General features: G+C 64.9%; 104 protein-coding genes and 11 tRNA genes (2 of these 115 cut by a window edge). 35 read left to right on the top strand and 80 right to left on the bottom strand.

Annotated elements, in window-relative coordinates; translation table 11 throughout:
* From HGB41_RS03095 to HGB41_RS03110, 4 genes are all read right to left on the bottom strand, one after another.
* Positions 1-2385, bottom strand: partial view of an ATP-binding protein gene (locus tag HGB41_RS03095; protein ID WP_171080965.1) — the 5' portion only. 471 nt of this gene lie to the left of the window's left edge; the window shows 2385 of its 2856 coding nt (coding positions 1-2385); its start codon is at positions 2383-2385; the stop codon falls past the left edge of the window.
* 102 nt (positions 2386-2487) lie between these two features.
* Positions 2488-5274, bottom strand: a complete 2787-nt coding sequence (locus tag HGB41_RS03100; RefSeq protein WP_171080967.1) for an ATP-binding protein — start codon at positions 5272-5274, stop codon at positions 2488-2490.
* Between the two features lie 6 nt (positions 5275-5280).
* On the bottom strand, positions 5281-8127 hold the full coding sequence (locus tag HGB41_RS03105; protein WP_171080970.1) for an ATP-binding protein: 2847 nt from the start codon (positions 8125-8127) through the stop codon (positions 5281-5283).
* A 193-nt stretch (positions 8128-8320) separates the two neighbouring features.
* Positions 8321-8467, bottom strand: coding sequence for a hypothetical protein (locus tag HGB41_RS03110; RefSeq protein ID WP_171080972.1), 147 nt, complete (start codon positions 8465-8467; stop codon positions 8321-8323).
* On the opposite strand from HGB41_RS03110, the gene HGB41_RS03115 reads away from it, so the two are divergent.
* On the top strand, positions 8466-9458 hold the full coding sequence (locus tag HGB41_RS03115; RefSeq protein ID WP_171080973.1) for an MFS transporter: 993 nt from the start codon (positions 8466-8468) through the stop codon (positions 9456-9458). The two genes, HGB41_RS03110 and HGB41_RS03115, sit on opposite strands and share 2 nt — an antisense overlap.
* 232 nt (positions 9459-9690) lie before the next feature.
* Here the strand turns inward: HGB41_RS03115 and HGB41_RS03120 are convergent, their stop codons facing one another.
* Together HGB41_RS03120 and HGB41_RS03125 are read right to left on the bottom strand one after the other, a co-directional pair.
* Entirely contained in the window at positions 9691-12681 is a 2991-nt protein-coding gene (locus HGB41_RS03120) for an ATP-binding protein (protein ID WP_171080975.1), read from the bottom strand.
* 120 nt (positions 12682-12801) lie between these two features.
* Complete coding sequence (locus tag HGB41_RS03125; protein ID WP_171080977.1) at positions 12802-13497, bottom strand: dienelactone hydrolase family protein; 696 nt, start codon at positions 13495-13497, stop codon at positions 12802-12804.
* A gap of 221 nt (positions 13498-13718) precedes the next feature.
* Here HGB41_RS03125 and HGB41_RS03130 point away from each other — a divergent pair, with 221 nt between their 5' ends.
* From HGB41_RS03130 to HGB41_RS03140, 3 genes are all read left to right on the top strand, one after another.
* Positions 13719-14240 (top strand): hypothetical protein, encoded by a 522-nt coding sequence (locus tag HGB41_RS03130; protein ID WP_171080978.1) that lies wholly within the window; start codon positions 13719-13721, stop codon positions 14238-14240.
* A 60-nt stretch (positions 14241-14300) separates the two neighbouring features.
* Entirely contained in the window at positions 14301-15125 is an 825-nt protein-coding gene (locus HGB41_RS03135) for an alpha/beta fold hydrolase (protein ID WP_171080980.1), read from the top strand.
* Between the two features lie 69 nt (positions 15126-15194).
* Positions 15195-16649: a catalase gene (locus HGB41_RS03140; protein WP_171080982.1), complete on the top strand. Its 1455-nt coding sequence runs from the start codon at positions 15195-15197 to the stop codon at positions 16647-16649.
* A gap of 57 nt (positions 16650-16706) precedes the next feature.
* Here HGB41_RS03140 and HGB41_RS03145 read toward each other — a convergent pair whose 3' ends face one another.
* Entirely contained in the window at positions 16707-17120 is a 414-nt protein-coding gene (locus HGB41_RS03145; protein ID WP_171080984.1) for a hypothetical protein, read from the bottom strand.
* Positions 17121-17742: 622 nt separating this feature from the next.
* Between HGB41_RS03145 and HGB41_RS03150 the strand changes: the two genes are divergently transcribed.
* Complete coding sequence (locus HGB41_RS03150) at positions 17743-18042, top strand: hypothetical protein (protein WP_171080986.1); 300 nt, start codon at positions 17743-17745, stop codon at positions 18040-18042.
* Between the two features lie 39 nt (positions 18043-18081).
* On the opposite strand, the gene HGB41_RS03155 is transcribed toward HGB41_RS03150, so the two are convergent.
* The 4 genes from HGB41_RS03155 to HGB41_RS03170 form a co-directional block, all read right to left on the bottom strand.
* The gene (locus HGB41_RS03155; protein WP_212760801.1) at positions 18082-18897 is read right to left on the bottom strand and encodes an MOSC domain-containing protein; all 816 of its coding nucleotides are present in this window, start codon (positions 18895-18897) and stop codon (positions 18082-18084) included.
* 2 nt (positions 18898-18899) lie between these two features.
* Positions 18900-19427 (bottom strand): redoxin domain-containing protein, encoded by a 528-nt coding sequence (locus tag HGB41_RS03160; protein ID WP_171080989.1) that lies wholly within the window; start codon positions 19425-19427, stop codon positions 18900-18902.
* Entirely contained in the window at positions 19424-19966 is a 543-nt protein-coding gene (locus HGB41_RS03165; protein ID WP_171080992.1) for a carboxymuconolactone decarboxylase family protein, read from the bottom strand. The genes HGB41_RS03160 and HGB41_RS03165 overlap by 4 nt, the downstream gene beginning before the upstream one ends.
* Before the next feature lie 92 nt (positions 19967-20058).
* Entirely contained in the window at positions 20059-20712 is a 654-nt protein-coding gene (locus HGB41_RS03170; RefSeq protein WP_171080994.1) for a MarR family winged helix-turn-helix transcriptional regulator, read from the bottom strand.
* 268 nt (positions 20713-20980) lie between these two features.
* Between HGB41_RS03170 and HGB41_RS03175 the strand changes: the two genes are divergently transcribed.
* The 3 genes from HGB41_RS03175 (at position 20981) to fliD (ending at position 24959) form a co-directional block, all read left to right on the top strand.
* The gene (locus HGB41_RS03175) at positions 20981-23047 is read left to right on the top strand and encodes a putative bifunctional diguanylate cyclase/phosphodiesterase (RefSeq protein ID WP_171080996.1); all 2067 of its coding nucleotides are present in this window, start codon (positions 20981-20983) and stop codon (positions 23045-23047) included.
* Between the two features lie 22 nt (positions 23048-23069).
* Positions 23070-23540, top strand: a complete 471-nt coding sequence (locus HGB41_RS03180) for a DUF2721 domain-containing protein (RefSeq protein ID WP_171080998.1) — start codon at positions 23070-23072, stop codon at positions 23538-23540.
* A gap of 78 nt (positions 23541-23618) precedes the next feature.
* Positions 23619-24959 carry a flagellar filament capping protein FliD gene (fliD, locus tag HGB41_RS03185; protein WP_212760803.1) on the top strand — a complete coding sequence of 447 codons (1341 nt, stop codon included), beginning with the start codon at positions 23619-23621 and terminating at the stop codon, positions 24957-24959.
* Positions 24960-25051: 92 nt separating this feature from the next.
* On the opposite strand, the gene HGB41_RS03190 is transcribed toward fliD, so the two are convergent.
* The 30 genes from HGB41_RS03190 to HGB41_RS03335 all read right to left on the bottom strand — a co-directional run bounded on the left by HGB41_RS03190 (position 25052) and on the right by HGB41_RS03335 (position 49631).
* Positions 25052-26866: a putative bifunctional diguanylate cyclase/phosphodiesterase gene (locus tag HGB41_RS03190; RefSeq protein WP_171081001.1), complete on the bottom strand. Its 1815-nt coding sequence runs from the start codon at positions 26864-26866 to the stop codon at positions 25052-25054.
* Between the two features lie 230 nt (positions 26867-27096).
* Positions 27097-27170, bottom strand: a tRNA-Cys gene (locus tag HGB41_RS03195).
* Between the two features lie 70 nt (positions 27171-27240).
* Positions 27241-27316 (bottom strand) — tRNA-Gly (locus HGB41_RS03200).
* 27 nt (positions 27317-27343) lie between these two features.
* A tRNA-Gly gene (locus HGB41_RS03205) sits at positions 27344-27419 on the bottom strand.
* A 56-nt stretch (positions 27420-27475) separates the two neighbouring features.
* A tRNA-Gly gene (locus HGB41_RS03210) sits at positions 27476-27551 on the bottom strand.
* 71 nt (positions 27552-27622) lie between these two features.
* A tRNA-Gly gene (locus HGB41_RS03215) sits at positions 27623-27698 on the bottom strand.
* A gap of 102 nt (positions 27699-27800) precedes the next feature.
* Entirely contained in the window at positions 27801-28379 is a 579-nt protein-coding gene (gene pgsA / locus HGB41_RS03220) for a CDP-diacylglycerol--glycerol-3-phosphate 3-phosphatidyltransferase (RefSeq protein ID WP_171081003.1), read from the bottom strand.
* Between the two features lie 196 nt (positions 28380-28575).
* Positions 28576-29262: a PEP-CTERM sorting domain-containing protein gene (locus tag HGB41_RS03225; RefSeq protein ID WP_171081006.1), complete on the bottom strand. Its 687-nt coding sequence runs from the start codon at positions 29260-29262 to the stop codon at positions 28576-28578.
* A gap of 248 nt (positions 29263-29510) precedes the next feature.
* Positions 29511-31616, bottom strand: a complete 2106-nt coding sequence (gene uvrC, locus HGB41_RS03230; protein ID WP_371868430.1) for an excinuclease ABC subunit UvrC — start codon at positions 31614-31616, stop codon at positions 29511-29513.
* An 18-nt stretch (positions 31617-31634) separates the two neighbouring features.
* On the bottom strand, positions 31635-32036 hold the full coding sequence (gene acpS, locus HGB41_RS03235; protein ID WP_171081008.1) for a holo-ACP synthase: 402 nt from the start codon (positions 32034-32036) through the stop codon (positions 31635-31637).
* A gap of 10 nt (positions 32037-32046) precedes the next feature.
* Complete coding sequence (gene pdxJ / locus HGB41_RS03240; protein WP_171081010.1) at positions 32047-32814, bottom strand: pyridoxine 5'-phosphate synthase; 768 nt, start codon at positions 32812-32814, stop codon at positions 32047-32049.
* Positions 32815-32832: 18 nt separating this feature from the next.
* The gene (recO, locus tag HGB41_RS03245; RefSeq protein ID WP_171081012.1) at positions 32833-33642 is read right to left on the bottom strand and encodes a DNA repair protein RecO; all 810 of its coding nucleotides are present in this window, start codon (positions 33640-33642) and stop codon (positions 32833-32835) included.
* Between the two features lie 32 nt (positions 33643-33674).
* A complete protein-coding gene (gene era, locus HGB41_RS03250) occupies positions 33675-34628 on the bottom strand; it encodes a GTPase Era (RefSeq protein WP_212760804.1) in 954 nt (317 codons plus the stop codon).
* Positions 34625-35392, bottom strand: coding sequence for a ribonuclease III (rnc, locus tag HGB41_RS03255; RefSeq protein WP_229422698.1), 768 nt, complete (start codon positions 35390-35392; stop codon positions 34625-34627). Before rnc ends, era begins: the two co-directional genes overlap by 4 nt.
* Before the next feature lie 100 nt (positions 35393-35492).
* Positions 35493-35909 carry a DUF4845 domain-containing protein gene (locus tag HGB41_RS03260; protein WP_171081015.1) on the bottom strand — a complete coding sequence of 139 codons (417 nt, stop codon included), beginning with the start codon at positions 35907-35909 and terminating at the stop codon, positions 35493-35495.
* 15 nt (positions 35910-35924) lie between these two features.
* Entirely contained in the window at positions 35925-36854 is a 930-nt protein-coding gene (gene lepB, locus HGB41_RS03265) for a signal peptidase I (RefSeq protein WP_171081017.1), read from the bottom strand.
* Positions 36855-38648: a translation elongation factor 4 gene (lepA, locus tag HGB41_RS03270; RefSeq protein WP_171081019.1), complete on the bottom strand. Its 1794-nt coding sequence runs from the start codon at positions 38646-38648 to the stop codon at positions 36855-36857. It lies immediately after the preceding gene.
* A gap of 353 nt (positions 38649-39001) precedes the next feature.
* Positions 39002-39268, bottom strand: a complete 267-nt coding sequence (locus tag HGB41_RS03275) for a glutaredoxin family protein (RefSeq protein ID WP_171081941.1) — start codon at positions 39266-39268, stop codon at positions 39002-39004.
* On the bottom strand, positions 39268-40728 hold the full coding sequence (locus tag HGB41_RS03280) for a DegQ family serine endoprotease (protein ID WP_171081021.1): 1461 nt from the start codon (positions 40726-40728) through the stop codon (positions 39268-39270). Before HGB41_RS03280 ends, HGB41_RS03275 begins: the two co-directional genes overlap by 1 nt.
* 286 nt (positions 40729-41014) lie before the next feature.
* Positions 41015-41410: a sigma-E factor negative regulatory protein gene (locus tag HGB41_RS03285; protein WP_171081025.1), complete on the bottom strand. Its 396-nt coding sequence runs from the start codon at positions 41408-41410 to the stop codon at positions 41015-41017.
* A gap of 59 nt (positions 41411-41469) precedes the next feature.
* Positions 41470-42072, bottom strand: a complete 603-nt coding sequence (rpoE, locus tag HGB41_RS03290; protein ID WP_171081027.1) for an RNA polymerase sigma factor RpoE — start codon at positions 42070-42072, stop codon at positions 41470-41472.
* Positions 42073-42133: 61 nt separating this feature from the next.
* Positions 42134-42628 (bottom strand): hypothetical protein, encoded by a 495-nt coding sequence (locus HGB41_RS03295; protein ID WP_171081029.1) that lies wholly within the window; start codon positions 42626-42628, stop codon positions 42134-42136.
* 271 nt (positions 42629-42899) lie between these two features.
* The gene (gene fabF, locus HGB41_RS03300; protein WP_171081031.1) at positions 42900-44147 is read right to left on the bottom strand and encodes a beta-ketoacyl-ACP synthase II; all 1248 of its coding nucleotides are present in this window, start codon (positions 44145-44147) and stop codon (positions 42900-42902) included.
* Between the two features lie 43 nt (positions 44148-44190).
* Complete coding sequence (acpP, locus tag HGB41_RS03305) at positions 44191-44430, bottom strand: acyl carrier protein (protein WP_020653257.1); 240 nt, start codon at positions 44428-44430, stop codon at positions 44191-44193.
* Positions 44431-44597: 167 nt separating this feature from the next.
* Positions 44598-45335: a 3-oxoacyl-ACP reductase FabG gene (fabG, locus tag HGB41_RS03310; protein WP_171081033.1), complete on the bottom strand. Its 738-nt coding sequence runs from the start codon at positions 45333-45335 to the stop codon at positions 44598-44600.
* Between the two features lie 37 nt (positions 45336-45372).
* Positions 45373-46311 carry an ACP S-malonyltransferase gene (gene fabD, locus HGB41_RS03315; RefSeq protein ID WP_171081036.1) on the bottom strand — a complete coding sequence of 313 codons (939 nt, stop codon included), beginning with the start codon at positions 46309-46311 and terminating at the stop codon, positions 45373-45375.
* A 172-nt stretch (positions 46312-46483) separates the two neighbouring features.
* On the bottom strand, positions 46484-47470 hold the full coding sequence (locus tag HGB41_RS03320) for a beta-ketoacyl-ACP synthase III (RefSeq protein WP_308788908.1): 987 nt from the start codon (positions 47468-47470) through the stop codon (positions 46484-46486).
* A gap of 24 nt (positions 47471-47494) precedes the next feature.
* A complete protein-coding gene (gene plsX / locus HGB41_RS03325) occupies positions 47495-48520 on the bottom strand; it encodes a phosphate acyltransferase PlsX (protein ID WP_171081038.1) in 1026 nt (341 codons plus the stop codon).
* Positions 48521-48720: 200 nt separating this feature from the next.
* Positions 48721-48903: a 50S ribosomal protein L32 gene (gene rpmF, locus HGB41_RS03330; RefSeq protein WP_005666806.1), complete on the bottom strand. Its 183-nt coding sequence runs from the start codon at positions 48901-48903 to the stop codon at positions 48721-48723.
* A gap of 230 nt (positions 48904-49133) precedes the next feature.
* The gene (locus HGB41_RS03335) at positions 49134-49631 is read right to left on the bottom strand and encodes a YceD family protein (protein WP_171081040.1); all 498 of its coding nucleotides are present in this window, start codon (positions 49629-49631) and stop codon (positions 49134-49136) included.
* A 206-nt stretch (positions 49632-49837) separates the two neighbouring features.
* Here HGB41_RS03335 and HGB41_RS03340 point away from each other — a divergent pair, with 206 nt between their 5' ends.
* Together HGB41_RS03340 and HGB41_RS03345 are read left to right on the top strand one after the other, a co-directional pair.
* Positions 49838-50452 carry a Maf-like protein gene (locus HGB41_RS03340; protein ID WP_171081042.1) on the top strand — a complete coding sequence of 205 codons (615 nt, stop codon included), beginning with the start codon at positions 49838-49840 and terminating at the stop codon, positions 50450-50452.
* Between the two features lie 20 nt (positions 50453-50472).
* Positions 50473-51222, top strand: coding sequence for an SAM-dependent methyltransferase (locus HGB41_RS03345; protein ID WP_171081044.1), 750 nt, complete (start codon positions 50473-50475; stop codon positions 51220-51222).
* A gap of 226 nt (positions 51223-51448) precedes the next feature.
* Here HGB41_RS03345 and HGB41_RS03350 read toward each other — a convergent pair whose 3' ends face one another.
* From HGB41_RS03350 to aceA, 3 genes are all read right to left on the bottom strand, one after another.
* Positions 51449-52714, bottom strand: a complete 1266-nt coding sequence (locus tag HGB41_RS03350) for an EAL and HDOD domain-containing protein (protein ID WP_171081046.1) — start codon at positions 52712-52714, stop codon at positions 51449-51451.
* A 124-nt stretch (positions 52715-52838) separates the two neighbouring features.
* On the bottom strand, positions 52839-54113 hold the full coding sequence (locus HGB41_RS03355; RefSeq protein ID WP_171081048.1) for a 23S rRNA (adenine(2030)-N(6))-methyltransferase RlmJ: 1275 nt from the start codon (positions 54111-54113) through the stop codon (positions 52839-52841).
* Between the two features lie 349 nt (positions 54114-54462).
* A complete protein-coding gene (gene aceA, locus HGB41_RS03360; protein ID WP_171081050.1) occupies positions 54463-55761 on the bottom strand; it encodes an isocitrate lyase in 1299 nt (432 codons plus the stop codon).
* Between the two features lie 630 nt (positions 55762-56391).
* On the opposite strand from aceA, the gene HGB41_RS23365 reads away from it, so the two are divergent.
* Positions 56392-56670: a PEP-CTERM sorting domain-containing protein gene (locus tag HGB41_RS23365; RefSeq protein WP_229422782.1), complete on the top strand. Its 279-nt coding sequence runs from the start codon at positions 56392-56394 to the stop codon at positions 56668-56670.
* Positions 56671-56744: 74 nt separating this feature from the next.
* Here HGB41_RS23365 and clpB read toward each other — a convergent pair whose 3' ends face one another.
* From clpB to HGB41_RS03400, 7 genes are all read right to left on the bottom strand, one after another.
* The gene (gene clpB, locus HGB41_RS03370; protein ID WP_171081054.1) at positions 56745-59366 is read right to left on the bottom strand and encodes an ATP-dependent chaperone ClpB; all 2622 of its coding nucleotides are present in this window, start codon (positions 59364-59366) and stop codon (positions 56745-56747) included.
* 98 nt (positions 59367-59464) lie between these two features.
* The gene (gene yiaA / locus HGB41_RS03375; protein ID WP_171081056.1) at positions 59465-59884 is read right to left on the bottom strand and encodes an inner membrane protein YiaA; all 420 of its coding nucleotides are present in this window, start codon (positions 59882-59884) and stop codon (positions 59465-59467) included.
* 74 nt (positions 59885-59958) lie between these two features.
* Positions 59959-60333, bottom strand: coding sequence for a fluoride efflux transporter CrcB (crcB, locus tag HGB41_RS03380; protein ID WP_171081058.1), 375 nt, complete (start codon positions 60331-60333; stop codon positions 59959-59961).
* A complete protein-coding gene (gene moaE / locus HGB41_RS03385; protein ID WP_171081060.1) occupies positions 60330-60812 on the bottom strand; it encodes a molybdopterin synthase catalytic subunit MoaE in 483 nt (160 codons plus the stop codon). The genes crcB and moaE overlap by 4 nt, the downstream gene beginning before the upstream one ends.
* Positions 60809-63484: a DUF349 domain-containing protein gene (locus HGB41_RS03390; protein ID WP_171081061.1), complete on the bottom strand. Its 2676-nt coding sequence runs from the start codon at positions 63482-63484 to the stop codon at positions 60809-60811. The genes moaE and HGB41_RS03390 overlap by 4 nt, the downstream gene beginning before the upstream one ends.
* Before the next feature lie 66 nt (positions 63485-63550).
* A complete protein-coding gene (locus HGB41_RS03395; protein ID WP_171081063.1) occupies positions 63551-64132 on the bottom strand; it encodes a hypothetical protein in 582 nt (193 codons plus the stop codon).
* 230 nt (positions 64133-64362) lie between these two features.
* Entirely contained in the window at positions 64363-65604 is a 1242-nt protein-coding gene (locus tag HGB41_RS03400) for a winged helix-turn-helix domain-containing protein (RefSeq protein WP_171081064.1), read from the bottom strand.
* A 112-nt stretch (positions 65605-65716) separates the two neighbouring features.
* On the opposite strand from HGB41_RS03400, the gene HGB41_RS03405 reads away from it, so the two are divergent.
* The 9 genes from HGB41_RS03405 (at position 65717) to HGB41_RS03445 (ending at position 76008) form a co-directional block, all read left to right on the top strand.
* Entirely contained in the window at positions 65717-66970 is a 1254-nt protein-coding gene (locus HGB41_RS03405; protein WP_171081066.1) for an exonuclease SbcCD subunit D C-terminal domain-containing protein, read from the top strand.
* Entirely contained in the window at positions 66967-70755 is a 3789-nt protein-coding gene (locus HGB41_RS03410) for an AAA family ATPase (RefSeq protein ID WP_171081068.1), read from the top strand. The genes HGB41_RS03405 and HGB41_RS03410 overlap by 4 nt, the downstream gene beginning before the upstream one ends.
* Before the next feature lie 61 nt (positions 70756-70816).
* Positions 70817-71026 carry a hypothetical protein gene (locus HGB41_RS03415; protein WP_171081070.1) on the top strand — a complete coding sequence of 70 codons (210 nt, stop codon included), beginning with the start codon at positions 70817-70819 and terminating at the stop codon, positions 71024-71026.
* 10 nt (positions 71027-71036) lie between these two features.
* Complete coding sequence (locus HGB41_RS03420) at positions 71037-72182, top strand: methyltransferase (protein ID WP_171081072.1); 1146 nt, start codon at positions 71037-71039, stop codon at positions 72180-72182.
* Between the two features lie 106 nt (positions 72183-72288).
* Positions 72289-72365 (top strand) — tRNA-Met (locus HGB41_RS03425).
* 75 nt (positions 72366-72440) lie between these two features.
* Positions 72441-72683, top strand: coding sequence for a hypothetical protein (locus HGB41_RS03430; RefSeq protein WP_171081073.1), 243 nt, complete (start codon positions 72441-72443; stop codon positions 72681-72683).
* 40 nt (positions 72684-72723) lie between these two features.
* Positions 72724-74133, top strand: a complete 1410-nt coding sequence (gene dbpA, locus HGB41_RS03435; protein WP_171081075.1) for an ATP-dependent RNA helicase DbpA — start codon at positions 72724-72726, stop codon at positions 74131-74133.
* 190 nt (positions 74134-74323) lie between these two features.
* On the top strand, positions 74324-75478 hold the full coding sequence (locus tag HGB41_RS03440; RefSeq protein ID WP_171081077.1) for a serine/threonine-protein kinase: 1155 nt from the start codon (positions 74324-74326) through the stop codon (positions 75476-75478).
* Positions 75475-76008, top strand: coding sequence for a TssQ family T6SS-associated lipoprotein (locus HGB41_RS03445; RefSeq protein WP_371868432.1), 534 nt, complete (start codon positions 75475-75477; stop codon positions 76006-76008). Before HGB41_RS03440 ends, HGB41_RS03445 begins: the two co-directional genes overlap by 4 nt.
* A gap of 24 nt (positions 76009-76032) precedes the next feature.
* Here HGB41_RS03445 and HGB41_RS03450 read toward each other — a convergent pair whose 3' ends face one another.
* From HGB41_RS03450 to earP, 3 genes are all read right to left on the bottom strand, one after another.
* Complete coding sequence (locus HGB41_RS03450) at positions 76033-77643, bottom strand: amidase (RefSeq protein WP_229422700.1); 1611 nt, start codon at positions 77641-77643, stop codon at positions 76033-76035.
* A 125-nt stretch (positions 77644-77768) separates the two neighbouring features.
* Positions 77769-78344 (bottom strand): elongation factor P, encoded by a 576-nt coding sequence (locus HGB41_RS03455; protein WP_171081079.1) that lies wholly within the window; start codon positions 78342-78344, stop codon positions 77769-77771.
* A gap of 109 nt (positions 78345-78453) precedes the next feature.
* Positions 78454-79644, bottom strand: a complete 1191-nt coding sequence (earP, locus tag HGB41_RS03460; RefSeq protein ID WP_171081081.1) for an elongation factor P maturation arginine rhamnosyltransferase EarP — start codon at positions 79642-79644, stop codon at positions 78454-78456.
* A 170-nt stretch (positions 79645-79814) separates the two neighbouring features.
* Between earP and HGB41_RS03465 the strand changes: the two genes are divergently transcribed.
* Entirely contained in the window at positions 79815-80039 is a 225-nt protein-coding gene (locus HGB41_RS03465; RefSeq protein ID WP_171081083.1) for a hypothetical protein, read from the top strand.
* A gap of 426 nt (positions 80040-80465) precedes the next feature.
* Here HGB41_RS03465 and HGB41_RS03470 read toward each other — a convergent pair.
* From HGB41_RS03470 to HGB41_RS03510, 8 genes are all read right to left on the bottom strand, one after another.
* Positions 80466-80541: transfer RNA gene (locus tag HGB41_RS03470), tRNA-Glu, on the bottom strand.
* Between the two features lie 79 nt (positions 80542-80620).
* Positions 80621-80696, bottom strand: a tRNA-Glu gene (locus tag HGB41_RS03475).
* 30 nt (positions 80697-80726) lie between these two features.
* Positions 80727-80802, bottom strand: a tRNA-Ala gene (locus HGB41_RS03480).
* Positions 80803-80875: 73 nt separating this feature from the next.
* Positions 80876-80951, bottom strand: a tRNA-Glu gene (locus HGB41_RS03485).
* Positions 80952-81020: 69 nt separating this feature from the next.
* Positions 81021-81096, bottom strand: a tRNA-Ala gene (locus HGB41_RS03490).
* Between the two features lie 61 nt (positions 81097-81157).
* A complete protein-coding gene (gene gltX, locus HGB41_RS03495) occupies positions 81158-82549 on the bottom strand; it encodes a glutamate--tRNA ligase (RefSeq protein WP_171081085.1) in 1392 nt (463 codons plus the stop codon).
* Positions 82550-82662: 113 nt separating this feature from the next.
* Entirely contained in the window at positions 82663-84627 is a 1965-nt protein-coding gene (locus HGB41_RS03500; protein WP_229422702.1) for an aminotransferase class I/II-fold pyridoxal phosphate-dependent enzyme, read from the bottom strand.
* Positions 84628-84716: 89 nt separating this feature from the next.
* Positions 84717-85889 carry a sensor histidine kinase gene (locus HGB41_RS03510; RefSeq protein ID WP_171081086.1) on the bottom strand — a complete coding sequence of 391 codons (1173 nt, stop codon included), beginning with the start codon at positions 85887-85889 and terminating at the stop codon, positions 84717-84719.
* A 212-nt stretch (positions 85890-86101) separates the two neighbouring features.
* Between HGB41_RS03510 and HGB41_RS03515 the strand changes: the two genes are divergently transcribed.
* On the top strand, positions 86102-87310 hold the full coding sequence (locus tag HGB41_RS03515; protein ID WP_171081088.1) for an MFS transporter: 1209 nt from the start codon (positions 86102-86104) through the stop codon (positions 87308-87310).
* Positions 87307-87957: a helix-turn-helix transcriptional regulator gene (locus tag HGB41_RS03520; RefSeq protein WP_171081090.1), complete on the top strand. Its 651-nt coding sequence runs from the start codon at positions 87307-87309 to the stop codon at positions 87955-87957. Before HGB41_RS03515 ends, HGB41_RS03520 begins: the two co-directional genes overlap by 4 nt.
* Here HGB41_RS03520 and apbC read toward each other — a convergent pair.
* Positions 87954-89042 (bottom strand): iron-sulfur cluster carrier protein ApbC, encoded by a 1089-nt coding sequence (gene apbC, locus HGB41_RS03525; RefSeq protein WP_171081092.1) that lies wholly within the window; start codon positions 89040-89042, stop codon positions 87954-87956. The two genes, HGB41_RS03520 and apbC, sit on opposite strands and share 4 nt — an antisense overlap.
* 146 nt (positions 89043-89188) lie before the next feature.
* On the opposite strand from apbC, the gene metG reads away from it, so the two are divergent.
* The 6 genes from metG (at position 89189) to HGB41_RS03555 (ending at position 95919) form a co-directional block, all read left to right on the top strand.
* Positions 89189-91339, top strand: coding sequence for a methionine--tRNA ligase (metG, locus tag HGB41_RS03530; RefSeq protein WP_171081094.1), 2151 nt, complete (start codon positions 89189-89191; stop codon positions 91337-91339).
* Between the two features lie 328 nt (positions 91340-91667).
* Complete coding sequence (locus HGB41_RS03535; protein ID WP_171081096.1) at positions 91668-92984, top strand: enoyl ACP reductase FabMG family protein; 1317 nt, start codon at positions 91668-91670, stop codon at positions 92982-92984.
* 67 nt (positions 92985-93051) lie between these two features.
* The gene (locus HGB41_RS03540) at positions 93052-93261 is read left to right on the top strand and encodes a DUF3460 family protein (RefSeq protein WP_171081098.1); all 210 of its coding nucleotides are present in this window, start codon (positions 93052-93054) and stop codon (positions 93259-93261) included.
* A 16-nt stretch (positions 93262-93277) separates the two neighbouring features.
* Positions 93278-94156, top strand: a complete 879-nt coding sequence (locus HGB41_RS03545; RefSeq protein ID WP_171081100.1) for a segregation and condensation protein A — start codon at positions 93278-93280, stop codon at positions 94154-94156.
* Between the two features lie 31 nt (positions 94157-94187).
* The gene (gene panC, locus HGB41_RS03550; protein ID WP_171081102.1) at positions 94188-95027 is read left to right on the top strand and encodes a pantoate--beta-alanine ligase; all 840 of its coding nucleotides are present in this window, start codon (positions 94188-94190) and stop codon (positions 95025-95027) included.
* A 118-nt stretch (positions 95028-95145) separates the two neighbouring features.
* Positions 95146-95919 (top strand): flagellar brake protein, encoded by a 774-nt coding sequence (locus HGB41_RS03555; RefSeq protein ID WP_371868433.1) that lies wholly within the window; start codon positions 95146-95148, stop codon positions 95917-95919.
* A 390-nt stretch (positions 95920-96309) separates the two neighbouring features.
* Here HGB41_RS03555 and HGB41_RS03560 read toward each other — a convergent pair whose 3' ends face one another.
* The 15 genes from HGB41_RS03560 to flhD all read right to left on the bottom strand — a co-directional run bounded on the left by HGB41_RS03560 (position 96310) and on the right by flhD (position 109022).
* A complete protein-coding gene (locus HGB41_RS03560; RefSeq protein ID WP_171081104.1) occupies positions 96310-97518 on the bottom strand; it encodes an EAL and HDOD domain-containing protein in 1209 nt (402 codons plus the stop codon).
* Positions 97519-97575: 57 nt separating this feature from the next.
* The gene (cheZ, locus tag HGB41_RS03565; protein ID WP_171081106.1) at positions 97576-98214 is read right to left on the bottom strand and encodes a protein phosphatase CheZ; all 639 of its coding nucleotides are present in this window, start codon (positions 98212-98214) and stop codon (positions 97576-97578) included.
* Between the two features lies 1 nt (position 98215).
* Complete coding sequence (cheY, locus tag HGB41_RS03570) at positions 98216-98611, bottom strand: chemotaxis response regulator CheY (protein ID WP_171081109.1); 396 nt, start codon at positions 98609-98611, stop codon at positions 98216-98218.
* Positions 98612-98766: 155 nt separating this feature from the next.
* On the bottom strand, positions 98767-99831 hold the full coding sequence (locus tag HGB41_RS03575) for a protein-glutamate methylesterase/protein-glutamine glutaminase (protein WP_171081111.1): 1065 nt from the start codon (positions 99829-99831) through the stop codon (positions 98767-98769).
* 11 nt (positions 99832-99842) lie between these two features.
* Positions 99843-100436, bottom strand: a complete 594-nt coding sequence (cheD, locus tag HGB41_RS03580) for a chemoreceptor glutamine deamidase CheD (protein WP_171081113.1) — start codon at positions 100434-100436, stop codon at positions 99843-99845.
* A 7-nt stretch (positions 100437-100443) separates the two neighbouring features.
* On the bottom strand, positions 100444-101310 hold the full coding sequence (locus HGB41_RS03585) for a CheR family methyltransferase (RefSeq protein ID WP_171081116.1): 867 nt from the start codon (positions 101308-101310) through the stop codon (positions 100444-100446).
* Positions 101311-101492: 182 nt separating this feature from the next.
* Positions 101493-101996: a chemotaxis protein CheW gene (locus HGB41_RS03590; protein ID WP_171081118.1), complete on the bottom strand. Its 504-nt coding sequence runs from the start codon at positions 101994-101996 to the stop codon at positions 101493-101495.
* Between the two features lie 25 nt (positions 101997-102021).
* Positions 102022-104187, bottom strand: a complete 2166-nt coding sequence (cheA, locus tag HGB41_RS03595) for a chemotaxis protein CheA (RefSeq protein ID WP_171081120.1) — start codon at positions 104185-104187, stop codon at positions 102022-102024.
* 36 nt (positions 104188-104223) lie between these two features.
* Positions 104224-104589, bottom strand: a complete 366-nt coding sequence (locus tag HGB41_RS03600) for a response regulator (RefSeq protein ID WP_171081122.1) — start codon at positions 104587-104589, stop codon at positions 104224-104226.
* Positions 104590-104648: 59 nt separating this feature from the next.
* Positions 104649-105197 carry a chemotaxis protein gene (locus tag HGB41_RS03605; protein ID WP_171081124.1) on the bottom strand — a complete coding sequence of 183 codons (549 nt, stop codon included), beginning with the start codon at positions 105195-105197 and terminating at the stop codon, positions 104649-104651.
* Positions 105198-105215: 18 nt separating this feature from the next.
* Positions 105216-106160 carry a flagellar motor protein MotB gene (gene motB / locus HGB41_RS03610; protein ID WP_171081126.1) on the bottom strand — a complete coding sequence of 315 codons (945 nt, stop codon included), beginning with the start codon at positions 106158-106160 and terminating at the stop codon, positions 105216-105218.
* Between the two features lie 47 nt (positions 106161-106207).
* Complete coding sequence (gene motA / locus HGB41_RS03615) at positions 106208-107062, bottom strand: flagellar motor stator protein MotA (protein ID WP_171081127.1); 855 nt, start codon at positions 107060-107062, stop codon at positions 106208-106210.
* Between the two features lie 139 nt (positions 107063-107201).
* Positions 107202-107945, bottom strand: a complete 744-nt coding sequence (locus HGB41_RS03620) for a class I SAM-dependent methyltransferase (protein WP_171081129.1) — start codon at positions 107943-107945, stop codon at positions 107202-107204.
* A gap of 105 nt (positions 107946-108050) precedes the next feature.
* Positions 108051-108644, bottom strand: a complete 594-nt coding sequence (flhC, locus tag HGB41_RS03625; RefSeq protein ID WP_171081132.1) for a flagellar transcriptional regulator FlhC — start codon at positions 108642-108644, stop codon at positions 108051-108053.
* Positions 108645-108704: 60 nt separating this feature from the next.
* Positions 108705-109022 (bottom strand): flagellar transcriptional regulator FlhD, encoded by a 318-nt coding sequence (gene flhD, locus HGB41_RS03630; protein WP_171081135.1) that lies wholly within the window; start codon positions 109020-109022, stop codon positions 108705-108707.
* Positions 109023-109661: 639 nt separating this feature from the next.
* Between flhD and kynU the strand changes: the two genes are divergently transcribed.
* A complete protein-coding gene (gene kynU, locus HGB41_RS03635) occupies positions 109662-110930 on the top strand; it encodes a kynureninase (RefSeq protein ID WP_171081136.1) in 1269 nt (422 codons plus the stop codon).
* Between the two features lie 9 nt (positions 110931-110939).
* On the top strand, positions 110940-111830 hold the full coding sequence (gene kynA, locus HGB41_RS03640; RefSeq protein WP_171081139.1) for a tryptophan 2,3-dioxygenase: 891 nt from the start codon (positions 110940-110942) through the stop codon (positions 111828-111830).
* 84 nt (positions 111831-111914) lie between these two features.
* Here kynA and HGB41_RS03645 read toward each other — a convergent pair whose 3' ends face one another.
* A complete protein-coding gene (locus HGB41_RS03645) occupies positions 111915-112115 on the bottom strand; it encodes a hypothetical protein (RefSeq protein ID WP_171081140.1) in 201 nt (66 codons plus the stop codon).
* 201 nt (positions 112116-112316) lie between these two features.
* Between HGB41_RS03645 and HGB41_RS03650 the strand changes: the two genes are divergently transcribed.
* The 4 genes from HGB41_RS03650 to HGB41_RS03665 all read left to right on the top strand — a co-directional run bounded on the left by HGB41_RS03650 (position 112317) and on the right by HGB41_RS03665 (position 115008).
* Positions 112317-113450 (top strand): acyltransferase family protein, encoded by a 1134-nt coding sequence (locus tag HGB41_RS03650; RefSeq protein ID WP_171081142.1) that lies wholly within the window; start codon positions 112317-112319, stop codon positions 113448-113450.
* Positions 113451-113526: 76 nt separating this feature from the next.
* On the top strand, positions 113527-114072 hold the full coding sequence (locus HGB41_RS03655; RefSeq protein WP_171081144.1) for an RBBP9/YdeN family alpha/beta hydrolase: 546 nt from the start codon (positions 113527-113529) through the stop codon (positions 114070-114072).
* A 4-nt stretch (positions 114073-114076) separates the two neighbouring features.
* On the top strand, positions 114077-114613 hold the full coding sequence (locus HGB41_RS03660) for a GNAT family N-acetyltransferase (RefSeq protein WP_171081146.1): 537 nt from the start codon (positions 114077-114079) through the stop codon (positions 114611-114613).
* A complete protein-coding gene (locus HGB41_RS03665; protein ID WP_171081147.1) occupies positions 114610-115008 on the top strand; it encodes a GFA family protein in 399 nt (132 codons plus the stop codon). The genes HGB41_RS03660 and HGB41_RS03665 overlap by 4 nt, the downstream gene beginning before the upstream one ends.
* 60 nt (positions 115009-115068) lie before the next feature.
* Here the strand turns inward: HGB41_RS03665 and htpG are convergent, their stop codons facing one another.
* Positions 115069-115343 carry the final stretch of a molecular chaperone HtpG gene (gene htpG, locus HGB41_RS03670; RefSeq protein ID WP_171081149.1) on the bottom strand. Its footprint extends 1645 nt past the window's final position, so the window shows 275 of its 1920 coding nt (coding positions 1646-1920); the start codon falls outside the window, past its right edge; its stop codon occupies positions 115069-115071.

Below are 115343 nucleotides of genomic sequence, written 5' to 3' on the forward strand. Positions count from 1 at the left end.
CATGCGCCGGAAGCTGTCGCGCCATGGTGTCCAGAAAGCGGCGCCCCAGCGCTCGGACGTGGCGATGAAGCGCTCTATAAGCATGGCGGTGCGGCCGACATCGCCGCGCCAGACCGCGACCGGGATCGCCGCCATGCCCAGCGCCATGCACAGCGCATGCGGGTGCTGTCCCTCGGCCTGCGCCAGCGCCTCGTCCGCCGCCCGAACCGCCTGGTCGGACAGGCTGCGGATCCACAGGATCCTCGCCTTGAGCACGCCCATCGATACCGGCAAGGGGACTTTCGTCAGGTAAGGAACGTTGCGGCGCGGCGGCGCGTTGTCGAGCGTAGCCTGCGCCAGGGCCAGCGCCGCCTCGTGGCGCCCGAGGAAATGTAGCGCCTGGGCGTGTACACGGCTCGCCAGCACCGCCGCCGCCGGTTCCGCGGTCCGTGCGGCGCATTCCCCGATCCGTTCCGCCATCTGCAATACCAGCGGATAGCGCCCCTGGCCCAGGCCCCAACCGGCGATCGCCTGCACCCCGATCACGGCATCTTCGCCGGGGCCGATCCGGTCCACCAGCTCGAGCAGCCTCGCGCGTGCCCACGCGGCATTTTCCTGGCTCTCGTCGCCGGCGAAATGGGAATCCAGCAGCGTTAGCGCGGTCAGCAAGCGCAGCTCGAGCGCCGCGTCGCACGGCGCCAGCCGTTCCAGGGCACGCAAGGCGCGCAGCACCTGATGGCGGTGCTCATCGCCCCGGCCCGCCTCCACCATCACGAAGCATGCGGCCGCCACCAGTTCGACACCCAGCGCGGCGTCCCCGCAAGGCGAGAAGGCCCAGTCGAGTACGGCCTCGAGGTCCTCGACCGTCGCGGCGTAACGTAGCCTCCACTCGCCGACCGGAAGTCGCACGATATCGGCATTGGCCCGCACGCACAATGCATGGAGATTCCTGGCGTGGCTGCGCCGCAGTGCAGGCGCTTCCGGCGTGCGCATCAGCCGTCGCTGCGCATACATGCGCGTCGTGTTCGCCAGCCTGTAGTGCGGCGGCACGCTCTCCGGCTCGACGTTTACGAGCGACTTGGCGCTAAGCGCCAGAATGCCCTCGACCACCAGCGCCGGGCCGACCTGCGTACAGGCGCAGACCTCGGCCGCGTCCTCCAGCGTGAATCCGGCGCGGAAGACGGCCAGCCGCTGGAGTACCGTACGCTCATGCGGCGCGAGTAGTTCGACGCTCCAGTCGAGCATCGTCTCGAATGTGCGGTGGCGCGGATCCCCGGCATCTGCGGGCCCTGCCGGCGCGAACAGGCAGTCGAGTCCATTCTCGACGCCGTCGAGACCCAGCACGCCGGCCCGGGCTGCGGCCAGTTCGATCGCCAGGGGGTTGCCGTCCAGCTGGCGGCACAGCCTGGCAATCCGGACATTGTCGCCCCGGTCCAGCCGCAAGCCGGCGGCCGATGCCCGCTGCACGAACAGCGTTTCCGCCGGCGCCTGCCGCCCTCCCGGAGGCGCTCCAGGCGCATCCGCAGTTCCAAGCGGCGCAAGTCGGTAGACCCATTCCTCCTGCAGACACAGTGATTCGCGGCTGGTGACGAGCAGATGAACCGCGCACGCCTCGGCGAGCAGGCGCTCGGCGAACACGGCAACCGCATCCGCCAGGTGTCCGCAGTTGTCCATTACGACCAGCAGCCGGGCATTCGCCAACGATGCGAAGACTGCGGATTCCGGCTCGCGCGGCGCGTTCCCGCCGGCCTCCGCGATCCTGAGGCCAGCCGCGAGCGCAGCCACCGCCTCCGTACCGGTTGCGGCCTGCGCAAGGTCGACCAGACAAACGTTACCGTCGAATTCGCCTGCCACGGCGGCGGCCACGACCCGTGCCACCGTGCTCTTGCCCATCCCCCCTGCGCCGACGATCGAGACCATGCGCCTGCGCCGCACCTGTCCGCACAGTAGCGCTATCGCATCGTCGCGCCCGAGTACCGGGCCGGTGCCGACAGGTAAAGGAGCCGGCGCCGCACGCGCGGCGGCCCGCGGCGCTTGTCCGGCATCCACGTGGCGCCGGCAGTGCCCTACGAAGGTATAGCCGCGGCCCAGCACATTGAGGATGTAGCGGTTCTCCCCGAGGGCCTTGCGCAGGCCGGCGACATGGGCTCGCAGACTGCTTTCCTCGACGTCTCCATCCGGCCAAAGGTGAGAGACCAGTTCTCCGCGTCCGACCACCTGGCCTGCACGCTCGACCAGCAGCGCCAGCAGCTTGAAGGCGCGCCCGCTCAGCGGGACACGCGCGCCGTCGCGCCGCAACTCCCGCAGTTCCGGCCACAGTTCGAAAGGACCGAACTGGATCAATATGCAGGCCGGCTCGGCTTCAGGCTGCTGGAAAGGCCCCGCCGCCGCATCGCGCATGCCCATCTTTATCTCTCCCGCGTGATTGTTATCGTCTTTTCCATCATAGGCGGCGCGGCCGGCGCCTGCGTTTAAAGTTGTGAACGCGATGGCGGGCGCTCCTGCGGCTCAGGAGCGCAGCAAGGCGCGTGCAAGGCGCAGGTCGGCGACATCGGGGCCCTCAGGGAAACGAGCAAGCACCCCGCCCAATTCCGCCACGGAGGCGCCTGTTCGGCCAAGACGTTGCGCAAGCCGGACCTGGCTGCAGGCGCTGCGCAGCTCCCACAGCAGTGCGCCCTGTTCGTGCGCCAGGCTGCGTGCCCGGGCCAGCAGCACCGCCGCCGACTGCAGGGCATCCTTGTTTCCACAGGAAAGCAAGGCCTCGGCCTGAGCGCGCAAGGTTTCTGGGACGCACCATCCCACCGCGCCTTCGTGCGCCCGCTCCTCCGCCTTGGCCGTCAGCATGCGCGGATCGAAGCTGGCCATGTGGTCGGACTGCATGCTGCTGCTTGCCGCGACCCTGGCCGCCACTTCTGCGAAACGCTCCGGTCCGGCACTTGCATCGGCGGTCGCCACAAGCTCCAGCACCTCGCGGTAATTCCGGGCCCAGGTCTGCCACAGGCCGATGGAGTAGCGGCGCACGTGGTCCTCGAGCGTCGCCAGCAGCGCGTCGCATGAAGCGAAGTCGCGGTTCCATAGGGCAATCGGAATCGCGGCCAATGCATAGGCATGGCAGAGCGCCGTCGGCCGGTCGTCCTGTGCTTCGAGGCATGCCTGGGCGCACAGGTCGGACGCGCGGCCGAAATCGCCTCTCATCCAGAGGAGGCGCGACATCAGGAGGCGCATCGCGGTACCAATCTCGAGCGGGGCCGAGGAATAGTTCAGCGGGATCTTGCGCCAACTTAGCGCCATGGCCTCCGCCGCCGCCGCCATGGCTTCCTCATGCCTGCCCATGTAGTGCAGCGACTGCGCGCTGGTCTTCTTGCCGATCAGTACCAGCGTCGGGTCGTCCATCCGGCGCGCCGCCGCGTCCAGGCGATAGGCTGTCTCGAGCGCACGAGAAAATTTGGCGGTGCTGAAGCAGAAACACCAGTAGCCCATCAAGGGCGCCACGATGGATTGCGGATTGCCGGCCAGCTCCGCCTCGCGGATGCCTTCGTCGAGTTGGGACATGGTGACGATCTCGTCGCCGAAGGGTTCGTCGATGTTGTCCCTGGCGTGACACGCGAGGCTCATGCGCAGGAGCGGGGGCGGGTTGTCCACCCGCGCCAGCACGGCGAGGCCCTGGCGCACGTGACGGCTGAACTCGAGGACCGCTCCAGCCTGGTCGGCCAAGGGAAAGCTCAGCACGGTCAGACGGGCGCCGACGATGCCGCTTTCCTGGCCGGAGTAGGCCCAGTCGAGCGCAGCGCGGACATCGTCGAGCCAGGGAGCGTACTGGGCCAGCCAGGGACGGCGCGGCATGTGGAGCCACGCTACTTGCGCTTCCTCGAGCAGTCCGCACAGAAAGTCGGCATGACGGGACAGGACCAGCAGCCGGTCGGCGTCCTCCTCGTGCAGGCGCGCGGCATAGGCGCGCGTGGTATCGAGCAGGCGGTGGCGCCCGTCCGCTTCTCGCGCGGCGCTGACCAGGGATTTGGTCATCAGGCCGATCACGATCTCCTTGACGCTGCAGCCGTCCAGCCTGGCGTCGGCGGCGATCGCGGCGGCCGCCTCCAAAGTGAAGCCGCCCCTGAATACCGACAGCCGGCGGAACACCGTCTTCTCGTCGTCGGACAGGATATCGTAGCTCCAGGCCAGCATGGCGCCCAGGCTCAGGTGGCGGCCGCGCGCGCCCATGGGCGCGGCGCCGCCGTCGAGCAGGCGCCGTCCGGCCTGCGAAGCCAGTTCAACCAAGCCGATGCCGGGCGCCATGGCGGCGGCCAATTCCAGCGCGAGCGGCAGGCCGTCGAGGTCGCGGCACAGGGCAGTGACCGCCGCGACGTCCTCCTGCTCCAGTCCGCGCGCGCCAAAGGCGTGGGCGACGAACAACCTGACCGCCGGCGCCGACAGCGCGCTGCCCACGTCCACTGTCCTTGGGGATGGCAGGCCCATCGGCTCGAGGCGGTACACTCGTTCGCCGTCCGCACGCAGCGGCTCGCGGCTGGTCACCAGCACGGATACGCCCGGCGCCGCCGCCAGCAGCATCTCGGCCATCTGGCCGGCGGCCTCGATCATGTGTTCGCAGCTGTCGAGCAGTACCAGCAGGCTGCGGCCGGCCAGCAGCGAAGCGAAGCGCCCGGCCAGGTCAGCGTCCGGGCCGCCGACGACGCTCCGCACGCCCAGCGCCTGCGCCATCGCCGGCAGCAGCTGGCCCGGATCGAACATGGCGGCCAGGTCGAGCGTCAGGATGCCGTCAGGGTAACGCTGGTCCAGGCCGGGCAGCAAGGCGCGGGCGACGCTGGTCTTGCCGATGCCGCCTGGGCCGACGATCGACACGAAGCGATGGCCGGCCAGCATGCCGTCGACGGTGGCCAGCGCAGCCTCGCGGCCGATCAGCTGGCGCGGCCCGACTTCGGAACGAGGCTCCGGCGGCAGCACCAGCATGTAACCCTTCCCGACCTGGATCGCGAACAGCTCGGGTGCATGCCGGGCCAGCGCACAGTTGAGCGCGGCGACCTGGTCGAACAGGCCGCGGGGGCCGGCGGCATCGCGGCAGCGAGCCAGCAACAGGCGCTCGCCCGCCACAGTCCCTCCATGCTCGACCAGTACCTGGAACAGCAGGAACTCGCTGCGCGTCAGCGGCAGCCGCGTCCCGCTGTAGCTTGCGCCCGCGCTTTCGGGCTCGAGGACGAAGGGGCCGATCGCCAGGCCCCCTGCTTCATCTCGCGCGGCAGGCAGCGGGTTTGCCTTTCCCGCACCGGTTGCAGTCGCCATGACAGTTCACCCCAGTAGTTGGAGGGCCGCGCGCAGGTCGGCGCTGGCGAGGTCTTCGTGATAGGCGGCCACGATTGGCTCGAGCAGGGCCGCGATCTGCCGTTCCTGCCCACGTGCCCGCCACAGGCGCCCCAGGCTGGTGGCGCAGCGCAGTTCCCAGGCGCGGGCTTCCTGCTGGCGGGCCAGCGCCAGGCCACGCAGGAACAGCTCTTCCGCCTGCGCAGCGGCGCCGGCCTCGTGCGCGCCCTGCGGCCGCATGCCATCCTTGCCCGCGGCGCGGGCGAGGACCTGCTCGCCGCTGGCGCGCAGCACCTCGGCCGCGCACCAGCCGACCAGGCCTTGCTGGCAGCGCATTACGGCGCGCTCGGTCACGAGGCTGGAGGCAAACGTGGCGAAATGGTCGGACTGCTTGGCGTCCAGCCCGAGCGCGATCCCCGACAGGTCTTCCGGCTGGCTGTACCTAGCGATCATGACGCGGCGATACAGCTGGGCCCAGGCGCTCCAGTAGCTCATCGCATGCCGGTCGGTGTGGTTGGTCAGCTGCGCGACCAGGGCGCGCGCGCCGGCATCGTCGCCGCGCCAGAGGGCGACCGGGATGGCGCAGACCGCCAGCGCGTTGGCCTGGGAGAACGGCGCGCGATCCTTGGCGGCCCGCTCGATGCATTCCTGGGCGATCGCCGCCGCCTTCTCGCCATGTCCCTGCATCCACATCGCACGCGCCAGCACGATGCGCATCGAGACGCCCCGGTCCATCGGGCTGGTCAGGCGCAAGGGCAATTTCCAGACCCGTGCACCCAGCACCTCCTCGGCCAGGCTGCTCGCACGGCCATGCTCCCCCAGCATGTGCCAGGTCAGGGCACGCATGCGCCTGGCGACCAGCAGCGCGCGCGGGTTGCCGGCCTGGCCCGCGACCTCGAACATGCGTGCCGCATGGGCATCCGCCTGCCGGTAGGCGGCGGCGCCGAAACAGCGGGCGAAGGTGTTGTACAGCGCCTCGATCAGGACCAGGGGCTTGCCGCTGCGTTCGCCATGTTCGATGGCGCGTTCGAAACTGGACCAGTCAGCCACCGAGCCCGGCCCCCGGCCGTCCGCGTCGCCGGGAATGGCGGCGATCGAGAGCACGGACTGCAGGCGCACCTCGTCGAGCGGATCAATGGCGACGCCGCCGGCCGCCGCGTCCAGGGCGCGCGAGGCGTAGCGGCACATCTCCGGCTCGCTGACGATTCCGGACAGCAGCAGGGTCGAGGTGGCGGTCAGGCGCACGCCGATCTCGCGGTCGCCGCCGGGGCCGAAAGCCCAGTCGAGCGCGGACCTGACGTTGCCGACCACGTAGCCGGCCCGTTCGATCCAGATCGACTGGTCCAGAGTTTCCCATGATGCCTCGCATTCGTCCATCAATGCGAGGGTAAGGGCGGCATGGCGGCGAGCCACCTCGGCCCGCGTCGGGTCCTCGTCGAGCCGCTCGGCCGCATAGGCGCGGGTAATGCCGAGCACGGCGAAATAGCCGTCCGGACCGCGCGTGTCCGTCATGATCAGCGACTTCGCCACGAGGCCGAGCACGCAGCGCACGACTTCCGCGCCGTCGATCGCATCGCACGCCGCCACCGCCACCGCGGACTCGAGTGCGAACGGCCCGCTGAACACGGCGCAGGCGCGGAACACCGCTTGTTCTGACGGACTCAGCAGGTCGTAACTCCAGTCCAGCAAGGCACGCAGGGTGCGATGCCGCGGAAGCACGGTGCGCCGGCCGCTGCCCAGCAGCCGCAGGCGGTCGTCGAGCTGCTCCACCACGCCATGAACCCCGAGCAGGCCGATGCGCGCCGCAGCGAACTCCAGCGCCAGCGGCACGCCATCCAGGCGCCGGCACAGCTGGATGGCGGCCGGCAGCTCCGCAGTGCCGAGCCGGAAGGATTCCATGCTGGCTTCGGCGCGCTCCGCCAACAGGCGCAGGGCTGGATAGGCGAGCGCCTGTTCGACGCTCAGGGCGGGGTCGTCGGGCGGGCATTCCAGCGGTTCGAGGCGGTGCACCCACTCGCCTTCCGCATCGAGCGGTTCGCGGCTCGTCGCCACCACATCGACACAGGGCGCGACCCGCAGGATCCATTCGATCAGGCGGGTGGCGGCTTCGATCAGGTGCTCGCAATTGTCGAATACGATCAGCATGCGGCGCGGGGCCAGCCAGCGCTCCAGGGTCAGCATCACGCTTTCCCCCGGCACCGCGATGCGCAGCGTGGACGCCAGCGCATCGGGAACCAGCCCGCCGCTGCCGAGCTGGGCGAGGTCGACAAAGCAGGCGCCGTCGGCATAGTCGTGCTCCAGGCCGGCGGCGGTGGCCAGGGCCAGGGTGGTCTTGCCGATGCCGCCGTGGCCGACGATCGTGGTGAGCCGGCAGTGCGCCAGCTGTTGGCACAGCTGGCGCATGGCCTCTTCGCGCCCGATGGTGGTCGTCATGCGCAAAGGTAAGGGGCGCGGGGCGTTCTGGCGATCAAAGGGAGGGCCGCCATCGTCCTCGCTGACTGTAGCCACGACAGCCACGAAACTGTAGCCGCGACCGGGAACATTGGCGATGTAGCGCGACTCGCCAGCGTCGTCGCCCAGGGCCTTGCGCAACGCAGCAATGTGTACCCGCAGACAGCTATCCTCGACCAGCAAGCCGGGCCATACCAGCCGCTCGAGTTCGGCGCGGCTGACGACCTGCCCCGCACGCTCGACGAGCACCGACAGCAGGTCGATGGCACGCCCTCCAAGCCGGACCGGGGCCGCGCCATGGCACAACTGCCGGGTATGGCGCAGCAGACGGAAAGGCCCGAACACCATGACCTGCTGCTTGCCGTCCATTTGACTGCCTGCCACGTCCTCCCCCCTATGCAGCGCGGCCGGCATGGAAGCTCCACCCGGCGCGGTTCTTCGTCTGTTTTCCGACACTTGCAGTATGCGCCAGGAAGCGACCGGGCCGCGGCCCGGGCCGCGGAGACGGCGTGTTAAATGTTGTGAAAGATATGCAGACGTGGAGCCGGCCGGGCCGAAGGAGCGCTACCATGGCACCTCACGACAAGGAGGATCTATGGAACGCGCCCGGGTCGCCATGATGGTCGGCCAGCGGCTCGACGGAATGCCGGTCACGCGCCTGCACTGCCTGGCGGTCGCCCTGTGCGCCACCAGGCTTTGCCGTCGATGCCTTCGAGATCACCATGGGCAGTACGCTCGCGGCAGTGTTTGCCTCGCCACCCTACGCGACGGCGCCGGACCGCCTGTCCCTGCTGCTGGCGGCTGTCTACGTCGGGGCTGCCATCGGTGCGCCGCTGTCCGGCTGGCTGGCCGACCGTAGTGGCCGCCGCCGGATGCTGATCGCGCTGATGCTGTTCATGGCGGTCACGTCGGTGGGTGCGGCCGCCAGCCGCGACGTCGGCGAACTGAGCGCATGGCGGGCCCTGTCCGGCCTCGCCCTGGGTGCGTATCCGCCGCTGATGGTCGCCTACCTGACCGACCTGCTGCCCGCCGCACATCGCGGGCGGATGCTGTTCCTGACCGTCGCCATTTCCTCGCTGGGACCGCTGCTCGGCACCTTCATGGTGCGCGCCCTGGTTCCGCTCCAGCCTTACGGCATCGAGGCCTGGCGCTGGGGCTTCATCGCCGGGGCCCTTGCCTGCGCCGCGGTCGGGGTGCTGTTCAACCGCCTGCCGGAGTCGCCACGCTGGCTGGCGGTGCGCGGCCGCGACGCCGAAGCCTGGGAGCAGTGCGAGCGCCTCGCCGCAGCCCCGCCGGTGCTCTCCGCAGCCGTGCCGGAACGCCAGTCCGCAGGAGCGCCTGGCGCCGGCGATGGCACGCTTGCAGCCTGGCGCCGCTGGCTGCTGGTCGCCGCACTGTTCTTCCTCTCGCCCTGGTCGGCGATCGCGTTTCCGCTGCTGACGGGTGCGATCCTCGCCCAGCGCGGCTTCCGCCTGACCGATACCCTCTTCTACATCGGCCTGTCCACGCTCGGCGCCCTGGTCGGGAACCTGCTCGGGTCCTTCGTCATCGACCGCACCGGACGCCGCCTTGCACTGGCCACGTGCGGCATCGCCACCTGCCTCCTGGGCTACCTGTTCATCGCCGCCAGTTCGCCGGTGCTGCTGGCGCTCGGCAGCTTCGGTTTCCTGATGTTCTCGATGATCTCGGTGTCCGTCCTGACCCTGTATGCGTAGGAGCTCTTTCCCACCGAAACACGGGCCAGCGCGGTGTCCGGCGCCTGGGCCTGCAACCGGGTCGGCGCCGCTTGCGCCCCGATGCTGCTGCTGCCCTTGCTGGCCAGCGGAGGCGCCCATGCGATGTATGCGGTGATTGCGGCCAGCATCGGGGCCAGTCTGGCATTGCTGTTCGCCGCCCCCCCTGGACGGCCGCGCTGCGCGTTGCGGTAGCGGCCGCGGCCGGCGCCTGTCAGCGCGACTCGTGGCCCCCGGACCGGCGCTCCAGAGTATCCTGGAGGGCGCTTGCCTGGCGCAGGTCCGTGCTGTCGTAACCCTGGTCGAAACGGGCAAGTACATTCCCCAGCAGGGCGGCGGCCTCGTCGACACGGTCGCCTGCTTCCCACAGCCTGGCCAGGCTCATGGCGCAGCGCAGCTCCCATGAGAGTGCCCCTTGTGTCTGCGCCTGCACGAAGGCGCGCGCCAGGCCCGCCTCTACCTCGGCCGGTGCTTCCCCGCCGGCACGCGCACGTTCGGCCAGGAGGCGGCTGGCCTCGGGGCCGCACCAGAGCGTTCCCGTTGAAGCAGCCAGCAGGTCTTTGGGCACCAGCCCTGGCCGGACGGTCGCGGCCAGTTCGAGCATCATTGGCGGTGCATCGCCCAGCTCCGGCGACTCCGTTTCCCGATCGTGCGCCTCCCCCGCAGGAGCGAGGAAGGCCCGCAGGTAGCGTGCCCAATCGCACCAAAAGCTCAGAGCGTGACGCCGGGCCAGGGCGTCGAGCTTCTCGACCGTCTCATGCGCGAGCGCGTCGTCACCGCGCCATAGCGCCACCGGGGCTAGTCCCAGGCCGAGCGCCATGGCCAGGCCGAGCGGATGCTCGTCCTCGGCCACCGACACCACCTGCAGTACGCGCGCCAGAGCAGCGTCGACGGCGCCTTCCAGCCAGTCGATCCGGGACAGCACTACCCCCATCGACACCCGCAGCGAGATCGGGCCGAGCGCCTGGGTCGAACCGCTGGGCAACCCGGACTGGAGGGTCTTGATTGCATGCTCGCGCGCCCGGCGGTGAAAGCCGAGAAAATGCAGGCTCAGCGCACTCCAGCGATCCGCCAGCACTTGCGTCAGCTGTGCGGACAGGTCAGCCCGGTAGCCGCGACCCTCTCCGTCACGCAATGCGCGTCCGGCGAGGCGACCGATGCGCGCATAGTCCCCCAGCGTGAACGCGGCGACGCACATGGCCGCTAACACCAGTGGACGCTCGTCCGGCAGCACCGCCTCTACCGACATGCGTGCCAGGCGCGCGGCGATCGGCGCGCGCCGTTCGTGCGACAGGCTGACGTGGGTGGTGGCAAGCGCCCACATGCATGCGAGGCGTGTTTCGCTGCGCGCCTTGGCGCTGCTGTCCGCCATCCCGTCGAGCCGGTCGAGTGCCTGCTCGACACGGTCGCAGAACGCGCCGATCATGCCCAGCTCGATCACCTGGAGCGGCACCGAAGCGCAGAGTTCGACGCCGAGCAGGACGTCGCCGCCGAGGCCGAACGACCAGTCGAGTGCGGCAAGCAGATCGGCGCTCAGTCCGCCGTACTGGCGTTGCCATTGCGAAAGGCTGCGCCCGACAATGCCGTCGCGGGCGCCCAGGAACACGGTATGCAGGTGGCTGGCATGGCGCCGCGCCACCTCGGCGGCCTCTTCACTCTGTCGCAGCCGCTCGGCGGCATAGCGGCGGGTGATGTTCAGGCAGCGGTATCGCGGTACGCCCTGCTCCGTTTCGAGTGTCAGCATCGACTTGTCTTCCAACGCCAGCACCGCATCGAGCACCGCGGCGGGCTCGATGTCGGCATCCGCGCACACCACCACCGCCGCTTCGAGAGAGAACGGTGCATAGAACACCGAAACACGGCGCAGCACGGTGCGTTCGACCTCGTCGAGCAGCCGGAAACTGCAGTCGAGCATCGCATCCAGCGCCGCGTGGCGCGCGTCGGCCAGGCGCCGGCTGCGGGTCAGGAGGCCGAACATGTCGTTCAGGCGCAGCGTCAGTCCTTCCACACCGAGAGCCTCGACACGGGCAGCCGCGAGTTCGATCGCCAACGGCAGCCCGTCCAGCTGCCGGCACAGGTCCACTACAGTGGGCAGATTGTCGTTCGTCAGCACGAATCGATGCGAATTGGCCGCCGCGCGTTCGACGAACAGCGCGATGGCGGGCACGGCCAGCGCATCCGCGCAGTCGAGCCGGTCGGCCTGCCCGGGCAGCGCGAGCGGCGGCACCCGGAGGACTTGCTCCGCGGTGATACCGAACGGCTCGCGGCTGGTCGCCAGCACCCGTGTTTCCTTGCACGCGGCGGTGATGCGTGCCGCGAGGTCGGAGACCGGCTGTAATACGTGTTCGCAATTGTCGAAGACCAGCAAGGCGCGCATGCCCTGGAGCGCGCGGCAGATGCCGGCGACCGGGTCGCCCGCCTGCAGCGACACGCCCAGCGCAGTGCCGACGGTCGCGTTCACCATGGCGGCATCCTGGAGCGTGGCGAAGTCGACGCTGTAGACGCCGTCGGCGTAACGGCCGCGGTGCTCGCGCGCATGGGTGAGCGCCAGGACGCTCTTGCCGATTCCGCCTGGTCCGGTCAGCATGAGCAGCCTGGCGCCGGCAAGCCGGCCTGCAAGCTCCGTGGAGAGCGCCTCGCGCCCGATCAGCCGGGTGATCCGGATGCCGCCGGCTGCTCCGCCGGAGGGCGGAGTCCAGGGCTGGCCCGCCTCGTGCACGGCGGCAGCCGTCCTGAGCTGGACCGGCCTGGAAAAACTGTAGCCTCGCCCCGGGACTGTGACAATCCACGGCTCGTCCCTGTTCTCGCCAAGGATCTTGCGCAGCGCCGACATATGGACGCGCAGGCCATTCTCTTCGACGACCGAGGCAGGCCAGACGGCACTGAGCAGTTCCTGGTGGCTGATCACCTCGCCGGCCCGGCCGACCAACGCGACCAGCAGGTCGAAGGCGCGCCCGCCCAGCAGTACCTGGCGCTCGCCGAGCATCAGCAGCTTACGTGCCGGATAGAGGCGAAATTCGCCGAACACATATTCGGTGCCGAGGTGGGATGCATGAGCCTGCCTCGCTGTCGGGCTGGGGGAGTGCGACGCGGCTGGGAAGCTCTCGGTGTGCATGCCTGATGAGACTACGAGAACGAAGTATTCGGTCCGGTACTTGCGGCGTATGAGCGCGCCCTCGGGCGTATGGGCATTGAACGACGACACTCTGCAGCAGTGACAACCTGCAGGGAGAATGCCGCCAGTTTGCGGATTGATTATGATCGCGCATATTTACGCCAATCTTACAAGGCCTCGGCGCACTCCTTGTCCTTTGGAGGGGGACGCTCAGGCCAGGTGCTGCCGCAGGAATGCCCGTGTGCGCGAGTTAGCAAGCTCGGCCGCTTCATGGTCATAGTGGGCGCCGCCGGGACGGGCGAACGCATGCTGGCGTCCCGGGTAGAGGTGGACCTGGACTTCGGGACGGCTTGCGACTGCCTCCCGGATGGCGGCCTGTGCGTCGAGACCGATGTACTCGTCGTCGCCGGCCAGGTGCATCAGCAAGGGCGTCCTGATCCCGGGCGCACGGTCGAGGAAGCGGTCGGTGCCCCCGCCGTAATAGGCAACTGCCGCGTCGGCCGCCCCGGTGGCCGCCGTCAGGAAGGTAAGCAGGCCGCCGAGGCAGTATCCCATGACGCCCACCTTGCCCGAGCATTGCGGCAATTGGCGCGCCGCAGCGATGGTTGCCGCGATATCGCCCACGCCCTGGTCGAAGTCGTAGGCACGGTACAGCGCAAAGCCGCGATCCTGGTGTGCCGGATTGCTTTCCGACATGGACAGATTGCGCTCGCTGCGCCAGAACAGGTCGGGGCAGATCGCGAGGAAACCCTCGCGCGCCATCTCGGCGGCGATGCTGCGGATCCCTTCGTTGACGCCGAAGATCTCCTGGATGATGACGATGGCCGGCGCGATGCCCTGTGCCGGACGCGCGACGTATGCGGAAAAGCTGCCGTCGGCCGTGGCGATGTCGATTGTCGAGTTCACTTCCGCTCCTTCGCTGGTGGATAAGGGAACACCGAGTGTACGAATCCGGAGGACAGGCGGCAGTGAAATATTGTGAAACGCCGCGCGACAGGCGCCCCTTGACAGGTTTTCACGATGATTCACTACCTGCCGGCGCCGCAGCCGTCCTACACTTGCCCTACCCGTACGGCCCGACCGCAAGCGCAGCTGAAACGAGTCCACCAACTTCCTGAGGAGGCATCATGGCAGTACTAACCACCATCGGTATCGCCCACACCGCGATCAGCCTGGTCGCACTAGGCGCGGGCATCCGGGCCTTCATCCGCTACAAGGAAATCTCACCGACGACCCGCGCCGGTACCCTGTACATCGTCGCCACTGTCCTCACCTGCCTCACCAGCTTCTTCATCTTCAACCACGGCGGGGTCAACGAGGCCCACGCACTCGGCGTCCTGACCCTGCTGGTACTCGCCGGCGCCGCCATCGCCTCGCGCAAGCGCTGGTTCGGCAGGTATAACCATCGCGCGGTGGCGCTGGCGTATTCGCTGACCTTTTTCTTCCACATGATTCCCGGCTTTACCGAGACCGGCACCCGGTTCCCAACCGGAAACCCGCTGTACAGCAGCCGGGAGGATCCGGCGCTGGTCATGACCATCGGCGTGGTGTTCGCGATCTTCGTCATCGGCGCCATCCTGCAGCTGCGCCACCTTCGCGCAGCCGAAGGGGTGCTGCCGCGTGTCCGCCCACGGATGCCCGCGGTATAGGTTCACTTCTGCCCTGAACGCGCATTGCACTTTTCGACAACGACCCAAGGAGAGATTGACATGAGCTTGTTTACCACCAAGGAAGGCGTAACGCTGTACTACAAGGACTGGGGCAGCGGCCAGCCGATCGTGTTCTGCCACGGCTGGCCGCTCAGTTCGGACAGCTGGGAATCGCAGATGATCTTTTTTGCCGACCAGGGTTACCGCTGCATCGCCCACGACCGCCGCGGGCACGGGCGCTCCAGCCAGCCATGGGACGGCAACGACATGGATCACTATGCCGACGACCTGGCCCAGCTGCTCGAGCACCTGGACGTGAAGAACGCCGTGCTGTTCGGCTTTTCCACCGGCGGCGGCGAAGTGGCGCGCTACATCGGCCGCCACGGTACGGGGCGGGTGGCCAAGGCCGGGCTAATCTCGGCCGTCCCGCCGCTCATGGTCAAGACCGAGAGCAACCCGGGCGGCCTGCCCATTTCCGTCTTCGACGGCATCCGCGCCGGCCAGATCGCCGACCGTTCCCAGCTCTACCTGGACATCCCGAGCGGTCCCTTCTTCGGATTCAACCGCCCGGGCGCGAAAGTGTCGCAGGGCCTGATCCAGTCCTGGTGGATGCAGGGCATGATGGGCGGACACAAGAACACCTACGATTCGATCAAGGCCTTCTCGGAGACCGACTTCCGCGAAGACTTGAAGAAGTTCGCCATCCCGACCCTGATCATCCACGGCGACGACGACCAGATCGTGCCGATCGATGCCGCCGGCCGCGCATCGGCGAAGCTGATCCCGCATGCGAAGCTGATCGTCTACCCGGGCGCGCCGCATGGACTGACCGATACCCACAAGGAGAAAGTCAACATCGACATGCTGGCCTTCGTCAGGGCCTGAGGCGAAGGCCTGGCGCCTGCTGCGGCCGGCGCCAGGCCACTTCATTCCAACGCATCAAGGAGCTGTACGATGGACAAGCCGAATCATAAGCTGACCACGGCTGCCGGCGCGCCCGTGGTCGACAACCAGAACACGCGCACTGCAGGGCCGCGCGGCCCCGCCCTGCTCGACGACATCTGGTTGCTCGAGAAGCTGGCGCATTTCGATCGGGAAGTCATTCCCGAACGCCGCATGCATGCCAAAGGGGCCGGGGCCCATGGCAGCTTCACGGTCACCCGGGACATTACCCGCTACACCCGCGCGAGGCTGTTTTCCGAAGTCGGCAAGAAAACCGAACTGTTCATGCGCTTCTCGACCGTCGCGGGCGAGCGGGGCGCCGCCGATGCCGAGCGCGACATCCGCGGCTTCGCCATCAAGTTCTATACCGAGCAGGGCAACTGGGACCTGGTGGGCAACAACACGCCAGTATTCTTCCTGCGCGATCCGCTGAAATTTCCGGACCTGAACCATGCCGTCAAGCGCGACCCGCGCACCGGCCTACGCAATGCCGACAACAATTGGGATTTCTGGAGCGGCCTGCCGGAAGCCCTGCACCAGGTGACGATCGTCATGAGCGAGCGCGGCATCCCGCGCAGCTATCGCCACATGCACGGCTTCGGCAGCCATGCCTTCAGCTTTATCAACGCCGGCAACGAACGCCACTGGGTCAAGTTCACCTTCAAGACCCAGCAGGGCATCGAGAACCTGAGCGACGGCGAGGCTGGCGCGCTGATCGGCCGCGACCGCGAAAGCCACCTGCGCGACCTCTACGACAGCATCGAGGGCGGGCACTACCCCCGCTGGACCATGTACGTCCAGGTGATGCCTGAGCAGGATGCCTCCAGCTACCGATTCAATCCCTTCGACCTGACCAAGGTCTGGCTGCATGAGGATTATCCGCTGATGGAGGTCGGCGTGCTGGAGCTGAACCGCAACCCAGAGAACCACTTCGCCGAGGTGGAGCAGGCCGGCTTCAGTCCGGCCCACGTCGTCCCCGGGATCGGCTTTTCCCCTGACAAGATGCTGCAGGGCCGCCTGTTCTCCTACGGGGACGCGCTGCGCTACCGTCTCGGGGTCAATCACCACCAGATCCCGGTGAATGCCCCGCGCTGCCCGGTCCACAGCTATCACCGCGACGGTGCGATGCGGGTCGACGGCAACCGGGGCGGCACGACGTCGTACGAGCCCAACCGCCACGGCGAATGGGCCGAGCAGCCAGATTTCCGTGAACCGCCGCTGTCGCTGGAAGGCGCAGCCGACCACTGGAACCATCGTATCGACGACGACTATTTCACCCAGCCGCGCTTGCTCTTCCTGAAGATGTCGCCGCAGCAGCGCGAAGCCTTGTTCCAGAACACCGCCCGCTCGATCGCCGGCGCGTCCGGCGAGGTCAAGGCGCGGCACATCCGCAACTGCCTGCAGTGTCATCCAGAGTATGGCGACGGTGTCGCGCGCGCCATCGCCCAACTGGATGAAGTGGCCTGACACCACAGCCCCCGCGTCCGGCGCCGACCGGACGCCTCCTCCTCCAACATCCGGCATTCAGATCGCGCAAGCGTCGTCGGTCTCGTAGTGCTCGAGAAAATCCAATGCCCGTGTCGTCAGGCCCCGTACCTTGTTGACGTCGCCCAGACCGGCGCACAGCGCCTGAGCGCTCGCACGTACGTGGCGGGTCAGCGCCGGCCTGCTGCTGCCCTTGCGCTTGAACCGGTAATCGCCGCTGATCTGGTAACCGTCGTTGTAGGTGATTTCGAACTGGCATTCGAGCTGCCCGCCGGTGCGAATCGACCAATCCACCAGAACGCGGTCCACTGCGGAGAACGAGCGGACGATGGCGGATGCGTGCAAGCGGCCCTCGGTCAGCCTGATGAGCCTGACACCGATTTTCTCGAGGGCGGCGATGGCAAGTCCCGGCAAGGCAGGGGCAGGGACGGTCACGGGATGATGGCTTTTCATGTTGTCTCCACCAGGCTGAGAAGCGCCCGGCTTCGGAACGGCAGCACGCCGGGCTGTCATGACAGTGTAGACAGGGGCGCTCGTCCACAGGAGTGAATCGATGTGAAGTTCTGTCGCCGCCGGGAATGCGCAAGCGGGTTCACCAAAGTTAATGCTGAAAACGACATGCGGCTGCCTACACTGGACCAGTACCCGACGACCGGGGCAAGGATACGGGAGGTTCAGGTGAAAACGTCCAGACACATACTGTATGCGACAGGCGCCTCCGCGGCGATCCTCGGGCTCTCGATGTACGCGCAGGCAGACTTCCCCGCCGCGCAGTCGCGGGTCCTGCCCCCGCCGTCGGCGCCCTGCACGGCGCCTGCTGCAGGCGAGAAGCCTATCAGGCCTCCAGCGGTACCCTCCCGCAGCATGGCCGGGCATACTCGCATTTAATTAGGAGTCTTGACTAATCTCGTAAACCTGCTAGCATGCGCAGGTGGTTTCGAGAATCTCGCAGCCAAGCTTCGTTGTCCCTTTGTACGCGCGCCCTTCCCGGATACATATCCTTGCCAATCCGTCGCCTAAGGTATTCGTGCATTTTTGGGACTTTTTATTTAGGACTCCTACATCAAGGAAGAAGATGAATCATCCTCCAATAGCCACCAGGTCCACGCTCATTTCAGAGTCGTCCTGCATTCTTTTTCATGACGGCTGCCGGCTGTGCCTCGACATCGCGCAGACGCTCGAACTGACCATTCCCGGCCTGACCGTCATCGACCTCGGGGCTCACCCGGAACTCAAATTCGAAGCTGTCGTGCGCGGCATCGAACAGCTCCCCAGCCTCGTCGTGGGATCGAAAGTGCTCACCATTAGTCCTCACTCGGTCATCGATCACGTCGGCGCAGACGCAGCCCACGCGCCGGCCGACATCGCATCCTGAGTGTCGCCTCACCCAGCGCGCCTCCCGGCGCGTGCTGGGTCAACCCGGTGCGGTGACGTCCGCGATGCGGCGCAATCCCCCGGGACCGTGCAGGCGCATGCGCCAATCTTCGATCACCCCCGTCTGCAAACGACGCTCGAATGCCGAGCGCCAGCGTTCGGCCAGTTCGGGCAAGCCAGCCGCCAGCCGCCATTCGTCGGCCAGCCAGGAGGCGGCCGGATTGGCAGGATAGAGTGCGGCAATCAGGCGCGACAGCGGCCAGCCGGGGCGCGGCCGCGCGACCAGCTCCAGCCGGTCGCCGGCCTTCAGCCATCCTTCCTGCAGTACACGGTAATACCAGCCAGTTCGGCCGGAAACCTGCATCGTCAGCGCGGCGTTCTCTTTTTCAAGGCGCAGGTTCAGCTTGAAACAAGGCTGGCGTGCCTGGCTGACCTGCAGCAATGCGGTCCCGGCCCGAAACACGTCGCCGATGTGCACATCTCTTTCCGTCATGCCCTGGGTGGAGATGTTCTCGCCGAATGCGCCGGCCGCCAGCACCAGCGGCGTGTCCGGAAACCACAGCCGCCACAGGGCGTAGTGGCCGGCCGGGTAGTGGTGCAGCGCCTTGTCCGGTCCGCCATGGTAGATCCGGTCGCCCTGCTCGTCGCCTTCCAGTCCGTCGCGGGAAAGCCAGAGCGCGCCCTCGCGGGCGCGCTTGCCGATGGCGCTGAGGACAGGAGCATCGCCGATGCTGGCCACCGGCCGCGCCTGCCCCGTCGATAGCGCATCGATGCGGCGCGCCAGAATCTGGGGCGCCGGACCGGTGTCGGCAGTCTCGTCCCCGGCGCTGCGCCGGAGGAAGCGGGAGCCGCCCATGCTCAGGCCCTTCCAGGAATGCGGCAACCCATGTCGTCGCATCCCTCGTCGGGCACCGGTTCCGCCAGCAGTTTGCCGATCAGGGCACCCACCTGCAGGTCGGGCAAATGTCCGAACAGGCTGTGGCGCAGCACGCCGGCGCGGTCGAACAGCAGCAGCGTCGGCGTGCCGCGCATCCGGTAACGCTCCATCGTGCGCGGAATCGGCCCGTCCTCGCCGGGGCGATCGACCCCGACCGGAAACCCGATCCGGTATTCGTGCAGGAAGGCCGCCAGTGCACGCTCATTCATGGCCTCATGGTGCTCGAACACGGTATGCAGGCCGAGCACCGCCAGCTCGTCGCGGCCGAAATGCTGCTCCAGCTGCTTGGCCTGGGGCAGCGCCTGCGCAACGCAGCCCGGGCACAGCATCTGGAAGGCATACACTGCCACCACCCGGCCGCGCAGCGAAGCCAAGGTCACCGGGCCGGCCGCATTAAGCCAGCCCGAGACCTCGAATTCCGGAGCGGAATGCAAGGTCGAGGCGTTCATTTTGCGCGCAGCTTCACGCCGGGGAAGTCGACCGGCACCGCGAAGGCCACGTTCACGTAGTTTGTGAACAGGTTCAGGGCCACGTGCGCCACGATCTCGACGATCTCGCCGTCGCCGAAGCCGGCGGTGCGCAGGGCCGCCACATCGCTCTTGGCCACGTGGGCGCGCTTTTCCACAACCGCAATCGCGAATTTCAGCGCGGCGGCAGTCTTCGGATCGTCCGATTCGCCGGCCTGCGCGGCTGCCATTTCCTGGGCGCTGGCGCCGGCCTTGCGGCCCAGCGCGGTATGCGCGGCGAGGCAGTATTCGCAATCGTTGCGGTCGGCGATCGCCACCGCGATCTGCTCGCCGAGGCGCGCGCCCAGGGTGCCGCCGCCAAGGGCGCCGAACGCGCCCCACATGCTCTGCAGCGCAGCCGGCGAATTGGCGACAGCGCGGAACATGTTCGGCACGACGCCGAAGGCGCCGTGGATTTGGCCCAGCAGCTTGCCTGCTTCGCCTTGGGTGTTGGCAGGATTGACGAGTTCGATACGCGACATGGTGTGCTCCTTCAGTTTGCGGGCCGGTCAAGGGGTGCGGCCGCCTCACCCTATAAAATAGGAGTCCTAACTATTACTGACAAAAAAAATGCTCAGGCAAATGCTTCCCAATTGCGGCGCTGTCTGACCGGGTCGGTCGGCTCGTGTTCGGCGCAATCGATGCGCAGGAACGAGATCGGCAGCGGCGCATTCACCAGCGCGCAATGATGCGGTACCTCCTGGGCCGGATACTTGTTCGGCTCGAAGTGGCGGCAAGACAGGCAGGCGCGCAGTTCCGGAAACCGGTCGGTTTTCTGCAATTCCGCGATCAGCTTGAACAGGCCCGTCAGCATCAGCACTTGCTGCGCCGGCGGCAGCCTCGACGCAGCCGAATCGGCGAACGACAGCGCATGCGCCAGCCGTTGCGCGACCTGTTCGCCTTGCGGCGTCAGGTGCAACGCTGTGGCGCGGCCGTCGTCTTCCGCGCGGGCCTTGCGGACCAGTCCCTTCGACACCAGCGCGGCGACCGAGTCGCTGGCGCTGGCCGCGGAGATCGACAGCTGCTTGGCGAGCCAGCTCAGGCGCACGCCGCGGGTACGGTGCTGCAGCAGCTGCAGGATCTCGGCCTGCGCCGGATTCAGGCCTTCGGCCGTCGAGACCTCCCACATCCCCGAGCGCAGCACGGTCGCGATGCGGCCGATGGCGGTCACGATGCGCGCCGAAATGTCCGGCGTGCTGTCCCACGGGGTTTCTGGTTGGATGTCCATGAACGCCAGCATAGCACGGCCAGGAAAACTGTCAAGGAGTCCTAATGAAATTGCGACTGCCGACACGAGTCCTCACACAAATTCACTCGACACCCCTGACGTCGGCCACCATAGTGAAGCAAGGGTTAACAGGCCCATCCACCGGAGAGAGGCCATCATGCTGCATGCCCAATCGATTGAAAGACACGACGGCAGATACCCTCCTCCGCCGGATGGCCACGACGCCCGTGGCGTAAGCGACTGCTACCGTGCCGACGCGGAAGCACGCTTGGCGCACCTGCACGACATCCTGGCGATCTCGCAGGAAATCACGCGTCGCGGATGCACCATCCTCAACCTCGCTGACGGCAAGGTCAGCTGGTCGGCGCAGCAGCACCGTAACCTGGGCCTGAAGTATGGGTCGGTAGAACCGTCGATCGCGGCGCTGATCGAACGCATTCTTCCGGACGAGCGTCACCTGCTGCTCGAGGCCTTCGAGCACTGCGTCCTGTCCGGCACCTGCTTCGTCCTCGAGCTGCGGGCGCAGTGGCAGGACGGGGGCGACCACGTCCTGCGGGTCTGCGGCCACCGGGTGGCCGGCGACAGCTACGAACGCACCTGGTTCGCCTGCGCCACCGTGGACATCACCGACCAGCGCCGCCTGCACGACCAGCTGCTGCCGGCGTGCTGCGACCTGGAACACGCCCAGGAAATCGCCCACCTCGGCACCTGGACCGCGGACGCACGCACCGGCATCGTGGAAACCAGCTCGCCCGAGGCCTACCGCATCTTCAGCATGCACCAGGACAGCCTCCCGATCCGGCTGGAAGACCTGAACCGGCGCATCGACCCGGGCGACCTGGAACGCGTCGTCGCGGCGCGCGAGCGAGCCTTTACCGTACCGGGCGAGCGTTACAACTGCCAATACCGTGCCGTCCACGCACACGACGATGTCCGGCATGTCCATTCGCTCGCGGACGTGACGACCGACGCTGCCGGCAGTCCGCTGCGGATGGTCGGCGTCATCCAGGACATCACCGAGATCCGCCATGCGCAACAGGAGATCCAGCGGCTGGCATTCTTCGACGACACGACGGTCCTCCCCAACCGGGTCGCCATGCGGCAGCGGCTCGAAGCCCTGCTCGGTGCCCCCGGCCCGGCCATGCCGGTGGCCCTGTTAATCGTCGAGCTGCCCTCCTTCCGCGAGATCAACCTGACCCTCGGCCATGTCAATGCGGACACGCTGTTAGGCGACGTGGCGCGACGGGTGGCCGGCATGCTCGATGCGGACATGCACCTGTCCCGCACCGGCAACGCCCAGTTCACCGTCATCGTCCAGGGCAGCCAGACGCAAGATGCGGCGCGGATCGCGAATGCCATCGCCACCGCCTTCGAGACCACCTTCGCGATCGCGGGCGTGCACTACGACATTGGCGCGTACGTCGGCACCGCCGTCGCACCCCTCCACGCCCGCGAGGCAACGGAGCTGCTGCGCAAGGCCGACGTCGCGGTTCACCAGGCGCGGAAGAACGGCCGTAGCTGCATGGTCTATTCGGCCGATGACGATCCCTACGACCCGGCACGCCTCGCCCTGCTGGGCCAGTTCCGCAGCGCCATCAGCGACGGCCAGATCGAACTGTACTGCCAGCCCAAGGTATCGATGGCGACCGGCGCCGTGCTGGGTGTCGAGGCGCTGGTGCGCTGGCGGCATCCGGAGCGCGGCATGGTGCCACCGGCGGAGTTCGTGCCGCTCATCGAATCGAGCGAGCTGATTCATGCGCTGACAAGGCACATGCTGCAGGAATCCGTGCGGCAGTCGCTGGCCTGGCGGCAGGAAGGCTTGTCGCTGCCGATCGCGGTCAACCTGTCCACCCGCAACCTGAACGGGGGCAACCTGGCCAGCGACTTGCAGGCCTTGTTGGCCGATTGCGGCGGCACGCCCGACTGGATCGGATTGGAGATCACGGAGAGCAGCCTGATCGTGAACCCGGGCGCCTCGATCGCCGAACTCAACACCCTGAGCCGCCTGGGCTTCCAGCTGTACATCGACGACTTCGGCACCGGCTACTCCTCGCTGAGCTACCTCAGCACGCTGCCGGTGGACGTCATCAAGATCGACCATGGGTTCACCAGCAACATGCTTTCCGATAAGCGCGCGGCATCGATCGTCAAGGCGACCATCGGCCTCGCCCATGAGCTCGGGATGGCCGTGGTGGCGGAGGGGACGGCCAGCCGCGAGATCCGGGATGCCCTGCTTGCGTACGGCTGCGACGAGGCACAGGGATATTACGTCGCACCACCCCTGCCCGCCTGCGAATTCGCCCAGTGGGTGCGCACGCGCGAGATGCATCACTAGGAAGATACAAGGGAGCCGACACGTGAACATCCAGCTTGCGGACATTGGCCACATCATCCAGCTCTCCATCGCGCCGGTGTTCCTGCTGACGGGCGTCGGCACCATGCTGGTCGTGCTGACCAACCGGCTCGCGCGTATCATCGACCGGACCCGGGTGCTGGAAGCCAGGCTCCTGCCAGGCCCCAACGAAGCCTGCATGATCGAACTCCAGACCCTGCACCAGCGCGGACACCTCATCAATTACGCGATCACGCTGAACACCGCTTGCGGGCTGCTGGTCTGCCTCGTCATCGGCATGCTGTTCCTGGGCGACACCACCAACCTTCCGCTCGACCACTACATCGCGACCTGCTTCGTGCTCGCCATGGGATGCCTGATCGGTAGTTACATTTACTTCCTGCGCGAAGTGCTGATCGGCTCGCGTTACATGCGGCTCCAGCAGATCAAGTCGCTGAGCCGCGGCGCCGCCGGCTGCGGCGGATGCGCAGGATGAGCGAAGCGTGCCGGCATCGATCCCGGGAGACCGGCGCGACAATTCGATGCCATTGATTACATAAGGCGACATTTGGCCATGCATAATCTCGGCATGACCAATTCCATCTCGAATCAGGCAGCACGTCCGCCTGGCGTTGCCGTGCAGGAGCTGTATTCCTCTGCAAGCCAGAAGCCGTTGATGCAAAACCCCGGGCTCAAGACGATCGAGACCCAGCTTGGACGGGACACTGCACGCCTGTCGGCGATCGGCAAACTCGCCCTCGCGCTGGACGGATTCCGCAGCATTACTGCACGGCTCTCGGGCGAGAACTTCGGCACTGCGGTGGGCGTGGACGGCAAAGCGGCGACCGCCCAGCTATCGGGTGGGACGGCCGCCACCGGCGTGCATGCGCTGGAGGTGAAGCAGCTCGCCCAGGCACAGCAACTGGCGAGCAAGCCGCTATCGGATAAGAACATGCCACTCGGCACAGGCGTCCCGACCGAGATCAGGATCGACATGGGTAGCGGGAGCGGCGCCACCTCGATCACAGTGCCTATCGACAAAGGAAACAACACGCTGGAAGGCATCGCGAAGGCCATGCGTGATGCGGGGATCGATGCGAAGCTTGTCCAGGATGGCAAAGCTTATGCGCTGAGTATCGCGGGCAAGCCGGGCGCGGCAAACACAATGGGCATCAGCGTGAATGGCGATCAGGTATTGGAGAGTCTGCTCGCCTTCGAGGGTGGCAAGAAGAGCGCGATGACGCAGCATACGGCTGCACGCGATGCCCTCCTCGTCGTCGATGGAAAGACCTTCACTTCATCGAGCAATACGGTCGACAAGGCTATTGCCGGCGTTACATTGAATCTGACGGCGATCGGAAAAAGCGAGGTGAAGCTCAAGCGCGATCCTGCGGCGCTGGCCGAGAACGTGAAGCATCTGGTGGACGCATTCAACTCGCTCAACAGCCGGCTGAACGGGCTAAAAACCGGTGACCAGGCGCACGATACCCTCGTAGGCAGAATCAAGACCCAGATTGCCAGAACGTTCGACAACACGGATCAAAAAACGCTTGCCGACATCGGTATCACGCGCAAGGAAGGAGAACTGGTGCTGGACGATGCGAAGTTGAAGGCGGCGCTTGCTACACAGCCGGAGAAATTGACCGAGTTTTTCAGCAAGCCGGGGAAGGGTCTGGCTGATCAGTTCGCACAACATGCAGCTCAACAATTAAGCGCAGGCGGTATTCTTGCAGACCGCACTGCGACGCTGCAGAGCCAGGTAAACAGGCTGAACGTCCAGAAAACCCAGGTCAGCGAGATGATCCAGCGCCAGGCCGGCATGCTTGCACAGCAATACGCAGTGGCCGGAACTGGCGGCAATCCGCTGTTCGGCCCCACAGCTGGTCGGCCATCGCTATTCGATTTTATGGCCTGAGCACCGGACATTGGGGTAGAACGAACCCCGCTAACGATCAGTGTTCAATACAAAATTCCGATATTTTGATTGAGCCTATCGCATTTCTTGCATCACTCGACTTCAAAAAGCGTGCGCAGGTCGGAAGCCCCCGCGGGCTGCCGGGACAGATATTTCCAACTGCGTAAAACACGCTCGGCCTGATCAACCGATTGCGCGGCACTGAAGTACCAGCCCTGAACGCGATATGCATGATGGTGGCGCAACCAATCGAGATCACTTTGACGCTCCAGGCCTTCGCAAAGCAATTCCGCGTCGGCTACTTTTGCCACGCCCTGGATAAGCTGAAACAGGCTGGCCGTGGTGGGATTGTCCGCCACGCCATGCACAAAACGACGATCGACCTTCAGTCTGTCGAAGCGAAGGGTAGCGATTGCATCCAGGTTCGAATAACCGATGCCGAAGTCATCGATGGCAATTCGCAGGCCGAGTGAGCGCAGCGCGTCGACGCTCTGATGAATCGCCTGCGGCGCTTCTAATAAATGCCCTTCGGTCACTTCTACCTCCAGCAGCGCGCCGGGGATATCCATCTCGTCGAGCAAAGCGGAGATTGCATTCGGCAATCGCGGATGGATCAGCGTAGCTCGAGACAGGTTCAGCGACACAGGGACCACGTGCAAACCTGCATCCAGCCAGCGTCGCAAGGTGCTGCAGACGAGACGGGCAATGCGCAGGTCGAGTTCGTAACAGTGTCCGCTGCTTTCAGCCAACGCGACGAAATTCTGGGTCGGTATTACGCCCATTTCCGGGTGTGTCCAGCGCACCAGGGCTTCGAAGCCTATCAGGCAGCCGTTCGAGAAATCGACTTGTGGCTGGTAGAACATATGTAATTCGCCAGCATCAGGACGATCTTCCAGTAACTTCAGCAAGGCTTCCAGCATGCGAGTCCGGTCGCGCAAGACGGCGCCGTACTCGCGTATCACGGAGAAACCGTGTACGGAAACGATCATCCGGCCCGCTGTCTCAGCCATGTCGAGGAGTGCGCCCGCGCTTACCTTGGTCGGCAAGGACCGCCGCACGACACCGATACGCGCGTTGAGCCCGTACAACGGTCCCTCCTGCAAAGAAAATGGCTTGTCGATTGTCTTGCACAAGCCCTGCAAGCGGTCATCCTGCGCTGTGCCGCGTAGCGCGAACCCGAATCGATCTCCGCCCAAGTGACCGATAAGATCTTCGCGGCCAATCCAGTGCTGCAATCGGTTTGCGACTTCGGACAAGATGCGGTCGCCGGCGTCGCGTCCATAGATTTCGTTGATCTGGTGAAATCCCGTGAGATCGATATAGCCGACCGTGACCTCCGACGCATCAGACCCGGCCAGCACTTCCTGTAGTTGTTGCAGGAGGGAGCTGCGATTGTGCATTCCGGTCGCCGCATCGCAATATTGCTTGTCGAGTGCATCAACGGCCAATCTCCCCAACCCTAGCAAAAGCAGCCCTTGTGATTCGTCGAGCGCGCGCGGCCTGCAGCTCATGACCCACAAAGTGCCAAGCAGATAGCCGCGTTTACTGAACAAGGTGGCGGCCGCGTAATGCCGCATTTCTGTAAACTGGATAGTGGCGAACCGTGGAGACACCGACATGTCCTGCACCTCGAAGAACGGTGCCTGAACATCGACCGCATGGGCGCAAATCGAGTCGTCTCGATTGAAGTGCTGCGGTACCACGCCAGTCCCCGTCACCACGGCGACATGCAGATCATGCACGATGGTGACGCCGCTTATGTCAGCGCAAGTCACTTGAGCTGCCAGTTGAGCAAGCAGGTGCAAATTTCGATTCGCTTCGCCCTCCGTGATGCGGTAGCGAGATATTTCTTGCGCGCGCAGCAGTTTGGCAGCGTCGTCGCCACTGGATGGAAAATAAGAATCCATGTGCGGCCCCCAGGAGTGTCAATACAGATTACGGCGCTTCGCAACCGGGCGCAACGAAAACATCATGCTTCCCCCTTGCACGGTATCGCATCGGCGAACTGGCATTTTGCTGAGCTAGGAGCTGAGCGCTCAATGCTCTTCGATACTGGGCATCAGACGAAAAAGGCCTCCATTAAGGAGGCCATTCATGCGATCTAGATTAGTACCTAGTGACTAGGTAGGGGATATTCTGGAGGCGAGGACGGGAGTCGAACCCGTCTAGACGGCTTTGCAGGCCGCTGCATAACCGCTTTGCTACCTCGCCAGAGGTACTTGCTGCGCTGATCCGGCCGGTTAGCTGCCGTGTCAACCGGGAAGGTGAACTTCCCTGAATGTGGAGCGGGAGAAGAGTCTCGAACTCTCGACCTCAACCTTGGCAAGGTTGCGCTCTACCAACTGAGCTACTCCCGCTGAGGAGTACGAATTTCGTAAAACTTTTGGAGCGGGAGAAGAGTCTCGAACTCTCGACCTCAACCTTGGCAAGGTTGCGCTCTACCAACTGAGCTACTCCCGCAATGGAGTCTTACTGATTACTGCTGCCAACTTATCCGCCAGCTTATGAACATAAACTGGAGCGGGAGAAGAGTCTCGAACTCTCGACCTCAACCTTGGCAAGGTTGCGCTCTACCAACTGAGCTACTCCCGCGTACAGAACAACGATTATCGCAGAACTTTGACATTTTTTCAAGATTACGGTGAATCGTGCAATCTTGAAACTGGAGCGGGAGAAGAGTCTCGAACTCTCGACCTCAACCTTGGCAAGGTTGCGCTCTACCAACTGAGCTACTCCCGCTTTGTCTACCATCCTGCTGCGATGTTGTCGCAACAGGCAGGCATTATAGAGATTCTATTCCGTACGTCAAGGATGACGCAGAACATTTCTACAAGCCCGTTTCTACAGGCTCGAGGCCTTCTCCTTGATGAGCGGCCAGGCGCGGCGCAGGTAGTAGAACATCGACCAGACCGTCAGCACGCCGGCGAGCCACAGGAAGTATTCGCCCCAGTAATGGGTGTCGATGCCGAACAGCACGTCATGGAACAGCAGCATCGGGATCGCGGTCATCTGGGCTGCGGTCTTGATCTTGCCGAGCGAGCTGACGGCCACCGACTTGGTCGCGCCGAGCTGGGCCATCCATTCGCGCAGGGCCGAGATCGTGATTTCGCGGCCGATGATGATGAAGGCGATGATCGCGTTCACGCGGTCCAGCTGCACCAGCACCAGCAAGGCGCCGGCCACCATCAGCTTGTCCGCCACCGGATCGAGGAAGGCGCCGAAAGCCGAGGTCTGGTTCCAGCGCCGCGCCAGGAAGCCGTCGAACCAGTCGGTGATGGCGGCAACCGTGAACACCAGGGTCGCCGCCAGGTTGCGGTCGGCCAGCGGCAGCCAGTGGGTGGGAAGGTAGAAGACGCCTACAACGAGGGGAATCAGCGCTACGCGTAACCAGGTCAGGAGAATCGGGATGTTGAAAGGCATAGGAAAGCACTGATTACAGGAATGAAAGTTTGCGCCGCTAGTCTACATGGCTATTGCCGATTGGACTAGGTGACTCGTCTGTATGGCGCGCTGCCCTGCCCTGCTGACTGTGTCACGGATAAAAAACTGCCCGCGCAAGGGCGGGCAGAAAACTTAGAAGGTAGAAACTGTCGCGGCCAAGCCAGCCGCACAGGACTTAATGCTTGCGGCGGCGCATTACGCCGGCGGCTGCCAACAGTCCCATACCGGCCAGGGCCAAAGAGGACGGCTCAGGGACGTTGACAGGCGGCCGGTCCAGGGCCAGCAGCGTCACCGTGACCTGGGCATCGCGAAAGCCGGCAGTATTATTCGCGGTCGACGCTCTGGAGAAAGCCAGGCTGCCTAAATCAATCCGATACTGGCCGGTTGTCCCGAAGGACACGAGCTGAGAGGTCCAGTCGATCGTCAGGTCGGTAGCCGCGTCCTGAACACTGCCGATGGTAGCCATGCCGTTAGTCGTGAAAACCTTGTTGCCGCTGTCGGGGGAAGCAAAGATCAGCGTTGCCATGATGTTCAAAAAGTCCGTTTCGGCCGTCCTGATGCCTTGGGATCCGTTCGTCTCCCAGAAATCGATGGAGCCCATGCTAAAGGTTTTGAACTCTCCGACGGTGTTGAGGTCGAAGTTTTGGGCGGCAAAGGACGCGTTTGAGAAGCGCACATCGAGCAGGGTCGAGTTGGCATTTTCTGTCGGATTCCCGGAGTTGTTACGGTCGATACCGTAACCGGTGCCGGGCGTGAATGAAGCACCGGTGATCGAGAACGGTACGGCCAGAGCGCTACCTGAGGCAAAGACGGCGGTGGCGAGTGCAGACACCAATAGCGCTTTCAGACTAATCGAATTCATGAACGACTCCCTAGTAGTTGTGATGGTGAGGCAATGTCCACTTAGCATAAAGCGTGCCAAACCAAGGAAATATCAAGGAATCAAACACATACGGAACATAGCGACTGTGCGATGACTAACTTTGTCACATTGATCGACATATGCAAAAGGTAGAGAAAAGGTGGCGGCCTCGAGATATGCGGTTTACATTGTTTCCGCACGGCGCGAATTGCCTGGTACGAGCGCGCCAAGCAAACGGAACAGGACGATTAATGTAGCTGCCGGTAAATCTCTTCCGCCAGCGTGCTCGAAATGCCTTCCACCGACATCAAATCCTCCACGCTGGCGTCGACGACCCCGCGCAGGCCGCCAAAGCGGGCCAGCAGGCGCTGGCGGCGCTTGGCGCCAATGCCCTCGATCTCTTCCAGGCGCGAGGCTTGCCTGGCCTTGGCGCGCTTGGCGCGCATGCCGGTGATGGCGAAGCGGTGGGCCTCGTCGCGGATCATGGCCACCAGCATCAGCGCCGCCGATTCCTTGCCCAGCTCCTGGGGCGGGCGGCTGTCGGCGAAGATCAGGGTTTCCAGGCCGACCCGGCGCGCCTCCCCTTTCGCCACGCCGACGATCATGCCGATGTCGAGCCCGAGCTCGACGAAGACCTGGCGCGCCATTTCGACCTGGCCCTTGCCGCCGTCGACCAGCACGATGTCGGGCATGACGCCCTCCCCGTTCGCCACCTTCTCGTAGCGGCGCGTGAGCACCTGGCGCATCGCGGCGTAATCGTCGCCGGGGGTGATGCCGTTGATGTTGAAGCGGCGGTATTCGCCGTTCTGCATCTGGTGGTGGTGGAACACCACGCACGAGGCCTGGGTCGCCTCGCCGCCGGTGTGGCTGATGTCGAAGCATTCGATGCGCAGCGTGTCGAGGTCTTCGCTGTCCAGTTGCAGCGCATCGGCCAGCGCGCGGGTGCGCGCCTGCTGCGAGCCCTGCTCGGACAGCAGCCGCGCCAATGCCAGCTCGGCGCCCTTGCCCGCCATCTCCAGCCATTGGCGGCGCTGGCCCTGCGGCTGGAAGATCAGGTTGATGCGGTGGCCGCACTGCTCGGAGAGCGCCATGATCAGCTCGGGCTGGTCGAACTCGATGTTCAGGATCAGCGTGTTCGGGATGAACTGGCCCGAATAATGCTGGGCCAGGAAGGCGCACAGCACCTCGACGTCGAGCGGGCACTCACCCAGCGATTCGCCCACGTGCGCGGGGAAATAGGCGCGGTCACCCAGGTGTCGCCCGCCGCGCACCATGGCCAGGTTGACGCAGGCACGGCCGCCCTGCACCACCACCGCGATGACGTCGACGTCGGCGTCGCCCACGGTTTCCATGCTCTGCGCGTGCAGCACCTTGGACAGGGCCTGGATCTGGTTGCGGATTGCCGCGGCCTGCTCGAATTTCAGGTCCATCGCATAGGCCAGCATCTTCTGCTCGAGGTCGGCAAGCACTTCGGTCTGGCGCCCGCGCAGGAAGCGCGCCGCGTTTTCCACGTCGAGCAGGTACTGTTCGGGCGCGACCAGGTCGACGCAGGGCGCGCTGCAGCGGCCGATCTGGTGCAGCAGGCAGGGACGCGTGCGGTTGGCATACACGCTGTCCTCGCAGGTGCGCAGCATGAACACCTTCTGCAGCAGCTGCATCGATTCCTTTGCGGCCCAGGCGGAAGGAAAAGGGCCGAAATACTGGTTCTTCTTGTCCAGCGTGCCGCGGTAATAGCCCATGCGTGGCGCTTCGCCGCCCGAGATCTTGATGTAGGGGTAGCTTTTATCGTCGCGGAACAGGATGTTGTAGCGCGGCTTGAGCGACTTGATCAGGTTGTTTTCCAGGATCAGCGCTTCGGCCTCGCTGCTGGTCACCGTGGTTTCCAGGTTGGCGATCTGACCCACCATCATGGCGATGCGCGCACTCGACTGCGTCTTCTGGAAATAGCTCGACACGCGCTTCTTGAGGTTGCGCGCCTTGCCGACATAGAGCACGTTCTGGTTGGCGTCCAGGTAGCGGTAGACGCCGGGCAGGTCGGGCAGCTTGGACACGGTGTCGAGCACCCGCTCGCGGGCCGAGGCGGTGGGCTGGACGGGATCCGCGGCGTCTTCCTTCAATGTCGCTTTCAATTCTTCTTTCATGGCCTGCCAACTGTCCGGCCGCGCGCGGGGTACCGGCACAGCCTTGTTCGTCTTGCTGGTGGATCGGGCGCGCGCCGGCTTGCGCGGCGCGATGGGCATCGCCGCCCCTCCGGCGGCCACGTAGCCTGCCGGCGCATGCATTCCCGACTCCACCAGGATGTCATCCTGCGCCGCCGACTCGCCTGGCGCGGGTACTTGAACTTCCTTGCCCACTTCTGCTTCGCTTATTCTTTACGTTGCCAGGTCCTGGGTCACGATCACGAAGGCGACGCCGTAATCGGCCTCATCGCTGAGTGTCACCTGGGCGCTGAGGCCATAGTCTTGCATGAATTGTTCAAGCGCCCCGCTGCAGACGATAACGGGCTTGCCGCCCGGTCCGTTCAGGACCTGGGCCGAACGCCAGGTCATGGGCATGCGCATGCCCAGCCCGATCGCTTTCGAGAACGCTTCCTTGGCCGAAAAACGGGTCGCCAGGAAGCGCAGGCCGCGCGTCGCGTTCCTGGCGCTGCGCGCGTGGTATTTTTCCAGCTCCTGCGGGCCGAGGATCTTTTCGGCGAAGCGCGGGCCGCTGCGTGCGAGGGCCGCCTCGACACGCGAGATCTGGACGATGTCGGTGCCGATGCCGTAGATCATTCCAACTCCCTTAACGCGCGTACGACACGCCGAGGCGGGCCGCGACCATGATCGCCTTCATCTCGCGCACCGCATTTTCCCAGCCTGCGAACAGCGCATGGGCGACGATGGCGTGGCCGATGTTCAGTTCGTGGATATCGGCGATCGCCGCGATCGGCTGCACGTTGGTGTAATGCAGGCCGTGGCCGGCATTCACGCGCAGGCCGCGCGAGGCGCCTGCATGCACCCCAAGCTTGATGCGCTCGATCTCGCGCAAGGCCTCATCGCCCTCCGCCTCGGCATAGCGCCCGGTGTGCAGCTCGATCACGGTGGCGCCCACCGCGGCGGCAGCTTCGATCTGGCGTTCGTCGGCGTCGATGAACAGCGACACCCGGATGCCTTCTGCCTTCAGCTGCCTGGTCGCCGCTTCGACTTCCTTGAAGTAGCGGATCACGTCCAGGCCGCCCTCGGTGGTGACTTCCTCGCGCCGCTCCGGCACCAGGCAGACGTCCTGCGGCCTGACCTGGCAGGCAAAGTCAATCATCTCGCGCGTAACGGCCGCTTCCAGGTTCATGCGAGTGGCCAGCAATGGACGCAGGGCCAGCACGTCGGCATCCCGGATGTGGCGGCGGTCCTCGCGCAGGTGCAGCGTGATCAGGTCGGCCCCGGCCTGCTCGGCCAGCATTGCTGCGCGTAGCGGGTCCGGATACGCAGTGCCGCGCGCATTGCGCACGGTGGCGATGTGGTCGATGTTGACGCCCAGGTCGATGACCGGGCCGGCGGGTTGCAGGAAGCTCATGTCTGGTTTTTCGTTAGTTCATAACTGCATCAGGTCGATCAGGATCTGGCGCGTGTTGAGCGGCGCGCCGCCCAGGTGGTGCGCCAGCAGGAAACGCATCAGCTGCTTGCTCTGCGCCTGGGTGGCCGGGTCGGCGTAATCCTCGCGCTCCATGTCGAGCAGGGTCTTGCCCGTCACCACCGGCCAGACGTCGCTCACCACCGCTGCGCGCGCACCACGCTCCGGGTCGACCACATAGTCGCAGCCGGGGTCCACGGCTGCCCGCGTCGTTGTGCAGCGACCCAGGTCGGCAGCAACGCCTGTTTCCTTAAGTAAGGCCCTTTCGAACTTTCGCAAGACGATGGGTACAGGTTCTCCGTGCGCGAGCTGGTTCAGGGTCGAGACGTAATGGTCGAACAGGGCCGGATGCTTGTCGTCGCGTGCAATGAGCTTGACCAGCAATTCGTTCAGGTAGAAGCCGCACAGCAGCGGCGTTTTTTCCAGCGGCAGCATGCCGCCCACCCATTCCGCATCGATCAGGGTGCGCAATTCAAGCTTGCCGCTGAACGAGATAGACAAAGGCTGGAAGGTCTGCAGCACTCCGCGCAGCTTCGACAGCGGGCGCTTGGCGCCCTTGGCGACGAGGCCCACGCGGCCGTAGTCGCGCGTGAACATGTCCACGATCAGGCTGGTTTCCTTGTAGGGATAGCTGTGCAGGACGAAACCGGGCTGGCCGGTCACGCGGGTCTCGCGCAGCAGGGGGCGGCTGCGCCTGGCTGCTGCCGGGGCGGCCGGCTGCACCGTGTTGGCTGCGTCCGGCGTATCGATGGCGTCGTTGTGGCTGGGCATGCGTGGGGGTCGGTCCTCCGGCGCCTGTGGTCTTACTCGTAGCCGTAGGCGCGCAGGCCAGCTTCGTTGTCGGCCCAGCCGGATTTGACCTTGACCCAGATTTCCAGGTACACGGGGCCGCCGAACAGCTTTTCCATGTCCAGGCGCGACTGGGACGAAATCTCTTTCAGGCGGGCGCCCTTGTTACCGATGATCATCGACTTGTGCGTATCGCGCTCGACCAGGATCGCGCAGAAGATGCGGCGCAGGTTGCCTTCTTGCAGGAACTGCTCGACGATCACCGTGCTGGTGTAGGGCAGCTCGTCGCCCAGCAGGCGGAACACCTTCTCGCGCACGATCTCGGTGGCGAGGAATTTCTCGCTGCGGTCGGTGATGTCGTCCGGCCCGAAGATCGGTGCGTTTTCCGGCAGGTGGCGCTTGATCTCGTTTTCCAGGGCATCGACCTGGAAACGCATCTTGGCCGACACCGGCACGATGGCCGTGAATTCGCGCAGCGCGGACACCTTCTGGGCGAACGGCATCAGGACTGCCTTGTCCTTGATGCGGTCCGACTTGTTAATGACCAGCACCACCGGGACATCCGTCGGCAGCAGGTCCAGCACTTGCTGGTCGGCCGGTCCGAAGGTGCCCGCCTCGACCAGGAACAGGATCACGTCCGACGACGTGAGCGTGTTCGACACGGTCTTGTTCAGCGTCTTGTTGAGCGCGTTCGCATGGCGAGTCTGGAAGCCCGGCGTGTCGACATAGATGAACTGGGCGTCGTCGCGGGTCTGGATGCCGGTGATGCGGTGGCGCGTGGTCTGGGCCTTGCGCGAGGTGATCGACACCTTGGCGCCGATCAGCACGTTCATCAGTGTCGACTTGCCGACGTTCGGGCGGCCGACGATGGCGATATAGCCGCAGCGGAAATGTTCTGGGGTCGCGCCGGTGCTGCTGTCGCTGCCGTCGATGTTACTGCTGTCGGGGTTGATGCTATCGGTGTTCATGCTGATTTACTTCCTGGTTGTTCCGGCGGCGCAGGGGCGTCCGTCTGGATGGTGGCGATGCCGGCCAGCTTGAGCTGGGCGGCACGCGGCTTGGCCTTGCGGGCGGCTGGCGACTTGACCAGCGCGGCCTGCGCGCCCTCGAGCGCCAGGCGGGCGGCGGCCTGCTCTCCCGCGCGGCGGCTGCCGCCGCGGCCGAATACCTGCACGTTCAGTTTCGGCACCAGGCATTCGACCTCGAATTCCTGGCTGTGCGCGGCGCCATGGGTGGCCACCACGTTATAGGTCGGCAGCGCAATGCGCTTGGCTTGCAGAAATTCCTGCAGCAGGGTCTTGGCGTCCTTGCCCAGGGTGCTCGGGTCGACCGTGTCGAGCAGCGGGATATAAAAGGCGCGGATCGCATCGCGCGCTGCATCGAAACCGCTGTCGAGAAAAATCGCACCCAGCAGGGCTTCGAGGGTATCGGCCAGGATTGAAGGACGGCGGAAGCCTCCCGATTTCAGCTCGCCCTCCCCCAGCCGCAGGAACTGCGACAACTCGAGCTTCTGGGCGATCTCGAACAGCGACTGCTGCTTGACGAGGTTGGCGCGCAGGCGCGACAAATCGCCTTCGTCGAGGTTAGTGAAGCGTTCGTACAGGATCGAGGCCACCACGCAGTTCAGGATCGAGTCGCCCAGGAATTCGAGGCGCTCGTTATGCAGCGCGCTATGGCTACGGTGGGTCAGGGCCTGCTGGAGCAGGCCCATGTCCCGGAACGTGTAACCCAAGCGTGTTTGCAATAACTGGAGGTTCATTGTGCTGTCGTGTGGTCGTCGGGCGCCATGCGCCGTCCTGTCTGCCGGTTGCTGTTGATGGATACTGACTAGCTTACTGGGCCGCTGGCCGGGCGTCGCCCGCCCCGGTGTCGCTCGGGTCGGTGCTGCCGGCATAGTCGATGACCAGGCTGACATTGCCCATCAGCGGCACGCGTTTCTCGTAGGCAAAGCTGATCTGCGGCTCGCCGCCGTCGCGGGTAATGACCAGGTCGCGGCCGCGGATCGCGCTCACGTCGTTGATGCCGGCGCTCTTGTCGAAGGCTACCTGCATTTCGCGCGGCGTGCCGCCAGCTTCCTTGGCGCGGACGATGGCATCCTTGACCGCGTTGTATTCCATATAGGCCGGAATCAGCTTGAAGGCGAACACCACGGCCACGCCGAGTACCGCCAGCACGAAAATCAGGCCGGTCAGCGAGACGCCGGCCTCGCGCCGGGCGGCCCGGTGGTAAATGGATTGCTGTTGACGCATGGTGGTTCTCCTCGGTTACTGGATGCCGCCAATCCGTTTCGGATTGCCGAAGTTCATCCAGACGACGATCGCCTTGCCAACAATGTTCTTGTCCGGTACGAAGCCCCAGTAGCGGCTGTCGGCACTGTTGTCGCGGTTATCGCCCATCATGAAATAGTTTCCTTCCGGTACGATACAGGTAAATTTATCGTAGGAATAGTCACACGCTTCACGATGCGGGAAGTTCTCGACCGTACCGAGGTCGAACACGCGCTTGCCGTCGGTATTCAGGATCTGGTGCGCCCTGGTCGCCCCGTCGACGGCGAGGGTCTCGGTGAACTGCTTGTGGTAGACCGGATGCTGGTCGTCGAGGTAGTCGTCCATCGGGGTGTAGGCAACCGGCTTGCCGTTCACGGACAGGCGCTTGTTCTCGTAGCTGATGGTATCACCCGGCACGCCGATAACGCGCTTGATGTAATCCTGGCTCATGTCCTTCGGATATTTGAACACCATCACGTCGCCACGCTGCGGGTCGCCGATGTCGAACACCTTCTTGTTAATGATCGGCAGGCGGATGCCATAGGCGTACTTGTTCACAAGGATGAAGTCGCCCACCAGCAGGGTCGGCACCATCGACGACGACGGGATCTTGAACGGCTCCCACAGGAAGGAGCGCAGCACGAAGACCATCGCGATGATCGGGAAGAAACTGCCCGAGTATTCGATCCAGGTCGGCTGGCGCAGGTGCGACGCCTCGATCTCGGCGCGCTTGCCGGTGCTGTCGACCTTGATGCCTTCGGCGGTCAGCTTGTTGGTGCGCGCGTCGAACTCGGCCAGCGCCGCGTCGGCGGCGCGGCGGCGCTGCTTGGCGAACACGAACACATCCAGGCACCAGATGATGCCCGTGATAATCATCAAGACGAACAGGATCAGGGCAAACTTGCCCAGGATGGGTTGCAGGTCCATTTATTTGTCTTCCACCTGGAGAATGGCCAGGAAGGCTTCTTGTGGAATTTCCACGGAACCGACCTGCTTCATGCGTTTCTTACCGGCTTTTTGTTTTTCCAGCAGCTTCTTCTTGCGCGAGATGTCGCCGCCATAGCACTTGGCCAACACGTTCTTGCGCAGCGCCTTGACGTTTTCGCGCGAGATGATGGTCGCGCCGATCGCGGCCTGGATCGCCACGTCGAACATCTGGCGCGGGATCAGTTCGCGCATCTTGGCGGCGACCTGGCGGCCGCGGTAAGGTGCATTCGCACGGTGCACGATGATCGCCAGCGCATCGACCTTCTCGCTGTTGATCAGCATGTCGACCTTGACGACGTCGGCGGCGCGGTATTCCTTGAACTCGTAATCCATCGAGGCATAGCCGCGCGAGGTGGATTTGAGGCGGTCGAAGAAGTCGAGCACGATTTCCGCCATCGGGATTTCGTAGTGCAGCTTGACCTGGCGGCCGTGGTAGGCCATGTCCATCTGCACGCCGCGCTTGCCGTTACACAGCGTCATCACCGAGCCGACATACTCTTGTGGCATGTACAGGTTGACGTTGACGATCGGCTCGCGCACTTCGTTGATCTTGGACGGTTCCGGCATCTTCGACGGATTGTCGACCCGCAGGATCGAGCCATCGCGCATCTCGACCTCGTACACGACGGTCGGCGCGGTGGTGATCAGGTCCATGTCGAACTCGCGCTCGAGGCGTTCCTGCACGATTTCCATGTGCAGCAGGCCCAGGAAGCCGCAGCGGAAACCGAAGCCCAGCGCCTGCGAGACTTCCGGCTCGTACATCAGGGCGGCGTCGTTCAGCTTCAGCTTTTCGAGCGAGTCGCGCAGCGCGTCGTACTGGTTGGCTTCGACCGGGAACAGGCCGGCGAACACCTGCGGCTGGACTTCCTTGAAGCCCGGCAGCGGCGCTGGCGCCGGCTTGTTCACCAGGGTCACGGTATCGCCCACCTTGGCCGCGGTCAGTTCCTTGATGCCGGCGATGATGAAGCCCACCTGCCCTGCGGACAGTTCCTGCAGCGGGACCGAGCGCGGGGTAAACACGCCGACGCTCTCGACCAGGTTCTGGGAACCGGTCGCCATCAGCAGGATCTTGTCTTTCGGGCGCAGGGTGCCGTTCATCACGCGCACCAGCATCACGACGCCGACATACGGGTCGTACCAGGAGTCAACGATCAGGGCCTGCAGCGGCGCTTCCTTGTCGCCTTTCGGCGGCGGCACCCGTGCGATCAGGGTTTCCAGCACGTCTTCCACGCCCAGGCCGGTCTTGGCCGAGCACACGGTGGCGTCGGCCGCATCGATGCCGATGACGTCTTCGATTTCCTTCTTGGCGTTGTCCGGGTCCGCGTGCGGCAGGTCGATCTTGTTCAGGATCGGCACCACTTCCACGCCCAGGTCCAGCGCGGTGTAGCAGTTGGCCACGGTCTGGGCTTCCACGCCCTGGCTCGCGTCGACCACCAGCAGCGCGCCTTCGCAGGCCGACAGCGAACGCGAGACTTCATAGGAGAAGTCGACGTGGCCCGGGGTGTCGATCAGGTTCAGGTTATACACCTGGCCGTCGCGCGCCTTGTACTGCAGCGCCGCGGTCTGGGCCTTGATGGTGATGCCGCGCTCGCGCTCGAGGTCCATCGAATCGAGCACCTGTGCGTCCATTTCGCGATCCGACAGCCCGCCGCACAGCTGGATGATGCGGTCGGCCAGGGTCGATTTGCCGTGGTCGATGTGGGCGATGATGGAGAAATTACGTATGTTGTTCATTAACAAAGCTCAAAACCAAAAAGGCCGCGGACAGTGCGGCGAGGCCACAATACAGCGCAATACGCGGCGCAAAACTCGGCACGGTGCGTGGCGCAATACGACGGATCAAATGCGAAAAGCGCTCCGTGGGGAGCATGCCGGTCCCCGGCCGAAGCGCTTCATCAAGCGGAAGAAAGTGGTATGCAAGGGGCAGACGCTTTTCCGACCCCGGTATTTTACCGGATTCCAGAGCGGAAAGCCCAGTTTAGGGCTTGGACGGGGGCAGAAAGCCGGATTTGCGCGGTGCCTGTGCGGATTTGCGGGTATTTGCCGGCCCGTGCCCGCGCCGGCGGCGCAATCCGGGCCAAGCGGGCTCAGGCGGCTGCCGCGCAGGCGTCGGCCCAGGCACGCGCCGCAGGCGCGTCCAGGAAGTAATGGCAAAGCTCCGGCCGGGCCAGGTCGCCGAACAACACCGGCACCAATTCGTCGAAGCGTTCCACCAGGGCCGGATCGGCATCGACGTCGATCACCTCGATGTCGAAGCGTTCGCCCGGTCCCTGCAGTGCCAGCAGCGCCCCGTGCATGTCCTCGCACAGGTGGCAATAGCTGCGCGAATACAGGGTGAAGGGAACCGCCCGCATCATGCGCGGGGCTTCACGACGACGTACTGCGACACGTTCTCACGGCGCACCAAGAGGGCCACGGGTTTTTTTGGGTCGAGCTTGGCGACCAGGCCATTAAACTGCGCCGCGCTGGTGACCGGGGTGTTGCCGACCTGGGAAATCACGTCGCCGACGCGGATGCCGGCCGTGGCCGCGGCGCCGTCGGCATTCTCGACCAGCACGCCGGCATCGACACCGAGCTCGCCGCGCTGGGCCGGGGTGATGTCGCCCACCACCAGGCCGAGCGCGTTGGCCACGCCCGCCGGCGCCGGCTTCTTCGGCACGGGACGGGTGGCGGCGGTCTTGTCGTCCTGCAGTTCGACGATGGTCACCGGCACATCGAGCTGGGTGCCTCGGCGCCAGACAGTGACGTTGGCGCGGCTGCCCACTTTGCTCGCACCGACCACGCGCGGCAGGTCGCGGGTGGTGTCGATCGCCTGGCCGTTAAATTTCAGGATGATGTCGCCGACCTTGATGCCGCCCTTCTCCGCCGGGCCGCCGGCTTCGACCATCGACACCTCCGCCCCGCGCGCCTTGCCCAGGCCGAGCGACTCGGCCACGTCGCGCGTGACCTCGCTGATCTGCACGCCCAGGCGGCCGCGCGTGACTTTGCCGGAGGTCTTGAGCTGGTCGGCCACGCGCATGACTTCGTCGATCGGCACCGCGAACGAGATGCCGTTGTAGGCGCCGGAGAGCGTGGCGATCTGCGAGTTGATGCCGATGACTTCGCCGCGCATGTTGATCAAGGGGCCGCCCGAATTGCCGGGATTGACCGCGACGTCGCTCTGGATCAGCGGCAGGTATTCGCCGGTATCGCGCGACTTGGCCGAGATGATGCCGGCAGTGACTGTGTTGTCGAGGTTGAACGGCGAGCCGATCGCCACCACCCATTCACCGACCCGGATCTTGCTGGAGTCGCCGGTGCGCAAATACGGCAGGTTGGTGGCGGTGAGCTTGAGCAGCGCCACGTCGGAGCGGCGGTCGGCGCCGAGCACCTTGGCCTTGAATTCGCGGCGGTCGGTCAGCGTGACCGTGACCTCGTCGGCGCCCTCGACCACGTGGGCATTGGTCAGCACGAAGCCTTCGCTGGAGATGATGAAGCCCGAGCCAACGCCGCGCGTGACCTGCTGCTCCTCTGTCCCGCCCGGCGCCTGCGGGCCGCCGCGGCGCCCGCGCGGGATCTGGCCGCCGAAGAAGCGGCGCAGGAATTCCTGCATCTCTTCTTCGCCCGGCACGCCCTGGTTGCGCTGCACACGCTCGGTGGTGCGGATGTTCACGACGGCGGGGCCGACCTTGTCGATCAGGTCGGAGAAATCGGGCAGGCCGGTGACGACCGGCGCCTGGACCGGCGCGGCGGCCATGGCCGGGGAAATTGAGAAGGCGCTGGCGCCGGACAGCAGCAGGCCTGACAGGATCAGGCTGGCAGTTTTACTGGTCATGGGATCGGATGAGAAAGGCTGAGATTGACTTTATGGTAAGCCAAAACAGGCGCTTTGTCGCGGGGTGCGCGGGCGTGCGGCGGGTCAAGATCGGGGGGCATCGGGTGAGCGGCCGCATCGGCACCGCGTTCAACCGGGATGAGCGACGTGCCGATGTGAGCACGGCGTGGCGATGGCGGGTGGGGTACGTAGGGTGGTCGGCTCCGCCGACCGCGCGTTCAACCGGAATGGGCGTCGCCGCAATGCAGGCGTGATGTGAACGCGCGGGCGGGAGGACCCGCCCACCCTACAACTGCTTGGCAGCCGGACTGGCCTTGGACGGCGCCTCGATTTCCACCTTCGGCTCGACCACCGCCACCGTCCCGTTCGCCGCACCGTTACCCACCACGGCCGGCGCGATGGCCGCCAGCGCATCGGTGGGGAGTTCGGGCTTGCACGGGTCGCGCCGCAGCGGGACCGGTTCGGCGGCAAGCCGTTCGGCCAGGCGGGCGGCGAAGCCGGGCGACAGGGCCGGGGCGTCCGTTTCGGCGCGCAGGGTATCGCCAATCTCGTGATAGAGTCGCCAGGCATCGATGCCGTCGCGCTCGCGCAAGCCTGCGAGCGCTAGTTCGGCGTCGGCGTCGGACAATTCATCGTCCATGAAGGACGAAATCGTTTCGCGTATTTTTTTATTGGTGTCCATCTGGTTGCCTTGCCGCATCGGTATGTTCAAAATTACCCGCCCGTCTACGATCCCGCGACCTACCGGCGTTTGTCAACCGGGAAATCGAGCAAAGGGCGCAATTTCTCGGCAATGACTTCGCGTGCGCGGAAAATCCGGCTACGCACGGTACCTATTGGACACGCCATCACTTCAGAGATTTCCTCGTAACTGAGTCCTTCTATTTCGCGCAATACGATCGCCGTGCGCAGTTCCAGCGGCAATGCTTCCATCGCCGCGTTCACCGTATGGGCGATCTGCTTGCTCGCCAGCATTGACTCTGGCGTATTTATATCACGCAGGCTGTCTGCGTCCTCGAAACCTTCGGCTTTTTCGGCATCGGCCTCGGTGGAGGTCGGCGCCCGCCTGCCCTGGGTGACGAGGAAATTTTTTGCCGTGTTGATCCCGATGCGATACAGCCAGGTGTAGAAGGCTGAATCGCCACGGAAGTGACGCAGGGCGCGATAGGCCTTGATGAAGGTCTCTTGCACCACGTCCTCGGCTTCGGCCGGATCGTGGACAAGGCGCGACACCAGGCGCATCAGGCGGCGCTGGTATTTGGCCACGAGCAGGTCGAACGCTCCCCGGTCGCCAGCCTGGACCCGCTCCACCAACAACTGATCACCCTCGCGTTCTGTCGCCACGGACCACGCCCCATCGGCTGCAGCGGTCCTCTTCCATAAGAGTTGGCCGACTGCAATAAGTTCAAAGTATTTTGTGCTGTATGGATGAGCCAGCAACCTGCCCGGCGATGCCGCCAAGCGCCACCGCCAGCGCGCGGAATGCGCCCGGCGCCACGCTGTCGGGCAGCACCACGACATAGCGGCAGGCACCGTCCGCCGGGTCGTTTGCAGCCCCAAGACGCAGCAGCATCAGCCGCGGCCACAGCGTCGAACCGGGCAGAAGCGTCATTGGCACGCCGCTGTCCGCTTCCATCCCCACATCCTGTTGTACCGCCAGCCGTATCCGGCCGAGTCCAGAAATATCAATCCGGTTCATCACCGGGGCGCGGCACGCCGTATGCAACAGGCATAGCCCGGCGAACAGCAGCGCGGCCGCGACAATGAGCCCGCCAGTGAAGCGCCAGGGCGCCAGCAGGCCCACGGCGACCGCGGCCGCGAACAGGGACGCGCCGAAGCCGGCCAGCACGAGACGCAGGCAGCGCGACGGCGCAACGACGACGGTCATCGCGATCGACATGGCCAAAGAACAATAAGGAGAAACAGGGAAAGTGAGGACGCTGCCGGCCGGAGGCTCGAGCGGGGAAATGCAGGAGTAGCGCAGGACCGAATGGTCCAGGCCGTCAGACGCCCATCCCGATTGGACCGGGATGGGTAGCTTTAGTTCATTTCTTCAAAGTGCCTGACAAAACCCGGAGGGCAAGGGATGCGGCCCCCCGACGCATCGTCGAAGACAGTACGCAAGTACGGCAAGACGATGCAACGCAGCCATCCGGGGAATTGACAGGCACTTAGACTTTTGCAAAGACCAGGGTGCCGTTGGTACCACCAAAGCCGAACGAGTTCTTCACCGCGTAATCGATCTTCATGTCCCGCGCCGTGTTGGCGCAGAAGTCCAGGTCGCACTCCGGATCCTGGTTGAAGATGTTGATGGTCGGCGGCGAGACCTGGTTGTGGATCGCCAGCACGGTGAACACCGATTCCAGCCCGCCGGCGCCGCCCAGCAGGTGGCCGGTCATCGACTTGGTGGAGTTCACGACCAGGCTCTTGGCATGGTCGCCGAAGACGCGCTTGATGCCGCGCACTTCCGCTGCGTCGCCCAGCGGCGTCGAGGTGCCGTGTGCATTGACGTAGTGGACTTCGCTGGCGTTCAGGTCGGCGTTGCTCAGGGCCGAGACCATGCAGCGGGCCGCGCCACTGCCATCCTCGACCGGCGAGGTGATGTGGTTGGCGTCCGCGCTCATGCCGAAGCCGATGACTTCCGCATAGATCCTGGCGCCGCGTGCAACCGCGTGTTCGTACTCTTCGAGCACCATCACGCCGGCGCCCTCGCCCAGCACGAAGCCGTCGCGGTCCTTGTCCCACGGACGCGAGGCGGTAGCCGGGTCGTCGTTGCGGGTGGACAGCGCGCGCGCCGAGGCGAAGCCGCCCAGGCCCAGCGGCGACACGGTCGATTCGGCGCCGCCGGCGATCATCACGTCTGCATCGCCGTACTCGATCAGGCGCGCCGACGCGCCGATGCAATGCAGGCCGGTGGTGCAGGCGGTGACGATGGCCAGGTTCGGGCCGCGCAGGCCGAACTTGATCGAGAGATCGCCCGAGATCATGTTGATGATCGAGGCGGGCACGAAGAACGGCGAAATGCGGCGCGGGCCCTTGGCCGTATATTCTTCTTTCGTGGCTTCGATCATCGGCAGGCCGCCGATACCCGAACCGATGTTCACACCGATACGGTCGCGGTTTTCGTCGGTCACTTCCAGGCCCGAATCCTGCAGGGCCTGGATGCCCGCTGCCATGCCGTAATGGATAAAGCTATCCATGTGGCGGCCTTCCTTGCCTGGCAGGTAGTCCTCGACGACGAAGTTCTTCACCTCGCCGGCGAATCGGGTCGTGAATTGCGACGCATCGAACTTGGTGATGTTGGCAATGCCCGACTTGCCAGCCAGCGCCGCATCCCATGCCTCGGCAATCGTGTTGCCGATTGGTGAAATGCAGCCCAGGCCGGTGACGACGACACGGCGGTTGCGTGAACGGCTCAAGCGATTCTCCCAGAAACTTTTAAAGCGCGATCTGATCTACTACTTAGGCCTTGACGTGCGCGGTAGCGTAGTCGATGGCTTGCTTGACGGTGGTGATTTTCTCAGCCTGTTCGTCAGGGATTTCCATTTCGAACTCGTCTTCCAGTGCCATCACCAGTTCCACGGTGTCCAGCGAGTCAGCGCCGAGGTCGTCAACGAACGAGGATTCGATTTTGATGTCTGCTTCTGCAACACCCAGCTGCTCAGCGACAATTTTTTTAACGCGTTGTTCGATATCCGACATGTTATGGCTCCATTAGGTATGTGTTGCGGAAAGTGCGCGCATTTTATCAGGTTTGCGCGGTGAAAAACTACTTTCGGCGATTCCTGCTAAGTCCGCCGAAATTACAGCTAAAAGATGTGAATACGCCGGTTCCACCGCAAAGCGCGGTGACACCGCATATTTGCACATTAATTCATATACATGCCGCCATTCACGTGCAACTCGGTGCCGGTGATGTAGGCGGCCTGCGGGCCGGAAAGGAAAGCCACCGCATACGCGATGTCTTCCGGCTGGCCCAGGCGGCCCAGCGGGATCTGGGTCAGCAGCGCTTCGTGCTGGCCTTCGCCCAGTGCCTTGGTCATGTCGGTGTCGATGAAGCCCGGCGCCACGCAGTTGACGGTGATGTTGCGGCTGCCGATCTCGCGCGCCAGGGCGCGGGTCATGCCGGCCACGCCGGCCTTGGCGGCGGCGTAGTTCATCTGGCCCGGATTGCCCGAGGCGCCCACCACCGAAGTGATGTTGATGATGCGGCCCTGCCTGGCCTTCATCATCGCGCGCAGCACCAGGCGCGACAGGCGGCCCACGGCGGTCAGGTTGGTGGAAATGACGCTGTCCCACTCGTCGTCCTTCATGCGCATGGCCAGGTTGTCCTGCGTGATGCCGGCGTTGTTCACCAGGATCCCCAGGGACCCGTAGCCTTTTTGCACTTCGTCGACGACGGCGGCGCAGTTGGCGGCGTCGGTGACGTTGAGCACGAGGCCCTTGCCGCCGAATTCAGCCAGGTAGTCGGTGATGGCCTGGGCGCCGGCTTCGCTGGTGGCGGTGCCGACGACTTTCGCGCCCTGGCGCGCCAGTTCCAGTGCAATGGCTTTGCCGATACCGCGCGAGGCGCCGGTCACGAGGGCAACTTGGTTCTGCAGGTTCATGCTTTTCCTCTTGTAGTAATCTAGTTCGGGCGTGGGCTCAGGGCGCCTGCAGCGAGGCCAGCACGCGCTCGAGTGCAGCCTGGTCGACCAAAGCTTCGCCCACCAGCGCCGGGTCGATGCGCTTGGCCATGCCAACCAGGGTCTTGCTCGGGGCGCATTCGATGACCTGGGTGATGCCGCTTGCGGCCATCTTCTGCATGGTCTCGACCCAGCGCACCGGGCCGGCAGCCTGGCGCACCAGGGCGTCCTTGATCGCGGCCGGATCGTGCAGGATCGCCACGTCGACGTTGTTGATCAGATCGATCTGCGGTACCGAGAAAACGATGTTTTCCATGTAGTCGCGCAGGCGGTCGGATGCGGGCTTGAGCAGCGACGAGTGGAACGGCGCCGACACCGACAGCTTCATGGCGCGCTTTGCTCCTCGCGCCTTGGCGATTTCGCAGGCACGGTCGATCGCGCCGGCATGGCCGGCGATGACGATCTGGGTCGGTTCGTTGAAATTGACGGCTTCCACTACTTCACCCTGGGCTGCCTCGGCGCAGACCGCGCGCACGTCGTCGGCCCCCAGTCCCAGCACGACGGCCATGCCGCCCTGCCCGACCGGCACCGCGTCCTGCATCGATTGCGCGCGGAAGCGCACCAGCGGCACCGCGTCCTTGAACTGGATGACGCCCGCGGCGACCAGGGCCGAGTATTCGCCCAGGCTGTGGCCGGCAACCATCGATGGCGCCGGGCCGCCGGCGGCGATCCAGGCGCGGTGCACGGCGACTGCTGCGGTCAGCATGACCGGCTGGGTATTGGTGGTGAGGTCGAGGTCTTCTTTCGGGCCTTCGGCGATCAGGCGTCCAAGGTCGAAGCCGAGGGCGTCGGAGGCCTCTTGTACAGTCTGCTCGACGACAGGGTTGCCGGCGAAGCCGTTCAGCATGCCGACGGCCTGGGCGCCCTGGCCGGTAAACAGGAATGCGAAATTGGTCATTATTGTTCTCTCTTCGGATAGGTCTCGGGTTACCGTAGGGTGGTCGGCTCCGCCGACCGCGCGTTCAACTTACGGATGCGATCTGATAACGCATGCACTGTTTGAACGCGCGGGCGGGAGGACCCGCCCACCCTACGTATCGCCGCAACGCATGCGCCGCGGCGCAAAACGACTACATGCGGACGAGCACCGCGCCCCAGGTAAAGCCGCCGCCGACGCCTTCCATCAGGACATTGTCGCCCTTCTTGACCCGGCCATCGCGCACGGCTGCATCGAGCGCCAGCGGAATCGAGGCTGCCGAGGTGTTGCCGTGCTGGTCGACGGTGACGACCATCTTCTCCATCGGCAGGTCGAGCTTCTTGGCGGTGCCCTTCATGATGCGCAGGTTGGCCTGGTGCGGGATCAGCCAGTCGATGTCGGACGGCTGCATCTGGGCGTGGGCCAGCGCTTCTTTCGCGACTTCTTCCAGCACGGTGACGGCCAGCTTGAACACGGCCGGGCCGTCCATGTACAGGAAGCCGCTGCCGGCGATCGCGCCGCCGGCCAGGCTGCCCGGGATCGACAGGATGTTGGCGTGGCTGCCGTCGGCGTGCAGCTTGGTGGCCAGGATGCCGGGTTCGTTCGAGGCTTCCAGCACGACTGCGCCGGCGCCGTCGCCGAATAGCACGCAGGTGGTGCGGTCGGTGAAGTCGAGGATGCGCGAGAACACTTCGGAACCGATCACCAGCACGCTCTTGTACATGCCGGAGCGGATGAAGGCGTCGGCAGTCGCGACCGCATAGACGAAGCCGCTGCACACGGCCTGCACATCAAAAGCGGCGCTGTTGTTGGCCATGCCCAGCTTCTGCTGCACGATGCAGGCCGTGCTCGGGAAGCTGCCGTGGTAGTCGGGGGTGGAACTGGCGACGATCACCAGTTCGATGTCGCCTGGCTGCTTGCCGGCCATTTCCAGCGCCTTGAGCGCGGCATGCACGGCCAGGTCGGACGAGTTCTCCTCAATGGCGGCGTAGTGGCGGCAAGAAATGCCACTGCGCGACACGATCCATTCGTCGGACGTCTCGACCCCCTTTGCGGCCAACTGGGTTGCCAGCTGATCGTTGGTAACGCGATTGGCCGGCAGGTAGCTGCCGGTGCCGGTGATCTTGCTATACAGAGTCATTGCTCCACCATCCTGCTGGGTTGGTTACGCCTGGCGCTCTTCGCCTGGCGAGGTCGGCATCAGTTCGGCGATCAGCGCCGACAGCTGCTCCAATACATCGTATTTTGCCGCATCGTAGGCACGCTGGAGCGCCCATTCGAAGGCATAGGCGTTGGCCCCGCCATGGCTCTTGAAGACCAGGCCCTTCAGGCCCAGCAGGCCGGCTCCGTTATAGCGTTCCGGGTTCAGCTTCTTGAGCGATTTACGGGCCAGCAAGGCGCCGGCCATCGAGAAGATGCTCTCCTTGAACACCGACTTGACGAAGCGCGACAGGCCTTCGACGGCCTTGAGCGTGACGTTGCCGACGAAACCGTCGCAGACGACCACGTCGACCGTGCCCTTGAAGATGTCATTGCCTTCCACGTTGCCATGGAAATTGAGCTGGCCGCGTTCATGGTCGGCACGCAGCAGTTCGCCGGTGGCCTTGACCAGGTCGTTGCCCTTGATGTCTTCGGTGCCGACGTTCAGCAGGCCGATGGTCGGGCGCGGGATGTGTTCCATGGCCGAGCACAGCACCGAGCCCATGATGGCGAACTGGTGCAGGTGGTGCGGTTCGCAGTCGACGTTCGCGCCCAGGTCGAGCATATAGGTCGGGCCGTTCTTCTGGTTCGGCATGATCGAGCAGATCGCCGGACGGTCGACGCCCGCCATGGTCTTGAGCACATAGCGCGAAATGGCCATGAGCGCGCCGGTATTGCCGGCCGAGACGCTGGCGTTGGCTCTGCCGTCTTTCACCAGCTCGACCGCGACGCGCATCGAGGAATCTTTTTTCTTGCGCAGCGCGATCTCGAGCGGGTCGTCCATTTCGACGACTTCGGTCGCGTTCTTGAGCGTCAGGCGCGGATGCGACTCGGCGCGGTGTTTCTTTAACTCTGCGCGCAGGGTCGCGTCGAGGCCCACCAGGATCAGGTGGACGTCATCGTGTTTCTTTAAAAACGAGAGGGCTGCAGGGATCGTCACTGAGGGGCCGTGATCGCCGCCCATGCAGTCAATGGAAATTGTGATGGTCATTTGCTGGGATTTGCCGGCTCACGCAAAGCGGGCGGCAGTGGGGATCGGGGCAAGGCTTGTGGCCAGCCGCTGTCCGCGCAATTCAGGGTGACGTGCGGGCTGGTTGCAGCCGCAGTAAACTGGAATGCGAAAGAAAAAGCGGCGCCACGCAGAAAACATACGTTGCACCGCCTTCATGGTACTAAAGGACAAGACGTCGATTACTCGTCGTTCTTGGTCTTCAGGACTTTGCGACCACGGTAGAAGCCGTTCGGGCTGATGTGGTGACGCAGGTGGGTTTCGCCGGTGGTCGGCTCGACTGCCAGGTTTGGTGCGGTCAGGAAATCGTGCGAACGGTGCATGCCGCGCTTCGACGGGGACTTCTTATTCTGCTGAACTGCCATGATGACTCCTAATACATAAGTTCTAAAATTTTAACACAACCGATGCGCAAATACATGCAGATCGAGTATCCCATCGGCAATTTTCCAGTCTTTCGACCTTGGCTTGCCTACATGTTTGCTGCTACTTCAACTGCCCAATGCCATACTCGATGACTGCACGCGTTTGACACGTCCTGCTTCATGCTGCAGCTACACAGCACTACTTGTTCCTGCTACTGATTCGGACCTGCTTATTCTGGTTTGAGGGTCTTCAAGCCGGCGAACGGCGAGACCTTGTCGGTCTTCAGGGCGTCCAGGAGCTTGGTGTCCGGACATACCTCATGTTTCGGTGCCTGCGGCAGGGCCAGCAGGGCTTCGTCTTCCAGCAACTGGCGGATGTCGCAGTCATGGCTGCCGACAATCACGTCGATGCTCTCGTCATCGAGGACTTCCTCGATGCTGTCGGCTTCTTCATCGTCCTTGCCGAGCACCAGCATGGTGGACGAATCGAGCTCGTATTCCATCGGGCCCAGGCAACGCTGGCAGACCAGCTTCACGGGACCGGCGACCTCGAGGGTCAGCGACGGATAACCCTGCTTGGTCTGGCCACCCTGCATCGTCCAGCGGATCTCGCCGGAATTGTCGGCGCAGTCGGCTGCCAGGCGGGTCATTTGGGCCACTGGCGTCACGCCATCGCGGCGCCCTTCGTTCCGGCAAAACTCGAAGGCGTCTATGACAAAAGCGCTCATTTGGAAAACTTCCCCGGAAAACCTGCGATAATAACAGGCTTATCCCCGCAGAGTCAAAGACTTGCGTCGTTTTTGCCCGCTGCGTGTTGCGTGCGCATTGGCGCGGGCTTGCAGGCTTTGTCATTCGCCGGCATTTATAAGATTTGCTTGCCGGGAATGCAGATTTATCTGCCTTGCTTATAGTTCTTCGTTTTCGACAGCCCCACATGATACCAAGTTCCGCGCCACCGCGCCTTATTCTTGCGTCCAGCTCTGCCTACCGGCGCGAACTGCTGGCGCGCCTGCAGCTGCCCTTCGAGGCGATCTCTCCCGATATCGACGAAACCCCGCAGGCCGGCGAGGCGCCGCAGGATACCGCACTGCGCCTGGCGCGCGAGAAGGCCGCGTTCGTCGCGGCGCGCTTCCCGGGCGCACTGGTAATCGGCTCGGACCAGGTGGCGACCCTCGACGGCCTCCAGATCGGCAAGCCGGGCAACCATGCCCGCGCCCTCGAACAATTGCAGCTGATGCGCGGCCGGCGCGTGGTCTTCCATACGGCGCTCTGCCTGTGGGACAGCCGCGCGCTAGAGCCGGCAGCGGCGGCGCAAATCGAAAACGTCCAGGTCTTCGTCGATTTCCGCGACCTGCCCGACGCCGAACTCGACGCCTACCTGCGCATCGAGCAGCCCTATGACTGCGCCGGCAGCGCCAAGAACGAAGGACTGGGCATCGCCCTGCTCGCGCGCATCGAATCAACCGACCCGACCGCCCTTACCGGCCTGCCGCTGATCGCCTTGAGCAGCATGCTGCGCCGCGCCGGCGTGCCCATGTTTGGCCTGTAACCCCTAACTTTTCCTGAACGATGCCCGGCACCCTCTACCTGATCCCGAATACCCTTGGCCCCCTCGACGCCGCCCCCGGCGCCCTCTCCGCCCTGCTGCCGACCCAGGTCCAGGCGCTGACCGCGAAGCTCGATTACTTTGTCGCCGAAAACGCCAAGACCGCCCGTGCGTTCTTGAAATTGATTGCCGTCGACCATCCGCTGGCCAAACCCCTGCAGGAAATCGAGATCGCCGAACTGAACGTGAACACGCCAGCGGCGGCGCTCGCGCAACTGCTCGCGCCCCTGCTGGCGGGACGCGATGCAGGGCTGGTGTCGGAGGCCGGCGTGCCGGCGGTGGCCGACCCGGGTGCCGACCTCGTGCGTTTGGCGCACCAGCACGGCATCGCGGTGCGGCCGCTGGTCGGGCCGTCTTCGCTGCTGCTGGCGGTAATGGCGAGCGGGCTGAATGGCCAAAGTTTCGCCTTCAACGGCTACCTGCCGACCGATGCGGCGCTGAGGACCAAGCGCATCCGCGAGCTGGACACCCGCTCGCGCGCAGAGAAACAGACGCAATTGCTGATCGAGACGCCATATCGGAATGGGCAGATGCTGGAAGCGCTGGTGGCAGCGTGCCAGCCAGGCACGCTCGTGTGCGTGGCGACCGACCTGACTTTGGCAAGCGAGTCGGTGCAGACGATGACGGCGGCGAAGTGGAAGTCGGCGCTGGCGGCCGGGAAGGCGCCGGATTTTCACAAGAAGCCGACGGTGTTTTTGTTTTTGGGGCAGTAATGTAGAGGTGGGCGGTAGGCAGTTGAACTGCCATTCGCTCCGTTTTACCCTGCGGCTGTAAAACCGTCATCCCGGCGAAGGCCGGGATCCAAGTCCGTCGCGTATCGCCTGCGCTCGACGCGAAAGGCAATTCACCAAAATCAGGTTCCGGCCTTCGCCGGAACGACGAGCTAGCTATGGGTTCACCGAAGCAAGCTGCTCGCACGCATCGACGCCAAGGCGCCCTTCAATGCACCTCGTGCGTCAACTCCCGCACCCAGTCAAACGCCGCCAGCTCGATCTCGCGGATCTGCGCCACCGTCAAGTCCAGCTTGCGCAGCGCGCTGGTGAGCTTGCAGCTGCCATCCGCCGCTTCCAGCAGTTCCGCCACCCGCAGCATGGTGCCGAACTGCCCTTCGCGGTCCAGCAGCGCCCCGCGCACGTCGTCCGCCACCTCGACATTGTCGAGGATGTCGGACATCGGGATCGAAAACAGCGCATCGGCCAGCGACATGATGCCGACCGTGAAGGCGCGGTCGGCGCTGGCGGCATCGTTCGGGCGCACGACCAGCGTCATCAGCTCGAGCAGCTTGCCGCGCGTGGTGGCCAATTGCAGCAGCGGCGAAGCCAGTTCGACCCCGCCCGCGGTCGTGTAGAGCAGGATCTGCAGCCAGCGCTGCAGCTGGCGCCGGCCGAGCTGGCTCAGCGCTTGCGACAGCGATTCGATCTGCGGCCCCGGCGCCGCGCGGCTGTTGACCAGGCGCAGCAGGTTCAGGCTGATCAAGGCGTCGCGCTTGACCGCCGTTTCGATCGCCTGGCTGTCTGCATCCGAGCTGACCAGTTCCAGCAGGTGCAGGATGGCCATCTCCGACGGCGTGATCTTCTTGCCCGACAAAATCACCGGACGGGCAAAATAATAGCCCTGGAAGTATTCGAAGCCCAGGTCCATACACAGCTTGAATTCGTCGAGCGTCTCGACCTTTTCGGCCAGCAGCTTCTTGCCGGTGCGCTGCAGCGAGGCCACCAGGCCCGCGAGCTCGTTGGAATGGACGCCCTTGACGTCCACCTTGATCACATCCACCAGTTCGACCAGACGGTCGAGCTCGGGAGAATGCTCGACCACGTCGTCGACCGCGAACTTGAAACCAAGTTCCTTCAGCTCGGCGATCCGCGCCAGCAACTGCCGGGTCGGCTTGACGGTTTCGAGGATTTCGAGGATAACTTTATGGGGAGGCAGGAAACGGACGAAGTCGCTCATCAGGACGACCTCGTCGACGTTGACGAAGGCTAGTTGTTCGCCGACGACCTGCTCCATGCCGAGTTGCGAGGCGTGCGAAATCACAGCCGCCGTCGCCGCAGCATTATCGGTCAGCTTCGCATCGTCGTCCTCGCCTGCCGCGCGGAATAGCAACTCGAATGCCACGAGGTGCTGGTCACGGCCGAGGATGGGCTGACGCGCGAGAAAAAAATCGTTGGACGGCACGGATGCCACTGCCCTTGCTTCGGCATGCATCTAAAACTCCTGGGAAACGTTTGCGGCGCACATCAGTGCGCCAGGCCGGCGGGGGAAGGCCAGCTTGGAAACTATACTACAAAAACGCTAACCTTAGCATTTTTGCATCGAATCGCGTGTCAGCTTAATTGCTACCCTTGCCGCTTTTACTACCGGAACGTGGTCCGCCGGTACCGGCGCCGCCGGGGCGTGCGCCATCCTTGCGTGGGCTGCTGGTACGCAGGCCGGTGCTGCCGGCCGGCGCCACCGGGCGCTTGCTGGTAGCGCCGGCAGTTCCCTGCCCCTGCGGCCTGGACTGGGCGCCGCCATCCGGATGCCAGACGCGGCGCGCGCCGGTCTTGGCAGCCGCTGGAGCGCTGCCGCCCGGCTGGACGCCACGCGGATCTTCCTCGCCCTCGCGCACCATGCTCTGGCCCGGCAGGCGCAGGCTGCCCTTGCCCGACAGCGGGCTGGCGCGGCGGGCGTTCCCCACCGGCACACGCGGGCCGTCGGCGGCCATGCGGGCCGCCGCACCCGTCACCTGGGTGCCGGTTTCGATGGTGAAGCGGGCGCCGGCGTCCTTGCCCAGCACCTGCACCAGCCAAGGCAGGGTTTCGCGCAGCATCGGCTCCAGCGTGTACGGCGGATTCAGGATGAACATGCCGCTGCTGGCCAGGCCGAAGCCGTCCGGGCCGGGGGTCGACACCGTGAGCGTCACGTTCAGCCATTCCTTGGCCGGCAGGCGTTTCAGGCGGTCGGCGAACTGGCGCGACTCCATGCGCTGCAGCACCGGATACCAGACCGCATAGATCCCGGCAGGGAAGCGGCCGAGGGCTTCGTCCAGCGCCTCGCGCACTTTCTTGTAGTCGTCCTTGATCTCATAGGGCGGGTCGACCAGCACCAGCGCGCGACGCGACGGCGGCGGCAGCAGTTTCTTCAGGCTCTGGAAACCATCGCCATGCTCGATCAGGACGCGGCGGCCGCGGGCCCGTTCGCCCTGCTCGGCCTTGTGTTCTTCGACTTTGCGGAAATTCTGGGCCAGGATCCGGCAGTCGGACGGGTGCAGCTCGAACAGGCGCAGGCGGTCTTCCGCGCGCGACAGCTGGTCGGCCACATAAGGCGAACCCGGGTAATAGCGCATCTTGCCGCTCGGGTTCATGCCCTTGACCAGCGCCAGGTAAGGCGCCAGCGCCGCAGGGATATTGGTGGCATTCCACAGCGGGCCGATGCCGGTGTTGTATTCCGAATTCTTGCTCGCCTGCGCACCGTCGAGCGCGTACACGCCCGCACCCGAATGGGTGTCGATATAAGTGTAAGGCACGTCCTTCTGGTTCATGTACAGGTGAAGCTGGACCTGGACAAAGTGTTTGAGGACATCGGCGTGGTTACCCGCGTGATAGGCGTGGCGGTAGCTCAACATAAGCTGGAATTCCTGAGAAAAGAGACGGGCCGCAGGACATCAAGAGCGTCTGGCGAACCCCAGGACAAGGCGCATCGTCGAAGACAGTACGCTAGTACGGCGAGACGAATGCAACGCAGTCATGGGGTTTGTCAGGCGCTTTTGGCGGCGTAATTGTCGCCATTATCCACTACATCGGCTGTTCGTAGGGTGGGCGGGTCCTCCCGCCCGCGCGTTCAACGCACCGGCGCGTACCACGGAGCAGGCCAGGATACCGGGTTTGAACGCGCGGGCGGACAAGCTGCCCACCCTACGAAAAAAACCGCAGGCCCTTTCAGGCTCTGCGGTTTCACTCAGACAAAGCGCTCTTCTAAGCGACTTTCTTTTCGTCGAAAAACTGCTCATCCTCGGTCGAACCGTGCAGCGCGGTGGTCGAGCTCTGGTTTTGCTGGATGGTCTGGGTCACGGCGTCGAAATAGCCGGTACCGACTTCGCGCTGGTGTTTCACCGCCGTGAAGCCCTTGTCGGCGGCGGCAAACTCGTTTTCCTGCAGCTCGACGAAGGCCGACATGCCGCGCCTAGCATAGCCGTGCGCCAGGTTGAACATGCTGTAGTTCAGTGCATGGAAGCCGGCCAGGGTGATGAACTGGAACTTGTAGCCCATGGCGCCCAGCTCTTTCTGGAACCTGGCGATGGTCGCATCGTCCAGGTTCTTCTTCCAGTTGAACGAAGGCGAGCAGTTATAGGCCAGCATCTTGCCCGGGAACCTGGCGTGGATCGCATCGGCGAAGCGCTTGGCGAACTCCAGGTCGGGCTTGCCGGTCTCGCACCACACCAGGTCGGCGAACGGCGCATAGGCCAGGCCGCGCGAAATCGCCTGCTCGACGCCCGGCTTGACGCGGTAGAAGCCTTCGACGGTGCGCTCGCCGGTGCAGAACGGCTGGTCGTTGGGATCGACGTCCGAGGTCAAGAGGTCGGCTGCTTCCGCATCGGTGCGGGCGATGACCAGGGTCGGGGTGCCCATCACGTCGGCGGCCAGGCGCGCGGCGTTGAGCTTTTCGACGGCTTCGCGGCTTGGGACCAGCACCTTGCCGCCCATGTGGCCGCATTTCTTGACCGAGGCCAGCTGGTCTTCGAAGTGCACGCCCGCTGCGCCCGCGTCGATCATCGATTTCATCAGCTCGTAGGCGTTCAGCACGCCGCCGAAGCCGGCTTCGGCATCGGCCACGATCGGGGCGAAGTAATCGATGTCGTCCTTGCCTTCGGACCACTGGATCTGGTCGGCGCGCTGGAAGGTATTGTTAATGCGGCGCACCACCAGCGGCACCGAATTGGCCGGGTACAGCGACTGGTCCGGATACATTTCGCCCGCCACGTTGGCATCGCCCGCAACCTGCCAGCCCGACAGGTAGATGGCTTTCAGGCCGGCCTTCACCTGCTGCATGGCCTGGTTGCCGGTCAGCGCGCCGAGGGCGTTCACATACGGCTCGTTATTGACGAGGTCCCACAGCTTTTCAGCACCGCGCTTGGCGAGGGTGTGCTCGATCCGGACCGAGCCGCGCAGGCGCACGACGTCGGCCGCCGTGTAGTTGCGCGTGACATCTTTCCAGCGCGGGTTGGTGTCCCATTCTTGCTGGAGTTCGGTGACCTGCTGTTCACGAGTTGCCATGGTGTTTCTCCTGATTGAGTAGAACTGATGTGCAAGTGGAATCCGTCGGATAAATCATAGCCCGGTTTGTGCGGAGCACAACAACTCTTATATAAGACATAGGAATTTTATTTTATTCCGTCTTTTCAATGAGTTGCTATCGAAATTTCATGATGCGGCATAAAATTTCTCACGGTGGGAACCCAGTCTGGTTGCCCGGTGCTGCAAGTTTCGCAATGCGATTAGAGCGTTTCGTATCGTGAAATCATCCGGACTCCATTGTACGGTCGCGCTAACTCAGCCATTCGTTGGACGCCTGACAGAGCGGTCAATACAAACGGCCTAGCCTGTTGCGCAGGTGGCAACAGGCCAGTCCGGGCCGTTCGCCGACGCGAAGGCCCGGTTTTTCAAACGCATCGAGAAGATTGAATTGAAGACCTTCGCATCGAAAACCTTACTATGCAATGCAACAGTTGCCCTTGCGCTAGCCGCCGGAACGGCGACATCGGCGCAGGCCGGCACCCTCACCTTCCACCACTGAAGGAACTGGGCAGCTTCGCCGATTTGACTCTGGTGTCGGCCACGGGCGTGGCCGGCGACTGGACGCTGTCGTCGAACAAACTGATGCCAACGGTTGTGCCGGCGGCGGGCATGTGGACGCAGCCTGTGCTATTCGGGACCGCGCCTTGCGCTGTCGGACGACATGGTCTTCCAGTTCAGCTTCGCGGGTGGGACGGCGGCGATGGATGCACCGCACCCGAAGGTGAATTTCGTCGGCGAGGGGAGCGCAAGGTCGGCGGCCTGCTGTCGCGGACACTCGCATCAAGCGCGATCTCGCCGGTGCCGGAGCCGCAGACCCATGCACTGGCGCTGGGCGGGCTGGGGGTGATGGGAGCGATGGCGCGGCGCAGGAACAAGCAAGCCGCATAAGCAGCCTCGATAAAAAAAGGCGCATGCCCTCGCGGGTATGCGCCTTTTTGCTGGCCGGTGCCGGCCACGCGGCCTTATTTGGCCAAGTCGACGCCTTCCCCGAACACCAGCTGCCCACCCCGCACCCGGACCGGGATCGTATCCTTCGGCCCGAACTTGCCGGACAGGATGGCTTTCGACAGCGGATTCTCGATCTGCTGCTGGATCGCGCGCTTGAGCGGGCGGGCGCCGTAGATCGGGTCGTAGCCGGCTTCCGCGATCTTCTGCAGCGATTCTTCGTCGAGGTCGAGCGTCATCTCCATCTTGGCCAGCCGCTCTTCCAGGTGCTTCAGCTGGATGCGGGCGATAGCGCCGATGTTCTTCTCGTCGAGCGCATGGAAGACCACGATCTCGTCGATCCGGTTGATGAACTCGGGCCGGAAATGCACGCGCACCTCGGCCATCACGGCCAGCTTCACCACTTCCGGTTCGTCGGTATCCATCGACTGGATCTTGTGCGAACCCAGGTTCGAGGTCATCACGATCACCGTGTTCTTGAAGTCCACGGTGCGGCCCTGGCCGTCGGTCATGCGGCCGTCGTCCAGCGCCTGCAGCAGTACGTTGAACACGTCCGGGTGCGCCTTCTCGATCTCGTCGAGCAGGATCACGCTGTACGGCTTGCGGCGCACGGCTTCGGTAAGATAACCGCCCTCCTCGTAGCCGACATACCCCGGCGGCGCGCCGATCAGGCGGGCGACCGAATGCTTCTCCATGAATTCGCTCATGTCGATGCGGATCATCGACTCCTCGGTGTCGAACAGGAAGGAAGCCAGCGCCTTGCACAACTCGGTCTTGCCAACGCCGGTCGGCCCCAGGAACATGAAGGAGCCATACGGGCGGTTCGGGTCGGACAGGCCGGCACGCGAGCGCCGGATCGCATCCGAGACCGCCTCGATCGCCTCGTCCTGGCCGACCACGCGTTCGTGCAGCTTCTCCTCGATGTGCAGCAGCTTGTCGCGCTCGCCCTGCATCATGCGCGAGACCGGGATGCCGGTGGCGCGCGAAACCACTTCGGCGATCTCCTCGGCGCCGACCTGGGTGCGCAGCAGCTTCGGCCGGCCCGCGCCAGGGTTGGCCGCGTCTCCATCCGTGCTGCTCGCAACTTCCTCGGCCTTCTTCAGCTGCGCCTCGAGGTCCGGCAGGCGGCCGTACTGCAGCTCAGAGACCTGCTGCCAGTTGGACTGGCGCTTGGCTTCCTCCATCTGGAAGCGCAGGCGCTCGATCTCTTCCTTGATATGGGTGGTGCCCTGCACCGCCGCCTTTTCGGCCTTGAGGATCTCCTCGTAGTCGTTGTACTCGCGCTCGAGGCGCACGATCTCCTCGCCGATCAGCTCCATGCGGCGCTGCGATGCTTCGTCGGTCTCGCGGCGCACGGCTTCGCGCTCGATTTTCAGCTGGATCAGGCGGCGTTCCAGCTTGTCCATCACTTCCGGCTTGGAGTCGATCTCGATCTTGATCTTCGAGGCTGCCTCGTCGATCAGGTCGATCGCCTTGTCCGGCAGGAAGCGGTCGCTGATATAGCGGTGCGAGAGTTCGGCCGCGGCGATGATGGCCGGGTCGGTGATCTCGACCTTGTGGTGTAGTTCGTATTTTTCCTGCAGGCCGCGCAGGATGGCGATGGTCGCCTCCACACTCGGCTCGTCCACGATGATCTTCTGGAAGCGGCGCTCCAGCGCGGCGTCCTTTTCCACGTACTTGCGGTATTCGTCGAGCGTGGTCGCGCCAACGCAATGCAGCTCGCCGCGCGCCAGCGCGGGTTTGAGCATGTTACCGGCGTCCATCGCGCCTTCGGCCTTGCCGGCGCCGACCATCGTGTGGATCTCGTCGATGAAGACGATGGTCTGGCCTTCGTCATGCGCCAGTTCCTTCAGCACGGACTTCAGGCGCTCCTCGAATTCGCCGCGGTACTTGGCGCCCGCCAGCAGCGCCGCCATGTCGAGCGAGAGAACGCGCTTGCCCTTGAGCGAATCGGGCACCTCGCCGTTGACGATACGCTGGGCCAGGCCTTCGACGATCGCGGTCTTGCCCACGCCCGGCTCGCCAATCAGCACCGGGTTGTTCTTGGTGCGGCGCTGCAGCACCTGGATTGCACGGCGAATCTCGTCGTCGCGGCCGATCACCGGATCGAGCTTGCCCATGCGGGCGCGCTCGGTCAGGTCGAGGGTGTATTTTTTCAGCGCTTCGCGCTGGCCTTCGGCATCCTGCGAGTTCACGGTGTCGCCGCCGCGCACCGCCTGGATCGCCGACTCGAGCGCCTTGCGCGTCAATCCATGCTCGCGCGCCAGGCGGCCGGCATCGGCCTTGTCGTCGGTGAGCGCCAGCAGGATCATCTCGGACGACAGGAACTGGTCGCCGCGCTTCTGCGATTCGCGGTCGGCCAGGTTGATCAGCGCGACCAGCTCGCGCCCGACCTGCACGTCGCCTCCCGTCCCCGACACCTTCGGCAGCCGTTCGAGCGCGGACTTCAGGGCGTTCTGCAAGCCGCCGACATTGACGCCGGCGCGCTGCAGCAGCGAGCGGGCGCCGCCGTCGTCCTGGTTCAGCAGGGCGACCAGCAGGTGGACCGGATCGATATATTGGTTATCGTTGCCGACCGCCAGGCTCTGGGCATCCGCCAGCGCTTCCTGGAGCTTGGTCGTCAATTTGTCTTGCCGCATGATATTGCTCCCTAGTGGTTTTATTAACTGAGGAGCAAAGTTGGGATGGCTGCACGCTTTTCAAGATGCGCAGGGTGCAGCCCGGGTACGACGAGGGCTCAGGAGGGGTCGGGTTTCATCGTTTCAGGGATCGCGGCCAGGTCGCGCACGTTCTTCTGGACCGCTACCACTGCGAACAAACTGAGCAGGTAGGACATGGCATAAAAACCCTTTTCGCTGGGAGCCAGGGTGGCATTCCACAGGCCCACGGACAGCAGCAGCACGGACGAGATCAGGGAAACCCAGCACAGGCCGGCATACAGCTTGGTCACGGCGATCCCTTCGCTGCGGTCGCGCACTGTCTTCTGCAGCGAAATGGCCGCGAACAGGCCGTACAGCAGCAGCGTGAGGTAGTAGCCCTTTTCGTTGAGCTGCATGGTCGCATTCCAGAGGCCGGCCAGGTAAGTGCAGGCGCCGATCAGGAGCGCACTCCAGGAAGCGCCGACGAAGGCGCCGGTTGGTCGTTGAGCAGTAGTCATGGCTGGCTCCAAATAATTGTCCAGTCACAACTCTGCCATGCCCTTCAAGACTGACGTTGACGCGGAGCAGCCCCTCAGGCGCGCAAGGCACGCCAGGTCGCAAAGCCTGCGACGCAGAACAAGATCGACCCCAGCAGGTGCAGCACGGTATGCGCCAGCGCCCAGCCATACTCGCCGCGCTGGAGCAGCACCACCGATTCGCCCGAGAAGGTGGAGAAGGTAGTCAGCCCACCGAGGAAGCCGGTAATCGCGAACAGCCGCCACTCGGGCGACAAGTGCGGATGGGCCGTGAAGAAGCCGAGCGCCAGCCCGACCAGATAGCCGCCGACCAGGTTGGCCGCCAGCGTGCCGGCCTGGACGAACGCGTGCAGGCTGCCGAGCCAGATGCCCAGTCCCCAGCGCAGCCAGGCGCCGATCGCCGCACCAAGACCTACTGCCAGCCAGCTCAACGGTCGACCCACTTCGCCTTGGCCGAATCGTCGCTGCTGCGGGCATCGACCCAGCGCGCGCCTTCCGGAATTTGCTCCTTCTTCCAGAACGGGGCGTCGGTCTTGAGGTAATCCATGATGAATTCGCAGGCCGCGAACGCTTCGCCGCGGTGCGCCGAGGCGCAGGCGACCAGCACGATCTGGTCCAGCGGCGCCAGCGGACCGACGCGGTGGATGACCAGCACCCCGAACAACGCCCAGCGCGCGCGCGCCTGGGCCACGATGTCTTCCAGCGCGCGCTCCGTCATGCCGGGATAGTGTTCGAGTTCCATCCTTGATACCGAGGCGCCGTCGTTCAGGTCGCGTACGGTGCCGACGAAACTCACCACCGCCCCGACCCGCCCGTCACCTTCGCGCAGGCGCGCGACCTCGCGCGACAGGTCGAAATCCGCTTGCTGTACCCGGATGTCGGTGACCGGCAAAGCCTGCGCCCCTGTCATCGGCCATCCTTCGCATGGCGCATGAGCAGGTGCTCGATGCGGGTTTCGGTGCGGGCATCGGCCAGCGCCGGCAGTGCCAGCAAGGCGCGCAGTTCCGCTGCCTGGCCGCCTTCCGCCTGGCCGCCCTTCTGGCCAGCGGCTCTTCCAGTCTTGCTGCCCGACTTGAGCGAGCTTTGCAGCACCTCGACCTGCAGTTTGAGGCGCTCGCGCGCGAACTCGGCGCCGCTGTCGATGCCGGCGCCGATCTCGAGCCGCAACAGCTCGTGCTGCAGGCGCTCGCGGTTGGATTCCAGCAGGCGCGTGTAGCCCGCGCGGTCGCCCTCAAGCGCGCTGAGCGCCCCATCGAAGCGGGTGCGCAGGATGGTTTCATAGCCGCCCTCGAGCGGCAGCAGCGCATCCCAGCGCCCGCGCCAGTCGGATGGGTTGGTTTGGGCATCCGGATTGACCAGCGCGGCTTCGAGCGCCTGGATCAGGCGCAGCTTGTCGCGCACGGCGCCGGCCAGCGCCAGCCCGGCGGCGCGGCGCGCCACGTCGGCATGGTGCTGCACCGCCGCCACGGCCGCGTGGTAGCGCTTGTCGATGCGCGCTTCGTGGGCGCGCGGCACCGGGCCGATCGCCTGCCACTCGGCGGCGGCCTCGCGCAGCAGCTTGCCGGCGCTGGCCGGAGTGACATCGGGCGCGGCCGCTTCGAGGCGGGCGCACAGCGCTTCCTTGGCTGCTTCGTGGGTGCGTCTCTCATTATCGGCAGCATGTGCGTGTTCCTTGCGGCCGGCGAACAGGGCATCGCAGGCGGCGCGGAAGCGTTGCCACAGCGCCTGTTCGGCCTTGCGCTCGAGCGGCAACGCGCGCGCGTGTTCCTGCCAGCGGTGTTGCAGGTCGCGCAACTGGTCGACGGCGTGGCGGTTGTGCGGGTCGAGCCCGAGCGCTTCTTCAATCAATTGTTCCCGCACTTCCATCTCGCCCTTGCGCTGCTGCTCGAGGGGGCGCTGGAGGGTGTTGAGGGCGCTTGAAAACAGGCCGTCGAGCCGTTTCTTTTCCTTGCGGTCGACCGGGCCGAGGTGGCTCCATGCGGTGCGCAGGCGTTGCACCGTGCCGGACACATGCTTCCAGTCGGCTTCGCCGGATTCGAGCCGGGCGATCTCGCCCTGGGCTTCGTCCACCAGCGCCTGGCCGCGCGCGGCATTCGCGTGGCGCTCGTCGGCGAGGTGGCGGAAATGGGCCGCGGCCGGAGCGTAAGCGGTGGTGCAGGCGCTGTCGAAGCGTTCCCACAGCGAGCGCGGCGCGGGGCCGGACAGGCTGTCGAGCGCCTTCCAGCGTTCGCGCATGCTGCCGACTTTCTTGGCCAGCTCGCTCATGGCGAGGTTCTGGGTCGCCAGGGTTTCCACCGCCTTGATCAGTTCTTCGCGCGACACGTTGCCACCCCAGCGTGCCCAGTCCGACAGGCGCTTGAGATCGGCACGAACGTGGGCCAGGCGGTCGGCCTGCGCCGGGCTCAAGCGCATGCCCTTGTCCTTGCTGTCCTTGAGCGACTTGTCGAGTTCGGCGGCGGAACCGAGGGAACCTTGCTGCAGCGCCGCTTCCATGGCGTCGAGGCGGCCGAGGAAGTCCTGGTCGGCTCCCTTGCTCTGGGACTTTTGCTGGCCTGGGCTTGCAGGCTCCCCTGTTACCGCTGCCGCTTCGGCTGCGGATGCGGCCGGGCCCGGCGCGCCCTTAGGCTTGCGCACTTCCTGCGGCAGGCTGGCCAGCAGTTCGTCGAAGCGGCGCTGCAGCTCGGCAGCCTGCGGACCGGCCGGCAAGGCCGGCAGGCGCTGCCACTCCTTGCGCAGCGTATCCGCCTTCAGTCCGGTTGCCGGTTGCGCTTGCCACTGCGCCAGCGCAGCTTCGCGCGCGGCAAGGGCGGCCTGGTCCTGCTCCAGCGTGGCCAGGCTGGCGCCCAGGCGGGCGTGTTCGGTGGCGAAATCGGCCACCAGGGAACGGGGCAGCGCGCTGTGCCCGGGAGCGACGAGCGCCTCGGCCTGCTCGCACGCCAGCGCCTCCAGGCGTTCGCCGAAGGCCGCGGCATCGAGCCCGCTCGACTCCAGCCGGCGCAGTGCGGCGAGGCGGTCGATCATGGCGCGCTGCAACTGCACCTGCTCTTCCAGGCGCTTGCCCAGTCCGGCACGGACGGTATCGAATTCCGCATTCAGTTCGGGGGCGACGATGATCGCCCATTTGCGATCGAGCTCGGCAACATGGTTCGGGGTCAGCAACTCGTCGCCCAGCAGCGTACGCGCCTGCGCCAGCGCTTCCTGCCCGCGCCGCAGTTCCGACTCGTGGTGGCGGATGGCGTCGAGGCGCAGCTGCATCATCTTGGCGACGCGCCGGTCGAGGTTGCGCATTGCGGCGTGCACGCGTTCGAGCTGCGGCCGGCTGTGGACCAGCTCGGCCGCGCTCAGGCGCAGTTCGGAAAATTCGGAAGACAGGATGAAGGCGACGGCGGCTTCTTCGTCGCCGTCCAGGTGCTTGAGCTGTTCGGCCTGCTGCTCGCGCGGCGTCGGCGCAGCGGCGGTCCCTCCCGGCGGGGTGGACCGGCCGGACTGGCCGGGCTGGGCCGGCTTACCGCCCGGTTCCCCGGCGGAAGTGCCGGGCGCCGGGTTGTCGCCACCTTGCCGTTTGAACAGGAATTCGAACATGATGAAATCGCACTTCCAAAACCCCCATCATAGCAAAGAACCAAGGCGGCGCCCGTCCGCAGCAGCTCAATGCGTGACGTACAGCGATGCTGCGGCCGAGGCGCTTTGCCTCATGGCATTCCGGGCGGCGGCGCTGCCCGGCAGCGGCGCGGGCGGATAGCTGCGGTTCTCGTGCTGCCAGGCGTCATCGGCCAGCATCTTGTTGGCAATTGCAAACCACGATTCGCTCGGAATATGGGCGCGGGCCACCGGGAACAGCTCGCGCTCTTCGCGGTCGAGGCGTTCAAGCAGCAGCGTGCAGCAGCGCTCAAGGGCGGCGCCGAACGACTTGTCCTGCACGGCAGCCGCCGCATGGGCGTCGGCCCTGGCCTCGATGGCCGCCATGGTCAGCGCGTCGAGCTCGGCAAGCAGCACTGGGGCAAGGCCGGCGCGGCGCAGGGCCGGCACCACGAACTTGTCGAGCTTGCGCCAGTAGCAATTATCGAAGGCCACGCGCAAGGCGTCGCGGGCCAGCTCGAACTGGCGCGGCGTGGGCGCGGCGTACTGCGAGGCGGCGGGGTGCCAGCGTTCCAGCAGCGATTGCAGGGCCATGCGTGCGCTTGCCTGCTCGATCGACAAGGCCACCAGCGTATAGGTTGACGTTAACATCCAGGTCTCCTCTCAGAATGCCGCCGCCAGCACGTGGTCCTCTTCGGGGCCGCATTGCGTTCGCTGGGGAAGCTTTGTTTGTGGCAGGCGCGCAGTATTTTTTGTTATCGCTGGCCTGTGGGATCTCGTAGTGTAGAGAGATGTCCCACACCGGGTTTGAGATGGCGCAAACCCGGACCGGTGGACTTTGGAGACTTTTTAGTAGTCGCGATGTCCAAATACGATCGGCCTCAAGCGACGTTTCGGACCGCCTGCAGCGATGCCAGGGCGGCCCCCAGCCGTACACCGAACTCTGCCGGCAAGGCATGGGTAATCCGCACTTCCGGACAGCCGTGCCAACGGGCACAAGCTTGTATCGCGGCCGCAAGGTCGTCCACCAACCGGTCGCTGGTGCGCACGCCCGGCTCGAGCACGATGCTGCGCAACTCGAACTCGCCGGCCTTGCGGTGCGCCTTGGCATCGACCCGGCCGACCAGGGCGCCGCGGCGCAGGATGGGCAGCGTGAAATAACCGTAGGTGCGCTTGTGCGCCGGCGTATAGCATTCCAGGCGGTAATCGAACCCGAACAGTTCGAGCGCGCGGCGGCGGTCCCAGACGATCGGATCGAAGGGCGACAGCAGGGTCGTCAGGCTCGGCGCCAGCTTGCCCGCGGCTGCCTGCTGCGCCAGCCCCGCGTGGTCGGGGTGGATATAGACCGGCTCGTCCCAGCCGGCAACGCGGGCGCGCAGCAGTAGCCCTTCGTCGGCCAGCGCCGCCGGGTCGGGATGCGGGCGCCGGGTCCGGTGGTAATCGGGAATCCACGATGCCTTCGCCACGCCGAGCGCGCGCACCGCCTGCAACACGAAGCTGCGGCGGACCTCGCCCAGGACCGGCATGCGGCTGTCGTGCCATTCCGGGTGCACGCGCTCGGCCAGGTCGTAGATGCGCTGGAAGTTGTGGCGCCGCGCAATCATCAGCTGGCCGGCCGTGAACAGCACTTCCAGGCTGCGCTTTTCCGGCTTCCACTCCCACCAGCCGGCGCCCTTGCCCTCGCTGCGCTCGAAATCCGACGAGCGCACCGGGCCATTGGCGCGCACGTGCTCCAGCAGCGTCGCGACCTGGTCCGCGCGTTCACGCATCCAGGTGGCCGAATACTTCCAGCCCATTGCTTCCGGGTCGAGCATGCGGTGGCGGTACAGGCCATAGTCCTCGATCGGCAGGAAGCAGGCCTCGTGCGCCCAGTACTCGAACAGGCTGCCTTCGGCCAGCAGTTCGTCCAGCCAGGCCGGCTGGTAGTCGCCCAGCCGGCTCCACAGCACCAGGTAGGGGCTGCGTGCGACGACGCTGATGGTATCGATCTGCAACATGCCCATGCGCCGGATCGCAGCCAGCACGTCGGCCTTGGCGGCGCGCCGGCGGCGCGGGGCCAGCATGTCCTGGGCAGCAAGGTGCAGGGCGCGGGCGGCGCCGGGTGACAGCGAGATCGGGTTCATTTGACTATTCTCATAACAGATCAATACTACTGTAAAAATACACAGTATTCCTTGGGCCGGGTGACGAGTCTGCGATATAGTAGGCGCCAACCTCGAACTTTCCATTTTAACCATGCGGCTGCTGCACACCTCCGACTGGCACCTTGGCCAGACCCTGCACAATTTCGACCGGACCCATGAGCATGGGTGCTTCCTCGACTGGCTCGTCGCCACCCTGGTGGCCGAGGAGATCGACGTGCTGCTGATCGCCGGCGACATCTTCGACAACGCCAACCCGTCGGCCGCCGCGCACCGCCAGCTCTACCGTTTCCTGCAGCAGGCCAAGGCCAGGGTGCCCCACCTGCAGGTGGTTGTCATTGCCGGCAACCACGATTCGCCGGGCCGGCTGGAAGCGCCGACGCCGCTGCTCGAAGCGCACGGCACCATCGTGGTCGGCAACGTCGGCCGCACACCGGAGGGCGGCATCGACCTCGACCGCCTGCTGGTGCCGCTGCGCGGCCGCGACGGCGCCGTGCGCGCCTGGTGCCTGGCGGTGCCCTTCCTGCGTCCCGGCGACGTGCCGCGCGCGGTGGCAGAAGACGACACACTGGCACTCGACCCCTACCTGAACGGCACCGCCCTGCTCTACCGCCAGGCCTTCGCACTGGCCCAGTCGCGCTGCGCGGCGGGCGAAGCCATCATCGCCATGGGCCATTGCCACATGGTGGACGGAAAGGCTTCGCAGGATTCCGAGCGCCGCATCGTCATCGGCGGCACCGAAGCCTTGCCCGCAACCATGTTCGACCCGGCGGTCGCCTATGTGGCGCTGGGCCACCTGCACCTGGCCCAGCGCGTCGGCGGCCACGAACACCGGCGCTATTCCGGCAGCCCGCTGCCCCTGTCGTTCTCCGAAGTGGGCTACCAGCACCAGGTGCTGCGCATCGACCTCGACGGGCCGGCGGTCGCCTCGGTGACCCCGCTGTTCGTGCCGCGCGCGGTGGAGTTGCTGCGCGTGCCGCCCAAGCCGGCGCCACTCGACGAAGTACTCGCCCTGCTGGAGGCACTCGACCTGCCCGATGCGCCGCCGCATGCCCAGCCCTTCCTCGAAGTGCGCGTCCTGCTCGACGGCCCGGAGCCGGGCCTGCGTTCGCGCATCGAAGCCGCGCTGGCCGGCAAGCCGGTGCGCCTGGCCAAGATCGAACCGACCCGCCGCCACGCCGCGCCCGACAATGCATCTGAGGCCTTGACCCTCGACCAGCTGGCCCAGCTCCAGCCGGACGACATTTTCCGCCGCCTGTGGGCCCAGCGTTTCGGCGACGAAGCGCCGCCCGACCAGCTCGCGGCGTTTGCCGAACTCACCCATGCCCTCGGCGGAGACGCGGCATGAGGATCCTGCGCATCAGCGGCAAGAACCTGGCCTCGCTGGCCGGCGAATTCCAGGTCGACTTCGAAACCGAACCGCTGGCCTCCGCTGGCCTGTTTGCCATCAGCGGCCCTACCGGAGCCGGAAAAAGCACCCTGCTCGACGCCCTGTGCCTGGCGCTCTACGACGCCACGCCGCGCCTGCTCAAGCGCGCCGGCAGCCAGTTGCCCGACGTCGGCGGCGACACCATCTCTGCACTCGACCCGCGCACCCTGTTGCGGCGCGGCGCGGCCGAAGGCTGGGCCGAAGTCGATTTCGCCGGCAACGACGACCTGCGCTACCGCGCGCGCTGGAGCGTACGGCGCGCATATGGCAAGCCGGGCGGCGCCCTGCAACCGTCCAAGATGACCCTGCACCGCCTGCCGGAACTCGATCCGCTGGGCGGCACCAAGACCGAGGTGGCCGCCGAGATCGTCGGCCGCATCGGCCTGTCCTTCGAACAGTTCACGCGCGCCGTGCTGCTGGCGCAGAACGAGTTTTCGGCCTTCCTGAAAACCGACGAGAACGAGCGCGGCGAGTTGCTCGAAACGCTTACCGGCACCACCATCTATAGCGAAATCTCGAAGCGCGCCTTCGAGCGCTACCGCGCCGAGCAGGAACGCACCCGGATGCTCGCTGCGCAGCTGGCCAACCAGGCCCCGCTGCCGGCGGAAGACCGCAGCAAACTCGATGCCGACCGCGTCAATGCCGAGCTGGCCCTGGAAGCCGTCGACGCACGCCGTTCGGCGCTCGAACACGAGCTGCGCTGGCACCACGAAGCGGCCAAGCTCGAGCGTGGCGAAATCCAGGCCACCGAAGCGCTGGCGCTGGCGCAGGCGGCGCAGGCCGAGGCTGCCGAACGGCGCCAGCGCCTCGCCACCCTCGATGCGGCACAGCCGGCGCGGCCGATGGTCGCCGAAGTCACCCGCCTCGAAGGCGAACGCAAGCTGGCCGTGGAATCGGGCGGCAAGCTCGAATCCGGCCTCGCGATCGCACTGGAGGCGCGGCGCCAGGCCGTACTCGACGTCGATGCCGCGCTGGCCGGGGTCGATGCCGCCGACAACGCCCTGCGCGCCGCGGCGCCGCAACTCGACGGCGCCAAGGCGCTGGACGCCGCCATCGCGGCGCTGGCCCCCTCGCACGGACAGGCAGCAAGCGCGCTGGAAGCCGCGCGCAACGAGGCGCGCCAGGCACGTGCGGCCCACGCGGCAAAATCGGCGGAACACGACAACGCGCGCAAGGGGCGCGATACCGCGGCGGCATGGCTGTCGACCCATGCGCGGCTGGAGCCGATGGCGGTGCAGTGGCCGCGCTGGGACAAGCTGCTGGCCCAGGCCGCGCAGTCGGTGTCGGCGGAAGCCGCCGCGGCATCGGCGCTGGCCAACGCGAGCCGCCAGGCCCACGAAGCCGCTCAGCACGAGCAGGCCGCCACGCTGGCACTCGGCGAAGCTACCAGCCGCCTGGGCACGCTCGATGCCGCCCGCCGCGACGCGATGGGGGCGCTCGAATCGAGCGATCCGCAGGCGCTGGACGACGAGCGCCAGGCGCTCGATGCGCGCCGCGAGCGTCTTGCTGCCGGCGAAAAGGCCTGGACCGCACTCGTCACGACGCGGCAGGAATTGCTCCAGGCCGCCGCCGAGCTGGACCGTGTCGACACGGCGCGCGCCGGCGCCAGCCGTCTTCTGGACGAGGCGCGCACTGCCGCGCCGGCCCTGCTGGCAGCGATGCACCAGGCCGAGAAATCGCTGGGCGCGGCCGAACTCGCCTGCGCATCGAGCGTGGAAGAACTACGCGCCACGCTCGACGACGACACCCCCTGCCCGGTCTGCGGTTCGCACCAACATCCCTATCGCGACAATGGCCGCGAAGACATGCTGCGCACAATGCTGGCCAACCTGCGCGGCGAAGTCCTCGACTGCCGCAAGCGCGTGCGCGACAACGAAGCCGTGCAGGCCACCCAGACCGCCACGCTGGCGGCTGCCGGCGAACGTCTCGGCACCCTGGAGCGCGAACGCACGACCCTTGGCAAGCTGGTCGGCGAACTCGAAGCGGAGTGGAATGCGCAGCCGCTGGCTGCCGAAGCCCCGGCCTCCGACATGTCCAGGGCTGACTTATTCAATGAGCTGCGCATGGCGTGGTTTGCCGAGTCACGCGATGCCCTGCGCAGCGCACTGGCTGGACTCGACGCGCGCGCGGCCGGCCTGCGCCGCGCGGCGCAAGCACGCGATGCCGCCCAGGCCGCCTATGACAAAGCCCAGCTGGAGCAGGCACGCCTGCGCCAGGCTGCAGACAGCGCGCGCGAGGCCGGCGCCCGCCTGCATCTTGAGCTGCGTGCCATGTCGGTGCAACAAGAAGCGCTCGCCGCCCAACTGGCAACCGTGCTGGCCGAACTCGACCCGGTGCTGTCCGGCGCCTCCGGCGACGGCTGGCAGGACGCATGGAGGCGCAGCCCGGCCACCTGGCGTGTCGACCGCGGCCAGGAAGCCGCGCAATGGCAGGAGCAGACCGTGCTGCATACCCGCAGCACCGCCTCGGCCGCAACAATGGAAGCCGAAGCCGCCGGCGCCCTGGAACGAATCGCCCAGGCCGACCGCCACGGCGCGGGGGTCGCCGCCGAGTTCAACCGCATCGACACCGAACTAAAAGACAAGCGTGCGCAGCGCCTCGCCCTGTGGGAGGGCCGGCCGGTGGCCGAGGTCGAGCGTGAACTGGTCGCCGCGCTTGCCGCTGCGCGCAACCACCATGCCGCGCGCCAGGCGATCGCCGCCGAAACGGCCCAGCGCGAGGCCAGCGCCCGCACCGCACTGGTCCAGCTGAACGAGCACATCGCCGCACTCGACAGCGCCGGTGTGCGGGCCGCGACCGCCCTGGCCGACTGGCTGGAAGACTACCGCCGTAACCACTTTGGCCTGGGCCTGGCTCCCGTCGAGGACGCCGCGGAGCTCGGCAGGCTGCTGCTCGTGGGCGGCACCTGGCTGGCGCAGGAACGCGCTGCGCTGGGCGCCGTGGACGCGCAAGTGGGCAGCGCGACCGCCGTGCTGGCCGAACGCCGCGCCCAGCGCGCGCTGCACCGCGAAGGCTTGCCGGAAAGCGGCCTGTCAGCCGATACGGTGGCTGCCGCCGTCGAAGCGCTCACGGCCGAACGCCGCGCCGCCCACGACCTGGCCACCGAGCTGCGCATGAAATCGGTGCAGGACGACGCCCGGCGCCTGCAGGCGCAAGCCATGCTGGACGAGATCGAACGCCAGCAGGCGCAGGAGCAGCGCTGGGGCAAGCTGGCCGAGCTGATCGGCTCGAGCGACGGCAAGAAGTTCCGCAACTACGCCCAGCAATTCACGCTCGACGTGCTGCTCGGCTATGCCAACGCCCACCTCGGGCAACTGGCGCGGCGTTACCGCCTCGAACGCGTCACCCACGCCGGCGCCCCCTCGCTGGCACTGATGGTGCGCGACCAGGACATGGGCGGCGAAGTACGCTCGGTCAATTCCCTGTCCGGCGGCGAATCCTTCCTGGTGTCGCTGGCGCTGGCCCTGGGCCTGGCCTCGCTGTCCTCGAACCGGGTGCGGGTCGAATCGCTGTTCATCGACGAAGGCTTCGGCAGCCTGGATACCGAAACCCTGGGCGTCGCCATGGATGCCCTCGACGCGCTGCAGTCGCTGGGCCGCAAGGTCGGCGTGATCTCGCACGTGCAGGAAATGACCGAGCGGATCGCCACCAAGGTGCTGGTGCGGCCGGCTGGCGGAGGCAGCAGCGCGGTCGTGGTCGCATGACAGGCCGGCCTGCAGGCGGGTGTAGAATGCCGCTCTTCCTGAAACTTACGATCGAACAAATATGAAGCCAGCACGTATCCTGACTTTCAAGTGCGCCAAGTGCACCAAACCCGTCAAGGTCTTCCTGCAAAAGGTCTCGGCCTGCTCGCACATCCAGCCTTACCAGGGCATCTGCGCCTGCGGCGAAGTCAAGCGCCATGCCACCGGCAACCCGGACACGGTGAAGTCCTATATCGAATCAAGCGACGGCAACTGGCACCACCATCATTAATGGGTCGTCGATGAACCAGATCACATGGCTTGAGGGCGGCACCGAGCACTCGGCGCGCTGGCGTTCCGAAAGCGGCTGGCCGGCGCCGAAAAAAGTCGTCGCTGCCGACGACACCATGAACGCCGACACGGCCTACCGGCTGGCGCTGGATGGCACCGCCCTGCTCTGGCGCGGCGACTTCCAGAATGCGCGCCAGCTGCTCAATGCCCTGGTGCGCCGGATCGACCACAAGAGCGAACGCGCGAAGCGCCCGAAGCCGGGCAAGGCCGCGGCCACGCCGACCGAGTTGTTCCACCGCCACCGCCTGCAGCAGCTGCAGCGCGCCCGCACCCTGGCCATGCTCCTGATTCCCTTCGACGCCGGCCACACGATCCCGCTGCGCCGCGCACCAGGCGTGATCGATGCCTGCAATGAAGCCTACGGGCCGGCAGGCGAAGCTTATGTCGCCTCGCTGCGCGAACTACTTGGCCTGATCGGCGCCCACGAGTGGCGCCGCAAGGGCGTGCGCATTCCTGCACTGGATGCCAGCATCCACCCTTGGTACGGCGTGTTCTCGCCAGTGCGCGGCGAATACGTCGAGCTGGTGGCGCAAGCCCCGCTTCCCCCCCACGGGACAAAGCTCGCCTTCGACATCGGCGCCGGCACCGGCGTGCTGTCGGCGGTGCTGGCCCGCCGCGGCGTGCAGCGCGTCGTGGCCACCGACATGGATGCGCGCGCCCTGGGGTGTGCGCGCGAGAATATCGCGCGCCTCGGCTTATCAAGCCAGGTCGAGGTCCATGAGGCCGACCTGTTCCCGGAGGGTCGTGCCCCGCTGGTGGTCTGCAATCCGCCCTGGCTGCCCGGCAAACCCAGTTCGGCCATTGAATACGCGATCTACGATCCGGACAGCCGCATGCTCAAGGGCTTCCTGGGCGGCCTGGCGGAACACCTGGAACCTGGCGGCGAAGGCTGGCTGGTCCTGTCGGACCTGGCCGAGCACCTCGGGCTGCGTTCGCGCGAACAGCTGCTTGGCTGGATAGCCGGCGCCGGGCTGGAAGTCGTGGCCCGCCATGACATCCGCCCGACCCACGCGAAGGCGAGCGACCCGGACGATCCGCTGCACGCGGCGCGTTCGCGCGAAGTCACCTCGCTATGGCGTCTGCGCGCCGCCGGCTAGCCGACCCGGCTATTTCAGCCTGTTGCAGGCCCGGAGAAAAACGGGACTGGCAAACCCTGGAAAAGCAAAGTTTGCGCGAGAGTCCAAACCCCGCTATAATCTGTTCCGCGGGGTGGAGCAGTCTGGCAGCTCGTCGGGCTCATAACCCGAAGGTCACAGGTTCAAATCCTGTCCCCGCAACCAAATATCTACAGAAGCCCGACTCTTGCAGCCGGGCTTTTGTTTTCTGCGGCAACAAAGGCAGCGCAGCACAAGCCGATGAGAGACAAGAAAGACAACGCGACGATCGATTTGCCCGGCTTCGAGCCGGTCGACCCGCCTGCACCCGTTGTCGAACAGCAGCGTGCCACTCCCCGGCCGCGCCGCGTCTCCCTGAAGCAGGAACAGCTGGATTTACTCGGCCTGCTGGAAGACACCGACACCTCCGGCCTGCCTGCCTGGCGCCGTGACGACAATCTTGACCTGACCGGCTTGCCGGTATGGGCGCCGGCCTCCCGGTAGTCCGCTCATCGGTCTACCCTCGACCTATCCTCGGACTACCATGCAAAGCCAACCGTTTACTTCGCTGCCGCTCGCGCCGCGCTTCCTCGCCAACCTCGCCACCCTGGGCTACCACGGGATGACGCCGATCCAGGCCGAATGCCTGCCGCCGGTGCTCGAAGGGCGCGACCTGATCGCCCAGGCCAAGACCGGCAGCGGCAAGACCGCGGCCTTCGGCATCGGCCTGCTGCACAAGCTCAATCCCGCCTGGTTCGCCATCCAGGGACTGGTGATGTGCCCGACGCGCGAACTGGCCGACCAGGTGGCCAATGAACTGCGCCGCCTGGCGCGCGGCGTCGGCAACGTCAAGATCCTGACCCTGACCGGCGGCGTCGCCATGCGTCCGCAGATCGCGTCGCTCGAGCACGGCGCCCATATCGTGGTCGGCACGCCGGGCCGCATCCGCGACCACCTGGGCCGCGCCACGCTCGACCTGTCCAAGGTGCAGACCCTGGTGCTCGACGAAGCCGACCGCATGACCGACATGGGCTTCTACGACGAGATCGCCGGCATCGTCAGCGCCTGCCCGGAACGCCGCCAGACGCTGCTGTTCTCGGCGACCTATCCGGACGACATCCGCTACGCCACCGCCAAGTTCCTGAACGATCCGCTCGAAGTGGCCGTCGAAAGCCTGCACAGCGCCGCCCAGATCGAGCAGCGCTTCTACGAGGTCGGCTTCGAAGGCCGCGACGAAGCCGTCGCGCGCCTGCTCAAGCATTACCAGCCGGTGTCCACCCTCGCCTTCTGCAATACCAAGATCCATTGCCGCGAGCTGGCCGAGACCCTGCGCGCCCAGGGCTTCTCCGCGCTGGCGCTGTACGGCGAGCTGGAACAACAGGAGCGCGACGAGATCCTGGTGCTGTTCGCCAACCGCAGCTGCTCGGTGCTGGTGGCGACCGACGTCGCCGCGCGCGGCCTCGACATCGCCAACCTCGATGTCGTGATCAATGCCGACGTCTCGAAAGACCCGGAAGTCCACGTGCACCGCATTGGCCGCACCGGGCGCGCCGGCGAGTCCGGCCTGGCGCTGACCCTGGCCGCGCCGAACGAAAAGAAATGGGTGCGCCTGGTCGAGGAATACCAGGGCGTCAGCGTCGAATGGCACAAGCTCGAGGAGCTGGGCGAGCACCTGGAAGCGGCTGCGCCGGCGCCGATGGTCACGCTGTGCATTTTGGGCGGGAAGAAGGCCAAGCTGCGTCCGGGCGACATCCTCGGCGCACTGACCGGCGACGCCGGCCTGACCAAGGAACAGGTCGGCAAGATCAACGTGACCGAGTTCAACAGCTATGTCGCACTCGACCGCCACATGGCGCACGCCGCCATCGCGAAACTGAACGACCGCGGCGCGCCCGGGCCCGAATTCGGCGTCATCAAGGGGCGCTATTTCAAGATGCGCTTCCTCGACGTCTGAGCAAGGCCTGGCTGCGCGGCAGGCCCGCGCATTTGCCGCCGTGTTTAACCGAAGTTGTAACGGAGTTGTAACAGCTCCGCACGGTTGGCTCAGCAGCAGCATGGGCGGGTCAAATCTGGCATGATTTGTCAAAATACAAATACCGAGCCAGGACACAGATTCGTTCCGCGTCAGGGCAAGGTCACATGCCATGATGACGAGCACACCAGTAACCAAGCAACAGCAGACCGAAGGCCGGACCGTGCGCGAGGTCGTCGAGTTCAACCAGGAACTCGTTAACGAGGTCTGGTGCCGGCGCGTCTTCCGCCAGGTCCTGCAATCGGTCGAACTGCAGTACGCAATGCAGATGCCGCACCGCCCCATCAGTCCCGACACCGTGCTGATCCTCGACTCCGGGGACCCGATGCTGCTGCCGGTGCCGGAGAGCGACGCGCCCTGGTCGGAAGCCGGTGACATGCACGACCTCGCAGCCGTCGTCCACTACGCCATCAGCCGGGAAAACCCGCCAGCGGCACCGCTGCTGGGACGCGCGCCGGGCGAGTATGGCGACAGCTTCCTGGCCGCCGTCGACCGCTGCCTGTCGCCCGATCCGCAGCAGCGCCCCCAGACCATCGAACAGCTGCGCAACCTGCTCGGCATCGTCCCGCTCGGCCCCGCCGTGCCGGGGCAGTCGTTCGAGGCCTTTCAGGCAGCATCGGCCAAGCCGGTCGTGGCCGCCACCGCCGAGCCGGAACCCGCGTTCCCTGAGAAGCCCGCCGCGGCCACCGAGCGCGGACGCTTGCAGCGCTGGCTGATGCTGGTCGCCGCGGCAACCGTCCTGCTCGCTGCGCTCGGCGCCCTGTTTGCCCTGTTGCACCAGGCCGATTCGCGCGATACGGTAAACCTGGCCTTGCCGGCCGACGAAGCCCCTGTGCAGGTAGCCCCTGCCACACCCATCCCGCCGGCGCCCGCCCCCGCGGCCGTCGGAGCTGCGCCGGGCTCCACGCCCCTTCCCGATGCAAGCTTGCCCTTGCCGCTCGAGCCGGGACAGGTTCAGCCACCCACTGCACCACCACCCGCCATCGTCACGCTGCCGCCGGATACCCAGGCCGCGCGCCAGCGCCAGGCGGCGGCTGCCGCAGCGGGCGGCACCTACAAGCTGCTGATCAAGCCCTGGGGATCGATCGAGGTCAACGGTGCCCACATCGGTGTCAGCCCGCCGCTCAAGCGCCTCCACCTGGCGCCGGGCCAGCACACCATCCGCATCGCCAACCCGAACTTCCGCGAGCACCTCGTGACGGTGAATGCGGTCAAGGGCGGCTCGTCCGTCATCGAACTGGACTTTACCGAGGAGGATACCGAGTGAACATCGGAGCGACTTTGCAGGTCCCGAAAGCGGGCCTGCGCGCCTGCGCACTGCTGGCCCTTCTGGCGCTGGGCGGATGCGCGGAACTGAATTCGCTGATGGGCGGACGCGATTCGAGCCGCTCGCACCCTCGCGTGGACGAACGCTCGCGCGCCCGCAGCGACCGTGCCGACCGCGCCGATCGTAACGAGCGTCCCGACCGTCCAGCGCCGCGGGCGGAACGGCCGGCGCCCGACCGCGACGACAATGCGCTGCGCGAAGGAATCGCCCTGTACCACGATGGCGAATACAACGCCGCCATCAAGCGCCTGAACTCGGGCGACATGAACGGCGGCTCCGTGCGCAACCGCGTCAGCGCGCTCAAGTACACCGCCTTCAGCTATTGCGTCACTGCCCGCCCGGCGCCCTGCCGCCAGGCCTTCGAGCGCGCGCTGCGCATCGATCCCTCCTTCGACCTTGCCCCGGGCGAACATGGCCACCCGCTGTGGGGCCCGGTGTTCACCAAGGCGAAACAGGGCGCCGGCCGCTAGCGCGCGGCCAGGCCGGCCGCAGGCTTACAGCCTCGCGTTGATACTGGCCGGGAAGACGGGCGCACGGCGCCGCTGAGAGGCCTGCTCGTAGGCATAAGCCATGCCGATCAGCGCTGCCTCGCTCCAGGCGCCGCCTACGAAACTGATCCCGACCGGCAAACCACGCGTGAACCCGGCCGGCACCGTGATATGGGGATAGCCCGCCACCGCGGCCGGCGTCGAGAAACTGCCGCCGTAATGGTCGCCGTTGATGTAGTCGGTGAGCCAGGCCGGACCGCCGGTGGGCGCCACCAGCGCATCCAGCCGGTGCTCCTTCATCACCTGGTCGATCCCTTCATCGCGCGCATAGCGCAGGTCGTTGGCGAGCGCTTCGCGGTATTCGCGCGCATCGAGTCCCGGCTTTGCTTGCGATGCGACCAGGTGCTCCTGTTTGAAATGCGGCATCTCGCGCGCGGCGTTCTTTTCGTTGAACGCGATCACGTCCGCCATGTTCTTGACCGGCGCATGCGGCGCGTAGTCCTTCAGCCAGGCGGCCAGCCCGGGCTTGAACTCGTAGAGCAGCACTTCCAGTTCGCTGTCGCCATATTTGTCGGTATTCGGCAGTTTCACGTCCACCAGCAGCGCGCCCTGCGCGCGCAGAACCGCCAGTTCTTTCTCGATGATCGCATCGACCGCGTCGTTGCTGCCAAAGAAGTTCCGGGCAACTCCGATGCGCCTGCCTTTCAGTCCGTCCTTGCGCAGCGCTGCAGCGTAGTCGCCGATGCGGTTTTTGCTGTCCTGGGTCGCCGGATCAGCCGCGTCAGGCCCCGCCATCGCCGCCAGCATCAGGGCCGCATCGGTGACGCTGCGCGTCATCGGGCCGGCCGTGTCCTGCGAGTGGGCGATCGGGATGATGCCGCTGCGGCTGAGCAAGCCAAGGGTCGGCTTGAAGCCGACGATGCCGCACGAAGAAGAAGGCGACACGATCGACCCGTCGGTTTCTGTGCCGACCGTCAGCGTCGCCAGGCCGGCCGCGGCCGCGGCGCCGGAACCGGAACTGGAACCGCTGGTGTTGCGGTCGAGCGCGTACGGGTTACGGGTCTGGCCGCCGCGTCCGCTCCAGCCGCTGACCGACTTGGTCGAGCGCATATTGGCCCATTCGGACAAATTGGTCTTGCCGATGATGACCGCGCCGGCAGTGCGCAGCAGCGCGGCAATGTGCGCGTCCTTGGTGGCGCGCACGCCGTCGAGCGCGAGCGAACCGGCACTGGTGCTCATCCGGTCGCCGGTCGCAATATTGTCCTTCAGCAGGACGGGGATCCCGTGCAGCGGCCCGCGCAGTTTTCCGGCGGCGCGCTCGCGGTCCATCCCGGCTGCGATGGCAAGGGCGTCGGGATTGGTTTCGATGACGGCATTCAGCCGCGGGCCGGCCTTGTCGACGGCGGCGATGCGCGCGAGGTAGCGCGATACCAGCGCCTTCGACGTGAGCTTGCCGGACGCCATGGCGTCCTGCTGCTCGCGCACGCCAAGATCAAGGATGGCGTCCCGCTCGCCCGCCTTCGCCTGCGCGCCGGCGGCGATGCCGGCGGAGCTGGTGGTGGCGCCGGTAACGGCGCCCGCTGCCATGCCGAGTCGTACGAAATCCCTGCGGTCCATCGCGTCTCCTGTTGTTATTGAAAGCAATAGAATATCAGCGCAGGGGCGTGCGGACGCCAGGCCAGCCCGTACAGGCGAAAAAAAACGCTGCCCGGGGGCAGCGCTTTCTTTACAGGGCGGTCAGCTTAGTTGCGGACGACGCGCTTGTATTCGTTGGTGCGGGTGTCGATCTCGATGACGTCATCCTGGCTCACGAACAGCGGCACCATGACGATGTGCTGGTGGGCTTCGATGGCGTTCTCGATCTTGGCTTCCTTCAGGACGTTGCCCGAAGTGTTGCCCTTGACTGCAGGCTCCGAGTAGATGACCTGGCGCGCGATGGTGGTCGGCAGTTCGACCGAGATGGCCTTGCCGTCATAGAACACGGCTTCGCATTCCATGCCGTCTTTCAGGTAGTGCAGCGCGTCGCCCAGGTTCTCTTCTTCGATTTCGAACTGTTCGTAGTCGGCGTCCATGAACACATACAGCGGATCGGCGAAGTACGAATAGGTCACCGGCTTCTTGTCCAGCACGACCACGTCGAACTTGTCGTCGCCGCGGAATACGTTTTCCAGTGGCGCGTTGGTCAGGAGATTCTTCATCTTCCACTTGTACGTGAAGCCCGTGCGGCTCGAACCGTTCACGTCCGAACGCAGCACGATGAACGGCTTGTCCTCGACCATAATGATGTTGCCAACACGAATTTCTTTAGCGGGTTTCATAGTAGTTTTGCGTAAAAAGTAAGTTGCATTAAATCAGCGGTGGCCAAGGAGCGAAGCAGCTTGGAGGCTACGTTTGATCGTGTGATATTCGTTACAGACTAACCGCGCATTATACCGGATTTTCCCCGCCCAACCTCAACGTCCGGGCAAATTCCAGCAGGTTCGTCGTCAAATCACCATGCGCCAGCACTTGCCGGCGCCATTCTCCTGCTCGAATGACAAGTTGCGGCAGCGCGGCTTGCAAGTCCTGCCACGCCACCGGCATCGGCCCAATATCGCTTGCACCATTCCAGCCCAGCGAAAAGGCGGCCAGCGCCTCCGGTGCGGCATAGCGCTCCAGGAAAGCACGCAGTTTCTTGTGGTGCAGCTTGTCGTCCTGCGGATAAATGTGCCAGATGAAAGGCCGGCCGGCCCACTGCGCGCGTACGAAGGAATCTTCGCCACGCACGAAGTTCAGGTCGCAGGCCCACAGCAGGCGGTCGTAGTCCTGCTGCGGCACGAAGGGCAACACGCGCACTGTCAACGCACCGTGCGTTGCGACGCTGCCCGCGCGCGCTTCGGCACCCATAAAAGCGCCGACCGCCGCGGCGGCCACGCCTTCCGGCACCAGGCAAGTGACCGGCCCCTGCCCCGCCGACCAAGCCTGCAGCAATTCGGCAACCGGAGCATGCGGATAACAGAACAGCGACACCTTCAGCGCCTCCAGCTCGGGCGGGGTAAGGCCGAAGCCCGAGAGGAAGCGCGCCACCGCCTCACGGTCGCCCTGGAAGGCGATGCGTTCCTCGTCCAGCCTGGCTTCGTGCAGCAGGCCGCCAGTCTTCGGGGTAAATCCGGGGAAGAAGAAATGCTTGGTCAGCTTCAGGCGCGGATGCATCGACGGCAGGCGGTGGCAGCCCTCCACCCACTCTTCGGCGGTCAAGCCCTCGAGGTTGAACCACACCGGCCGCGGGCTGCGCTGCGCCATGGCCGCAACATAGCCTGGCGGAAGGTCGACGGCGAAGAATTCGATGACGATGTCGGCCACCTCGGCCGGGGCGAACTCTCCCTCCTGGCCAAGCCAGTGGCGCACCAGCACGCCGGCCACTTCCTGTTCGGCTGCATCGACGTCGACGGGTGGACAGATGCGGCGGAAGCTGTGCAGGTCGTCGACCCACAGCGTCACGCGCACACGGTGCTCATGCGCCAGCTGGCGCGCCAGGCGCCAGCAGATGCCGATATCGCCAAAGTTGTCGACGACTTTGCAGAAGAGCGCGAGCGTGACTGGCGGGGTGGGATGGTTTGGCAATGCAGGCAGGCTCATGCGGGAGGCAGGTGGACGCTGGGAAGCCCGGTATTTTAACTGATTTCACTAGCGACTTTTCCTGCCAAAAAGTTTATCCGCGCCCTGCGGACGAGCACCGCACCGCCGCGTCGTGCCGGAGGACTTTCCCAGCCATTTGCAAGTGCGACCCGTCGAAGACCGGCTACGGCATGCCGGATGCGCTGGTGGCATTCGGCCTGTCGCCGCTGCCGGGGCAGCAGCTCGCGAACTGGCAACTGCCGGTTGCCAGCTACGGCATGGCGCCCGGCGTCCTGGCAGGCGGCATCGGCGACGGCGGGCGCTATCCTGCGGGATTCGCGGCCCTGCAGGCAGCACGCATGGCCGGCTTCCCGTTCGGTATGCCATTGGGAGGCCTCGGCCCCATGGGATGGTGACGGCGCCACCTGGGGCCAGGCCCCATCGATGAGCCAGGACTGGCAGGCTGTGGTGACGCTTTAGCCTGCCAGCCGGCATCGTACTGCCGACGAATAATCGCAGGCCGGGCCTGAACGTGTGCCCGCCAGGGCTCCGGCAAAAAAAATGGAGCGGGAAGACCGGCGGCCTGCAGGCTGCGGAACCCGGGTAAAAACGGCGGAAGGAGAAAAACGCGGACCGAGGACGAAAAACGGCAAGCAAAAAGGCTGGGACGGCGGGTTAAGACAAAAGACGATGGCAGAAAACGCGAAAGGCAAACGGCAAACGGCAAACCGCAGACGCAAGACTGGGAGTGGAAGAATGTTCAGCGCTGCACGAACGGCCGCGCAAAATGAAAAACCGGAGCACCTATACGCGCATGCACGTTGGTCTGCTCCGGTCTTAACTGGCGTCCCCACGGGGATTCGAACCCCGGTACTCACCGTGAAAGGGTGATGTCCTAGGCCTCTAGACGATGGGGACCTAAAACTGTTCCTGCTGCTTTTACTACGATTCGTTACGCGCCGCGCTGGCATTCCGCGCTGGCTTACTGCCAAATTCTTGGCGTCCCCACGGGGATTCGAACCCCGGTACTCACCGTGAAAGGGTGATGTCCTAGGCCTCTAGACGATGGGGACCCTGGACTGCCACTACATTATTCTGCAACTTGGTGGAGGTAAGCGGGATCGAACCGCTGACCTCTTGCATGCCATGCAAGCGCTCTCCCAGCTGAGCTATACCCCCCAAGGGAACAACATTCTACCATACTGCAACTGCTTCTACCAATGCGCGCCGCTGGTTGCACGCTGCCAGAACCTGGCGTCCCCACGGGGATTCGAACCCCGGTACTCACCGTGAAAGGGTGATGTCCTAGGCCTCTAGACGATGGGGACCTGGAACTACCGTACTGCTATTTACTACTCTCTCTTACGACTACTTTACTGCGTACCGCACTTCAGAAGTGGTGGAGGTAAGCGGGATCGAACCGCTGACCTCTTGCATGCCATGCAAGCGCTCTCCCAGCTGAGCTATACCCCCGCAGTGCTGAAGTGCGAGCATTATAGCGGGGGTTCTTGCATTACGCAAATACCGATTTCACTTACAAAAACTTCGCCACGCGCGCCATGACCACATCGCGCCCGAACAGCTCCAGCACGGCATCGATGGCAGGGGTCTGCAGCTGCCCGGTGACGACCAGGCGCAGCGGCATGGCGATCTGCGGCATCTTCAGCCCATGGGCGCCCAGCACTTCCTTGAGCATGGCGGCCAGCGCCGCCTTGGTCCACTCGACGTCCTTGCAGCGTTCGGCGAACGCGGCCAGCGCCGGGCGGACTGCGTCGGTCAGGTGCTGCTCCAGCAGGGCCGCATCCGGCTTCGGCTCGCGGTAGAACAGCATCGATGCATCCGCCAGTTCATTGATGGTGTGGACGCGGTCCTTTACCAGGGCCAGCACGCCAGGCAGCGCCGGCGCATCCTCGAAGCGCGCGCCTTCGCGTTCCAGCACCGGGCGCACCAGGCCGGCCAGGCGCTCGTTGTCGGCCAGCTTGATGTAGTGGTTGTTCAGCCAGGCCAGCTTCTCCGGGTTGAACTGGGCCGCCGACGCCGTCAGGTGCTCCAGGTTGAACCATTGCTTGAACTGCTCCATCGAGAAGATCTCGTCGTCGCCATGGCTCCAGCCCAGGCGCGCCAGGTAGTTCAGCATCGCCTCCGGCAGGTAGCCCTGGGCCGGGTATTCCATCACGCTCACCGCGCCATGGCGCTTCGAGAGCTTCTGGCCGTCGGCGCCCAGGATCATCGGCAGGTGACCATACTGCGGCAGCTCGGCGCCCAGGGCACGCAGGATGTTGATCTGGCGCGGCGTGTTGTTCACGTGGTCGTCGCCGCGCAGCACGTGGGTGATCTTCATGTCCCAGTCGTCGACCGCGACACAGAAGTTATAGGTCGGGGTGCCGTCCGGACGCGCGATGACCAGGTCGTCGAGTTCCTTGTTGGCGATGGTGATGCTGCCCTTGACCACGTCGACCCAGGTGACTTCGCCGTCCAGCGGGTTCTTGAAGCGCACCACCGGCGTGACGCCCTCCGTCACGCTCGGCAGGGTCTTGCCCGGCTCCGGGCGCCAGGTGCCGTCGTAGCGCGGCTTTTCCCCTAGAGCGCGCATGCGCTCGCGCATCGCTTCGACCTCAATCGGCGAGCAGTAGCACAGATAGGCGCTGCCCTGCTCCAGCATGGTCTTGACGACCTCGCGGTAGCGGTCCATGCGCTGCATCTGGTAGAACGGGCCTTCGTCGTGCGACAGGCCGAGCCATTCCATGCCGTCAAGGATCGCCTGCACGGCTTCCGGGGTCGAGCGTTCCAGGTCGGTGTCTTCGATACGCAGGATGAAGGTGCCGCCGAAATGGCGGGCATAGGCCCAGGAATACAGCGCGGTACGGGCGCCGCCCAGGTGGAGGAAGCCGGTCGGGCTGGGAGCAAAGCGGGTGCGGACGGTCATGGCGAAGATGCTTAAAAGGTAAAGAAGCTATTTTACCCCGCCGCCACCGGCGCGCTCCATGCCCGTTGCGGGCGCGACGCCCTTCCCCTTCTTTTGGCGCCCTGCCCCGGGCCTCAGGCCGGCGCCGTCTGCCGCAGCACCGGGCGCGGCGCCATGTTGGCACGCTGCACCGCCGACACCAGCAGCCGGGCCGCGCGCCGGATCTGGCCCGGCGTGTGCTGGGCCATCAGCTGCAGCCGCAGGCGCGCCGCGCCCAGCGGCACGCCGGGGCATTCCATCGGGTTGACGAACACCTGCTCGCGCGCCAGCAGCATGCCGGCGATGCGGGTGGCCGATTCAAGGCCGGTCCAGACCGGGACGATCGGCGACGGGTCGCCGATGCACTTCAAGCCCTCGCCGGCCAGCAGCGCGCGCAGCTCTACCGCATTGCGCAGCACGGCGGCGCGCAGGCCGTCGCCCTCCAGGCTGCCGGCGATGCGCAGGCATTCCAGCACCGTGGCCGCCTGCACCGGCGACAGCGCATTCGAGAACATGTGGGTTCCCGCGAACAGTTGCAGCTGGCGCCGCACGCTCTGCTGGGCGCAGGCGACAAAGCCGCCGTTGGAAGCGAAGGTCTTGGAAAAGGCGCCCATCACGAGGTCGATCTTGCCCAGCATGCCCTGGGCGGCGATGATGCCGCCGCCGCCAGGCCCCATCGCCCCGAGGTCATGTGCGACATCCACCAGCAGCGTGGCGCCGTATTCGCGGCACAGGTATTGCATCAGCGGCAGGTCGGGGCTGTCCGCATCCATGCTGAACAGGCCCTCGGTGACCACCAGGATGGCGCCGCCCGTGTCGATGGCGCGAATGCCGGCCAGCAGTTCGCGCACGTGGTCGCAGTCGAGGTGGCGGAAGGCCGCGACATTGCGCGTGGCCGCCGCCGCCCCCTGGCGCAGCGAGGCGTGCGCCAGCGAGTCGATCAGGACATGATCGGCGCTGTGCACCAGCGCCGTGATGGCGCCGAATGCGGCTCCCCAGCCGGTCGGGAACAGCACGGTGTGCTCGCAGTGCAGCAGCTCGCCGAGCGCGCGCTCGAGGGCGCAGGTATGGCGGCTGTTCCCAAGCAGGATCGCCGAGCCTGCGCTATGCGGGCCGCACTCGGCCAGCGCGCGCATGGCGGCTTCCTGGACTGCCGGGTGCGAGGCCAGCGACAGGTAATCCTGCGACGCGAAATTGATGCCACGCGAAGGCAGGAGGCCGTCGCCCTCAACTGTGGCCATTGCCGCAGGCGGGCCGTCGAGCTTGCGGGCATAGGGCCAGACGCCGTGGCGCATGCGTAGCTGGCACCACTCTTCCAGCGCGCCGGAACGGCGCAGCAGGTCGGGACCGCGCGGCTGCCGGTACAGGGCGACGCTGCCGCCCAGCGCGCCCGAGGCGGCGAGCGCGGGCAGGTCGGGCGGGGCCGCATCCAGGCCGGTGTCACGGGGCGCTGCCGGGATCAATTCAGGGAGCGTTTCAATGCGCATGGCATCCTCCGGGTTCTGATGGCAAATGGCTTTATGCGGGCACGAGGGGCGCTGCCTCGAACTGGCGCGCGAGCAGGGCCGCGACCTCGGCGGGCGGCAGCGGGCGGGCAAACAGGTCCAGATGGCGCCGACGGCGGCGCAGCTCATCGCGAGCCAGAACACGCCGCTGGCCACGCCGCCCAGGAACATCGCGAGCACTGGCGCCGTCACCAGCCAGCTGGCCGTGGGAGCGCGGATCCCGCCGAGGTGCCAGGTCAGCCAGGTGAAGTTGAAGAACAGCGCACACAGGAACAGGTCGCGCGCGGCCACGATGCTGCCGCTCAGGCGCAGCAGGGGCGGCGCCAGCAGCATGATGAAGCAGCAGGCCAGGATCTCGAAGGCCGCCAGCTCCAGGCCAGGCAGCCAGTAGGCCAGCGCGTAACCCGGCCCTGCGATCGCCGCCATCAGCGCCGCGTTGACGACATTCTCGGCGCGCGCAAGCACGGCCGCCTCCTGCCGCAGCTGGACCGGTACGAACAGGTGGGCGGCGTCCAGGTAAGGCCCGCGCCACTGCTGCCTGCTGTTGTCGCTCATCGCTACCCCATGCGCCACGCTCCAAATATCGAGTGTAGACACGGAAATATTGATGAACTTTATTTTGGGACAGTACTTTGAGGAAAAGCTCAGAAGCCTTTTGGGAGAGCGGCTGGCGCAATGCCGCCCTTGGCCAGGACTTGTTCCCGGGGCAGCTCTACCGTAAACAGGGTGCCATTCGCCTCATCGGACACGACATGGATATCGCCGCCATGCGCCTCGGCGATCTGTTTCGAGATGAATAGCCCGAGGCCGAGGCTGCTTCTTGGCCGCCGGTCTCCTTCTTGTTCAGGTAATTGCACGAGTGAACTGAACATTTTTGGCAAGGCTCCTGCGGGAATCCGCGGTCCGTGATTATGTACCTTCAGCAGCACACGGCCGGGTTCGCCCACCAGATCGAGCCGGACCGGCTCCCCCGGAGTGCCGTACTGGGCCGCATTGTTGGCCAGGTTGGTGAACAGCTGCTGCAGCCGCGCACCGTCGAAGGACCCGATCAGTTCGCCCGTGGCATGGAGTTCGAAACGGGCGCGCGGGTGTGCGGCATTGGCGTCGTCGATCGCCCATTGGCAGATCTCGAGGAGGTCGCACTCCCGGCGTTCGACCGGTATCCCATCGCCTAATTGCGTGCGCGCCAGTCCCAGCAGGTCGTTGACCATGGCATTCATTGTCGCAGCGCTGCGCTTGACGCGCACGCCAATCTGCTGCACGCGCTCGTCGAATGCCCCTGGTCGGGACAGGTAGACGCCTGCCGTCGCCGCGGCAGCCAGCGGACTGCGCAAATCGTGCCCCAGGATCGCCAGGAACAGGTCACGGGTTTCATTCACCTTGCACGAATAGGCCACCGCGGCTTCGGACAGGGATTGGTCGATCGCCTCGTTGAACCGCATGATGTTCTGGGCGCTGTCCGGCGCCCCGTCGGCACGGTCCTGTTGCCATAACTTGAGGACGCTGGCACGCAGTGCGCGGTATTCGGCGATCAGCTGCAGGAGGGTAAATCCGCTGGCATAGCGCAGCTTGCCATGGATCGATGAGGCGCTGTCCTCCGGCCCGGGCTGACCTTGTCCCTGCGATTTTTCATGGGTTTGTCCGGTCGATTCCGCCGTCTGGATGTCCTTGGCCACGAACTGCAGGATCTGCTTGGCGTGGTCGCGCAACTCACCGCTGGACATCTTGTCGGTAACGGCGCCCAAAGTCGTGGCAAACGCCTCCCATTCGACCAGGATCTGCTCCATGTTCAGGGTGATAAATTTTGAGATATCCATAAGTCCAGGCACGGAGTGAATAAGGAGTGGGCCGTCTTGTGGCGGTCGTACATATTGCCAGGGACAGGATACTTCAGATCATTGTGACCATGCGCCGGTACGGTGCGTAGGGCCGAGACAGCTGGCGTACGCCCCAAGGATAAATAAACAATTTTGTTTACTTATTCACGAAGTCTTCATACCATCGCCCTGATACCAACCCAGGGGTCCCCATGAAACACGGTTTGCTGATCGGTAGCACCTGCCTGCTCGCACTGCTTTCCACGATCGGCGCCTCGGTGGCCTATCCGCTGCTGCCGCCGCTGTTCGCCGGCGGCGCGCCGAACGGCCTGAACAGTTTCCTCGGCCTGCCCCCGACGCTCCTGTTCGGCCTGGCCCTCATGATCAATCCAGTCGGCCTGCTGCTGGGTAGCGCCGTGCTGGGCCCGGTGTCGGACAGCCTCGGCCGGCGCCGCATGCTGCTGCTGACGGCCCTTGGCGCAGCCAGCGGCCATCTGGTGACGGCGTATGCTCTGCTGGCCGAGTCCTATCCGCTGCTGGTCGGCGCCCGTTTCGTCACCGGCCTGTTGGAGGGCAATGGCGCGATCCTGCGCGCGCTGCTGGCCGAGCGCCTCGACGGCCCGCTGCGCAAGCATGCGCTGTCGTGGGTGAACGGCGCCTTCAACCTGGGATGGCTGGCCGGTCCGCTGCTGTCCGGGCTGGGCGCAGGCTACAGCGTCGCCCTGCCCTTCTATATCGCCGCCGGCGGATTATTGCTGGGCGCCCTGCTCGCGCGAGTCGCCCTGGAGACGGAATCGGCCGGCGCCGGCACCCACGGCTGGTGGATCCACGCCACCCGCCATCACGCCTTCACCCTGCTGCGCCACCCGCCACTGCGCACCCTGTTCGCAGTCCACTTCAGCTATGCCTGCGGCGTCGCCGCCTTCTATGAATTCTTCCCGTTCTGGCTGGTGAAGGTGGACAGCTACGACGCCGCCGGCATCGCCTGGGTCAACATGGCCATGTGCGGACTGATGACCTGCGCCGCGCTGTTCGCCGGACGCGCCAGCGCCCTCGACGCGCGCCACCGCGCAAGCATCCAGGCGGGGGCCGTGGCGCTCGCGATCCTGTGCGTCGGCCTTGGAAGCCTGGATGTCGGCATCGCCGCCATCGTCCTGTTCGGCCTGCCCCATGCTTTCTATAATGCGACGCTGCAGGGCTGGGCCGCAGACCAGTTCGCCGGTTACGGCCACGGCGCCGTCATGGGCCTGCTGTCCACGACCTTCTGCCTCGCCAATATCGTGATGGCGCTGGCCGGCGCCGTGCTGGCCCTGGTCGACGTGCGCCTGGTGCTGTTCGCCGGGGCCGGCCTGGCCGGCCATGCCGCGCTCGCCATGCGGCGCTGGAGCCGCTCCACGATGGCAATCAAGGAGTTTGCATGAATACCGCGGAACAGACCCTCCAGCTGCTGAAGACGCGCGGCCCGCAGACCGCGCACAGTCTGGCGGCGATCCTCAAACTGACCTCGATGGCAGTACGCAAGCAGCTGGAAGCGGCGCAGGCCAAGGGACTGGTGGCCTACCGCGACACCCCGGGCAAGGTGGGCCGTCCGGTGCGCCTGTGGCAGCTGACCGACCTGGGACATGCGCGCTTCCCCGACCGCCATGCCGCGCTGACGCTCGACCTGATCGCGCAGGTGCGCTCCTTGTTCGGTGAAGCGGCAATCGACAAGATGATCGACGCGCGCGAAGTGGCCAGCGAAGCAGCCTACCGGGCGGCGATCGACCCGCAGGCGCCCCTGGCACAACGGGTGGCGACGCTGGCCGTGCTGCGCGAGGCGGAAGGCTATATGGCCGAAGCGGAAGAAACGGGCGACGGCAGCATGTTATTGGTCGAGAACCACTGCCCGATCTGCGCGGCGGCGCGCGCCTGCCAGAATTTCTGCCGCTCCGAGCTCGATGTGTTCCGGCGGGTGCTCGGGCCCGATACCCGGGTCGTGCGGATCGAGCACCAGCTGACCGGGGGGCGGCGCTGCGCCTATCGCATCGAGACGGCGGCCCCCAAGCAGGCGGCCGCCGGTGACGCTTAATCGTTTTTCACGACGATGCTCGGAAACTTGCTGGTCATGTCCTTCGCCTTTTCCGCAACCTTGATGGCGACCTTGCGCGCGATCTGCTTGTAGACCGCGGCCACGGCGCCGTCCGGATCGGCCACCACGCTCGGGCGGCCAGCGTCGGTCTGTTCGCGGATCGACAGGGTCAGCGGCAGCGCGCCGAGGAAGTCCACGCCGAAGTCGCGGCACATCTTCTCGCCGCCACCCTGGCCGAAAATAGCTTCGGTATGGCCGCAGTTCGAGCAGATATGGGTGCTCATGTTCTCGACCACCCCGATGATCGGGATCCCGACCTTCTCGAACATTTTCAGGCCCTTGCGCGCGTCCAGCAGCGCGATGTCCTGCGGGGTCGTGACGATCACCGCGCCGGTGACCGGCACCTTCTGCGACAAGGTCAGCTGGATGTCGCCGGTCCCTGGCGGCATGTCGACGATCAGGTAATCGAGGTCGCGCCAGTTGGTTTGCTCGAGCAGCTGCTGCAACGCGCCGGTGACCATCGGGCCGCGCCAGACCATCGGCTCGTCCGGGTCGATCATGAAGCCGATCGACGAGACCTGCACGCCGTGGTTTTCCAGCGGCTCCATGGTCTTGCCGTCGGTGCTTTCAGGACGGCCGCTAATGCCCAGCATCATCGGCTGCGAGGGGCCATAGATGTCGGCATCCAGAATGCCGACGCTGGCGCCTTCGGCGGCCAGGGCCAGCGCCAGGTTGACGGCGGTGGTCGACTTGCCGACCCCGCCCTTGCCCGAGGCAACCGCGATGATGTTCTTCACGTTCGGCATGACCTTCAGGCCGCGCTGCACCGCGTGCGACAGGATCTTGCTATAGACACCTGCGCTCACGTTTCCGACGCCAGGGAGCGCCTTGACGGCTGCCACGACGCTGGCGCGGATCGATGCGACCTGGCTGGCGGCCGGGTAACCCAGTTCAACGTCGAACGCGACGTCCTCGCCGGTGACCTTGATGTTCTTGATCGACTTGGAAGAAACGAAATCCTTCCCGGTGTTAGGATCGATAACTGCCGACAACACCGCCTTGACATCGTTCTCTGTGATGCTCATGTATTTCTCCAATGTGATGGGCCGAAGTGTAGCGCAAAATGCACGCCGCCCTCTTGCTGGAATGGCAAAACCACCCAATACCCCCTGCGCGGCAAGGGCCATCCGCTGTAAAATGCTTGTTTCCTAAAACCTAAAGCGCTTCGACCATGACCCGCAAGCTGTTCGTCACCACCGCCCTGCCCTACGCTAACGCTGCCTTCCACATCGGCCACATGATGGAATACATCCAGGCCGACATCTGGGTCCGGTTCCAGCGAATGCAGCGCGATAATGGACAGCAACGCCAGGTCCACTTCGTCTGCGCCGACGACACCCACGGCACCCCGATCATGATCGCCGCCGAAAAGGAAGGCATTACGCCCCAGGAATTTGTCGCCAAGATCGCTGCCGGCCGCGCCCAGTACCTGGACGGCTTCCACATCGCCTTCGACAACTGGTATTCGACCGATTCGCCGGAAAACGTCGAGCTCTCGCAAGGCATCTACCGCAAGCTGCGCGACGCCGGCCTGATCGTCACCAAGACCGTCGACCGCTTCTACGACCCTGTCAAGGGCATGTTCCTGGCCGACCGCAACATCAAGGGCGAATGCCCGACCTGCCACGCCAAGGACCAGTACGGCGACAACTGCGAAGTCTGCGGCGCCGCCTACCAGCCGACCGAACTGATCAACCCGTTCTCGGTCTTCACCGGCTCGACCCCGATCCTCAAACCCTCCGAGCAGTATTTCTTCAAGCTGTCCGACCCGCGCTGCTTCCACTTCCTCAAGGAGTGGCTGAACACACCTGGCCGCCTGCAGCCGGAAATGGTCAACAAGGTCTCGGAATGGCTGGGCGAAGACGGCGAGAAGCTGGCCGACTGGGATATTTCCCGTGACGCGCCGTATTTCGGCATCCCGATTCCCGATGCACCGGGCAAGTTCTTCTACGTGTGGCTGGATGCGCCGGTGGGTTACCTGGCTTCGCTGAAGAACTATTTCGACAAGAAAGGCCTCGACTTCGAGGCCTTCCTGAACGACCCGCAGGCCGAGCAGGTCCACTTCATCGGCAAGGACATCGTCTCCTTCCACCTGCTGTTCTGGCCGGCGATGCTGAATTTCTCTGGCCACCCGATCATCGACGGCCTGAAAGTCGCCGTGCATGGCCACCTGACCGTGAATAACGAAAAGATGTCCAAGTCGCGCGGCACCGGCATTTCGCCGCTGCGCTACCTGGAACTTGGCATGAACCCGGAATGGCTGCGCTACTACCTGGCCTTCAAGCTCAACGCCAAGGTCGAAGACCTCGACTTCAATGGCGAAGACTTTGTCGCCCGCGTCAACAGCGACCTGATCGGCAAGTACGTCAACATCGCCAGCCGCTGCGCCGGCTTCATCGCCAAGAAATTCGACGGCAAGCTGGCCGATTCGCTGTCCGGCACCGCCAAGGACTGGATCTGCAAGGCCCTGATGGCGGACGGCGCCGAGCGCCAGGCCAGCATCGCCGCCAGCTTCGAAGCGCGCGACTACGGCCGCGCGCTGCGCGAGATCATGGAGATCACCGACGTCGTCAACCAGTACGTGGACGAGCACAAGCCGTGGCTGCTGGCCAAGGATGAAACGAAACTGGCCGAACTGCACGACGTCTGCACCACCGCCCTGATCCTGTTCCGCCAGCTGACCATCATGCTCTCGCCGGTACTGCCGCAGGTAGCAAGCCGCGTCGCCGAATTCCTCGGCGACGGCGAGCTGGCCTGGGGCGACACGCATGGTGCGGCCGTCTACGAAACCATGCTGGGCCGGTCCATCGGCGCCTACAGCCACCTGATGCAGCGCGTGGATGCGAAGATGGTCGAGAACCTGTTCGACAAGCCGGCCGCTCCAGTGTCCGCTCCTGCCGCTGCTGCCCCGGCGCCCGTCGTAACCGACGCAACTGTCCCGGCCGCTGAAGCTGCCGCCGGCGACATCGAGCCGCTGGCGCCCGAAATCTCGATCGACGATTTCCTGAAGGTCGACCTGCGCGTGGCCCGCATCGTCAACTGCGAACACGTCGAAGGCGCCGGCAAGCTGCTGCGCCTGACGCTCGACGTCGGCGAAGGCCGCCACCGCAACGTGTTCTCGGGCATCAAGTCGGCCTACCAGCCGGAAGAGCTGGTCGGCAAGCTCACCGTCATGGTCGCCAACTTGGCGCCGCGCAAGATGAAGTTCGGCGTGTCGGAAGGCATGGTGCTGTGCGCCTCTGCGGCCGACGAGAAGGCGAATCCGGGGCTGTACCTGCTCGATCCGATGGCAGGGGCGACGCCGGGGATGCGGATTCGCTAACGCTACCTGTACGCAAACTAACTTGGGGGGGGAACAATGCCAGTGGCATTGTTCACGCCTTCGCCGGGGCGACGCTGGTTTAGTGTCAGTGAGATCGGCGGTAGTGGCTTCTATGCCCTTAGCTGCAAAACCGTCGTACGCGCCACTGGCGTCTACGACTTCCGGCGCAGGCCGGAACCCAAGTTCGCCGCACTCCGCCTCCGGTTCCTTGCCTCCCAGCAGCCCCCAAAATCAATCCCACGCCCCTCCCCAGCGTTATAATGGCGTGTTTTTCTGAAACACGCGCTTAGTGCCTCCTTCAGACCATACAAGACAGGTAGATAATAAAATGACTGAACTGACCCCTCTCCGCCATATCCCGCAAACCAACGTGTTCCGCAAAGGCGACGTGTTCGTCCTGTTCGGCGAACTGTTCGGCCGCGGTTACGTAAACGGCCTGATCGACGAGGCGCGTGCTGCAGGCATGACCATCGTTGGCATCACCGTCGGCCGCCGCGACGAGACCGGCGCCCTGCGCGCGCTGGACGCGGCAGAACTGGCGGAAGCGGAAGAAAAGCTCGGCGGCCGCATCATCAACGTGCCGATGATGGCCGGTTTCGACATGGACGCCCCCGAAGGCGAGCAGAACCCGACCGAGATGCTCTCGAAGATCACCCTGAAGAGCTGGCAGGAAGACAAGCTTGACTGGGAAAAGATCGAAGCCTGCCGTGAAGCGGGCGTGCGCCGCTTTACCAGCTCGGCCGCCACCGTCATGGCCGAGATCGACAAGCTGGTCCCGGAAGGCGCCAACGTCTTCTTCGCCCACACCATGGCCGGCGGCATCCCGAAGATCAAGGCTTTCCTGGCCATCGCCAACCGCATCTACAAGGGCCGCGGCGAGCGCTTCATGTCCTCGCGCGCCCTGCTGGAAAGCGACCTGGGCAAGCTGATCCTGATGAACTTCGACGAAGTCACCGCCAACACGCTCAAATACCTGATCGATGCATCGAGCACGATCCGCGAGCGCGTGACCAAGGCCGGCGGCGAAGTGCGCTACACCGCCTACGGCTACCACGGCACCGAGATCCTCATCAAGGGCGAATACCAGTGGCAGACCTACACCAACTACACCCAGGGCTATGCCAAGATGCGCCTGGAGTCGGTGGCCCAGGCCGCCTGGAACCAGGGTGTGTATGCAACCGTGTTCAATTGCCCGGAAATCCGCACCAATTCGTCGGACATCTTTGTCGGCGTCGAGCTGTCGCTGTTCCCGCTGCTGGTCGCACTGAAGAAGGAAGGCGGCGGCGCCTGGGCCGACCAGCAATGGCAAATCTGCCAGGACCTGCTGGGCGAAGGCACTTCGCTCGAATCGCTGTTAGATTCCATCGAGCGCTATAACAACGACGCCACCAGCGCCGAGTTCCGCAACTTCGAAGCCTGGCCTATGGACAACACGCCGGCCCTGGCCGACGTCATGATCGGCACCTCGGAAGCGATCACCGCCCTGCACAAGGACAAGAAAGCATTGATTACGGACCACCTGTCTTCGCTGGTGCTGGAAGGCGCTGGTCCGCTGATGTTCTACGGCGCATCGGAAAAGATCGCCCCGGTCGTGTGGCTCAGCCACGACATCATCGCGCGCCAGTTGAACGAACTGCATAAGTAAGACTTGACGCATGGACGGCGGGGCACAAGAATCTGCCCCGGCCTCCCCTTCTTCTCTCCAGGTAATTATGATCTTCTCGAAAAAGCACAACCTCTACGAATCCGAGCACACCAGGTTCATCAAGGAACTGAAAGCGCAAACGCCCGGCATGGAAGAGCGCCAGCTCGAAGGCCGTTCGCTGCTGTGGGACAAGGCCCCGCAGTCGCTCGACGAGCAGGAGCGCGCCAGGCAGTCGCACCTGCGCCAGAACGCCTACCCGTACCAGAACAAGGTCTGAGGCAGGAAGCGCCCCCATGCTGCCAGAGCAGGCCGAGCACCAGCTGCCGGCCGATCCCCAGCACGAAGGGGCGCCACCCTCTGATGCGCCAGACGCGCCTGCCGCCCCGCCTGCGGACGCGGCCATCGCCCGCCTGTACGGCGAGCCGCTGACGCGCCTGCCCACCGACCTGTACATCCCGCCCGATGCGCTGGAAGTCTTCCTCGACGCCTTCGAAGGGCCGCTCGACCTGCTGCTCTACCTGATCCGCAAGCAGAATTTCAATATTCTCGACATCCCGATGGCGCAGGTCACCCTGCAATACCTGAAATATGTCGAGCAGATCCGCCAGCACAACCTGGAACTGGCCGCCGAATACCTGCTCATGGCGGCGATGCTCATCGAGATCAAGTCGCGCATGCTGCTGCCGAAACGCCACGACGAACTGGTCGAGGACGTGGGCGACCCGCGCGCGGAACTGGTGCGGCGGCTGCTGGAATACGAGCAGATCAAGGTGGCCGCGGTCAACCTGGGCGGCGTGCCCCAGGAAGGCCGCGACTTCGTGCGCCCGCAGCTTTTCGTGGAACAAGGGCTCGCGCCAAACCTGCCCGACGTCGACCCGTGGGATTTGCAGCGCGCCTGGCTCGACGTGGTGCGCCGCGCCAAGCTGACCCAGCACCACCGGATCGGCCGCCAGGAACTGTCGGTGCGCGAACACATGTCGGCCATCCTGCGCACCCTGCAGTCGCAGCGCTTCGTCGAATTTTCCGAACTCTTCGCTGGCCAGCACACGGTGCCGATCGTGGTTGTACACTTTATCGCCATGCTTGAACTTGCAAAGGAAACCTTGATCGAGATCACGCAGGCAGAACCATTTGCGCCGATCTATGTCAGGCTGGCCTATTCTCCGGCTTGAAGGCCGGTTACTTTATCTGTACCCATAGCTCATGAAAATCATTTCCTCCATCGACGAATTGCGCGACCAGTTGCGCGGCCAGCTGCGCACCGCCTTCGTGCCGACGATGGGCAACCTGCACGAAGGCCATCTGTCCCTGATGCGCCTGGCGCGCAGGCACGGCGACCCGGTGGTCGCCTCGATCTTCGTCAACCGCCTGCAGTTCGGCCCGAACGAAGATTTCGACAAATACCCGCGCACCTTCCAGGACGATGTCGCAAAACTGGAAAAGGAAGGCGTCTACGTGCTGTTTGCGCCGACCGAGAAGGACATGTACCCGGAACCCCAGGAATACCGCGTACGCCCGCCTGACGGCCTCGGCAACACGCTGGAGGGCGAGTTCCGCCCCGGCTTCTTCGACGGCGTGTGCACGGTCGTGACCAAGCTGTTCTCCTGCGTGCAGCCGCGCGTGGCCGTGTTCGGCAAGAAGGATTACCAGCAGCTCATGATCATCCGGAACATGGCGCGCCAGTTCGCCATGCCGACCGAGATCATCGGCGCCGAAACCTTCCGCGCCGAAGATGGCCTGGCGCTGTCTTCGCGCAATGGCTATTTGTCGGAGACCGAGCGCCTCGAGGCGCCGGCCCTGTACCAGCAGCTCAACGCTGTCGCCGCCGCGATGCGCGCCGGCGGCCAGGATCCGCTCGCGGTGGAACGCGCGGCGATGGAACAGCTGGCCGCACGCGGCTGGAACCCGGACTACGTCTCGATCCGCAAGCAGATGGACTTGCGCGCCCCATCGGCGGCCGACCTCGACGCCGGCGCCCCGCTGGTGGTGCTCGCGGCAGCCAAGCTCGGCGCGACCCGATTGATTGATAATCTGGAAATCTGAGCAACATAGCAAAAAAATATCTATGCTTGCGAAATTGCAAGATCGGGAAGGATGGCCTTATACTTGTCCGCGCGCTTCGTTAGTTGTCTAGACAAAGCGCTTAACCAAGGAATTTGCCGTGAACGCAATCGTTACCCCCCAGATCCGCAAAGGCCCGCCCAAGCCGTCCGATGCGCTCAGCCGTATCGGCGGCAAGGCCGAACCGCATGAAATGCACGACCCCTTCGACATCGGCGAAGCGCTCACCACACTGTCGCTGTCGGGCGAAGCGGTGACGGTGTTCCCGGCCGGATGGGTAGAGCCGCTGCTGGCGCGCATCGCGTCGGTGGACCCGGAGCTGCCGCATTTCGTATTCGACTTTACCGGCAGCGAGCTGCCCCCCAGCGGCAAGGCGATCCTGGTCGCTTCCTTGGGGGGTAACGCCAAGTTGCAGTTCGAGCTCGACCAGCAGTGGAAGACCCTCCCCGGCCAGCCGATGCACGTGGCGGCCGAATTTCCGCCGTCCTGCATGGTGCTGAACCGCCGCGCAGCGCGCCGCGTCGAAACCCCGGTGGGCGTGAACTACACCGCCGTGTTCCGCTGCAACGGCAAGCTGGTCGACCTGCCGCTCTACGATTTTTCGGAGACCGGCGTCGGCCTGCGCGCCACGCCGGAACAGGTGTTCGGGCTGCATGTAGGAAAAAAACTGGAAGGCGTGCGCCTGGAGCTGGGGCCGAACCTGACCCTGACCGCCGACCTCGAAGTGCGCCTGCTGCGCCCCTTCCGCACCTTCCTGCTAGGGGAACAGGTACAGATCGGCTGCAGCTTCTCGACGATCTCGATGCAGATGAAGGAGACGCTGGAGCGGTTCGTGACGAGTGGGGCGGTGGAGCGGCGCGCTGTTGCGCGGTAGGGACTAAGGGTAAGCCCAAATGCCGGTCACTCAAGAGCCGCCGGTGACTCGTAGGGTGGGCAATTCGTAATTCAGGGCATTGCCCTGAATGACCTTGCCCGCGCGTCCAAACTACGGTGCTGCAGCCCGTGCGCCGGCTCATATTGCAACTATCACCGCGCGGGGTAATCTGGTCCAGTGGAGCAGATTACAAGCCGCCCACCCCAACGTTTCTCACTAATTGACTGGCATTAGGGTAAGCCTTGAAATTGGTTCCCGCCTACGCGGGAACGACGGTTTTTAAGGTAACGCTGTCGAAGCCGGAGGCGCTGCTCTCCCTCAACATAAATCAAGGTCATCCCCGCGCAGGAGCAACCAATGCCACTGGCATTGGTTGCTCCAAGTTGACTTTTACGCCGCCACGCTCTGCGCCCACGCCAGCGCCGACAAATGCGCCTTGTTCACTTCCTGCGGACTGATGTCGAGCGAAGCCGCCAGCGAGGCCACCAGGTTCGAATTGAGCTCGCAGGCCTCGGCCAGCGCCAGGTAGGGCCCGTAGATGCCCTCGCGGCGCAGCAGGGCCTTGACTACCTCGTCCGGCAGCGGCACCGTCTCCAGCACCTCTTTCATCGGCAGGCCGAGCAGGCGGTCGAGCAGCGAGAACATGCCTGCCACGAACAAATTCTCCCCCTCCCCGCGCGCCAGCGCTTTTTGACCCAGCAGCTCGGCCAGGCGGCCACGGATCACGGCCGTTTCCATCAGCACCGGCGAATAGCCGCTCTGGCTGGCCGTGGCCAGCAGCAGCACCAGCCAGCGGTACAGCGGCGCATAGCCCATCAGCGCGATCGCCTGGCGCAGCGACTGCACCTCGCGTCCGGCGCCGAATCCGGCCGAATTAATAAATTGCAGCAGCTTGTAGGTCAGTGCCGGATCGCGCTTGAGCACGTTCTCGATCTTCGGCACGTCTTCGTTGTTCTGCACCATCTGCATCAGCTGCAGGATGACGCTCTGGGTGGCATTCATGCCCTTGACCGGGTTGCCGGGCCGCGGCGTCAGGTGCAACTTGCCGACAAAGGCGTCCAGGCCGAGTGCGGCGCAGGCGTCGAAATCGGCCCAGGTCGCCACTGGGCGGCCCACCATGCGCATCGCGGCATGCTTGGCGGCGGCATAGGTGCGCGCCTGCGCCGCCACTTCCACGCCGGTGAATTGCACCTCGACATACGAGGCATAGGGCGAGAGGTTGCGGCCCAGCAGGTTGATATCGGCCCCGCGGATCGACACACCCACCCCGCCGACGCGCACTGCCGCCACCGCCGAACGCACGTTCGGGTCGGTCAGCTTGCGGATGTGCAGGGTCAGGACGGTGCGCTCTGGCGGCAGCGCGTGCAGCGCATCGAGCGAAAGCATTTCCGGGACGGCGTCGAGGAAGAGGATCTTGTCGCGCAGCAGCCAGCCCTGTTCGGGATGCATGACGTGCTCGGCGACGAAGCCGACCAGGTCTTCGAGTTCCTGGTCGGTCGGGATCTTGCCGTCGTTGTGCTGCCACGACAGCTCGTAGCCAATGACCCGCTGCTTCGGGTCGAGCAGCGGTTCACGGACGATGAAGTTTGTTTGGTGCATGTGGGCGCGTAGTGGAACCTGTAACGAGGCCGGAAGGAAACCGCGGCCCGACGCGCGTCAGAAGCCGAGGCTGTCGAGCAGATCGTCGACCTGGCCCTGGTCGGCCACGACTTCCTGCTTGCCTTCCGGGTTGATCTGCGGACCGTTGAGCAAGCCGTTGTCGAGCTCGCGCTTGATTTCGTCCGGCGCGAAGTCGACCAGCACCTGCACCAGCTGCTTCTCGAGGTTCTGCGCGATGCCCGTGATGCGGCCGATCACCTGGCCGGTCAGATCCTGGAAGTCCTGGGCCATCATGATGTCCATCAGCTGCCCGCGCGTGGCCACAGCCCCGGCGCGCGATTCGTCCAGGCCGGCGATCGTGCGCTGCGCCAGTGCGCGCCACTCGGCTTCGCAGGCACCCTTGTCCAGCAACGACTGCCACGAGGCGGACAGGTCGCTCGAGCGGGTTTCGATGGCGTCCTGCACCGGGCCGGCCGCGTCGGTGGCGTCCAGCACTTTCTTGGCAGCCTGTTCCGACAGGCGCGCCACGTAGTCGAGGCGGTCGCGGGCATCGGGGATGTCGCTTGCCGCCTTCTCGATCAGCTTGTCGAGGCCCAGGCCGCGCAGGTTCTCGTGGAGCGCGCGCGTCATGTGCCCGATACGGCTCAGGACTTCCTCGTTGGAAGCCTGCACGCCTGCGGCAGTCTGCTCAATCATCTCAGCCGGCCTTGTCCATTTTTTCGAAGATCTTGTTGAGCTTCTCGTCCAGCGTGGCGGCCGTGAACGGCTTGACCACGTAGCCGCTGGCGCCTGCCTGTGCGGCCGCGATGATGTTTTCCTTCTTCGCCTCGGCGGTGACCATCAGCACTGGCAGCTTGGCCAGTGCGGGATCGGCACGAATGTTCTGCAGCATGGTCAGGCCGTCCATGTTCGGCATGTTCCAGTCCGAGACCACGAAGTCGAATTGCTCGCTGCGCAGCTTGGCCAGGCCCATTACGCCGTCTTCGGCCTCGTCAACGTTGGCGTATCCCAATTCCTTCAACAGATTCCGGACGATGCGGCGCATCGTCGAGAAATCGTCAACAACCAGAAAACGCATCTTTGGATCAGCCATAAATTACTCCGTTGAATCTTATACTTTGGTTTAAATGGTGGGCGCCGTTTCAAGCCCGATGGAGCAGTCTTGTTCGAACAGCCTCAAGCAGCCTCAAGAATAGCATTTTTGTTGCCGTACGGCGATAAAATGGCAGCAATACACCTGTATCCGCATCAAACGCGCAACGCCCGGCTGCCTTGCGAGGCCAAATGGTCGAGTACCATGCGCGGCAAGGCCTGCAAGGGCCCCACTTCGTGGGCTGCGCCGATGGCGATTGCCTCGCGCGGCATGCCGAATACGACGCAGCTTGCCTCGTCCTGGGCAAAATTGTGCGCTCCCGCGTTGCGCAGGTCCAGCATGCCCGCGGCGCCATCCTTGCCCATCCCGGTCAGGATAACACCAACGGCGTTTTTGCCCGCCGCCTCGGCAGCGCTGCGAAACAGCACGTCCACCGACGGCCGGTGCCGGTTGACCGGCGGTCCCTGGTCGAGCCGCGTCATGTAGTTGGCGCCCGAACGGGCCAGCAGCAGGTGCGAGTGGCCGGGCGCGATATACGCGTGCCCTGGCAACACGCGCTCGTTGCCCTGCGACTCGCAGACGCTGATCTTGCACAGGGAATCGAGGCGCTTGGCGAAGGAGCTGGTAAAGCCTTCGGGCATGTGCTGGGCAATCAGGATGCCCGGGCAGTCCGAGGGCATCTGCATCAGGAATTCGCGGATCGCCTCGGTGCCGCCGGTGGAGGCCCCGATGATGATCAGCTTCTCCGACGAAATCAGGGGGCTGCGCAGGGCCGCCAGCTGGCCTGAGGCCGGAGCCGGCTGCAGCGTGCGGGCCTTGACGCGGGCACGGGAGGCAGCACGGATCTTTTCGGCGATCAGTTCGGTGTACTCGCGCATGCCGGTCTGGATCGAGATCTTCGGCTTGGTCACGAAGTCCACGGCGCCCAGTTCCAGCGCGCGCATCGTGATTTCCGAACCGCGTTCGGTCAGCGAGGACACCATCAGCACCGGCATCGGGCGCAGGCGCATCAGCTTTTCCAGGAAGTCGAGGCCGTCCATCTTCGGCATCTCGACGTCGAGGGTCAGCACGTCGGGATTGTGGCGCTTGATCAGTTCGCGCGCGACCAGCGGATCGGGGGCCGTGGCCACCACTTCCATGTCGGGCTGGGAGTTGACGATCTCGCTCATCACGCTGCGAATCAGCGCGGAGTCGTCGACGATCAGCACTTTGATAGTCATGAAGCGTCCTTTCAGAACAAATCGATGGCGCCGCCGACCGGCTCGACCTTGAGCCGCTTGGCGTAGTCGAGTTCGCGCTTGGCGAGCGTATCGTTTTGGGTTTGCATCAGCTTCTTCACCAGTACCTTGCCGGTCTTCGGGAAGAAGTACACCTTGCGCGGGTAGATATCGTTCAGGTCTTCGGCCAGCACCGGGATGCGCTCGGTCTTCAGGAAATTCATCACGAAGGCCGCATTGCGTTCGCCCACGTTCATCGCCGTGAAGCCGCGCAGCACCGCGCCGCCGCCGAACACTTTGGCTTCCAGGTGCTCGCGCCGCGCCCCCGCCTTGAGCAGGTCGTTGATCAGGATCTCCATCGCGAAGCTCCCGTAGCGCATCGAGGCCGACACCGGGTTATTGACGTCGCCGCCGTCGGGCAGCATGAAGTGGTTCATGCCGCCCAGGCCGGTGATCCGGTCGCGGATGCAGGCCGACACGCAGGAGCCGAGCACGGTCACGATCAGCATGTTCTTGCCGGTGTAGTAGTACTCGCCCGGCAGGATCTTGGCCGCGTCGCAGTCGAAGGTGCGGTCGTAGTAGACGTTGGTGGCAAACTGGTTATTCATGATCTGCTCACGCGCGGATGGCGCGCCCGGCCCCGTCAAGCTCGTACACCGTCTTGCCGCGCAGGCGCAGCGAATCCGACACGTACAGGAAGTTTTCGGAATGGCCGGCAAACAGCAGCGCGTGCGGTTTCATCAGGGGCACGAAGCGCGCCAGGATCTTGCGCTGGGTGTCCTTGTCGAAGTAGATCATCACGTTGCGGCAGAAGATCGCGTCGAACTGGCCTTCCAGCGGCCAGCCGTCGGCCAGCAAATTCAATTGGCGGAAGGTGACCAGCTGGCGCAGTTCCGGGCGAATGCGCGCCATGCCTTCGTTGGCGCCCTTGCCGCGCATGAAGAAGCGTTTCAGGCGCTCCGGCGCCAGCTTTTCCATGCGTTCCATCGGGTAGACCCCGGCGGCGCCGGTGGCCAGCACATTGGTGTCGATGTCGGTGGCCACGATCTGGACCGGCGGCGTGAGCGTGTTGAAGGCTTCGCAGGCGGTCATCGCGATGGTGTAGGGCTCTTCGCCGGTGGAGGCGGCCGAGCACCAGATCTTGATCGGCCCGTTATCGCGGCGCTTGACCGCTGCCAGGTGTTCGGCCAGCAGCGGGAAGTGGTGCGACTCGCGGAAGAACGAAGTCAGGTTGGTGGTCAGCGCATTGGTAAACGCTTCCCATTCGGCCGCCATGCGTCCTGCTTCCAGGTCGTCGAGGTAGCGCACGAAGGACTGGATGCCGGTGGCGCGCAGGCGCCGCGCCAGGCGGCTGTAGACCATTTCCTGCTTGCTGTCGGCCAGCGAAATGCCGGCGCGCTCATAGATCAGCGCGCGGACCCGTTCGAAATCATTTTTCGTGAAGTCGAATTCCTTGACCGTATCGGTTTTTTGCTGCGGCACGTGGTTGCCTCTTCGTTGCTGTGTGCCCGGGTAAGCGGGCTTGCGTTACTGTGTTGCGTGCCAAAAACCGTGTTTCGTAGGGTGGGCGGATTCCGCCCACGCGTTCAATCACGGCAATGCTGCCTGCGCGATTGCTCGCCCTCGTGCTGAACGCGCGGTCGGCGGAGCCGACCACCCTACGATCATGCTGCCAGCTTGTCCATCAGGCCCATCTCGCCCGACGACATCAGCTTGTCGATGTCGACCAGGATCAGCATGCGCTCGTCCACCGTGCCGAGGCCGATCATGTAGTCGGAATTGAAGGCGCTGCCCATTTCCGGGGCCGGCTTGATCTGGTCCGGGGTGAGCGTGGTCACGTCGGAGACGCTGTCGACCACCATGCCCATGATGCGGCCGGCGATGTTCAGGATGATCACGACGGTGAACTGGTCGTACACCGGGGTGCCGAGCTTGAACTTGATGCGCATGTCCACCACCGGGATGATGATGCCACGCAGGTTGATCACGCCCTTGATGAATTCCGGGGCATTGGCGATGCGGGTCACGGCTTCGTAGCCGCGGATTTCCTGCACCTTCAGGATGTCGATGCCGTATTCCTCGGAGCCGAGGGTAAAGGCCAGGAATTCGCTGCCTGCGCCGTCGTGCGCGGCGCCGTCGGCCGGCTTGTGGTTTTGTACATTAGACATGTTCAGGTCCTCTAGGTGTAAATGATTATAGGATGGCGGCGCCATCGACCAGCTGGCGCGACGAACGCACCAGTGCTGCCACATCCAGGATCAGGGCGACACCGCCGTCGCCCAGGATGGTGGCGCCGGAAATGCCGGCCACCTTGCGGTAATTCGCTTCCAGGTTTTTCACCACCACCTGCTGCTGGCCCACCAGTTCGTCGACGAACAGCGCCGCCTTCTTGCCCTCGGTCTCGAGGATGACGACGATGCCTTCGGACGGGTCGGTGATGCGCGGGCTGATCTCGAACATCTGGTACAACGGGATCAGGGGCAGGTATTCGCCACGTACTTTCAGCACGCTGCCGCGGCCGGCGATCTCGCGGATGTCTTCCGGCTGCGGCTGCAGCGATTCGACCACGAAGGAGAGGGGCAGGATATAGACCTCGTCGCCGCTGCGGATCGACATGCCGTCCAGGATCGCCAGCGTCAGCGGCAGCGAGATCGAGATCGTGGTGCCGAAGCCGCGCGCCGAACGGATGTCGACCGTGCCGCCCATTGCCATGATGTTGCGCTTGACGACGTCCATGCCGACACCGCGGCCGGAGACGTCGGTCACCTGCTCGGCGGTCGAGAAGCCGGGCGCGAAGATCAGCTGCCAGACATCCGAATCGCTCATGTTGTCGGACACCGCCAGCCCGTTTTCAGCCGCCTTGGCCAGGATGCGCTCGCGGTTCAGCCCCCCGCCGTCGTCCGCCACCTCGATGACGATGTTGCCGCCCTGGTGGCCGGCCGACAGGAACAAACGCCCTGCCTCCGACTTGCCGGCCGCGGCGCGCGCGGCCGGCATCTCGATGCCATGGTCGATGCTGTTGCGCACCAGGTGGGTCAGCGGGTCGACGATGCGTTCGATCAGGCCCTTGTCCAGTTCCGTCGCCGCACCGTTGGTAATGAAGTCGACCTTCTTGCCGAGCTTCGAGGCCAGGTCGCGCACCATGCGCGGGAAGCGCGAGAACACGAAGTCCATCGGCATCATGCGGATCGACATCACGGCTTCCTGCAGCTCGCGCGTGTTGCGTCCCAGCTGGCTGATGGAATTGAGCAGGCGCTCGTTTGCCATCGGGTCCAGGTTGCCACTGCGCTGTTCGAGCATGGCATTGGTGATCACCAGCTCGCCGATCAGGTTGATCAGCTGGTCGACCTTCTCGACCGAGACGCGGATTGAAGACGATTCTGCGCCCGGATCCTTGCGGGCCGCTTTTTTTTCAAGCGCCAGTTCGGCGGCCGTTTCCGAGATTTCGATCGGGTCCGGGCGTTGCACTGCTACCGCCTGCTGCGGCGCCTCGCTGGTGATGCCGGCTTGCGCGCGGATCTGTTCGATCGGCTGGAAGAAACCGTAGCCGCGCTCGTCGTCGGACAGGTCGTCCTCGACCTTGTTCGAGGTATCGTCGTCGAAGTCGAAGAAGCCGTAGCCCTGGTCGTTCTCGATGCGCTTGCGTTCCGCCGCCTCCAGCGCGCGCTGCTCCGGCGTGAGGGCCGGCGCCTCGAAGATCTTCAGGTCTTCGGGGTTCAGCACGAAGGAGCAGATCGCGATGACGTCGTCCAGGCTTTCGTGGGTAGTGATAATGATCGCGCTGCGCCCGCCGTCCAGCGGCGTAACCTTGGCGCGGCCCATCAGGCCCAGTTCATCGACCAGGGCGCAGATGTCGCGCTGCTCGACCGGCGGCAGCTCGATCTTGTAGCGGTGCGCACCTTCGGTCGGATGATGGGTCTTGGCATCCAGGGTGAGATAGGACGGCACCACGCTAGGGGCCTGCGGCACCAGGCCCTCGGCAAGGTCGTGCAGCACCATGCGCACGTTGGCGACGGCTTCGTGGTCGACGGTGGCGCCGTGGCGGTGGCCGTCGAGCTGCATCTTGAGGCTGTCCTTGGCCGCCAGGAAGGCGTCCACGTGGTTCGAGGTCAGCGCCATCTCGCCCTTGCGGATGCGGTCCAGCAGCGACTCGAGCACGTGCGTGACTTCGCTCATGTCGCTCAAGCCGAAGGTCGATGCCCCGCCCTTCACCGAGTGGGCGGTGCGGAAGATCGCGTTCAGGTCTTCCGGGTCGGGCGTTGCGACATCGACGCCTAGCAGCAGCCGCTCCATCTCGGCGAGCAGCTCTTCTGCCTCGTCGAAAAAGACCTGGTAAAACTGGCTGATGTCGATCGTCATGTTGCAATCCCTTGAATAGCCTGCTGCGTCATCGCCTTAGCCAATGACTTTTTTCACTACTTCAATTAAACGCTGCGGATCGAAGGGCTTGACCAGCCAGCCATTGGCGCCGGCGGCGCGGCCCTTGGCCTTCATCTCGTCGGACGATTCCGTGGTCAGCATCAGGATCGGGGTCTTGGCGTAGTTCGGCAAGGTGCGCAGGGTCTTGATCAGCGACAGGCCGTCCATGCGCGGCATGTTCTGGTCGGTCAGGACCAGGTCGACGCTTTGCAGCTTCGCCTTGTCGAGGCCATCCTGGCCGTCGACGGCTTCCACCACGTTATAGCCAGCGGCCTTGAGACTGAACGCCACCATCTGGCGCAGCGAACTGGAATCGTCGACCGCGAGAATCGTTTTTGCCATATTTTGCTCCTGCTGTTTTAAGTCCGGACATCCGGTTATAGGTATTGTGGCCACCAAACTCAGAAGAGTTCGATGTCCCCGCTTTCGAGATGCTGCTGTTCGACCGACTTGCGCAGCATGCTGCGCAGCTCGAGCGACTGGATCGCCAGCGCCATGCTGACCTTGCCCAGGCGCTCGACGATTTCTTCGCTGTCCGTTTCCGGGGCGATGTCCGCCCCATGTTCGCTCAGCGTGCCGAGGAATTCCCGCAGTCCGGCCACGCGGCGCAGCGTGCGGTCGATCAGCTGGCTGGTCATGTCCTGGAACTGCATGCTGGTGATTGCCGTATTCACGTGCTGGCCGATCTCGCCCGACATATCCGCCAGGTGGGCGCTGTCTTCCGCGCTCGGCGTACCGCCCGCCAGCAGGCGGTTGATCGCTTCCTGGCGCGTGCCGACGGCGGAGTGGATCGCCATGAAGCTGCTGGTCAGCTTGTCGATGGCTTCTTCCAGCAGCAGTTCGGTCTGCAGCAGGTCGGTCTCGACCTCGGTCAGGTGGCGGCGGCCGTGCACGGCCACGCCCGAGAGCAGGCGCTTCACATGCGATCCGAGTATCTTTTTTCTTGTCATGGTCATTTTCCTGGCCGGCTAGTTCTTCACCGGCGCGCCGGCGGCGGCGAGTGCCGCTTCCGCTGCCGCCTGGGGTTGCTGCGCGGGCACTTCGATGCTGGCGTTGTCGCGCTGGACGGCCTCCTCGGTGCGCTTGTTCATCACGATGATGCTGATGCGGCGGTTGACCGGGTTGAACGGGTCGGCGCGGTCGAGGTGGGCGGCCGCGGCCAGGCCCACCACGCGCAACACCTTGTCGTCCGACAGCCCGCCGCGCACCAGCTCGCGGCGGGAGGCGTTGGCGCGGTCGGCCGACAGTTCCCAGTTGCTGTAGCCGGCGTCGCTCACATACGGCGTCGAATCGGTATGCCCCGACAGGCCGATCTTGTTCGGCACTTCGTTGAGGACCATGCCGATCACATTCAGGATCTCGCGAGTATAAGGCTGCACCTCGGCCCGGGCCAGCGCGAACATCGGGCGGTTCTGCTCGTCCACGATCTGGATGCGCAGGCCTTCGCTGGTGATATCCAGCAGCATCTGGTTCTTGTACTTCTTGAGCAGTGGATTGACTTCGATGACCGACTCGATCTTGGACTTGAGCGACTGCAGGCGGTCGGCTTCGGCCTTGGCCACTTGGGCCTTGGCCGCTTCCAGGTTATAGGTCTTCGAGCTCGGGTCGATGTCGCCTTTCTTCACCTGGCCGTTGCGGCGGGTCAGGTCGGTGCCGCCGCCCTTGATCACGGACGAGGAGTCGCCCGAACCGGAGCCGCCCGCCATCGCCACCTTCAGCGGCGTCGCGAAGTATTCGGCAATGCCGTTCAGGTCGCCCTTGGCGGTCGAGCCGAGCAACCACATGAGCAGGAAGAAGGCCATCATCGCGGTCACGAAGTCGGCATAGGCGATCTTCCAGGCGCCGCCATGGTGGCCGGCGGCGACCTTCTTGATGCGCTTGACGACGATGGGGCGCATGCCTTCATCGGCCATGGCGCGCTCCCGTCTTCAAGAAAATGGATTGAACAGGCATCGCTGGCTTACTTCTTCTTCTTGATGTGTTCTTCGAGCTCGGCGAAGGTCGGGCGCTCGGTCGAGTACAGCACCTTGCGGCCGAATTCGACGGCCAGCGCCGGCGCATAGCCGTTCAGGCTCGCCAGCAGCGTGACCTTCACGCACTGGAACATCTTGGTCGATTCTTCCAGCTTCTGTTCGAGGATGTTCCCCAGCGGGCTCACGAACGCGTAGGCCAGCAGGATGCCAAGGAAGGTACCGACCAGCGCTTTCGCGATCAGGATCCCCAACTCGGCCGGCGGCAGGCCCACCGATTCCATCGTGTGCACCACGCCCATCACCGCGGCGACGATACCGAAGGCCGGCAGGCCGTCGCCGACCTTGGCGATCACGTGGGCCGGAATCGCGCCTTCGTGATGGTGGGTCTCGATCTCGTTGTCCATCAGGTTTTCAATCTGCATCGCATCCATGTTCCCCGACACCATCAGGCGCAGGTAGTCGGTCATGAATTCGATGATGTGGTGGTCGGCCAGCACGGCCGGGTATTTCGAGAACAGCGGCGAAGCCTCGGGCGCCTCGATGTCGCCTTCGATCGACATCAGGCCTTCCTTGCGCACTTTCGACAGCACGTCGAACTGCAGCGCCATCAGCTCCATGTACATCTCGCGCGTGTACTGGGAACCCTTGAAGATGGATGGAAAAGCCTTGGCGGTCGCCTTGACGGTCTTGATGGTATTACCGACGAAGAAGGCGCCGACCGCGGCGCCGCCGATCATCAGGAGCTCGATCGGCTGCCACAGCGATGCGAGGTGGCCGCCGGCCAGGGCGAAGCCGCCGAAGACGCAGGCGCAGACGATGACGTAACCGATAATGACTAACAAGGGATTCCCGCTCCAGAAATGCCGGGAAATCGCTCCTCGGCTAGCCAAACAAAAAAAGTGATTTCAAGCAAAGTTGATGCAGGGAACCACTCTAGCGGGAGAACGGCCTGCGGGCAAGCAAAAAGGCCTGGTTTGTCGCCTAAAAGTGCCAGATATGGAGGGCCGGGCCGCCCTCTGTGGGATAGACGGTACGGTTCGGTAAACGATCGTCAATGCCGAATTCGTAACTGACCAAGATTGACCCGGGCTGCATCTCGCGCGCGGCCTTGCGCCACAGCGCCGGCATGGCGGCCGGCGACAGGTAGGCGAAGACGATATCGAAGCGGGCGAAATCGAGGTCCCCGTAATCGCCACGCATGAAATGCGCCCCGCTGCCGGCCAGCCACGCGCGCATCCGGCTGATGAACCAGGGCAGCGGCGCCAGCTCGATGCCTAGCGCCTCGATACCGGGACGGCGCTCCTGCACGTTGAGCACGAAGCCGCCGAGTCCACTGCCGATGTCGATCACGCGCACCGTTCCTGCCGGGGGCAGCAGGCCGGCGACCGCATCCCAGACCGCGCGGTTGGACGGGTAGTACGGCACCTGGGTGCGGTAGGTGGACCAGTACAGCAGTAGCAGGAACAGGAAGACGGCGAGGAAGGCGAGCGGCGGAATCGCCAGCTGGGCCGCACCGAACAGGGCCAGCGGGAACAGCAGCTGGATGACGCGCCACCAGCTGGCCAGGCCGCGCCACCAGGTGAGACCCGCGGCGATGGCGCCTTGCACGATGGCGACGATGAGGTAGGACATCGGCAAGCCGGCGCTGGCAAGGAGCCAGACCGATGCGAGCGTCAGGGGAAATGCGGCGATCTGCAGTAACAGAGCCGATACGGCGGGTTTCACGTAGGGTGGGCGGGTCTCCCGCCCACGCGGTCAGCCAGCTTGTGAATAGCCGCTCGGCCTCGACTCACCCGGTAGTTGACCGCGTGGACAGGGAAGCTGCCCACCCTATAACCCCTCCGAAGCCTGGCTTGCAGCAGCATCGGCCGCGTCCTGCGCGTCCTGCGCGTCTTTCGCATCCTTCGCCTTGCGCGTCTTGCCGGCGCGCGAAGGCATGTGGCACAGGCCGCACAGGTAGTCCGAGTTGAGGTCGAGGGCGTTGACGATGAACTTGCCCTGGCACTTGCCGCACGGGGCCAGCACCAGCATGCCGCTCTGGAAGAAGCGCACCAGCGTCCAGGCGCGGGTGAGCGAGAGCAGCGGCTCTTCGCCCGGTTCAGGCGGCATTTGTTCGAGATAGAGCTTGTAGGCCTTCATCACTGCCTGGATACCGGTTGCGCCGGCATGTTCGACCAGGAAGTTATGGATATTGATGAACAGCGAGGAATGGATGTTGGGCTGCCAGGTCAGGAACCAGTCCGTGGAAAACGGCAGCATGCCCTTGGGCGGGGAGACACCCTTGAGTTCCTTGTAGAGCTTGAGCAGGCGCTCGCGCGAGAGCGAGACTTCGGTTTCGAGCAGCTGGAGGCGCGCGCCCAGGTTGATCAGCTCGATGGCGAGCCCGATTTCCTGCGCTTCGGATACGACGCTTTTCTTGCTCATTGCTGCTCCCACCTACGTGTTGCTTGCATTGCGGCCCCGGCGGGACCGCATGAGCGGGAATTATACGATCTCTTCAGCAGGCTGGCCGGCCATCAGGATGGCGGCGTGCGACTGGGCCAGGCTGCGGTCCTTGGTGTGGCTGGTCAGCATCGACAGGATGGCGGTGTCGTCGAAGCGGAAGCGGGCCAGCATCATGTTGCCGCCGGCGAGCTTCAGGATCTGGGCATTGCTCATGCCTTCGATCAGGTCGGCGATGTCGGCCGAGACGCCGAGACGGAAGATGGCGGTGACTTTATCAGCACGGATCATCTGCTGCGCAAGCATCAGGTAGCTCAGGTTTGCGTCGCGAATTTCAGCCATCATGTCGTTCATCGTCATTTCTATCTCCGGTATCCGTTGTGTCGGCGACTTGCGTGTTGCCGATGAGATAGATTTTGACTGTGGAGCAACTTTTGAGGAATTGGACGAAGTCTGTATTTTGCGTCCGATAATGACGGACAGGACCCGTAGGAGTTTGTCTGACAAACCCTGCTGGATCGCTCTGGCGCCCCTATGAAAACAGGGCTGGTGAGGTGCCGGGACTCGGCTTGGATTGCGTGCGCCTGACTGTGGGTCTGTCGTGCGCTTGCTACGATTTACGTCAAGCTTTCCGGGAACTTTAGGGTTTTCGCAAAATATTTTTCCGAAAGCCCAAAACTGCACCGGTATCTCTTTAACGGAGCGGCTGGCAGGAACTTTAGGGTTTTTCGAAAATATTTTATCAAGACCCTTTACCGCGCTTCTGGTAGGGGTAACGGCTGGGCTTTCGGGAACTTTAGGGTTCTCTCGAAAAAATTTTCAAATAATTTCATTGGCCCGAAAAACCTTATCGTTGAGTCAACAATGCGGGACGGCGGCAGCCGGAACTTGCTACACTGCGGGGCTCACAAAGCTTCAGGCCTCAACCGTCCGCAAACGCAGTGCTTTCGCCGGCGTTCTGCGGGGGGTTTTGCGTGAACCATCATTGAAAGAACCTGCATGACGATCGCTTCTTCCCTCCCCGTCACCCGCGACGCCTGCGTCGCGCGCGACAAAGCCGACCCGCTGCGCGCCCTGCGCGAGCGCTTCGACCTGCCGCCCGGCGTCATCTACCTCGACGGGAACTCGCTCGGCGCCCGCCCGAAGGCCGCCTTGCAGCGCGTGCAGGACGTCGTGACCCGCGAATGGGGCAATGACCTCATCAAAAGCTGGAACACGGCCGGCTGGTTCGACATGCCCAAGCGCCTCGGCAACCGCCTGGCGCCGCTGATCGGCGCCTTGGCGGGCGAAGTCGCCGTCACCGACACCACCTCGCTCAACCTGTTCAAGGCGCTGGCCGCCGCGCTGCACCTGCAGGCGAATGGCCCGGGCCGGGAGCGTCGCACGATCGTCACCGAGCGCAGCAACTTCCCGACCGATATCTATATGGCCGAAGGCCTGGCCCAGTGGCTCGAGCGCGGCTACCGGGTGCGACTGGTCGACTCCATCGAGGAGCTGCCGGGCGCCGTGGACGAAGACTGCGCCGTGCTGATGCTCACCCACGTCAACTATCGCACCGGCTACCAGCACGACATGGCGCTACTGACCCGCCATGCGCACGCACAAGGCGCGCTGGCGGTCTGGGACCTGGCCCACTCGGCCGGCGCGGTGCCGCTCGACCTGCATGCGGCGCAAGCCGACTTCGCGGTCGGCTGCACCTATAAATACCTGAACGGCGGCCCCGGCGCGCCGGCCTTCATCTGGGTGCCCCGGCGCCACCAGGAACGCTTCGCCCATCCGCTCACCGGCTGGTGGAGCCATGCGAAGCCCTTCGCCATGTCGCACGGCTTCTCGCCTTGCGACGGCATCGGCCGGGCCCTGTGCGGCACCCAGCCGGTGGTCTCGCTGGCCCTGGTCGAATGCGGGCTCGAAGTATTCGAAGAAACCTCGATGGCGGCGATCCGCGAAAAATCGCTGGCACTGACCGACTTGTTCATCGAGCTTGTGGAAGCCACCTGCGCCGGTCACCCGCTCGGGCTGGTCACGCCGCGCGAGCACGCGCGCCGCGGCAGCCAGGCCAGCTTCACCCACCCGCACGGCTATGCGGTGATGCAGGCCCTGATCGAGCGCGGCGTGATCGGCGACTACCGCGAGCCGGAGATCATGCGCTTCGGCTTCACGCCGCTGTACACGCGCTTTGCCGACGTGTGGGATGCGGTGGCGATCCTGAAGGACATCCTCGACAGCAAAGCCTACGACGTCGCCCTCGAGCGCGGCGCAGTGACTTAAGGAGAGCCCATGAACGAGCAAGCGAACACCCGCCCGGGCTGCCCGATGGCTGCCGGTAATGATGACAATGCCGGCAAAAGCGCCGAATGGCATGGCGCCAAGCTGGACTTCAAGGAGTCGATGAGCTATGGCGACTACCTGGGCCTGGACCAGATCCTGTCGGCCCAGCACCCGCTCTCGCCGAACCACAACGAGATGCTGTTCATCATCCAGCACCAGACCAGCGAACTGTGGATCAAGCTGATGCTGCACGAGATGCAGGCGGTGCGCCAGAACCTGCGCGAGAATAAGCTGCAGCCGGCCTTCAAGATGCTGGCGCGGGTGGCACGCATCATGGACCAGCTGGTGCATGCGTGGGACGTGCTGGCGACCATGACGCCGCCCGAATACACCGCGATCCGCCCTTACCTAGGCGCCTCGTCCGGCTTCCAGTCCTTCCAGTACCGCCAGCTGGAATTCATCCTCGGGAACAAGAACGCAACATTGGTCGGCGTACACGAGAAATTCCCGGAAGCGCATGCCATCCTCGATCGCGAACTGCACACGCCCTCGGTCTACGACGAGGCGGTGATGCTGCTGGCGCGCAGCGGCTTCGCGGTGGCGCCGGAGCGCCTGGCGCGCGACTGGACCCGGCCGACCGAGCCGGACGACAGCGTCAAGGCGGCCTGGCTGGGCGTCTACCAGGACACCGAGCGCCACTGGGCGCTGTACGAGCTGGCCGAGAAGCTGGTCGACCTGGAAACCGCCTTCCGCTTCTGGCGCTTCCGCCACGTGACCACGGTCGAGCGCATCATCGGTTTCAAGACGGGCACCGGCGGCACCTCGGGCGCCAGCTACCTGCGCAAGATGCTCGACGTGGTGCTGTTCCCGGAACTGTTCGCGCTGCGCACTGCACTCTGAGCAGAGACGCTCGACCGCACAGCCGTAAAAAAAGCCTCATGCAGAGGCTTTTTTTACGAGGCTGGCAGCCAGCCCGGTCCCGCTTCAGTCACCGACGACCAGGAACGGGTCCGCTTCGACTTCTTCCGCCCACATCGGCTCGACTTCTTCCGGCAAAGCTGGCTCGGCCTGCTCAACCTGCTCAACGATCGGTGGGCAAACACCACTGCATTTCGGCTTGGCCGGAGCTGCCATGGCCGCGGTAGCGAAAGCAGCGACGGCGAGGGCAAGAACGATTTTTTTCATTGCTGATCCTGTTGATAGTTTCGGAAAAGAGCCTGGTGGAATTATTTCGGCTCTACAACTAGTATAGGCACCCATGGTGAGCATGTAAATGCACAACGGGTAGACTGGCGAGCCTGTGAAATCCAGCCTGTAGAGCATCGCTTGACATCCGGCCTCCGGCCGGGTGTATGATCGCCCCTGTTGTCATGATTTACAGAAACAATGTCTTCCTTACAAGATTCGCTCGACCGGCCTTTCTCGCTCTACCTCGACTTGACCCGGCTGCTGGCCGCGGTCGCGGTCGTCCTCGCGCATTTCCGGTACAACGCGATCATCCCCGACGACGCCTGGAGCTTCCTGCCCTACCTGGGACGCGAAGCCGTGATCGTCTTCTTCGTGCTGTCGGGGTATGTGATCGCTGCCAGCACTGCGCAACGCCGCCCGTCCGCACGCGACTACGCCGTCGCGCGCCTGTCGCGCGTGTATTCGGTGGTGCTGCCGGTGCTGTTCCTGGCGCTTGCCTGCGCCGCCGCGCTGCGCGCCTGGACCGGGTCTGTAGGAAACGCGGGCTATGTGCTCGACAAGCTGTACGTCTACCTGCCCTTCCACCTGCTGTTCCTCGGCCAGCACTGGCAGTTGACCGAAGTTCCACCCTTGATGATTCCCTACTGGTCGCTGGGCTACGAAGCCTGGTACTACCTGCTGTTCGGGCTTGCCTGCTACCTGCGCGGCACGCGCCGCAAGGTGGCTATCGCGCTGGTCCTGGCCATCATGGGTTACAAGATGTGGCTGCTGCTGCCGGTATGGCTGAGCGGCGCCTGGCTCTACCGCCATTACCGCGCGCCGCTGCTGGCCCCGAGGGCCGCGCGCCTCGGCTGGCTTGCCACCTTGCTGGTATTCGGCCTGTATGTCGGCACCGACGCCGAAACTGCCCTGCGCGCGGCGGGAACGGCCTGGTGGCCGTTCGACTCCCTGCCGCTGGGCAGCGCCGACCGCTTCCTGGCCGACTATGTCGTGTGCGCCATCGTGCTGGCCAATTTCGCCTGCGCGCGCGATGCGCAGTTCTCGGCGCTGGTGCGCCATGCCCAGGCATGGCGCCTGGCGGCCTCGCACACCTTTACCCTGTACCTGTCGCATTCGCTGGTGATCGCCCTGTGGCTTGCACTTTACCCGCATGACCCGCGGTCAAGCGTGGACATACTGGGGCTGGGGGTCGCCATCGTCGTCGTCACGGTGGCGCTGGGCGCGGTGACCGAACGCCGGCCCCACCTCTACCGCGCCCTGTTCGGCCGCCTGCTCGGTGCAGGCCGCAGCCCTCCCCTGGCATCGGCCGCAGTGCGCGAGCCCCGCGGCTGAATCACCGGCGGCCGATGCCGCGCGCTGTTTTTCGACGTACAATCGACCTTGATCTTTTACCAAGGGCGGAGGCGTAATGAAGTGCGACGTACTGATCGTATCGGGCCTGTGGAATTCCGATCCCGGGCACTGGCAAACCCAATGGCAGGGGCATTACCCCAACTGGACCAAAGCGTCGCACCGGGACTGGAACTGCCCTGGCCGTGACGAATGGGTGGCCGAGCTGGACGCTGCCATCGCCGCCTGCCAGGGCGCACCCATCCTGGTGGCGCACAGCCTCGGCTGCATGCTGGTGGCGCACTGGGCGCAGAGCGGCTCGCCGTTGAAAGTGGCCGGCGCCTTCCTGGTCGCACCGAGCGATGTCGAAGCTCTCACCTACCCCGTGCCGGCCAACGGCTTTGCCCCGATTCCGCAGGCAGCCCTGCCCTTCCCCAGCATCGTGCTGGCCAGCGCCAACGACCCGTATATCACCCCCGGGCGTGCGCAGGCCCTGGCATCGAGCTGGGGCAGCCGGCTGGTGGACATCGGCGACGCCGGCCACGTGAACACCGAATCCGGCCACGGCGCCTGGCCCGAGGGCGAGCGCCTGCTGCAGGAGTTCTGCGACGAGATCGGACAGTAATCCGATGACCGTCTTGCATACCGCGCGCCTGCGCCTCGAACCGACTTGCCCCGACCACTACGCCGGCCTGCGCGTGCTGAACGCCGATCCCGCGGTGGTGCGCTTCATCGGCGGCAAGCCTGATTCACCCGAAGAAACCCGGGCCATGATCGAGCGCGTGCAGGGACGCTGGCAAACCTTCGGCTATTCGTGGTGGAGCTTCATCGAGCAGGATTCGGGCGAGCTGGTAGGCGCCGGCTGCATCCAGCACCTCGGGCACATTCCAGCCAACGCGCATGAAATCGGATGGCGCCTGCGCCCCGACCGCTGGGGGCGCGGCTATGCGGCCGAAGCCGCGCGGCGCATGGCGGCGTTCGCGTTCGACGAGCTGCGGGCGCCGCTGCTGGTCGCGATCTGCGATCCTGGCAATGTCGATTCGGCGCGCGTGATGGAGCGGCTTGGCATGCGTTACCAGGGTGAAGAAACGTGGGATGCGCAGGCGGTATCGAGGTACGAGGTAAGCCATGCAGGCTTTATCGGCAGCTTGGCGGGGTCGATATGAAGACCTACCACGGCAGCTGCCATTGCAAAAGCGTGCAGTTCGAGGCCGACATCGATCTCGGCCGGGGTACGATCAAGTGCAACTGCACCATCTGCACCAAGATGCGGTTCTGGGCGGTGCAGGTGCCATCCAGTACTTTCCGGCTGGTGCGGGGTGCGGACGCGCTGCGCGAATACCGCTACGCCACGCGCCGCGATGCCCACTATTTTTGCGGCCGCTGCGGCATCAATACCTTCTCGACCGGCGAGTCCCCGGCGCTGGGGCCCTTCCACGCGGTGGTGCTGGCCTGCCTGGACGACGCCACGCCCGAGGAACTGGCCGCGGCGCCGGTACGTTATCTCGACGGCCGCAACGATAACTGGGTCACGCCGCCGGCAGAGGTGCACCACCTCTGAGCCGGGACGAAAAAAAACCGGGGCGCAGGCCCCGGTTCCGTGTGCGGCTCAGACGCAGCTTTATGCCGTCGTTGCCAGCAGCATCTCGTTCAGGCGCTTCACGAACGAGGCCGGATCGCTCAGGCTGCCGCCCTCGGCCAGCATCGCCTGGTCGAACAGGATGTGCGACCAGTCGGCGAAGCGCGTGCCCGCCGCATCCTCGTACTTCAGGCGCGTCACCAGCGGGTGGTTCGGGTTGATCTCGAGGATGGGCTTCGACTCCGGCGCATCCTGTCCGGCCGCCTTCAGCATGCGCAGCAGGTTACCCGACAGTTCGTTCTCGTCGGCGACCAGGC

It is taken from the genome of Telluria aromaticivorans (assembly GCF_013003915.1).
Taxonomy (GTDB): Bacteria; Pseudomonadota; Gammaproteobacteria; order Burkholderiales; family Burkholderiaceae_D; genus Telluria; species Telluria aromaticivorans.

Bases quoted from the DNA above. Each gene is read 5' to 3' on its own strand.
- cheZ (WP_171081106.1), bottom strand. From the start codon at position 98,214: ATGATTGAGCAGACTGCCGCAGGCGTGCAGGCTTCCAACGAGGAAGTC.
- HGB41_RS03190 (WP_171081001.1), bottom strand. From the start codon at position 26,866: ATGGATTCTTATTTTCCATCCAGTGGCGACGACGCTGCCAAACTGCTG.
- HGB41_RS03440 (WP_171081077.1), top strand. From the start codon at position 74,324: ATGATGACGAGCACACCAGTAACCAAGCAACAGCAGACCGAAGGCCGG.
- HGB41_RS03390 (WP_171081061.1), bottom strand. From the start codon at position 63,484: ATGTTCGAATTCCTGTTCAAACGGCAAGGTGGCGACAACCCGGCGCCC.
- HGB41_RS03145 (WP_171080984.1), bottom strand. From the start codon at position 17,120: ATGAAAAGCCATCATCCCGTGACCGTCCCTGCCCCTGCCTTGCCGGGA.
- HGB41_RS03450 (WP_229422700.1), bottom strand. From the start codon at position 77,643: ATGGACCGCAGGGATTTCGTACGACTCGGCATGGCAGCGGGCGCCGTT.
- fliD (WP_212760803.1), top strand. From the start codon at position 23,619: ATGCATAATCTCGGCATGACCAATTCCATCTCGAATCAGGCAGCACGT.
- HGB41_RS03150 (WP_171080986.1), top strand. From the start codon at position 17,743: ATGAATCATCCTCCAATAGCCACCAGGTCCACGCTCATTTCAGAGTCG.
- pdxJ (WP_171081010.1), bottom strand. From the start codon at position 32,814: ATGAGCTTCCTGCAACCCGCCGGCCCGGTCATCGACCTGGGCGTCAAC.
- HGB41_RS03140 (WP_171080982.1), top strand. From the start codon at position 15,195: ATGGACAAGCCGAATCATAAGCTGACCACGGCTGCCGGCGCGCCCGTG.
- HGB41_RS03110 (WP_171080972.1), bottom strand. From the start codon at position 8,467: ATGGTGATCTCGAAGGCATCGACGGCAAAGCCTGGTGGCGCACAGGGC.
- HGB41_RS03415 (WP_171081070.1), top strand. From the start codon at position 70,817: ATGAAGCCAGCACGTATCCTGACTTTCAAGTGCGCCAAGTGCACCAAA.
- HGB41_RS03455 (WP_171081079.1), bottom strand. From the start codon at position 78,344: ATGAAACCCGCTAAAGAAATTCGTGTTGGCAACATCATTATGGTCGAG.
- HGB41_RS03170 (WP_171080994.1), bottom strand. From the start codon at position 20,712: ATGGACATCCAACCAGAAACCCCGTGGGACAGCACGCCGGACATTTCG.
- metG (WP_171081094.1), top strand. From the start codon at position 89,189: ATGACCCGCAAGCTGTTCGTCACCACCGCCCTGCCCTACGCTAACGCT.
- HGB41_RS03465 (WP_171081083.1), top strand. From the start codon at position 79,815: ATGCCGGATGCGCTGGTGGCATTCGGCCTGTCGCCGCTGCCGGGGCAG.
- cheY (WP_171081109.1), bottom strand. From the start codon at position 98,611: ATGGCTGATCCAAAGATGCGTTTTCTGGTTGTTGACGATTTCTCGACG.
- HGB41_RS03535 (WP_171081096.1), top strand. From the start codon at position 91,668: ATGACTGAACTGACCCCTCTCCGCCATATCCCGCAAACCAACGTGTTC.
- lepB (WP_171081017.1), bottom strand. From the start codon at position 36,854: ATGGACCTGCAACCCATCCTGGGCAAGTTTGCCCTGATCCTGTTCGTC.
- kynA (WP_171081139.1), top strand. From the start codon at position 110,940: ATGAACGAGCAAGCGAACACCCGCCCGGGCTGCCCGATGGCTGCCGGT.
- HGB41_RS03275 (WP_171081941.1), bottom strand. From the start codon at position 39,268: ATGCGGGCGGTTCCCTTCACCCTGTATTCGCGCAGCTATTGCCACCTG.
- flhD (WP_171081135.1), bottom strand. From the start codon at position 109,022: ATGACGATGAACGACATGATGGCTGAAATTCGCGACGCAAACCTGAGC.
- flhC (WP_171081132.1), bottom strand. From the start codon at position 108,644: ATGAGCAAGAAAAGCGTCGTATCCGAAGCGCAGGAAATCGGGCTCGCC.
- HGB41_RS03160 (WP_171080989.1), bottom strand. From the start codon at position 19,427: ATGAACGCCTCGACCTTGCATTCCGCTCCGGAATTCGAGGTCTCGGGC.
- HGB41_RS03600 (WP_171081122.1), bottom strand. From the start codon at position 104,589: ATGGCAAAAACGATTCTCGCGGTCGACGATTCCAGTTCGCTGCGCCAG.
- HGB41_RS03295 (WP_171081029.1), bottom strand. From the start codon at position 42,628: ATGTCGATCGCGATGACCGTCGTCGTTGCGCCGTCGCGCTGCCTGCGT.
- moaE (WP_171081060.1), bottom strand. From the start codon at position 60,812: ATGACAGGGGCGCAGGCTTTGCCGGTCACCGACATCCGGGTACAGCAA.
- HGB41_RS03645 (WP_171081140.1), bottom strand. From the start codon at position 112,115: ATGAAAAAAATCGTTCTTGCCCTCGCCGTCGCTGCTTTCGCTACCGCG.
- cheD (WP_171081113.1), bottom strand. From the start codon at position 100,436: ATGAATAACCAGTTTGCCACCAACGTCTACTACGACCGCACCTTCGAC.
- HGB41_RS03515 (WP_171081088.1), top strand. From the start codon at position 86,102: ATGAAACACGGTTTGCTGATCGGTAGCACCTGCCTGCTCGCACTGCTT.
- HGB41_RS03115 (WP_171080973.1), top strand. From the start codon at position 8,466: ATGGGCAGTACGCTCGCGGCAGTGTTTGCCTCGCCACCCTACGCGACG.
- dbpA (WP_171081075.1), top strand. From the start codon at position 72,724: ATGCAAAGCCAACCGTTTACTTCGCTGCCGCTCGCGCCGCGCTTCCTC.
- HGB41_RS03335 (WP_171081040.1), bottom strand. From the start codon at position 49,631: ATGAGCGCTTTTGTCATAGACGCCTTCGAGTTTTGCCGGAACGAAGGG.
- gltX (WP_171081085.1), bottom strand. From the start codon at position 82,549: ATGACCGTCCGCACCCGCTTTGCTCCCAGCCCGACCGGCTTCCTCCAC.
- HGB41_RS03395 (WP_171081063.1), bottom strand. From the start codon at position 64,132: ATGTTAACGTCAACCTATACGCTGGTGGCCTTGTCGATCGAGCAGGCA.
- plsX (WP_171081038.1), bottom strand. From the start codon at position 48,520: ATGACCATCACAATTTCCATTGACTGCATGGGCGGCGATCACGGCCCC.
- HGB41_RS03345 (WP_171081044.1), top strand. From the start codon at position 50,473: ATGCCCGGCACCCTCTACCTGATCCCGAATACCCTTGGCCCCCTCGAC.
- rpmF (WP_005666806.1), bottom strand. From the start codon at position 48,903: ATGGCAGTTCAGCAGAATAAGAAGTCCCCGTCGAAGCGCGGCATGCAC.
- HGB41_RS03340 (WP_171081042.1), top strand. From the start codon at position 49,838: ATGATACCAAGTTCCGCGCCACCGCGCCTTATTCTTGCGTCCAGCTCT.
- HGB41_RS03590 (WP_171081118.1), bottom strand. From the start codon at position 101,996: ATGTCTAATGTACAAAACCACAAGCCGGCCGACGGCGCCGCGCACGAC.
- HGB41_RS03655 (WP_171081144.1), top strand. From the start codon at position 113,527: ATGAAGTGCGACGTACTGATCGTATCGGGCCTGTGGAATTCCGATCCC.
- era (WP_212760804.1), bottom strand. From the start codon at position 34,628: ATGAACACCGATAGCATCAACCCCGACAGCAGTAACATCGACGGCAGC.
- HGB41_RS03410 (WP_171081068.1), top strand. From the start codon at position 66,967: ATGAGGATCCTGCGCATCAGCGGCAAGAACCTGGCCTCGCTGGCCGGC.
- HGB41_RS03400 (WP_171081064.1), bottom strand. From the start codon at position 65,604: ATGAACCCGATCTCGCTGTCACCCGGCGCCGCCCGCGCCCTGCACCTT.
- HGB41_RS03320 (WP_308788908.1), bottom strand. From the start codon at position 47,470: ATGACTCTGTATAGCAAGATCACCGGCACCGGCAGCTACCTGCCGGCC.
- HGB41_RS03260 (WP_171081015.1), bottom strand. From the start codon at position 35,909: ATGCGTCAACAGCAATCCATTTACCACCGGGCCGCCCGGCGCGAGGCC.
- HGB41_RS03155 (WP_212760801.1), bottom strand. From the start codon at position 18,897: ATGGGCGGCTCCCGCTTCCTCCGGCGCAGCGCCGGGGACGAGACTGCC.
- fabD (WP_171081036.1), bottom strand. From the start codon at position 46,311: ATGACCAATTTCGCATTCCTGTTTACCGGCCAGGGCGCCCAGGCCGTC.
- HGB41_RS03665 (WP_171081147.1), top strand. From the start codon at position 114,610: ATGAAGACCTACCACGGCAGCTGCCATTGCAAAAGCGTGCAGTTCGAG.
- HGB41_RS03510 (WP_171081086.1), bottom strand. From the start codon at position 85,889: ATGGATATCTCAAAATTTATCACCCTGAACATGGAGCAGATCCTGGTC.
- pgsA (WP_171081003.1), bottom strand. From the start codon at position 28,379: ATGCCTTTCAACATCCCGATTCTCCTGACCTGGTTACGCGTAGCGCTG.
- HGB41_RS03350 (WP_171081046.1), bottom strand. From the start codon at position 52,714: ATGCATGCCGAAGCAAGGGCAGTGGCATCCGTGCCGTCCAACGATTTT.
- HGB41_RS03135 (WP_171080980.1), top strand. From the start codon at position 14,301: ATGAGCTTGTTTACCACCAAGGAAGGCGTAACGCTGTACTACAAGGAC.
- apbC (WP_171081092.1), bottom strand. From the start codon at position 89,042: ATGAGCATCACAGAGAACGATGTCAAGGCGGTGTTGTCGGCAGTTATC.
- HGB41_RS23365 (WP_229422782.1), top strand. From the start codon at position 56,392: ATGTGGACGCAGCCTGTGCTATTCGGGACCGCGCCTTGCGCTGTCGGA.
- HGB41_RS03355 (WP_171081048.1), bottom strand. From the start codon at position 54,113: ATGTTGAGCTACCGCCACGCCTATCACGCGGGTAACCACGCCGATGTC.
- kynU (WP_171081136.1), top strand. From the start codon at position 109,662: ATGACGATCGCTTCTTCCCTCCCCGTCACCCGCGACGCCTGCGTCGCG.
- HGB41_RS03420 (WP_171081072.1), top strand. From the start codon at position 71,037: ATGAACCAGATCACATGGCTTGAGGGCGGCACCGAGCACTCGGCGCGC.
- earP (WP_171081081.1), bottom strand. From the start codon at position 79,644: ATGAGCCTGCCTGCATTGCCAAACCATCCCACCCCGCCAGTCACGCTC.
- HGB41_RS03560 (WP_171081104.1), bottom strand. From the start codon at position 97,518: ATGCACCAAACAAACTTCATCGTCCGTGAACCGCTGCTCGACCCGAAG.
- HGB41_RS03540 (WP_171081098.1), top strand. From the start codon at position 93,052: ATGATCTTCTCGAAAAAGCACAACCTCTACGAATCCGAGCACACCAGG.
- acpP (WP_020653257.1), bottom strand. From the start codon at position 44,430: ATGTCGGATATCGAACAACGCGTTAAAAAAATTGTCGCTGAGCAGCTG.
- aceA (WP_171081050.1), bottom strand. From the start codon at position 55,761: ATGGCAACTCGTGAACAGCAGGTCACCGAACTCCAGCAAGAATGGGAC.
- HGB41_RS03130 (WP_171080978.1), top strand. From the start codon at position 13,719: ATGGCAGTACTAACCACCATCGGTATCGCCCACACCGCGATCAGCCTG.
- HGB41_RS03545 (WP_171081100.1), top strand. From the start codon at position 93,278: ATGCTGCCAGAGCAGGCCGAGCACCAGCTGCCGGCCGATCCCCAGCAC.
- HGB41_RS03165 (WP_171080992.1), bottom strand. From the start codon at position 19,966: ATGTCGCGTATCGAACTCGTCAATCCTGCCAACACCCAAGGCGAAGCA.
- acpS (WP_171081008.1), bottom strand. From the start codon at position 32,036: ATGATCTACGGCATCGGCACCGACATCGTCCAGATCTCGCGTGTCGAG.
- HGB41_RS03660 (WP_171081146.1), top strand. From the start codon at position 114,077: ATGACCGTCTTGCATACCGCGCGCCTGCGCCTCGAACCGACTTGCCCC.
- lepA (WP_171081019.1), bottom strand. From the start codon at position 38,648: ATGAACAACATACGTAATTTCTCCATCATCGCCCACATCGACCACGGC.
- HGB41_RS03430 (WP_171081073.1), top strand. From the start codon at position 72,441: ATGAGAGACAAGAAAGACAACGCGACGATCGATTTGCCCGGCTTCGAG.
- HGB41_RS03500 (WP_229422702.1), bottom strand. From the start codon at position 84,627: ATGAGCGACAACAGCAGGCAGCAGTGGCGCGGGCCTTACCTGGACGCC.
- HGB41_RS03520 (WP_171081090.1), top strand. From the start codon at position 87,307: ATGAATACCGCGGAACAGACCCTCCAGCTGCTGAAGACGCGCGGCCCG.
- HGB41_RS03225 (WP_171081006.1), bottom strand. From the start codon at position 29,262: ATGAATTCGATTAGTCTGAAAGCGCTATTGGTGTCTGCACTCGCCACC.
- motB (WP_171081126.1), bottom strand. From the start codon at position 106,160: ATGGCCGATGAAGGCATGCGCCCCATCGTCGTCAAGCGCATCAAGAAG.
- HGB41_RS03405 (WP_171081066.1), top strand. From the start codon at position 65,717: ATGCGGCTGCTGCACACCTCCGACTGGCACCTTGGCCAGACCCTGCAC.
- HGB41_RS03100 (WP_171080967.1), bottom strand. From the start codon at position 5,274: ATGGCGACTGCAACCGGTGCGGGAAAGGCAAACCCGCTGCCTGCCGCG.
- HGB41_RS03280 (WP_171081021.1), bottom strand. From the start codon at position 40,728: ATGACCAGTAAAACTGCCAGCCTGATCCTGTCAGGCCTGCTGCTGTCC.
- recO (WP_171081012.1), bottom strand. From the start codon at position 33,642: ATGCCCAGCCACAACGACGCCATCGATACGCCGGACGCAGCCAACACG.
- panC (WP_171081102.1), top strand. From the start codon at position 94,188: ATGAAAATCATTTCCTCCATCGACGAATTGCGCGACCAGTTGCGCGGC.
- HGB41_RS03650 (WP_171081142.1), top strand. From the start codon at position 112,317: ATGTCTTCCTTACAAGATTCGCTCGACCGGCCTTTCTCGCTCTACCTC.
- fabG (WP_171081033.1), bottom strand. From the start codon at position 45,335: ATGAACCTGCAGAACCAAGTTGCCCTCGTGACCGGCGCCTCGCGCGGT.
- clpB (WP_171081054.1), bottom strand. From the start codon at position 59,366: ATGCGGCAAGACAAATTGACGACCAAGCTCCAGGAAGCGCTGGCGGAT.
- HGB41_RS03605 (WP_171081124.1), bottom strand. From the start codon at position 105,197: ATGACAAGAAAAAAGATACTCGGATCGCATGTGAAGCGCCTGCTCTCG.
- HGB41_RS03575 (WP_171081111.1), bottom strand. From the start codon at position 99,831: ATGACTATCAAAGTGCTGATCGTCGACGACTCCGCGCTGATTCGCAGC.
- yiaA (WP_171081056.1), bottom strand. From the start codon at position 59,884: ATGACTACTGCTCAACGACCAACCGGCGCCTTCGTCGGCGCTTCCTGG.
- HGB41_RS03285 (WP_171081025.1), bottom strand. From the start codon at position 41,410: ATGGACACCAATAAAAAAATACGCGAAACGATTTCGTCCTTCATGGAC.
- cheA (WP_171081120.1), bottom strand. From the start codon at position 104,187: ATGACGATCGACATCAGCCAGTTTTACCAGGTCTTTTTCGACGAGGCA.